Raw genomic sequence first — 115,343 nt, forward strand, 5'->3', positions numbered from 1 at the left:
GATCAATACCAACCACGACCATGATTTCGGGCCGCATAACCAGGAGTGTTTCATCAAATGGGAAGGTACAGAGGGTTCGATCAAAGCGAACATAGGTTTGCTGATGGATTATCCGCATGGGGTACCTGATGTATTTGAATATTGTTTGCAGGAAGAAGGGAAAGCACCAGAATGGAAAGAGCTGAAACTGGAAGGTTCCTGGTTTCCTGAAGCTTTTATTGGCACTATGGCTAACCTTATGCGCTACAAGGAAGGTTCTTCACCGGTATTGCATACCAGTGTAGAAGATGTGATCAAAACGATGGCGGTAGTGGAGAGTGCTTATCTCTCCAGCAATAAAGGTGGTGTAAAAATAAGCGAACAACTGAACAACAATTAAAGTATTACGGAACATGTATTTTAAATCGATATTTTTTGAAGATTACCTGTTACAGGACAAGCGGATAACCTTGGGAAGGACCATTACAGAAACAGATTTTGTGGTCCACGCAGGACATACCGGAGATTTTTTTCCGCATCATATGGATGAGGAATGGTGCAAAACACAGCCTTTTAAACACCGGATTGCACATGGTACCATGATATTCAGCATTGGGATCGGGCTTACCGCTTCCGAGATCAATCCTGAAGCCTTTTCTAAAGGTTATGACCGTTTGCGCTTTGTAAAACCCGTGTACATAGGGGATACCATTCATTCGGAGATTACCATTTCGGAGAAGGCCGAGGCAAAAAAACCGGAATATGGGACGGTAACTGAGCATGTGGAAATTATAAACCAGCATGGTGAGGTCGTATTGGTATGTGATCACCTGCTGCTGGTAAAAAAGAAATAACAGATTCCCTGTTACAGGGAATTGGAATAGATAAAAACCTAAAAACCAAAATATGAACCATTCAGCAGCACCTGAAGTGATAAGGGGCAGTGATCCTGCAGCGGGTAAAAAATACCTGGTACCATTTATTTTTGTGATCAGCCTGTTCTTTTTATGGGGGATGGCGCACAACCTGGATTCCAGTTTGATTCCTCACCTTAAAAAAGCTTGTAATTTAAGCAATACGCAGTCGATGCTGATTGATACTTCAGTTTTTCTGGCCTATTTTTTAATGGCAATTCCTGCGGGGATGATCCTTAAAAAATGGGGATATAAAGCAAGTATGATTGCTGGTTTACTGGTCTTTGCTGCAGGTGCTTTTTTGTTTGTGCCGGCAGCAAATGAGCTTTCCTATATCACGTTTTTAATTGCCCTGTTTATAATCGGCTGTGGTTTAACCTTATTGGAAACTACTGCAAATCCATATGCTGCGGTTTTAGGAGATCCTGCAAAAGCCACCAGCAGACTAAATTTAGCAGCTTCCTTTAATGGTTTAGCGGCTATGGTGGCGGGATACGTAGGTACAAGGTTTATCCTGTCAGGAAAATCCTATTCCAAAGCAGAGCTGGCAGCGATGACAGAAATTAACCGCAATACCTACTTTATGGAAGAAGCTGCTTCAGTTAAAATGCCGTACATTATTTTGGGAAGTGTTTTAGTGCTTTTTGCCTTAATTTTTTGTTTCATCCGTTTCCCGGAGATCAAAACCAAAAGCATCGATGGCGAGGCTAAGGGTAGCTTTATTGGTGCATTAAGGCATAAACATTTAAAATGGGCGGTTGTGGCACAGTTTTTTTATGTGGGCGCTCAGGTATGTGTAACGAGCTCTTTTATCCGTGCTGCACAACAGGGGGCTGGTTTTGACGAAGGTACTGCCGGATATTATTTAATTGTTTACGGCTTCCTGTTTACGGTAGGCCGTTTTGCAGGCACTGCATTGTTGCAATGGATCTCTTCTCAGAAGTTACTGTCAATCTATGCGATCGTCTGTATTATTCTGTGCTTAATTGCAGTTTTAGGAAGCGGAGTGTATGTGGTTTATGCACTTGGAGGGTTAGGATTCTTTATGTCGATCATGTTCCCAACCATCTTTGCATTGGGAATTGATGGAATTGGTGATGATACCAAACCTGGTTCATCCTGGCTGATCATGTCTATTGTTGGGGGTGCAATCATTCCGGTATGCATGGGTGCATTGATTGATCACTACAATGATCAGGTTCAGATTGGCTATTATGTGCCGCTGATCTGTTTTTTAGTTATTCTTTATTTCGGATTAAAAGGTTATAAGATTGCCGCCAAATCATAATGAATTTGAACTTAAGTAAAACCATAGCATTCGTTTTATTGACTTGCAGCCTGCAGCCTGGCGCAGCTATGGCGCAGGCAAATGAGTCTGCTAAGCCCTGGGTGTTATGGCACTGGATTAAAGGCGGGGTTTCAAAACCAGGTATTACCGCCGATCTGGAAGCCATGAAGTCAGCGGGCATCGGAGGTGCATATCTTTTATCGATTAAAGATGTACCCAATCCCCCTTTATTTAACCGATCTGTACGGCAGCTTACCCCACAATGGTGGGACATGGTAACCTTTGCCATGCAGGAGGCCGGGCGTTTAAACCTGAAACTGGGGATGCATGTAAGTGATGGCTTTGCACTTGCCGGAGGGCCCTGGATTACACCTGAACTTTCTATGCAGAAAGTGGTATCTACCCAATTGAATATCAAGGGTGAAACAGATGAAAAAATAAAACTGCAGCAACCGGAAACCCTGGAAGATTATTATAAAGACATTGCGGTATACGCCTATCCCTCAGCTGAAGGTGCCGGTATTTCCACACAGACTGTGATTCCCGAAATTACGACCAGTAATGCTGCAGATGCAAGCGGACTGATCAGACCGGGTAATACGAAAAATTTTGGAAGTAATGAAGCCTGCTGGATTCAGTATGCTTTTAAACAGCCTTTTACCACCCGCACCATCCGCATAAGTACTGGCAGCAATAACTACCAGGCACAACGGCTGGAAATACAGGTTAGTGATGATGGTAAAAATTTCCGTTCGGTGGGGCGCCTGGAACCGCCAAGGCATGGCTGGCAGGACACTGATGCCGATGTGACACATAGTATTGTACCCGTTACCGCAAGATATTACCGCTTCGTATACGATAAAAAAGGATCGGAGCCCGGTTCAGAAGATCTGGACGCCGCCAAATGGAAGCCTTCTTTAAAACTGAGGAACCTGGAGCTTTCTGCGGAAGCCAGGATCAACCAGTTTGAGGGAAAAGCTGGCTTGGTATGGCGCATCAGCAAAGCCAGCACAAAAGAGACGCTGGAAGACCATTTATGTGTACCGATAGATAAGATCATCAACCTGAGCGATAAAATTAAAGCAGACGGCAGCTTAGACTGGAAGGCGCCTAAAGGAAACTGGACCATATTGAGGATTGGCCATACTTCCACCGGTCATAAGAATGCCACTGCCGGAGCAGGTATGGGGCTGGAATGTGATAAATTTAATCCGGCTGCAGTAAAATTACAATTTGACAGTTGGTACGGGGCAGCCTTAAAACATGGAGGACCTGAAATCGCCTCAAAGGTTTTGAATGAATTGTTTGTTGACAGCTGGGAGTGTGGCAGCCAGAACTGGTCGCCACTTTTTGCAGCGGAATTTAAGAAACGCAGAGGCTACGACCTGATGCCTTATCTGCCTGCTATGGTAGGCATACCGCTTGGAAGTGCTGAACTGTCTGAAGCCTTTTTACATGATGTGCGAAAAACCATTGCTGAACTGGTTGCAGACCAGTTTTACTACACCTTATCCAGCCTGACCAAAGAGAAAGGTGTCACTTTTGCCGCTGAGAATGTTGCACCGACCATGCTGAGCGATGGCCTGCTGCATTATAAAAATGTAGACATGCCGATGGGTGAGTTCTGGTTGAACAGTCCGACACACGATAAACTGAACGACATGCTGGATGCGGTTTCCGGCGCGCACATTTATGGCAAAAATATCATACAGGCAGAAGCTTTCACCACCATTAGGATGGATTGGAATGAACATCCCGGCAATATGAAGACCTTACAGGATAGAAATTATGCGCTGGGCATCAATAAACTGGTATATCATGTTTTTGCCCATAATCCATGGCTGGACCAAAAGCCAGGGATGACACTGGATGGGATAGGTTTATATTTTCAGCGTGACCAGACCTGGTGGAAACCTGGAAAGGCCTGGGTAGATTATGCCACACGTTGTCAGGCACTTTTACAACAGGGTAAGCCTGTAGCCGATGTCGCGGTATTTATTGGTGAAGAGTTGCCCAGCCGCTCGGTATTACCTGATCGTTTGGTTAACCTGTTGCCTGGCCTTTTTGGTGCTGAAGTGGTGGCAGCTGAGGCAAAAAGACTGGCCAATACCGGCGAGCCCTTAAGACAAAAGCCTGCAGGGGTAACACATTCGGCAAACATGGCCGATCCGGAAGACTGGGTAAATCCATTAAGGGGCTATGCCTACGATTCTTTTAATCCTGATGTATTGCTTGACGCAAGCGTAAAAGACGGGAGAGTGGTGTTTGCCAGCGGTGCAAGTTATGCGGTACTGGTTATCCCGGGTAAAATGCTCCTGAACCCAAATTATCAGTATATGAGTAAGGAAGTGGCTGCAAAGCTGAACGAGCTGGCGAAAGCAGGTGCAAGCCTTGTGCTCGGTGAACGTCCGAAATTCCAGCTGGGTATGCCTAAAACAGGCAGTGATCAGGACTTTGAGACTTTACTGACCGAGCTTTGGGATGGTAATTTTAAAACAGCAGGACAGGGGCAACAGCAGCTTTCCCTGAAAACACTGGGTAAGGGAAGGATCATTAAGGGTGCTTATCAGGCAGAAAGTTTTGACCTTATTGGCCTGGAAAGGGATCTGCTGGTAATGGAAGGAAATGGAGATTATGCGAAAAAGGTAGCTTATACCCATAGGATTGCAGCCGATAAAGAGTTTTATTTTGTTGCTAACCAGGAAAATAAAGAGCGCTTGCTGGAGTTTTCTTTTAGAACAGCCGGTAAAATACCTGAACTTTATGATGCTGTAACTAATGAAACTATTGCCCTGAAAGCCTGGAAAACTGAGGCTGGTCGTACAAGAATGCAGCTAAAGCTGGCCCCAAATGCCTCCACCTTTGTCATCTTTAAAGATAGGGCGGCTACTACTGCCTCTGCTACAGGCAAAAACTGGAAAGAACAGCAATTGGTAAACATGGTAAATGGGAGCTGGAAAGTGCGTTTTGATCCTGCTTATGGCGGTCCGGAAAAGCCGGTAACTTTTGCTGCGCTGAGCGATTGGAGTAAACATCCGGACAGCCTGATCAGATATTACTCAGGTTCAGCGGAGTATAGTAATAATTTTAAAGTTAAAAAACAGGCCGGGCAGCAATACCTGCTGGATTTGGGAACGGTAGGCTGTATCGCAGAGGTTCGGGTAAACGGAATTTCTTGTGGTGTGGTCTGGACTGCGCCTTACCAGGCAGACATTACAGCTGCTCTAAAAAATGGGGACAATGTGCTGGACATAACGGTAACCAATACTTGGGCCAACAGGATCATCGGCGATCAGCGTTTGCCGGAAGACAGGAGAATCACAAAAACCAATGCGCCATACCGCCTGGAAGGCAAGCCACTGAATGAGGCTGGCTTGCTTGGTCCGGTAAGGCTATTTAAGCAGCTGAGCAACAATTAAACGAGAGATACAATAAAAAAGCAAAAAAATATGCTGATGGAAACGATAACTATGCCAAAAAGAATGATGTTAGGTTTGTGTTTTGCCTGCTGTTTGGTAGCAGGTATGGGTAAGGCCCAGGATAAAAGCCTGGTCAATACCTCTAATAGTCAGCATGCCAAACTGCATAGCCTGAACATGAGGGATGTGAGCTGGACCAAAGGTTTCTGGGCCGACCGCTTTAAAGTAGCGAAAGAAGCTATGGTACCCAATATGTGGGCCATTTATAACGACGCCAACATCAGTCATGCCTTCAAAAACTTTGAGATCGCAGCTGGTCTGGATACAGGATCACACAAAGGGCCATCTTTCCATGATGGTGACTATTATAAAACGCTGGAAGCTATGGCCAGTATGTATGCATCTACCAACGATCCAAAATTAGACGCGATGATGGACAAGGCCATTGCGGTCATAGCCAGATCTCAGCGTGATGATGGTTACATTTATACCAAAGCGATGATAGAGCAGCGTAAAACCGGTTCAAAGAACCAGTTTCAGGATAGGCTGAGCTTTGAAGCCTATAATATCGGACATTTAATGACGGCTGCCTGTGTGCATTACAGGGCTACCGGTAAAACTACCTTACTGAATGTGGCTAAAAAAGCCACCGAATACCTGTATAATTTTTACCAGAAGGCCTCACCGGCCCTGGCCAGAAATGCCATTTGCCCATCCCACTATATGGGCGTGATTGAAATGTACCGTACAACTAAAGACCCACGTTATCTGGAGTTGGCTAAACATCTGATAGCCATAAAAGGTAAGATTGAAGATGGTACGGATGACAACCAGGACAGGATTCCTTTTTTACAGCAAACGAAGGCCATGGGCCATGCCGTGAGGGCCAATTATCTGTACGCTGGTGTGGCCGATTTGTATGCCGAAACAGGTAACGATTCGTTGATGAAGACCTTGAATTTAATGTGGGATGATGTAAACCAGCATAAAATGTACATCACCGGGGGATGTGGATCGCTTTATGACGGGACATCGCCAGATGGGACATCTTATAACCCAACAGAAGTACAAAAGATACACCAGGCCTTTGGCCGCGATTTTCAGCTGCCTAATTTTACTGCACACAATGAAACCTGTGCAAATATCGGCAATGTATTGTGGAACTGGCGCATGCTCCAGATTAGCGCTGACGCGAAATATGCAGATGTAATGGAACTGGCCCTGCACAACAGTGTATTGTCAGGCATCAGCCTGGATGGTAAGAAATTTTTGTACACCAATCCGCTCAGCTATTCAGATGAGCTGCCCTTTAAACAGCGCTGGTCCAAAGACCGCGTGCCTTATATCGGCCTGTCCAATTGCTGTCCGCCCAATGTAGTGCGTACCATTGCAGAAGTGAGCGATTATGCTTATAGTATTTCTGATAAAGGATTGTGGTTTAATCTGTATGGTGGCAATACCGTAAATACTACTTTAACTGATGGAACCAAATTAAAGCTGAGCCAGGAAACCAATTATCCCTGGGATGGCAACATAAAAATCAAAATCCTCTCAACAGGGAGCAAACCTTATTCCCTGTTTTTCCGGATTCCGGGATGGGCAGCCAGGGCAGATTTAAAGGTAAACGGTAAAGTGGAAAATATGGATCTTAGGCCAGGTACTTATGCCGAACTGAACCGGAAATGGAAAGCGGGTGACGTGATAGAACTGGTGTTGCCAATGGAAGCACAGCTGGTAGAAGCCAATCCGCTGGTAGAAGAAAACAGGAACCAGATTGCGGTGAAACGCGGACCGGTGGTGTATTGCCTGGAGTCCCCTGATCTGCCGGGTAAAAAGATCTTTAATGTGTTCATTCCGGCCAACATCAGCCTGAAAGCGACGCCTATCAAAATTGATGGTGCCGATATGATAAGCCTGGAAGGCAGTGCCCGCTTGATTGAAAATAAAGACTGGAAAAATGTACTGTACCGTCCGCTTAACGAAAACAATGCGCTGAGCCCTATAAAACTGGTGCCTTATTTTGCCTGGGGCAACAGGGGGCATTCAGAAATGTCTGTTTGGTTACCGGTAAGCAGATAAACGATACGATTATGGAAAGAATAACCGCAAAATATTACATAGAAACGCCGCTTGATCTCGAAAAATCGGCCCAGGTGCTGGCCGGCGAGCAAAGTTCAGGAACCTTTATTGCCGTGCCGGGCGAAACCGAAGAATTGAAACAGCGCTTTGCCGCCAGGGTAGAAAGCATTACCCCAATGGATACAGCTAATGAACCCGCCATACCAGGCGTACTGTCTGCCGGCGGTAAATACCAGCGCGCTATGATCGAGGTTTCCTGGTCGATAGAGAATTTCGGCTATAACCTGCCGGTGATGGTGTCTACCCTGCAGGGAAATTTATATGAGCTGACCCAGTTTACAGGGCTTAAGCTGATGGATCTGGAATTGCCAGCTTCTTTTGCTACCGCCTTTAAAGGGCCTAAATTTGGCATAGCCGGCTGCAGGAAACTAACAGGTGTTTACAACAGGCCCCTGATCGGAACCATCATCAAACCCAGCATCGGCATGACGCCGGAACAAACGGCTGCTTTGGTAAATACCCTTGCCCTGGCTGGAATTGATTTCATCAAGGATGATGAACTGCTGGGCTCATCTGCCAATTCCCCCTTTGATAAACGGGTGGATGCCATTATGGAAGTGATCAACAGACATGCTGATCGCAGCGGAAAAAAAGTAATGTATGCTTTTAACATCAGCGATGACATCGACCAGATGCAGCGCAATTACGAAAAGATCCTTCGTTCAGGGGGTACTTCAGCGATGATCAGTCTCAATAGTGTTGGGCTGGCAGGGGTTAAGAAGATTGGCGAAATAGGGGAGCTGGCTATTCATGGCCACCGTAATGGCTGGGGTATGCTCAACCGTCACCCTTTACTGGGTATAGAGTTTCCTGCCTATCAGCAGCTTTGGCGTTTGGCCGGGGTCGACCAGATCCATGTAAATGGCATACAAAACAAATTCTGGGAAACTGACGATTCTGTAGTGCGTTCTATTGAAGCCTGCTTCAAACCCTTATTGGGTGGCTATTCGGTTTTACCAGTGGTATCCTCGGGGCAGTGGGGCGGGCAGGCTGTTGAAACCTACCGGCGCGTACCCTCTGTAGACTTGTTATACATGGCCGGAGGTGGAATTATGGCGCATCCAGACGGTCCTGCAGGTGGCGTAAAAGCTTTACAACAGGCCTGGCAAGGTGCTGTAGATGGCCTGTCAGTGGCTGAAACAGCTGCAAAATATCCTGAATTTGGACATTCGGTAAGTGTATTCGGTAAAAAACAGACCTAGCTGATGGAAGTGACAAAAAATAAGCGCCTGCTGATGGCCTTTTATGGCGACGACTTTACCGGCTCAACTGACGCGCTGGAATTTTTAAGCAGGTCGGGCATCAAAACGGTACTGTTTATCGAAACACCTTCAGCTGCACAACTGGCCCGTTATCCTGAATTGCAGGCCATAGGTATTGCCGGAATGAGCCGGACGATGTCGCCTGTCGAAATGGAAGTGGAGCTTCAGCCCGCATTCAAAGCGCTGGCCGGGCTCAATCCGCGTCATGTGCATTATAAAGTCTGCTCTACCTTCGACTCTTCTCCTGCCATAGGCAGCATCGGTAAGGCAATTGATATCGGTGCCGCTGTATTTAACACCAAAACAGTGCCCTTATTGGTGGCAGCCCCGATCTTAGGCAGGTACTGCCTGTTTGGCAATTTGTTTGCCCGTATGGGTATTGGTAGCCAAGGGAATATTTACCGGCTTGACAGGCATCCTTCTATGTCCAGACATCCGGTAACCCCGGCAGAAGAGAGCGACCTGCGTTTACATTTAGGCAAGCAAACCACTAAAAACATAGGTCTTTTTGATATCCTGGCCCTGCATCAATACCAGCAGGAGTCTACAGCATTAAAGTTGGAAGGAGAAGATATAGTACTTTTTGATGCCCTGCAGCAGGAAGACCTGAAAAGCATAGGAGCCATTATAGACGGCATGGCCACAGTCGGCCAAACGCTGTTTTCTGCCGGATCTTCGGGTATAGAGATGGCACTCGGAGCGCACTGGCAGGAAAATGGAACACTAAATAAGGAAGTGTTATGGGAAGACAGCAGCCAGCACGGCCCCGTACTCATCGCATCCGGAAGTTGTTCGCCGGTTACTGCAGCGCAAATTGCCTATGCCTTAAAAAATGGGTTTACTGAAATTGCCATAGACACCATATCCCTTGCGGAACGGGCTTCAGAGGAAGATTTAAATGCGGATTCCATACTGATAACAGAAGCGGCAGAAAAATATGCTTTGCAGGCAACTGAACTGATCCGGCAGGGCAAACATCCGCTGATCCATACCAGCCTGGGCAATGATGACCAGCGGGTTAACGAAACGGATCAGCTGTTCAGGGAGAAAAATTTTGGTAAAGTGACAACAGCACAGCTTTATGGCAGTTTATTGGGGATGATTGCCCGTAAAACTGCAGAAAGAATAAAACTAAAAAGAGTGGTCATTGCCGGGGGTGATACTTCCAGCTATGCCGCCAGGGCTATGGGGATTGCAGCAGTTGAAATGATTGCCCCGCTTAGTCCAGGTGCCCCTGTTTGCCGGGCTGATGCCCCAGGCTCGGCTATTGATCAGTTAGAACTGGTATTTAAAGGAGGCCAGGTCGGAAAAGAAGATTTTTTTAACAATAACCTTATAGCAACTAAAATATGAAAGCCAAAACACTCGGACTTGTCCATACCTCTGCCACACTGGTGCCTGTTTTCCAGAAACTATGTTCTGAATATTTACCCAATGTAAATGTATTTAACATTGTGGACGACAGCCTGATAAAAGATGTGATCAGTAGAAATGAACTGACGAAACTAACTTCAAGAAGGGTAGTCGACCATGTGGCTTCCGCAGAGGCAGCAGGGGCCGATTTTATCCTGGTCACCTGTTCTTCCATAGGTGCAGCTATTGAAACTGCTGCAGGTCTAACTGGTGTTCCTGTATTGAGGGTTGATCAGCCAATGGCAGACCTTGCCGTTCAAACCGGTAAAAAGATAGGTGTGATTGCGACCTTGCCCACTACGCTTGGGCCAACCAGCGACCTGGTAAAACGCAGGGCTGCAATTGCAGGAAAAGAAATTGAGCTGACTTCGAAACTTTGTGAAGGTGCTTTTGAAGCACTGATGGGGGGGAATCCAGAAAAACACGATGAGATGGTGGCTAAGGCACTCCTGGAACTTTCTGCTGTAGTGGATGTGATTGTACTGGCACAGGCTTCGATGTCGCGTGTGGTTGATACTTTACCGGATACAGGGAAGCGCATTCCGATATTAGCTAGTCCTGCACTGGCGATTCAGCATATTGCCAACCTGATTCAGTAAGGGCCATGTATACGTTCCGCAGGTTTTGCCTGCTTGTCGCTTTAGTTGCCCTGGCTGTTTTACTGTATGGCCTGCTGCGCTCAGATGCTGTCTTCTGGCAGCCGGCAGCACTTGTACTGGCCCTTAGTACTTCTATCGGCATGGGGTCGATTGAATCCCTTAAAAGTTATCAGTACACGGCATGGATTATTACCGCTGTTGTTGCCGGGATGATTTATCCTGAAAAACTGCTTAACATTGGCGGTGTAGATATGCGAAATAAATGGCTTATTCTGATCGTCATTCAACTGGTGATGTTTGGCATGGGCATGAAGATGAGCATTAAAGATTTTACAGGAATTGCAAAGTCTGGAAAAGGTGTTGTTGTAGGTTTAATGAGCCATTTTACGGTGATGCCTTTGATGGGATTGCTGTTAACTAAAGTTTTTCATTTTGATACAGAAATTGCGGCAGGAATTATCCTGATTGGCTGTTGCTCCAGCGGATTGGCATCTAATGTAATGACTTACATTGCCAAAGGAAACCTGGTACTGTCTGTAACAGTAACTGCTGTTACCACCATTGCTGCTCCGGTAATGACCCCTTTTTTAATGAAAATTCTCGCCGGAACTTTAATAGAAGTAAAGTTCATTAATATGATGATGGAGATCATTAAGATTGTGATTGTTCCTTTAAGTGCTGCACTTATTCATGATTATCTTAAAACGGCATCTCCTGACCAGGCAAAGAAATTAAATAGCATAGCATTGCTTTCTGCAGCATGGTTAGTGATTAACCTGCTGATTTGGAAAAGCACTTTTGCCCCCAATCTATCTGAACCTTTTTTAGAAAGTTTAGAAGTGCTTAATTTCTTTACAGGAGCGGTTGTTATCGGTGTACTGTATCATATGCTTGCCAGGAAATCTCCTAAAATTGATGATTTCATGCCTTACTTTTCTATGGCCGGAATTGTTTATTTCACCACAGTTACTACAGCAGCCGGACGTGATCATCTTTTGCAGGTAGGTTTTTTATTGTTCATTGCTGCTGTTATCCATAATGGCGCAGGTTATTTTTTCGGATATGCTTTCAGCCGGATAATAGGGCTTAATAAAGCAGATGCCAGAACGCTGGCATTTGAAGTTGGATTACAAAACGGAGGAATGGCTACAGGGCTGGCCGGTTCTATGGGTAAGCTGGGTACAGTTGGCCTGGCAGCAGCCGTATTTAGCCCATGGATGAACATCTCGGGCTCAATACTGGCCAATTACTGGCGCCGTAAAGCATTAAAAGAAGAAGCCGCATCAATTCAATATAAAAATGAAAAGGATTAAAGTTTATACCCTGAAATTTATCTGGCTGGCCTTTGCGCTTGTCCTTTCTGCGAATGTTTCTGCAGAGGTTAAACCAGCTTCTATCTTTACCGACCATATGGTATTGCAGCAGCAAACAACAGTTGCAATATGGGGCTGGGCAAAAGCAGGGAGCGATGTACAACTGGTCCCCTCCTGGAATAAGCGCAGGTACAGTGTAAAAGCAGCAGCCGATGGCAAATGGAAAATAAAGATCAACACCCCTAAAGCAGGTGGTCCTTTTGAAATCAGTATCAGCGATGGCAAAGCGCTGGTTTTAAAAGATATCCTGATTGGGGAAGTCTGGTTTTGCGGCGGGCAATCCAATATGGAAATGCCGATGAAAGGCTTTAAAGGGCAGCCTGTCATTGGGTCCAATGAAGCCATTTTGAAAGCTGCAAATCCTCAGATCCGCTTATATACCGTTCCGCGTTCTTCTGTTACAGAAAGGCAGGACAACAGCAAAGCCTCTGAATGGAAAGCTGCTGCGCCAGAAACCGTAGCCAACTTTAGTGCTACGGCCTATTACTTTGGCCGCCTGTTAAGTGAAATGCTGCAGGTGCCGGTGGGTCTGATCAACGACAGTTATGGGGGCTCTTCTATAGAAGCCTGGATGTCGCCAGCACAGTTAAAGGCATTTCCTGAAGTGAAGATCCCCGCCAAAACGGATACCATAAAAGAAGTAAGCCGTACGCCAACCACCTTATACAATGGCATGTTGTACCCGGTAATTGGGTATGGCATCCGTGGGGCCATCTGGTACCAGGGAGAATCCAATTACGATCGGGCAGACCGTTACGAAGAACTTTTTCCGGCTATGGTAAAGGCCTGGCGGGAAGCCTGGGGGATGGGCGAATTTCCTTTTTATTATGCGCAGATTGCTCCTTATAATTATGCCCAGCTGCCGCCTTACCATACCGGAGGTAAATTCAGCTCGGCCTTTATCAGGGACGCACAACGCAAATCGCTGGCTAAAATACCTGCTTCAGGTATGGCTGTATTGATGGACATCGGTGAGGAAAACTCCATCCATCCGGCCAATAAGGAAAAGGGGGGGACTCGGCTGGCTTACCTGGCATTAGGAAATACCTATGGCATTAAAGGCCTTGGCTATGCCAGTCCAGCTTATGAAGCAATGAGTATTAAAGACCATACAGCGGTGCTTAAATTTCAAAATGTAGCCAATGGCCTTACATCTTTTGGTAAAAGCTTAACTTTATTCGAAATTGCAGGTACCGATAAAAAATTCTATCCCGCAACGGCTAAAATTTCGGGCAGTAGTGTAACGGTATCTTCCGATCAGGTAAAAAAACCTGTGGCTGTGCGGTATGCATTTAAAGATTTTGTGACGGGAGATTTGTTTGGTACAGATGGCCTGCCGGTATCTTCCTTCCGTACAGATGACTGGGACAATTGAAATAAAATATAGATTTGGATAACAAGAAGCACATACAGCCCCTTATCATTGGTATCGTTCTATCGTTTCTGGGCATACCTGTACTGGCCCAACAGCCGGCAACAGCTGATCAGAACCTGGTATGGACCAGCCAGAGTGAAAATGCATCGGGATCTATGCCCTGCGGCGGGGGCGATATTGGCCTCAACGTTTGGGTAGAAAAGGGCGAACTGCTGTTTTACATCGCCAGGAGTGGAACCTTCGATGAGAACAATACCTTGTTGAAACTTGGGCGCCTGCGCTTAAAACTAAGTCCCAGTCCCTTTGATGAAGATGCAGCTTTTAAACAGGAACTGATCTTAAAAGACGGTTATGTGAAAGTTAAGGGTAAAAAAGCAGGATTGACCACCGAAGTGAGGCTCTGGGTGGATGTATTTAAACCATTGGTTCATCTGGAAGTAAAAAGCAACCGGAAAACCATCGCCGAAGCCGGGTATGAAAGCTGGCGATATGCAGATCGCCTGACCAAAGGCAAAGAAAACAATCAGAATTCTTATAAATGGGCTCCTCAGGGTGAGGTAAAGACTTTTAAAGATAGTATTGCTTTTAAAAATAATGGATTGCTGTTTTATCATCAAAACAAAGCGCAGTCGGTATTCGATATAACCGTTAAACAACAAGGCCTGGACAGCATTAAAGACCAGTTGTTTGACCCGCTTAAGAACCTGGTATTTGGTGGAATGATGTGGGGAACAGGAATGGTTCCGGCAGGGAATTACACTGGTACTTATGCAGGCATTGCTTTTAAGGGCTGGAAATTGAAAAACGATAAAGGGCGAACATCGATCAGCCTGAGCCTGGCCTTACATACAGAGGCCACAACCGATCTCCGGCATTGGACAGCGGGTTTGAGCCAGACCAGAAATAAGGCCGCTGCGAAGGATTTTAACAATAGCATCAAGTGGTGGAATGCCTATTGGGAACGTAGTTTTATAGAACTGGAGGGCAACAAGGATGAAACAGTGGTGCAGGCCGGAAAGAACTATCAACTGTTCCGTTATATGCTTGGCTGTAATGCTTTTGGTACTTATCCGACCAAATTTAACGGAGGTCTTTTCACCTATGATCCTGTTTTGGTAGATACCACCCTGAAATATACCCCGGATTTTAGGAACTGGGGCGGGGGAACCCATACTGCGCAAAACCAGCGCCTGGTATACTGGCCAATGTTAAAAAGCGGAGATGCGGAAATGATGCAGCCTCAATTCGATTTCTATACCAGGCTGCTAAAAAATGCAGAACTGCGGACAGCATTTTACTGGAAACATAAAGGCGCAAGCTTTACTGAACAGCTGGAGAATTTCGGCTTGCCAAACCCGGCAGAGTATGGATGGAAGCGTCCTGAAAACTACGATAAGGGAATGGAATACAATGCCTGGCTGGAATATGAATGGGATACGGTGCTGGAATTTTGTCTGATGATGCTGGAAACAGAAAGTTATGCCGGCAAAGCAGTAAAACCATATTTACCCTTTATCAGCAGCTGCCTCAGCTTTTTTGATGAACATTACACTTACCTGGCCCGGCAAAGGGGCAGTAAAGCAGTGGATGGCAGCGGACACCTGGTGCTGTACCCGGGATCGGCTGCCGAGACTTATAAAATGGCCTATAACGCTACTTCTACCATTGCTGCATTAAAAACGGTATTGAGCAGGCTACTGCAGGTTAAGGACATTACAACGGAGCAAAAGCAAAGCTGGGAAGCGATGCTGAAACGTATTCCGCCCATCAGCTTCCGGGAATTTAATGGCCATACTACCATTGCACCGGCTAAAGTATGGGAGCGGGTCAACAATACCGAAAGCCCGCAGTTGTACCCGGTTTATCCCTGGGGAATTTACGGAATTGGCCGTCCGGGGCTGGATACGGCTATCAACACCTTCAACAATGATCCGGATGTGTTAAAGTTCAGAAGTCATATAGGCTGGAAACAGGACAATATTTTTGCGGCTAGGCTGGGTTTAACAAAAGAAGCTGCTGAACTCACTTTGGGGAAATTAAAAGATTCGGGCAGGAGGTTCCCGGCATTCTGGGGACCTGGATTTGACTGGGTACCCGATCACAACTGGGGCGGTTCGGGCATGATCGGTCTGCAGGAAATGCTGTTGCAAAGTAATGGTAAAGCCATTTATTTGTTCCCTGCATGGCCAAAAGAATGGAATGTCCGGTTCAGGTTGCATGCCCCATATCAAACCATTGTTGAAGCAGAGTTAAAAGACAGCCAGGTAAAATTGCTGAAAGTGATACCTGAATCGAGGAGAAAAGATATAGAGATCAGGTTAAAATAATACTTTGGCAACGATTGCGTAGTTATTTTGCCGTTTTTACGCTAATCACCGGGTAAAACTATGTAGAATTGTATGAAACCAATATAAGATAACAAGTATGAATAAATCAAGAACCCTTATATTTAGCTTATTGGCGCTGATGGGCACTACATCTTCAGCAGATGCCCAGATTGCTAAAACACCTGCTAAACCTTTATCCGATCAGATGGCTGCAACAGTCATGGAAATCTGGCCAGAAAGGGCAAAAAAATGGTCCTATGACCATGGTGTAGTGCAGGACGGAATGGATGCTTTGTGGAAAAGATCAGGGAATGCCAGCTATTTCAAGTACATCCAGAATGACATGGATGGATTCATTTCGGCAGATGGGACAATTGATACCTATAGCCAGGAGCATGTAAATATTGATAATGTAAAGAATGGTACCGTGCTGCTTGACCTCTATAAAATAACCGGTCAGCAAAAATACTTTAAAGCGGCCACTACTTTATGGGAACAGTTAAAGATACAACCCAGAACCAAACAAGGTAGTTTCTGGCATAAAAAGATCTACCCAAACCAGGTATGGCTGGATGGTCTGTATATGGGGCAGCCTTTCTATGCAGAATATGCGGCGCTTATCGGAAATAAGGAAGCTTTTGACGACATTGCCAATCAGTTCATCTGGGTAGAACAAAATACGAGAGATACCAGGACCGGCTTGCTGTACCATGGCTGGGATGAAAGCAAAACAGAGCGCTGGGCAGATCCAAAAACCGGTCTTTCTCCGCATATCTGGGCAAGGGCAATGGGCTGGTATGCCATGGCACTGGTCGAAACCCTGGACAATTTTCCTAAAACCCACCCAAAACGTCAGGAAATGATCAATATCCTGAACCGTCTTGCTGCAGCTGTTAAAAACACACAAAATAACAAAACAGGGGTATGGTATGATATTTTAGACCAGCCAAACCGTAAAGGCAATTATTTTGAGTCCTCGGCTTCCGGCATGTTTGTATATGCCATCGCCAAAGGTGTTCGTCTGGGTTATCTCCCTGCTTCCTATTTTGTGGTAGCCAGTAAAGGTTATAAAGGTATTCAGCAGGAATTTGTGGAGCAGCGTGCAGAAGGTAAGATCAACCTGAAGGGCACAGTAAGCGTTTCTGGTTTAGGTGGTAAGCCTTACCGTGATGGCAGTTATGAGTATTATATGAGCGAAAAGGTAGTTAGCAATGATCCCAAAGGTGTGGGCGCATTTTTAATGGCCGCAAATGAAATGGAAATTGCCGCCCTTCCTAAACCCGGGCTGGGTAAAACCGTGCTACTCGATTCATACTTTAACAATGAAAGTCGGAAAGACCAAAGCGGAAATCTGGTTTCCTGGCATTATAAATGGGATGAACTGGCTAATGGCGGCTTTTCTATGTGGGCAGATCAGTTTAACAATGCAGGCTTTAAAACTGCAACTTTAAAAGCGGCACCTACGGCAGCCAATTTGAAAAATGCTTCGGTGTATATCATTGTTGATCCGGATACGGAAAAAGAAACGGAAAAACCGAATTTTGTTGCCCAAAATGACATTAAAGCAATTGCTGAATGGGTTAAGGGTGGTGGCATATTGGTATTGATGGCCAATGATACCGGTAATGTGGAACTGGACCATTTTAACCAGCTGGCCAAAACTTTTGGTATTGAATTTAACAAGGATAGTAAAGGCAGGGTAGTAAAAAGCCAGTTTGAGATGGGTAAGGTAATGCTACCCCCAGACAACGAAATATTTAAAACCGCAAAGCAATTGTACATCAAAGAATACAGCAGCCTGAAATTAACCACTGCTGCAAAAGCAGTGCTCAAGGATAAGGATGGCGATAATGTAATGGCCATAGCTAAATATGGTAAAGGGGCGGTTTTTGCCATTGGCGATCCATGGTTGTACAATGAATATGTAGATGGCAGAAAATTACCTGCAGACTATCAGAATTTCGAAGCTGGCCAGGATCTGGTGAACTGGATCGGGAAGCAGCTGCTAAAAAAATAAAGTGTTTAAATATGGATTTACAGTTAAAAGAAAAGGTCATTGTGATTACCGGTGGGGCCAAAGGCATAGGAAAAGCCATGGCGCAGGTATTTGCAGCCGAAGGTGCAACTGCGGTAATTGTAGGACGAAAAGAAATCGATAACCTGAAAGTGGTGGAAGAAATAACCTCGGCCGGGGGCAAAGCGTTTCAGGTTGCAGCAGAGCTGAGCGATCCGTATGCCTGTGAAAATGCGGTGAAAGCCATTGTTGGTGCCTTTGGCCGGATAGATGGATTGGTGAACAATGCTGGTGTAAATGATGGGGTGGGGCTCGAAAATGGGAATTACAAAGATTTTATGGCCTCGCTGCATAAAAACGTAGTGCATTATTTTTTAATGGCCCATTTTGCACTGCCCGAACTGAAAAAAAGCAAAGGCACAATCGTAAACATAACCTCTAAAACTGCCGAAACCGGACAGGGTAATACGTCAGCTTATGCTGCGGCCAATGGGGGCAGAAATGCGCTGACCAGGGAATGGGCGGTAGAACTCCTGAAATATGGCATTCGGGTAAATGCAGTGGTGGTTGCAGAATGTTGGACACCGGCTTATGAAACCTGGATAGCAACGCTTTCGGACGCGGAAGAAAAGCTGAAAGAGATCACCGACAAAATACCTTTCGAAAACAGGATGACCACAGCAGAAGAAATTGCCAATATGGCTGCCTTCCTGATGTCAGCCAGGTCAAGCCACACTACAGGGCAGATCATTCATGTGGATGGGGGATATGTACATCTGGACAGGGCGCTGGCCAACGCATAAATTGTTATTATAGCATTAAAAAGAAGAAATGAATACATTAGTTTGCATTACACCCGGAACGTTTGAATACCAGCTTGCTGAAAAACCTGTATTGAGTCCGGGCCATGCAATTATAAAGATCAAAAGGATCGGGATCTGTGGTACAGACCTGCATGCTTTTGAAGGCACCCAGCCATTTTTCAGCTACCCAAGGGTATTGGGCCATGAGCTTTCCGGTGAGCTGATTGAATTTGATGGGGCAGAAGGTTTTGAAAAAGGAGAAGCTGTAACTTTTATTCCTTATTTTAACTGTGGGATATGTATTGCCTGCCGCTCAGGCAAACCCAATTGCTGCACCGACATTAAGGTCTGCGGTGTTCATGTGGATGGAGGAATGGCAGAATATCTTTCTGTCCCTTCCCATTTGCTGATACATGGAGAAGGCCTCAGTTTTGACGAGCTGGCACTGGTAGAGCCATTGGCAATCGGTGCCCATGGGGTAAAACGCGCGGATGTCAGGAAAGATGAATTTGTACTTGTCATAGGTGCCGGTCCTATTGGTCTGGGCACCATGGAATTTGCCCGCATTGCGGGCGCTAAAGTCATTGCCCTGGATATCAATGATGCCCGCTTAAAGTTCTGTAAAGAAAAATTGAATGTACCTCACGTGGTCAATGCATTGGCCCCCGATGTACTGGAGCAATTGAAAGAAATTACGGACGGGGATATGCCTACTGTAGTTATAGATGCCACGGGCAGCCTGAAAGCCATCAATAATGCCTTTCAATATATGGCCCATGGGGCACGTTTTGTGCTGATCGGCCTGCAAAAAGAAAACATTTCTTTCAGTCACCCTGAATTCCATAAACGCGAGGCTACCTTAATGAGCAGCAGAAATGCCACAAGACAGGATTTTGAACATGTGATCAGGTCTATGAAAGCTGGACTGGTAGAACCCGCTACATACATCACGCACCGGGTTTTATTTGAGGAGGTAAAAGATGAATTTAAAGGCTGGCTGGATCCGAAGAATGGGGTGATCAAGGCAGTTGTAAGCCTGTAAAATTAAATTTTAATGGTCTGCGGCTCTTCTTTTCCATTGTGGCAGCTTACGCATGAAATATTGATCAGCTTGCCTTCTTTATCTTTCTCGTGAAAATATTTCTTGTTGATCTTGTTGGTCATGCGGATCATATTTCTCGCAATTTCCTTTTTAGGGTTTTCATCACTGGCAAAATCAAGCTTTTTCGGATTGTCTTTCCTTGGTGTATGGCAAAAATTACACTTTACGCCTAAGGCAGCCTTAAAGCCGTCCATAATGTCATCCAGTTCTTTCTCACTAATATTTTTGGGCAAAACCTTCAGGTTTACAGGTTTTTTGTCTTCCTGTTGTGGCATAAAAGCGCTGAGTATGAGTACGGTACTCAATAATATTGAGAATACGATGGTTTTTTTATAAGGCATAACAACTAATTTTATATTAAAAATGCTAAAAAAAAATAAAAGTTGCGCTATGTAACAAAAAAATAGTTCCGGAAATATGAAACAGGTGTATTACAATGACTTTATAACATAGTTTACTATGCCAGTGTAATCATTGTTGTAATGATGGCCGCCTGGCAAGGTGACTACCCGGGAGGTTTCCTGTCTGAACTGTTTTGTTGTAGCCGGATCTTCGTCATCACCAAATAGCACGATCAGTTTAAATGTCCTTGCTTTTTTCATTTCAGCCAATACATTGTAAGGTTCATCCTGTCCGTCAATGGAAAGCATATCGGCAACATGGATTTCAAAATCTGCACGTTCATCCGGTGATAACATACAAACTGCAGAAAGGTTATGTTGCAGGTTTTCAGGAAGCCGGTTCGCAATAAATGGGGCAATACAGGCACCAAAGGAATAACCGGCAAGTATAAATTTCTTTTTCTTCCAGTTTTGCATATAATAAGAAATGGCATCAGCTATTGCGGCTGCTGTTTGCTGGGGTGTTTTTGCATTCCAGAAATATTTTTGGGCATCAAGTCCCACTACTGCCATTCCTTTTTCGGCAAAAGACTCGGCAAGCGACTGGTCAAAACTTGTCCATCCACCATCCCCCGACATCATAAATATCAGTGGTTGGTCGGACGAAGGCGTCGGAAGCAAATTTAACGGCAATGTAGTGATCAGTTTGTCTGGCATCCTTTGAACGCTCGCCGCATTTTTCTGCTCAATGGCAGAGCGACTTGCGATGATCTTCTTGTAAGACTGGTAAAATTGCGGCAACCAGTTGTCTGCAATAGAAAATCCATGGCCTACCTTAGGTAAAGTAACCAGTTCGGCAAAGGGCATACCTGTTAAAAATGTTTTAGTGGCCTGAAACGGGCAGGTTTCATCTTTTATGCCGTTGAGCGCAATAAATGGTGCCGCCAGTTTTTCTGTACGTTCCAGGTAATACGATTTCCCGGGAACAAGTACGTGCGATTTTAAGCCATTGCCTTTGCAAAGTGGTTTTTTTAGGGTGATATCCGGACAAAAACCAAGTGCAATTGCCCCTTTAAAGGTACCGGCAGGTGCCTGTGCCAATAAACCGTAAACCAATGTAGCTCCATAAGAATAACCAACCAATACCGGCTTGGTATAACTGCTGAATTTGTATTTTTTTTGGAGCATCATGCTCAATTGTTCAAAATCACCTGCCGGATAATAACAGGATGAAGAACTGCGGGATAAAAATGCCATGTATTGCCTGGCATCTATTCCGGCAACGAGCGCTCCCTGTAAAGCCAGGTTTTTAGCCATATTGATGACTCCAGCCTGCCAGCCACCGTCACCCGAAACAAACAAGGCAACAGAAGTGGGGATAGTTTGAGGAATATAAATCACCGTTTTGCCAAAAGTTTTATGACTAATCACTTCTTCTTTTATGGCCAGTGCGGGCTTTATATAGAAGAGCATCAAAAACAGGCAAATAAATACAGATGTTGGTCCGGTTTTTACCATAGATAGCGTTTTGTTCATAAACTGTGCCAAATCTCTGATCATTAACCCTTTCATTTGGGCTGTTCAGCTATCGTTTTTGCCTTTCTGCCGATCTGTTGTTCGGGAGCAGGTAAATTAAAAGTAGTTTTGATCATCATAATGATGATTCTTTCAATTAACGATTGGTGTAGCAGGCATTTGATGGAGGGGGAATCGTTTTTTTAAGGTTAGCGGATTGAGTTCCGTAATTTAATGATCCGTAAATAGTGGCGCTATTTACGGATTTTTTTTTGGACAATATATTGCTGAAATCCTGATTCAAGGTCGTTTCATGGCCGGGGTTGGCTCGGCTGTAACCAAAGGTATGCGAGCTGATATGATTTTTATTGAAGAATATCATGCACCATCGCGTAACGAATCAAAGCAGCGGTGTTGCGGCATCCCGTCTTGTCTGTCAGGCTTTGTCGGTGTCCTTCAACAGTCCGCTTACTAATAAATAACCGGTCTGCCATTTCCTGATTGGTGAGACCTTCGGCAATTAATTCCAGTATCTCTATTTCGCGGCTGGAAAAATCTATAGCTGTTTCCGCAACTGCTACGGCACTATTTATTCTTTTCAGTACCTTGCTCAGCATCGACATTGATAACGCTGCGCATATATAACTTCCGCCCCTGCTGATGTATTTCAATGCAAACAGCATTTCTTCAGCATCCACATTTTTAAGCAGGTAACCTGAAGCACCTGCCTGAAATGCCTGGGCTACATATTTTTCATCATCGTGCATCGACAGAATGACAACTTTTACGTTGGGGTTGAAATTTTTGACCTCGCTAATCAGTGAAATTCCATTGATTCCCGGCATATTGAGATCAGTCAGTAACAGTTCTATGGAACCGTTATCTCTTATAAGTTCTAATGCCTGGGCGCCATTGATCGCCTCTGCAACAATATTAATGGCCTCATCGGCCTCTAATAACTTTTTGATACCACTTCGGACGACATTGTGGTCTTCAGCAAGCAATAGGTTTAACATACTTTCTTTTTTCAAGAACAACATTTTTTGCTGCTGAATAGTTTCAGGTTTGGATACATTAGTGCTGTTTAATGTACGGGTATATTTTAATTGCAGCAGGTATAAATACTTGTTTTAAAGACAGAAATACCTGAAATCAGCTGGCATTAGCTGATTTAGGATATCATGGAATAAAATGGCCTTAAAAGGCATGGCGTTTGGACTTTCGGTGCTACTTACCTTAAAAAATATAATATGAAAACAGCGCCATTAGATTTCAACAATCAGTTATTTTCGTTCAGGGACAGTTTACAAGGATTCGCATTTTCTTTCACACGAAACGAAGAGGATGCTACCGATTTGGTTCAGGACACATTGCTTAAAGCGATGCGGTACGCACAAAGTTTTCAGGAGGGAACAAATTTAAAAAGCTGGCTGTTTATTATCCTTAAAAATACGTTCATCAATAATTACAGGAGGAAGGGTAAATTTAATTCTTACATGGATGAAGCCAGCAGTATAGCCATGAATGAATCCTATTTTAATCTAACTTACAATACCGGTGAAAGTAATTGTTCGGTAGAAGATATTCATAAAGCACTGAAAAAACTTTCCCAGGGGTATTATCTCCCATTTATTAAATATTTTGAGGGTTATAAATATCATGAGATCGCTGAGGAATTAAATATTCCTATTGGAACGGTTAAAACCAGAATCCATATGGCCAGGATGATGCTGAAGAAAAATTTGAGGATGTACAGCGAAAGGTAGCATAGCCTTCGTTAAAATGTACACCAGTCATGGATATATTTTTTTTGTCCAAAAACAAAGCCCTCATAGAAATGTTTTTGGCCTCTTCTGTGATGTTACACAAGAATTTTTCACTATTCCCTGCTCTCTTAAACATTTCTCTGTTGCCGGTGTTAGCATTTAAATGGGGCCGTGTTCCTGCAGCTTTCAACTAGACATTTATCAACAGTTAAAGAAGAATCTTATGACAAATTTTGAGGATGAAATTACCCTGAATAACATACATTTTGCGTACCAACTGGAGGCCGGGAGATTTACTTTTGTATCAGATCAAATACTACGATCGTTTAATCTATCTTTTGATGATTTTTCAACAGAGGGGATTTTGCAGCAGATTTATCCAGAAGATTTAATTAAAATTAAGGAAAGTTACTTCCGTCTTTTGAAAGATGAATTCTCTGGTGTGGTTAAATTTAAATTGGGCAAGGAGGATGCTCAGCGATGGTATTCAGTTACGCCGTTTTTATCAGATACAAAGAAAAAAGGGAAGATCATTTTTGGTAGCTTTTATGAAATAACTGCTGAGGTGGACAATGTCACTTCCATAGCCAAATATGCCAATAAGAAGAATTCGATATTGCATATGCTTGCCCATGATTTAAGAGGACCTTTAAATATTGCGCGATCACTGGTTATATCTCTGGATCGTGAAATTACAGATGCTAATGTTTTAGAGCGTACCAGGTATATATCTACAATTATTGAGCAATCAATAAGCCTGATTACTGACCTGGTTTCCAGGGAGTTTTTAGATACACTTGAGGCATCACTGGTTAGAAGAAATATTGATGTGGTGTTAAAGCTGAGGGAATATCTTGAGGAATGTCGTTTGTCATCGCAAACAGCAGCACGAAATTTCTCTCTCCTTTCTGATCAAAAGCAGCTTTTTGCAGATTTAGATGAGGCCAAATTTATGCAGATTATGAATAACTTTGTTTCCAATTCCCTTAAGTTTACCCAGGCAGGAGGAAGCATAATTGTGAAAGTGGAGGACCATGGAGATACGTTCAGATTGATTTTTCAAGATGATGGCATTGGGATTCCTAAACATTTGTTGCCTAAAGTATTTGATAAATTTACCACTGCCAGCCGTCCTGGCCTGGAAGGAGAGCCCACTATTGGCCTGGGCCTATCCATAGTAAAAATAATTGTGCAGTGGCATGATGGTCGGATCTGGTGCGAAAGCGAGGAGGGGAAAGGCACTTCTTTTTTCATAGAATTCCCTAAAAAATCGGCTAAAACGATTGTTTAATTTTGTAGTTGCAAAATAACTTTTAATCAGCCAGCCCGGTATTAAAAATCCGTAAATAGTGGCGCTATTTACGGATTTTTTTCATTACCAGAATTTCACATACAGTGCCCCAATGATCAGCAGTGTCACTACAATCAGTGCCATAGTAGAAGGTGCAACTTTAAACATGCTTTTGTCCAGTTCAAAAGCTTTAGGGTTTATTTTTGGCCCGGCCATACTCATTCCGATCATGATCAGCATGGTGAAGGCAAAGGACAGCCCCATACAGATGTGGAAAGGAATCTCATAAGCACCAGAACCGTTCGGATAAGCTGTATACAACCAGGTTTCATTACCCATTAACCTTGGGGCCATTTCGTTAAAGAAAACAGAAAGTAAAAAGCCTGCCAGTACACCTGCAACTGCAGCGGCACCAGTAGTCCTTTTCCAGAACATACCCAGTATAAACATGGCAAACACACCCGGACTAATAAAACCTGTATATTTTTGGATAAAGGTAAAACCCCCTTCGCCACCTATACCTAAAAGGTCGTTCCAGGTAAAAAGTACGGCCAGGATCATACCTACAAATACCGTTGTCCTGCCTACTAGAACCAGGTTTTTTTCTTCTGTACCCTTTTTAAAATACCTGGAATAGATATCTAAAGTAAAAATGGTAGAAATACTGTTTACCTTGCCAGCCAGCGAGGCTACAATGGCAGCAGTAAGTGCAGCTACCGACAATCCTTTCAAACCCGTTGGCAAAAAGGTAAGCACTGCCGAGTAAGCCCCGTCCTTACCACCTATAAGCTGTGGCAAATGTCCGCCTTTGTACAATACATAAGCAGCAATTCCAGGCAGCATTACAATTAAAGGCATCAGGAGTTTTAAGAAACCTGCAAATAAAATACCGGTTCTTGCCGTTTGCAGATCGGCACCCAAAGCCCTTTGTGTGATGTACTGGTTACAACCCCAGTAGTTCAGGTTAATGATCCAGATACCGGCAACGTAAGAGGCCAGACCGGGAAAGGTAAGGTACTTGCTGATCTCATTCTGCGTAGATTCGGCAGTAGGTTTAGGAATGATCATTTTAAAATGTTCAGGGGCATGCTCCATCAGCACATTAAAACCGGCTATCGCATTGGCACCTACTCCAAATTTTTCACCCACAACCGTTAAGGCAATATAAGTGGTTACCAGCCCTCCAAATATCAGTACAGCAACCTGGATCACATCCGTATAGGCCACTACCTTCATGCCACCCAATGAAATGATGAGGGCAAAAACAGCCAGGCCAATCATAATTACGTGCAGGTAATCACCACCGGTTAGTCCGTTAATGGCTACTGCACCAAGGTAAAGTATAGAGGTGAGGTTCACAAACACATACAGGAACAGCCAGAATATAGCCATAATCAATGCAACAGATTCATTGTATCTTGTTTTCAGAAACTGGGGCATGGTGTAGATCTTGTTTTTAAGGTACACCGGTATAAACCATACGGCCACAATGATCAGGGCAATGGCCGCAATCCATTCGTAAGCGGCAACGGCAATACCCAGAAAGAAACCTTCGCCACTCATGCCAATAAACTGTTCGGCAGAAATGTTGGAAGCAATAAGGGAGGCACCAATGGCCCACCAGGTTAATGTACCCTCTGCCAGAAAAAAGGCTTTTGCATCATGCTCGTTCTTTTTACGCTGATGGTAGATGTAATATCCATAGCCGGCAACGACTAAAAAATAGATGATGAAAACTACATAGTCTGTAGTTACTAAACTATTGTTCATAGTGTTTCTTTGGTTAGTGAAATATAATGCGCCGGCAAAATAAATTTTATCCGGCGCATTGTTGATTATTTATAAAAGGTTTCGTTCCAGTGCAGCTCGTTCCTGAACTGGTTTATCCTGGTATCTGCCCCGATATTTACATATTCAATACCTGCAATATTAGCAAAATCCAGCAAATGTGCAGGGCTCAGGTTCTGGCTATAGGCGGTATGGTGTGCGCCGCCTGCATAAATCCATGCTGCACAGCCGGTTTTCATATCTGGCAGGGGTTTCCATAAAACCTGCGCAACCGGAAGGTTTGGCAACTCATGTTCAGGCTCCAGTGCTTCAACCTCATTTACCAGCAGGCGGAAACGGTTACCCATATCAACAATACTTGCATTGAGTGCATGGCCCCCGGCCACGTTAAAAATAAGTCTTGCCGGGTCCGCTTTACCACCTATACCTAGCGGATGTACCTCAAGCCTTGCCTTTCCATTGGCCAGTGCAGCATCCACTTCCAGCATGTGCGAGCCCAGCACCATAGCGTTGGCCGGATCAAAATGATAAGTATAATCTTCCATAAAAGCACTGGTGCCCGGTAGTCCGGCGCCCATTACCTTACAGGCCCTTACCAGTGCTGCAGTTTTCCAGTCACCTTCTCCCGCAAAGCCATAGCCTGCTGCCATTAAGCGCTGTGCGGCAATACCTGGCAACTGTACCATGCCATGCAAATCTTCAAATGTATCACTAAAGCCTTTAAAATTCCCGTCTTCCAGGAATTTCTTCAGGCCAAGTTCTATTTTTGCTGCCTGATATACCGAATCATGCCTTTCCCCGCCACGCAACAGATCGGCCGTCATGGTATATGTGGCTTCATACTCTGTAAGTAATTCCTGTATGGCTGCTTCCGGGATGCTGTCAATTACCGCTACCAGGTCGCCAATGCCGTAAGTGTTCACCTCAAAACCAAATTTAAGTTCGGCCTCTACCTTATCACCATCCGTTACGGCTACATAACGCATATTGTCGCCAAAACGCACAAACCTGGCGCCCTGCCAGTCATGCCAGCCTGCAGCGGCACGCGTCCAGGTGTCAATTTCTTTAATCGCTTCTTCATCCTGCCAGTGCCCCACCACTACCTTGCGGTCTTTGCGCATCCGGGTTACCATAAAGCCAAATTCACGATCGCCGTGTGCACTCTGGTTCAGGTTCATGAAGTCCATATCTATAGTAGCCCATGGAATATCACGGTTAAACTGTGTATGCAGGTGCAGCAGAGGTTTCTGAAGGATATTTAATCCCCTGATCCACATTTTGGCCGGAGAAAAGGTATGCATCCAGGTCATTACGCCAATGCAGTTTTTACTCTGGTTGGCTTGCTGCAGGGTGTCAAAAATCTCCTGGGGGGTTTTTACAATAGGTTTATATACTATGCTCACATGTATAGCTGCTGCGGCATCAAGTGATGCAGCAACCTGCTGTGCATGTTTGGCTACCTGTTTTAAGGTCTCTTCTCCATATAGGTCCTGGGTTCCGGTAATAAACCATACTTCCAGATTTTTTAAGTTGATCATTATTGAATGTTTTAAATTGATTTATTGTCCGTAATATGCATCAGTACCATGTTTTCTGTCATAGTGCTTTTTGATCAGTGCTTCTTTTAATTTGGGTACGTCTTTTCTGATCTGCTCTGTAAGCAGGGCCATTCTGCCTACTTCTTCCAGCACAGCGCTATTGTAAACTGCCTTCCCGGCCGTTTTACCCCAGGTAAATGGCGCATGGTTGCCTACAAGTACCATTTCTACTTCTTTATAGCTCAGGCCGGCTGCTTTAAAATGGTTCATGATCTGGAAACCGGTCTCATACTCATAGTTTCCTTCAATCCTGTCATCCTGCATAGGGGGGGCACATGGAATATCTACGGTAAGGTGATCGGCATGTGTGGTTCCATAAATGGGGATGGCACGCTGCGATTGAGCCCAGGCTGTTCCATATGTAGAATGGGTATGTACAATGCCCCCAATTTCTTCCCAGTGTTTGTAAAGAACGGCATGGGTCAGGGTATCTGATGAAGGCCGTAAGTTGCCTTCAACCGTATGGCCTTCAAAATCAACGATCACCATTTTTTCCGGACTTAATTCCTCATAAGCAACCCCGCTTGGCTTAATGGCAAAAACACCTTTGGCTCTGTCGGCCGCACTTGCATTACCAAAAGTGAACAGCACCAGTCCCAGTTTGGGCAGCTGCATGTTTGCCAGGTAAGCTTTTTCTTTGATATCCTGATAAATACTCATTGTTGTATATTTTTAACTGTTTTCTTCAATAAATCCGCCCAGTGCTTTATACTTTAAAAAGCGGGCTTCATAATAAGCCACATTTTCCTGCTCAGGGATGTATTCCTTATCAAAACCACTGCCCATGCCTTTCATTGCAGTTTCAACAGTAGGGTACAGGCCGGCCACAACGGCGGCAAACATGGCCGCACCCAATGCGCAGGTATGTTCAAACTGGTGTATGCGGATCGGCATGTTCAGTACATTGGCCATGGTCTGCATCACAAAAGGCGATTTTTTAGCTACACCGCCTATGCCGATAATCCCTTTTACCGGGATACCCTCTTCAATAAAGCGGTCCACAATATTTTTTGCACCAAAACAGGTGGCTTCCACCAGGGCCCTGAATACCCTTGGGGCATCACTGCCCAGGTCGAGGTTGGCAATGGCACCTTTCAGTTCCTGGTTGGCATCTGGTGTCCTTCTTCCGTTCAGCCAGTCTACCGCCAGTTCATCGTCATCGTTTTTAGGCAGCAGGGCAGCCTGTTTGCTCAGCTCCGGAATCAGCTTATCCAGTAATTCCTGCTCCAAAGCTGCTGCAGTGGCCGCATCTATGATGGAAGATTGTCTCAACAGGTTTTTAACCGGCCAGGAAAGGAGTTCTTTAAACCAGGCATAAGTATCGCCAAAGGCCGATTGTCCGGCTTCAAGGCCCAGCATACCAGGTATAACCGAACCATTTACCTGCCCGCAAATTCCCTTAATCAATTTGCCTTCTATGTCTGCCACAGGTACCGCCAGAATATCGCAGGTAGAAGTGCCCATTACCTTGCTCAGGTGGTAAGGTTCTATTTCACCGCCTACTGCACCCATATGGGCATCAAAAGCACCTACACCAATAACCACATCAGCATTTAGCCCTAAGCGGGCAGCCCATTCCGCACTTATCGTACCTGCACTTTCATCCGAAGTATAAGTTTCTTTATACAAACGATCTGTAAAACCGTTCAGTAAAGGGTCAAGTTCAGTAAAGAACCCGTTTGGGGGCAGGCCACCAAATTCTTCTGCCCATAAGGCTTTATGCCCGGCCGCACAGCGGCTTCGTTTCATTGCCGATACCTCGGTTCCGCCTGTAAGCAAAAAAGGTACCCAGTCGCAATGCTCTACCCAGGAATAACAGGCCCCTTTTACAGCCTCATCTGCACGTAAAATGTGCAGTAGCTTCGCCCAAAACCATTCCGAGGAATAAATACCCCCGCAATATTTTAAATAATTGGTCTCGTATTTAGCTGCATGTTTGTTGAGCTGCATGGCTTCTTTTACCGAAGTATGGTCTTTCCACAATACAAACATGGCATTGGGGTTTTCTTCAAATTCAGGTAATAAAGCAAGGGGCTGGCCTGCGGCATTTACAGCAACAGGAGAAGAACCAGTGGTATCTACAGCTATGGCTTTTATAGCCCCGGCAATGCTAGTTCCCCCGGCTTTTTGGATGCAGTCTTTTATGCTCTGTTCCAGGCCTTCAATATAATCCAGTGGATGTTGCCTGAACATATTTTTTGCAGGATTGCAATATAAACCCTTTTGCCAGCGGGGGTAGTAAAATACTGATGAAGCCAGTTCTGCTCCATTTTTTGCATCGATGATGACAGACCGTACAGAATCCGATCCGTAGTCAACCCCTATCACGTATTGATCTTTGCTCATATTTAGTTAAATAAACGTCTAATTAACATTTATTTTTTTTATTAAAAGAATTTATTTTAATAATCCTTTATTTTGAGCTAAAAGGTTACTATACAGCTATTAGTTTATCGGGTTTTGGAATGAAGTTTAAGAAGGCCTGGAAGTTGGCCTGATATTTTTTCTTGTCCAGTTTAAAATAGAAAGCCCCTTTTTTGGAACCGGATTTATCTTTCTCGGCAAGTTTAATGAGCAGTTTGGTGGCTGTCAGCTTCCTGATGAAGTTCCTGTTGTCAATCTGGGTATTGTACACGTCTTCATACAGGTTCTGCAATTGTGGAATGGTAAATTTTTTGGGCAGCAACTCAAAAAGGATAGGGTGCAGGGCAGCTTTATACCTTATTTTCTTTTTGGCCGTTTCTACCATTTCATTGTGGTCAAAAATCAATGGTGGTGCATCTTTTAACAGAAACCATTCTGCATGGTACTGATCGTTCAGCTGTGCTTCATATTTATGGATGTCTATCAGTGCAAAATAAGTTACAGAAAGCGTCCTTTCTATCGGGTCCCTTAAAGGGTTTCCGTAAGCCTGAATTTGTTCCAGGTAAACACCGTTCAGTCCTGTAAGCTGGGTCAGTACCCTGTTGGCTGCATCATCCAGACTCTCTTCCGGAGTCACAAAGCCACCCATTAAACTCCATTTATCCTTTTCGGGCTCAAATCCTCTTTTAATCAGCAGGATTTTTAAATGTTCCCCGTCAAAGCCAAATACAATACAGTCAACAGCAATTAAAAACCGGCTTTGATCAGTGTATCTTTTCATCTCATTATAATTATTCTACTGCGGTAAAGATATCATATTCAATAATATCAAGGGTGGTTTTGACATTTAATATTCTTTTTCTACATTAGTCAAAAGATCAAATATAAAACACACCAAAATGAACAAGACATTCAAGTCAATTTTTTTTAGTCTGTTAGCCGTAGGGGCCTTAAGCAGCTGTAACAGTCCGTCGACAACCAAGTCGGTATCAACCGATAGTACTGTGGTTTCGGCCGTCCACCATCCGGATTCAGCCGCATTTAAAGCTAACCTTAACGGGCAAGAGGTAACTTTATATACTTTAAAAAATAAAAACGGGGCCGAGGCCAGTATAACCAATTATGGTGGCAGGGTGGTTTCTTTATGGGTACCCAATAATAAAGGTGGTTTTACAGATGTGGTTTTGGGTTATGACAGCCTTAAATCTTACCAGAAAAAGGGGGAACCATTTTTTGGTGCACTGATTGGCCGTTATGGAAACCGCATCGGAAAAGGAAAGTTTACTTTAGACGGCAGGGTTTATCAGTTGCAGCTGAATGATGGTGTAAATACACTTCATGGTGGTTTTGACGGTTTCTTCGGTAAAGTATGGGAGGCAAAAAAAGTAAACGGACAAACACTGGAACTGGCCTATTTATCTAAGGATGGAGAAGCAGGTTACCCGGGTAACTTAACGGTTAAGGTAACTTATGAATTGACCGATGACAATGAACTTAAGATAAGTTATCATGCTACAACAGATAAAAATACAGTAGTAAACTTAACCAACCATGCCTATTTTAATCTGAATGGGGCAGGAGACCCAACTATTACAGATCATTTGCTGACCATTAGTGCTGATGGCTTTACACCTGTTGATTCAACACTGATCCCTACCGGAAAAATTGAGAAAGTGTCCGGTACCCCATTCGATTTTAACAAATCAACTGCTATCGGGGCCAGAATTAACGACAGCAACGAGCAACTGAAATATGGAAAGGGCTACGACCATAATTTTGTATTGAAAAAAGCAGCGGGGCTGCAAAAAGTGGCTACCGTTAGCAGTACCAAAACAGGCATCACTATGGATATACTTACTGAAGAACCAGGGTTGCAGTTTTACAGCGGTAACTTTTTAACAGGCGAAGAACACGATGGTAAAGGTCAGGTAAGTTACCCGCACCGTTCAGCCTTTTGCCTGGAAACCCAGCATTTTCCTGATTCTCCTAACCAGGCCGCATTCCCTTCAACAGTGTTAAAACCCGGACAGGAATATAAAACAGTAACCATTTATAAGTTTACTGTTCAATAATAGTTTAGGCGGTTGTCCTATGTTTAAAACGACCGTATAAAAGAGCCTGTATCATCACGATACAGGCTCTTTTTGTAAATGTAAAATAGCGAATATGAAAGTAAAAAGCTATTTTTACGCTTAACCAAACACACGCCTGCATGCCTTCGTCATTTGTTTTAAATAAAGTATTACTACTGATTGTCCTGCTGCTGGGATATGAAGTGGCAGGTGCGCAGGAAAATAAAATGAACTTCAACCACCTTACGGTCGAAAACGGGCTTTCTCAAAGCAGTGTATTGTCCATAGCACAGGATAGCATGGGCTTTATGTGGTTTGGTACCAAAGACGGATTAAATAAATACAATACCCGAAATTTTGAGATCTATAAACGTGAAAAAGGAAACAATACCTCTTTAAGCAGCGGACAGAACATCAATTTCCTGCTTACAGACAAAAAGGGCAACCTTTGGGTGGGTACACAAAAGGGACTGAACAGGTACATACCTGCAACGAATTCCTTTAAACGCTATTTATATGATGCAAAAAATAAGCACAGCATCAGCAACAATACCATCAGAACCATATGCGAAGACAATAAAGGAAATATCTGGATAGGTACCGACAGCGGCTTAAATAAGCTGATTGGCCAGGATAAGTTCCAGCGCTTTATGCCTGCTAAAGGTGGAATAGCCCATCACCTGATCAAAACGATATGTCAGGACCATCAGGGTGTTTTCTGGATAGGTACCTTACAAGGCCTTACCAGCATGTACATCCAGAATGGAAAGTATCATTTTAAATCCTATTTTCATAAAAATGGCGATCCCGAAAGTTTAATAGAGAACGATATCAACATTATTTATGAAGACCCCCGGCACAACCTTTGGATAGGTACCCATAACAATGGTCTCGAACTTTTTAACCGTACCACTGGGACATTTAAACATTTTATGTCCAGAAAAGGACAACCCAACGGCATTAGCAGCAATGTGATCCGCAAAATTAAAACAGCTCAGGATGGGCGCTTATGGATCTCAACTTTAAACGGCATCAATATTCTCGACCTGGATACCTACGAGTTTACTGTCCTTAACCACAATCCTGACGATCCCAATAGCCTGAACCAGAATTCAATTTACGATATCTTGATGGATGCCACGGGTTCTATCTGGGCAGGTACCTATTATGGTGGGGTCAATTTTTACCATGCCAATTCAACACCTTTCAGATCCTATAAATCCACACAGGGTAAAAATGGCATCAGCAGTAACGTGGTCAGCTCCATTGTAGAAGATAAGTACCACAACCTATGGATTGGTACTGAAGCCGAAGGGCTGAACTATTACGACAGGAGCACCGGTACATTTACCAGTTTTAAACACGATGTAGAAAATCCCAATTCCTTAAGCTCTAACCTGGTTAAGGCCATTTCAATTGATCAGCATGGCAAAGTATGGATCGGGACTTATGAAGGGGGGCTGGACCAATACCTGCCCGAATCAAAAACCTTTAAGCATTATACCAGCAACAATAACCCCAAGGCTTTAAACTCTAACCGTATTGTTTGTTTGCTGCACGATAGCAGAAACCGTTTATGGGTGGGTACCAGGGCTCAGGGTATTTTTATTTACAACGAAAAGGAAAGTAGTTTTAAGCCCTTTAACAGCCTGGCCAATCACCACGACCTGAAGTTTATCCGTTATTTTTTTGAAGATTCAAAAAAGAACGTCTGGATTGCCACCAATTCTGGGACCTATATTTTTGATCCGAGCACTGATAAGGTAAGGGCATTTACCATTAACGACAACAGCTCAAAATTTGACGACATCAACCTGATCCAGGAAGACAGTAAAGGGTTCATCTGGCTGGGAAGCTATGATGCCGGACTGATCCGCTATAACCCTTTTCAAAACAAGACTACTTTTTTTACCACAAAAAACGGTCTGCCCAGCAATGTGATCCTTGGGATACTGGAAGATGAAGAGGGTGATTTATGGATCAGTACCGCCGATGGTCTGGCCAAATTTGATAAAAAGACCTTTAAAACATTTACCATACAGGATGGCCTTCCGGGCAATGTGTTTAACTACAATTCTTTCTTTAAAGACAGTAAAGGAGAGTTCTATTTTGGAGGCTACAATGGTCTGGTCAGCTTTTTCCCCAATCAGATCAAAGAAAACAGAAAAGTGCCCAAAGTTATTTTTACCCGGCTAAGGCTCTTTAATAAAATAGTAGCCATAGGCGATGAAAGTAAGCTGCTGAACCGTAACATCAGCATGACGAAGGAAATCTCCTTTTCGTATGCCCAGAATATTTTTAGTGTAGAATTTGCTGTACTTAATTACATCAAATCAGAAAAGAATAAGTATGCCTACAAACTGGAAGGGCTGGATAAGGAGTGGAACTATGTTACCGCCCCGTCAGCAACCTTTACCAACCTGCCTGCAGGAACGTATAAACTGCTCATTAAAGGCGCCAATAACGATGGGGTGTGGACCAAACAGCCTGAGCAGCTGATCATTCACATCCTGCCGCCATTCTGGAAAACATGGTGGGCCTATCTGATCTATGCCCTCTGCTTCTCTGCCATCCTGTTCCTGGTGTTCCGCTTTTTATGGATCAGGGCCCTGCTGCGCAAAGAGCACGAAATTTACCAGATGAAAATGGATTTCTTTACCAATGTTTCACACGAGATCCGTACACCTTTAACGCTTATCGTAGGGCCTTTGGAACGGTTGATCAACGATACCAAAGAATCGCCAGGTCTGAACAGGCGACTGCTGACCGTTAAGAAGAATGCCGGGAGGCTAACCCGTCTGGTAAATGAGCTGATGGACTTCAGGAAGGAAGAAGCCGGTAAAATGACCCTCAATGTATCGCCCGAAAATATCGTCGAATTTGCCAAGGAAATTTATTTGTCCTTTCAGTACCTGGCCATAAAACACCATATTGATTACCAGTTCAATTGTGATGAAGATGTTATAGAAGTTTACTTCGATCATGAACAACTGGAAAAAGTATTCTTTAACCTGTTGTCGAACGCATTTAAGTTTACTCCCGATCATGGTGCCATCAGCCTATCGGTAAAAAGGGCCGGAAACGGGTATGTCGAAATCAGTGTGCTCGACAATGGCAAGGGAATACCTGAAGAAAGCAGGGACAAGATATTTACCAATTTTTACCAGGTCAAAGATCCCCTGTCACGTAACAGCGGCACAGGAATCGGCCTTGCGTTATCAAAAAAGATAGCCAGGCTGCACCATGGCGATTTACTGCTGATGCCAAATTTAACTGTGGAAGGCAACAGCCAGACCTGCTTTTGTCTTAAATTAAAAACCGGATACAGCCACTTTAAAAAAGATGAGCTGATCCCCGCTTTTGTAAATGTAGAGAGCCCCGACCTTTACCGATTGCCCCAGGAATTCCCGGCAGCTGATGAGGAGCAGGCAGAAGAGCAGGCCAATTCCGACCGCATTACCGTACTCATTGTAGAAGATAACCGCGAAATCCGCGATTTTATCAGGGCTTCGTTGCGCTCCTTCTACCACATTCTTGAAGCCGAAGATGGAGAGAAAGGTACGCAGCTGGCTTTTGAGAAAATTCCGGATATCATTGTCAGTGATGTCATGATGCCCGTCATGGATGGGCTCGAGCTTTGCCGTGTACTCAAAACAGATGCGCGTACCAGCCATATCCCCATCATCCTGTTAACCGCCCGTTCCGGAAATATCCACGAAGTAAGTGGCCGTAAAACCGGTGCCGAAGCTTACATTACCAAACCCTTCAGCATAGACATTCTGCAGCTCAACATCAATAACCTGCTCGCCCTTCAGGCCAATATGAGAAGGAAATTCAGTCAGCAGATCACTTTACAGCCTTCCAATGTACTTATCGAATCAACCGATGAAGAATTTTTGAACAAGATCATGCGCATCATCGAAGACAATTTCAGTATGGATGATTTTAATGTCAATATCCTGGCCACCGAAGTAGGGATGAGCACACCTATTTTATATAAAAAAATCAAGGCACTTACCGGTCTGACTGTTAATAATTTCATCAAATCCGTACGTTTAAAAAGAGCAGCACAACTGTTAAAACAAAATACTTATACCGTTTATGAAGTGGCCTATATGGTTGGTTTTAGCGACAGCAAGTATTTCAGCAAGGAATTTGTTAAACAGTTCGGAAGAACACCAAGTGATTACAGCCAGGAAGACTATTAGGCCAAAATCGCTGAATAAAAAGCCAATAATTTTGGGAATGCCCTGGCTATATGTAGTATCTTTGATTAGGATGCTAACCAGATATCATATAATTCTAATTGCCGTAAGGGCCATTGATTTCCTTGCGCCGTTTACTACCCGGAACTACAATATGGTACCTTTTGGTAACAGACGACCACGGCATGGAGGTATCTGGTAAATTGCTTGGGAAAATATCAATTAAATGATTAAATTTAACTGAACTATTAACTATGCCTTATCAACAGTTTACCGATGAAGAATTGGCTGGTCTCCTGAAAAGTGGAGATCATGGGGCATTTACTGTTATTTTCGACCGGTTTTTCGGGCTTCTTTTTGTTCATGCCTGCAAAACAATTGCCGATGAGGAAGAGGCCAAAGATATTGTTCAGGAGCTTTTTGAAACCTTATGGACCCGTCGTGAAACCATAGCTTTTGAACATAGCTTATCGGCTTATTTATATGCGGCCATCAGAAACAAAATCATCAACCGGATAGCCCACAGACAGGTTGAAGACAAATACATCAGTTCGCTGCGCGACTTTATTGACCGGGACAATTACCTGGCCGATTACAGGCTAAGGGAAAAAGAGATGAAAAGGATTGTTGAGCAGGAAATCTCTTCTTTACCCACCAAAATGAAAGAGATTTTTGAACTGAGCAGGAGAGATTACCTTTCTTATAAACAAATAGCAGTTAAACTCCAGATTTCCGAACACACGGTTCGTACCCATGTTAAAAAGGCACTCAGAATCCTTAAACCCAAACTAAGCCTGATTACCTATCTGTTTTTTATTCATTATTTGTTTTAAAATAAAGTTATTCTTTTGGCTGCCCTAGCGAACCATATAAGCCAGGAAAATGCCCAGTGGTATCCCCAAATCGCGTTTAACTGCATCTCCAAGAGTTTTCATGCTTTTGATCATGTGTTTTTTAACTGCGCTGCGCGATATGCCCAGTATTTCGGCCGCTTCCTCATAACTTTTGTATTCCTGCCTGCACAGGCGAAATACTTCCCGGCTTTGGGGTGTAAGGGTAGCAAGAATGCTTTGCAGATATTCCATGTAATCTTTGGTCTGCAAATCCTCTTCCAGTGAATCGGGCCGTGTGTAGTTGTTGAGGATTATACTTTTAGCATTTGTATCTATAGCCGCCCGCTTTAAAAAATTGAAAGTATGGTTCCTTGATATGGTAAACAAGTACGATTTAAAAGCCTGCCGGTCTGTTAAAGCTGCTTTATTTTCCCACACTTTGATAAATATTTCCTGGGTAAGATCATCCGTTAGTTGCGCCGATTTCAGGTATTTGTAAATGAAACGGTACACCAGCGAACGGTAATGGTTATACAATCGGGCAAAGGCATTGGCATCGCCGGCAGCGGCTTGCTGCAGCAGTTCTATTTCGTTTTCCAATGCTGTTTTTATCGTCATGCTTGTTGTGGGAGGGCGGGCTAATTTAATTTACGCAATAGATGCAGCAATAATAGGGATTATTCATTAATACAAGATAAAAATATTTTTTATGCAGGGGGTGCCCTTTGGTAGGCTACCGGTTGTCTGGTACAGTATAGGGATAATTTAAATCATGAATCAAAGTATATTTCATAAACAACTGTTAAACCGGTACGTAAACAATACCGCTACTGAAGCCGAACTGGAAGTTATCGATGAGTTGGTCCGTACAGGTGAACTCGATGATATGCTGATGGTCCACATGCTGGAAAACTGGCAGGCTGAAGAAGCTGTGTTTGAAAGTGAAATTACAGTTCCTGAACGCAAAATAAAACTATGGCCACGTATTGTAGCTGTTGCTGCTGCGGCTGTGGCTATCGTATTTGGGATTTGGTTTTACAACACTCACCCGGTATTTAACCATAATGCTGATATCACCGGTAAAAACGATATAGCTCCCGGCAAAATAGGCGCTACGCTGACTTTGGCAAATGGCAGGCGGATCAGGTTATCAAACGTGGGGAACGGAAAACTGGCGAGGGAAGCCGGTGTAACCATTACTAAATCCGGAGATGGGCAGTTGGTTTATGAAATTAAAGGATCGTTAGCTGAACCCGATAAGATGAATACTTTGTCTACAACCAAAGGAGAAACTTATAAGGTGCGTTTGCCCGATGGATCTTTGGTTTATTTAAACGCCGCTTCAAGTTTAACTTACTCTGCTACCTTGAATCAGCATGGGGTACGCAGAGTAAAACTTGAGGGCGAAGGTTATTTTGAAATTTCAAAAGATAAAGCACATCCTTTTGTGGTAGAAAGCAGGGGGCAGGAGGTAGAAGTTTTAGGTACACATTTTAATGTCAATGCCTATGCAGATGAACCAACGATTGCCACTACTTTACTGGAAGGTTCAGTTAAAGTTTCTGCTGAAAATAAAAATCAAATTATAAAACCGGGTGAGCAGGCCGTCAATAATGGAAACTCCATTCAGGTAAGCAAAGCAGATATAGAGAGCGTTATCGACTGGAAAGCCGGTGATTTCTCTATGAACCGTGTGAACTTTAAAACGGTTATGCGGAAAATTGCAAGGTGGTATGATGTTGAAGTTATTTATGCCCCCTTGTTTCCTGAGGATATCGAATCCGGAGGTTGGGTGTCAAGAAATAATAAACTGTCGGTAGTACTTAAGCTTATTGAATCAAGCGGACAGGTGCATTTTAAAGTGGAAGGTAAAAAAATATACGTTTCAGTCAAGGATAAATCATCAGCTCTATAGAACAGAATTAACAGAACCATTCATTATTAAATCTGAAAAAGATGAAAAAACAACTACGACAGGAAAGCTAAGGCTATGAAAAACAAACCAGGAATGCTTGTAACATCCCTGGTCATGTTTGGAACAATTAAAAAATATTAACCGTTTAACCGCAGAAGCCATAACCTTCGAAAGCACAGGCATTTCTGCTTTAACCAAACTCAACAAATGTATAAAAATTATACTAGGAAACTTGGTATACCTAGACCCTTATGCCATAAAATACTGCTAATTATGCGACTAACCACCGTAATATTAATAGCATCCTTAATACAGGTCAGTGCAGCTACTTTTGGTCAGCGCGTTACGTTAAACCAGCGGAACATACCGCTTGAATCTGCATTGAAAGAGATAAGGAGACAAAGTGGATTTGACTTTTATTATGACGGTAAAGCCATTCCAAAAACTCAGAAAGTAGATGTTTCCATTACTAATGTAACAGTTGCTGAAGCATTGAAACATATTTTAAACGGATTGAAACTCAACTATCAGATTGATGGAAAAACGGTTGTCATAAAGACAAACGAACCCTCTTTAATGGACAATGTTGCCAATCTTTTTAATGCTGTTGATATCAGCGGAACTGTGAAGGATGAGAAAGGAAGCCCTATTCCCGGCGTGGTGGTCACCGTTAAAGGGAGCACTGTACGTACTGTTACAGACAATGAGGGCAGATTTAAGTTAAGAGTAAATGATGTGAACGATATCCTGGTCTTTTCTTATATAGGTATGCAAACGCGGGAAGTTAGCGTTGGGGGAAATACGCGACTGGATATCGTATTGAAAGAAAATATCCAGAACCTGAGTGAAACAGTTGTAGTCGGATATGGAACTCAGAAAAGACAAAACCTTACAGGTGCCATCTCTGTGATCGACAGCAAAATGCTGACAAACCGGCCGGTTACCAATGCGATTGCTGCCCTGCAGGGTACTGCGCCGGGTTTAACTGTTACCAGGGGTAGCGGGCAACCTGGAAAGGAAGGATATGGGATACAAATCCGTGGCCTTTCATCGGTAAATGGTAACAGTCCGCTGTACATTATTGATGGGGCACCGGGAACTTTGGCCAACATCAATCCGGATGATATTGAATCTATATCAGTTCTTAAAGACGCGGCAGCTGCCGCAATTTATGGTGCCCGTGCCGCAGCAGGGGTTATCCTGATTACAACAAAGGCCGGTGTCAGCGGTAAAACGAAGATCCAGTACGGGAGCATTATCGGTTTGCAGCGCCCTACCCGGCTACCAGAAAGGCTGCATTCCTGGGAAGAAGCTGAAATGGCCAACCTGTCACAGTCCAATGCAGGGCTTACCTTGCTCTGGACAGATGAGCAGCTGCAATGGATGCGAGATCCAGATATCAATTATAAGATCAATCCAAGCAACCCTTCGGTATGGGATTTTTATTATGACATCGATCCCATCAAAGAGGAGTTGAAGGATATTTCCCCGTCCCAGCAGCATAACCTGTCTCTTTCTGGCGGAACGGAAAAAAACCGCTATTTACTTTCCCTGGCCTATTTTAACCAGGAAGGAATTTTTAAGCACAGTTCTACCGATAAAACCAATCGTTTTAACGCACGTTTTAATTATACTACCCGGTTCAGCAACAAACTGAGTGCGGATATCCGCCTCTCTTATGTTAAAACCCGGGTACTTACGCCTAACCGTGGTACGGATGGCAATAACTCCCTGTTGTATGATATATATCGGTTACGTACACTGTACCCAACCTATCTGCCAGAGAGCGATAATACCAAATATGCTACCATCAGTGGTGACAATGTTGGTGCATTGCTTAGAGAGGGAGGAAACAATATTGCCACCAATCATTTTTTTGAACCTGTTTTTACGCTTAAAGCCGATAGCCTGGTAAAGGGGCTCACACTCCGTGCCATTTATGCACCCAGTCTGCTTACCAACAACAATACAGCCATCAGTCGCACCATTCCATTGTATAACAGGTTGGGAATCAATAATTACATGAATAATCCCAATGCCTATACTGATGCCTACCAGATGCAGTCAACCAATAACGCCCAGTTACTGGCTGATTATGACCTTAAGCTTGGTGACCGTCATACTTTTCATGTATTGGGCGGTACGGCATTTGAAGATTATAATTATCGCCGTACCACAGCCAATGCACGCGCCCTGGTGTCGAATGATCTGTTTACCCTCGGATTGGGCGATCCTGCGCAGGCTACAAATACCCAGGATATCCAGACCTGGGCACTGATGTCCTATTTTGGACGCTTTAATTACAATTTTGACGAGCGCTTTCTTTTTGAATTTAATATGCGATATGACGGAAGTTCAAAACTGGCACCTGAAAACAGATGGCAGCTATTTCCCTCAGTATCGGCCGCCTGGCGTTTGAACAATGAAAACTGGTTCAAAAATGCACTGCCATTTTTTGAGGAGTTCAAGGTCCGTGGATCATGGGGGCAGCTGGGTAACTCAAATGGGGTAATTGGTAATTATGATTATATCGGATTGATTGATAAAGGCCCTGTTTACCCTTTTAACAACCAGATCAACAACTCCCTGTACCAGAATAACCTAGCCTCGCCTGTAAAAACCTGGGAGACCGTAGAAAGCAGCAATGTCGGACTTAACATAGGTATGTTTAAAAACCGTCTGACCTTCTCGGGCGATTATTATACCAAACTGAACAAAAACATGCTGGCGCCTTTACAGGTTTCTTCAACCATAGGGGTAACCCCCTCAACCTATAACATTGCCAAACTAAAAACCTGGGGTTGGGAATTGAGCCTGGGCTGGCAGGAAAGCATTGGTTCAAACCTGCGTTACTGGGTCAACGGTAACCTGGCCGACGACCAGAACAAGATACTGGAGTATAACGGCCAAAGCACTATAGCGAGCGGAATCAATACCATTATAGAGGGCATGCCTTATAATTCGATTTATGGATACAGGGCAAATGGCTATTTTAATACTGCACAGGAAGTCGCTGCATCGGCCTTCCAGAACTCCAGAACAGGTCCCGGAGACATTCGCTATATCGACATCAACGGCGACAATGTCATCTCGGCCGGGCTGGGCCGTGTAAGTGATCATGGCGATCTCGAATACCTTGGAAGTACACAGCCTCGCCTGGTATTCGGACTTAACGGTGGATTTGAATGGAAAGGACTGGATTTCTCCTTCTTCTTTCAGGGGGTAGGAAAACGTGATGTATTGCTGAACTCTCATGTCATTGTTCCTTTCACGGCCAGTTACCGTCAACCCTGGAAGATCCATCAGGATTACTGGACACCCGAAAATACCGATGCCCGTTTCCCAAGGCTGTATGCAAACGATACGCAGAACCTGTCCAATTCCACACATTGGCTGGCCAACAGTGCGTACATCCGCCTTAAAAATCTCCAGGTCGGATATACACTGCCTTCGTCATGGACGCACAAGCTAAAGCTCGAAAAGGTAAGGGTTTATTTTACAGGACAGGATCTATGGGAAAGTACCAAAATGTGGTATCCGTATTACGATCCGGAAAGTCCTTACTCGGCAGATTATATCTATCCTTTTTACCGTACCTACAGTTTTGGTCTGAATGTTAATTTTTAACTCATAATCTGGAAAAAAATGAAATCATTACATAAGAATATACTTTCCTGCTTTCTGGCTTTGGCAGGAATACTTAGCCTGGCCTCCTGCGAAAAGGAACTGGATAAAACGCCGGAATCCCAATTGTCGGATGCCGATTTCTGGAACAATACCGAAGACCTTAAGCTGGCAGCGAATTATTTTTATTCCTATCTTCCGGTCATTCAGGATAACATCAATGCCAACTGGTCTGACGACGGCTTTGCCAATGGCGGAGCGAATGCCATCAGTGATGGTTCACGTACAGTGCCTGCTACTTCGACCGACTGGTCGGATAATTATAAGCTGATCTATAACTGCAATAACCTGCTGGAAAAATCTGTGCGGGTAAAGGGCGACCAGAAACTTATAGACCGTTACCGGGCAGAGGCAAGTTTTTTCAGGGCTTTTGCTTATGCTAACCTGGTTAAGCGCTTTGGGGATGTACCGCTCATTCTTAGAACCTTTGATGTATCGGACACGCTAAACCAGGCACATCGAACCCCACGTCAGGCTGTTGTAGATGTTATTTATACTGATCTGGACTTTGCCGCGACTAATCTGCCCGCTTCTTCTGCTTTGCCGGCGGCCGAATACGGTCGCATCACCTCGGGGGCTGCCCTGTCGCTAAAAGCCCGGGTTGCCTTGCATGAGGGTACGTTAAAAAAGTTTCATGGAAAAGGTGATCCGGCAAAGGATCTTGGGATCGCAGTTACTGCTTCTGAAACTGTAATGAAGTCTGGTCTGTACAGCATCTTTCGCTATGCAGCCAAGCCCGACAGTAGTTTTTATTACCTGTTCCAGCCCGCAAACGAGGCGCCGGTAAACAAAGAAGCCATACTGGTGCGCCTGTACGGAGAAAATCTTGCCAATCCCATTGCTTTTCACAATTTTCCGGCCGAATTGGGCGCAGGCAGTAACACTACGCCTACCAAAGCCCTTATGGATGCTTATCTATATACAGACGGGTTACCACAGGGTAAATCGCCCCTGCAGAAAACCGAGACCACTACACTTACCCAGTTCGAGAACCGCGATCCGCGCATGGGCATGACGGTATTCAATAAAACACATTATTATGTGACCAGCTTTTACCTTCCTACGCTTACTTTTGCGCCTACCGGCTATAAGGTCCGTAAATATTTCAACACTGTCGATTTTATTGCCAAACGGTCATTCGTAGACAATATGACCATCCGCTACGCAGAAATATTGCTGATCTATGCAGAAGCTAAGTTTGAATTGAACGGAAGTATTTCAGACGATGATCTGAACAAGAGTATCAACCTGATCCGCAGCCGTGCAAAAATGCCTGCACTCACCAATGCCTTTGTAACTGCTAATGGTCTCGACATGCGGAACGAGATCCGGCGCGAACGGAGAATTGAGCTTGCAGTGGAAGGCCAGCACCGGTATTGGGACCTGATCCGTTGGAAAACCGCAGAGATCGAACTTCCTAAATTGATCCTCGGCGCCCGTTTTTTTGCGAACGAGTTTGAGAAGGCAACACCCAAGCTGGATGCCCAGGGATACATTATTGTACAGGAAGCAGCCAAACGTAAATTTAATCCGGAGCGGGATTATCTATGGCCCCTGCCAACGCGCGACCTTGGTTTGAACCTGAGCCTTACACAGAACCCACGCTGGCAGTAAAGAATTTTATATAGTTTTTTCAACAATAGCCTAAAGAACTTTTCGGATATCCCATAAGGACAGGCCGAAGAAGAAAAGTATAACCTATTAAAACCAAAAAACATGAAAAAGAATCAAAAAATTATTATCGGCTGGTCGTTGATCTTGCTGATGGGCCTGGGTACTTCCTGCAGCCGCTACGAATCAACAGAGGAAACGCAACGCGAAGCTCCCAAAAGGCAAACTTCTACTGCATCCGGAATTGAAACGGTATCTCCTTACATCTCAGTTGGTAACCTTAACACCGGAAAACTCGAAGTGTATAAGTATTCCTGGCCAGACTGGAATGTAGCGGGGGCAAAGGAGTGGTCGTTCGCTCCAACTACGGCTTTGGGTTTTTCGGCTACCGGCTCTACCTATTTTAATGGGCCAACGGACGCCAAAGTACGTTATAACGCAGCCTTTTCTGGCGCTACTTCGGTAGTGGCAGTTACAGATAACAGCTGGGCCGGCCTGGTAACATGGGAAGGATCCACTGTACGTGGCACAAAGTTATGGGGTAAATACTGGACCGGAACCAGCCCAGGTATACATTCTGGAGAAGTATTGCCCAACGGGAATATGGCCTTGGCAGCAGCAGATGAAAATTGGGTAAGGGTGTACAATACCAGTGTAAGTTCTGGGTCTAATTATGCCCAGTTTGATATTGTGTTTGCACACTCCGTACTTTGGGACACTGCTTACAACCGTCTCTGGGTTAATGGAAAAATTGGTTCAGAGCATGTGGTAACTGCATTGATCGTAGGTGGTACCCGGACGGCACCAACTCTGACAGAAGACTCTACCTACAGGAGCAAATTGCCAGGGTCCTGGGCACATGATCTTTCCCCATATTACGGTGATGTGGATAAACTCTGGGCATCTGATAACCAAGGCGTGTATATTTTTAACAAGGTGACAAAACAATTTGCTCCCGCTCCCGGAGCCAGCAATCGTATCTACGTGAAGGGAATAAGCAATCAAACCGAGGGCGGGGTAATCGTCGAAACCAAGGGCGAAAATACTTACTCTACCACGGTCGACTTTTTTAATCCCACAACTGGTGTCGCAGCAGGTTCAAGAACCCTTACAAATGCAGTATTCTATAAAGGCAAAGTATTTACACGTGCATATCAATAAAGGTGAGTGCTATGAAAAAGTATATAAGCTGTTTTCTGATGGTTGTTCTTTGTATTTTATCCTGCAAGACCGAACCGCTCAATTCACCAGGCGATGCGAAAGAATCAATTGCCTCGAAAGAAAGTATAGCGGCGCTGGAGAGTACAATTAATCCGTTCATCGCCATAGGCAATGCCGAAAACAAAACCCTTGAGGTGTATCACTGGTGGAACACAAACTGGACACCCAGTACAGCTTACTGGGTGTGGACACCGACTACTGCACAGGGCTTTTCCAGTACGGGGATCGCTAACTTTGATGGACCTTACGATCATAAAGTGCGTTACGTGGATGGTTTTCCCGGTAAAGCCACTTCGGCAGTAGGCATTGTAGGACATCGCTGGCTGGGTATTGTGGCCTATGACGGAACCTATGCCCGTGGGCAGAAATTGTGGGGCACCTATTGGTCTGCTGCTCAAGACCCCAGTGTGCATGGTTGTGAACTTTTGCCCAATGGAAATCTGGCAGTGGCTTCTCCCGGCAATACTGCCACAGGATATGGTGCCTGGGTGCGCATCTACGATACTTCAGATGTCAATGTAGGCAATGATTTTGTCAGTGTCAGTCTTCCTTCCGCCCGTGCGGTAAGCTGGGATCCGGATAATAATCTATTATGGACTGCGGGGCGGGATGATAACGATGGTAAATATTATATTATGGCCTTTACTACCGGCACCCGCACCAATCCGCAGCTAATCGAACAAACCAGCCGGAGAACTGAAGCACCCGGACAGTACCCCCATGACATTTCTCCTTATTATGGTGACACAAATAAACTGTGGTATGCCGATCATAGTGGTCTGTATATCTATAACAAAACGACAAAACAGTTTTTACCCGCGACAGGGGCGTCCAATAGAGCACAGTTGAAGGCAGCCGGTAACCAGGATGGGGACGGAGGGTATCTTGTGGAAACTAAGGCCGATCCCATTGGCTGTGGCACCTATTGTACTAAGAAAGTTGAATTTTATAATCCGGTTACCGGTGTATTGGAGTTTACCCGTATAGCCAGTCATGCACAGATTTATCGGGCACGAGTATTTACACGTCCGTATAACTAATTAACAATTAAAGATGTATTTTACTACCAAAGCCTGTACCCTTTTATTTCTTGTTCTGACAGGAATTGCACATTGTGTGTATTCCCAGTCTTCAGTTGCCATTGTACCAACACCTTTAAACATGCTGCCTGGGAAAGGAAACTTTACTTTCAGCGCTTTAACGGTGATCCGGACAGCACATTCTGAAGACCCTGCTGTGCGATTTCTGCAGAATTACTTGTTGGAACAATGGAGCTACCGTAACCCCGTGCAAAGCAGTGGCAGAGCTGTAGGTTCTTCACTGCTCGAGATTACAGGGGAAGGAACTGAGGAATTTGAAGCAGAGGAATACGAGTTGATGGTTTCGCCCGCAAAGATCACGCTGAAAGGGAAAGGGGCAGGATTGTTTTACGGTATCCAAAGCCTGATCCAGCTGTTCCCGAATCAACGTTCGGGAACAGCTTTATTACCCTGTATAAAAATTAAAGACCGGCCACGTTTTGGTTACCGGGGCCTGATGTTGGATGTGTCCCGCCATTTTTTTACAGTGCGGCAGGTAAAAGACCTGCTCGATCTGATGGCGCAATATAAATTAAACCGGTTTCACTGGCACCTCACAGATGATCAGGGTTGGCGGATTGAGATCAGGAGCTATCCCAAACTTACCGAAGTAGGGGCCTGGCGGGTACCCCGTCTGGGCGATTTCAATCAAATGATCGACCCGCCAAAACCTGGCGAAAAAGCTACTGATGGGGGTTATTACACCCAGGAGGAAATTAAAGAGGTCGTACGCTACGCTTCTGAACGGCAAATAGAAGTGATACCTGAAATCGATGTTCCTGGGCATTGTATGGCTGCTATTGCGGCTTATCCGGAATTGTCGGTCACCAAAAATCCAGAAACAAAAGTAAACCCGGGCAGCAGTTTTGCCAGATGGTTTCCTGGTGGTGGATTTGAAATGTATGTAGACAATGCACTAAACCCTACAGACGAGAAGGTATACCAGTTTCTGGACCAGGTAATTGGCGAAGTGGCGCAGCTGTTTCCCTATAAATATCTCCATATCGGAGGAGACGAATGTTACAAGGGTTTCTGGGAGAAAGATGCCGGGGTACAGGCATTTATGAAAAGAATGAACATCAAAGATATGCATGCCCTGCAAAGCTATTTCATTGGCAGGGTGAACGATATTGTACGTGCCAAAAATAAACAGCTGATTGGCTGGGATGAAATCCTGGAAGGGGGGGCTACCAAAGGGGTGGCTGTGATGAACAGGTTTGGGGCAAAAAGTGCAGGGGAGCAGGCCAGGCAGCAGATCCCACTGGTAATGGCCCCGGGCAATCAGGGTTTGTATTTCGATTATGCCCAGAGTGCTTCTGATATGGAGCCCATCAACCATGGGGGCTACTCACCGTTGTGGAAGTCGTACAATTACGATCCGGTACCCCCTGGTCTAAGCAAAACAGAAGCGCAGTATATCCTCGGCGTGGAAGGCTGCATCTGGACAGAACACATCGGCACAGTATCAAAGCTTCAATATATGATATTGCCCAGAATGCTTGGGCTGGCCGAAACCGGCTGGTCTGAAGTTCAGCGCAAAAACTATGAGCATTTTTCTAAAAACGTTTTGCCGGTACATTTGGAGCGTTTTGAGCAATCAGGGGCAAATTACCGGGTGCCCAATGCCTTCAGCTATACGGATACGGTGCTTGTCGGTACCTCATTTAATTTTAACCTTATTCCGCCTGTTCCGGGAAGCAAGATCTATTATACATTGAACAATAAGGTGCCGGGTGATTTTGACCATGAGTATAAACAGCCCATGGATTTTGTAATGCCAGAAAGTGCAAGCAGGGTATTAAAAACAATCGTAATTACCCCTTCGGGCAGGAGAAGTGTAGTTACCCGGACAGTGATGTACAATCCGAAACTATTACCGTCATTGTCGTCTGCAAACTTAAGGAAAGGTTTGAAATACAAAGTTTATAAAGACAGCCTTACCTCTTTAACACAGCCCCTTGTGGTAAAGGATGTTGATGCTGGTATAACTAAAACAATAACGTTGCCCGAGAAATATGCCGGTAAATCCAAAGGCCTGATTGCTTTTGAAGGTTTCATATCAATGCCTAAGGATGATGTGTATCATTTTTCTTCGGCAAATAAGTCCGTTCAGATCTATATAGGCGGAAAACTTGCCTTTGATTCAGAAAATCCTAAATCCGACAAGCCTTTACCTCTGTTTCTTCAGAAAGGCCAACATCAAATACAAGTTAATTACCTGTTTAGGGCTGAAAACCCCAAATTAGCCTTGTTTTTTAGGAGTCATTCTGCCGGCGAGATAGCCATTTCTGAAAGTATATTAGCCCATTAAAAATTCACTTAACATTATTTTAGAATGAAGAACCTCAAAACCTTTGTTGCATTTTTATTCTTGTGGCTATTTAGCTTTGTCCAGCTTGCTGTTGCCCAGAAAGCACCCTGGCTTGATGAAAAAAACAGTGAAGAAAACAGGCTGCCTATGCATGCCGCTTACTTTGTTTATGAAAACGAAGCAGTGGCCAAATTGGGTGACTGGAAAAAATCAAAAAATTACATTAATTTAAATGGCGCCTGGAAATTTAAGTTTGTTGATTGTCCTGCCGCCTTACCGGAAAATTATTATGCCCTTAATTTTAAAGACCAGGATTGGGATGTGTTTAAAATTCCGGCCACCTGGGAAGTAAATGGCTATGGATATCCAATTTTTGTAAACTATCCGAATGAATTTCGGGACCGGATGAAACCGAATCCTCCACTGGTACCAATGGATTTTAATCCCACGGGCGTTTACCGCAGGCAAATTGAAATCGGTAAAGACTTTGCCGGAAAGCAAGTTATCTTGCACATTGGCGCAGCAAAATCGAACATCCAGATTTGGGTAAACGGAAAATATTCCGGCTATGGCGAAGATGGAAAACTACCTTCAGAATTTGACATCACCAAATTGGTAAAACAGGGCCAAAATTTGATTGTGCTAAAAGTAATGCGCTGGAGCGACGGTACTTACTTAGAAGATCAGGACATGTGGCGGGTAAGTGGTATTGTTCGCGATTGTTACCTGCTGGCCAGGAACACCATCCATTTAGCAGACATTGAAATTATGCCGGATTTAGATGCAGCCTATCAGAACGGATTGCTGCATGTTAAAGTTTTACTCAGTACACCTGCAAAGGTTACTGCACTTTTCGAATTGCGTGATGGCGAAAAAATAGTGGCCAAAAAAAATATTGCCTTTGATGGTAGGCGCAACAGCACAATTGATGTGAGCGTAAATCATCCCATATTATGGAATGCAGAAAATCCATATCTATACCAGGCAACCTTCAAATTATTGGACCGGTCAGGCAAAATTACCGAAGTTATTTCACAGAAGGTAGGCTTTAGAAAGGTGGAAATGAAGAATGGGCTGTTACTGGTAAATGGAAAGCCAATTCTGATCAAAGGGGTAAACCGGCACGAAATAGACCCGGTTTCCGGGCAAACGATCTCGAAAGAAATTATGTTGCAGGACATCAGGCTGATGAAAAAATTTAATATCAATGCAGTAAGAACAAGCCATTACCCGAATGACCCGTATTGGTACGAACTCTGTGATGAATATGGCATTTACATGGTGGCAGAAGCCAATATAGAATCACATGGCGTGGGCCCGCTGGTATACCATGAATTCAACCTTACAAAAGGGCTGGGTAATGTTCCATCCTGGCGGGATGCCCATATGCTTCGCTTAAAAAGAGCAGTTGAGCGTGATAAGAACCATCCTTCAATTGTCATATGGAGCCTGGGCAATGAAGCAGGGGCAGGCTATAATTTTTATGAAACCAGACAGTGGCTGAAACAACGGGATACCACCCGGCTGGTGCAATACGAAGGCGCCATTATAGATTATACCAGGTACATTACCGATTGGAATACCGACATCATTAACCCCATGTACCCAGAGCCAAACAACATGCTGGCCTATGCAAAAAGTACACCTCATCCTGCAAAACCTTTCATTATGTGCGAATATGCCCATTCTATGGGAAATTCGTTGGGTAATTTTAAAGATTATTGGGATCTGATCAGAGGCAACCCTCATGCTTTTCAGGGTGGTTTCATTTGGGATTTTGTAGACCAGGGCCTGCTTAAAATCACGGCACAAGGTGATACGATTTATACCTATGGAGGAGATTACGGGCCGCCAACAGCACCAAGCGATAACAATTCAATGAGCGATGGCGTGTTCCAATCCAACAGAAAACCCGATCCTGAGGCCTGGGAAATGAAAAAAGTTTATCAGGACATTCACAGTATCTGGATGGGGAACAACAAAGTTGAAATTTATAACGAACGCTTTTTTACTGATTTAGCTGATGTAACCTTAAAATGGGAATTAATGGCAGATGGGAAAATCGTCCAAAACGGCGAAGTAGCATCACTTCATGTGCTACCGCAAAAAAAAGAGACCATTGCCCTGCCACTGCAGATGCAAACAGGGGAAGTTTTTTTAAACCTGACTTATCTAACAAAGCGGGCTAAAAACCTTGTTCCGGCTGCCCATATCCTGGCCTGGGAACAATTGCCGGTTTCCGGCGGCCAGCTGCAGGCAGTGCAGGTACGTGGAACCGAAAAGCTAAACTACACAAAAGAAGCAGACGCCCTATCAGTTTCTTCTGCGAATGCCGCACTCAGGTTTAATAAAAAAACAGGCCTGCTGAGCCAGTATACCGTAAATGGAGTAAATTACCTGGCAACAGCAACAGCCCTCGAACCTGATTTCTGGCGTGCACCAACCGATAACGACATGGGCGCCAACTTGCAGAAAACGCTTAAAGATTGGAAAATTGCCATGAAAAATATGCAGTTAACAGCTTTTGATGTCAACCAAAACAACAACATAGTTACCGTAAAAGCCAGCTACAACCTGGCCGAGGTTATGGCTAAACTGAACATCAGCTATCAAATTAATGCCACCGGAGAAATACTGGTAAAGCAGGACTTAACAGCCGATACCACACAAAAAACAGGCCCGATGCTGTTTAAATTTGGTATGAAAATGATTCTTCCCCCTGGTTTTGAAAATTTAAATTATTATGGAAGAGGACCGTTTGAAAACTATCAGGATCGTTATACGGCTGCATTGATTGGTATTTATCACCAAACCGTAAAGGCACAATTTAATGCCTACACCAGGCCTCAGGAAACCGGAACAAAAACCGATGTCAGGTGGTTTGAACTTAAAAATGAACAAGGAAAAGGGATCAGGGTTGAGGCAGCAGTGCCCTTAACTACAAGCGCTTTACATTTTTATACTGAAGATCTTGATGATGGTGAGGAAAAGCACCAGCGCCATTCAGGAGAACTTAAACCAAGAAAAGAGACACAACTGAACATCGATTTTAAACAAATGGGTGTTGGAAGTGTAAACAGCTGGGGCGAATTGCCGCTAAAACAATATTTGTTGCCTTACCAGAACTATAGCTACCAGTATAAGATAATTCCTTTAAATTAGTATAGATATATTCTGTTTTCCACTAAGCATAATATGAACTTTTTAGAAAACAAACGTTTTTTTTTGATAGCATATGTTTTAATTGGATTATTGCTATTGGTCCTCGTTTGGCAATTGATAAGTTTTTAATAAATAATTAAAAGATATTACAGCAATGTCCAAGATCAACAGAAGAAAATTTATAAAACTCTCCGCAGGGGCTGGATTGGCCAGTGCCATTTGGGCCAGCTGGCTTGAAGAAGCTCTTGCCGTAAAAGCCCACAACAAAACAAGGTCAATTAAAGATGTTGAACACATTGTTATCCTGATGCAGGAAAACCGTTCATTTGATCATTATTTTGGCACCATGCGTGGAGTGAGGGGCTTTGGCGACCGGTTTCCCATTCCTCTGGAAAGCGGACAGCGCGTTTTTTTTCAATCTGATGGGAGGCAGGTCATCCCACCTTATCATGCCAGTAAAAAAACAAGTAATGCGGCGCTGATCAGTGGAACACCACACGATTTTCCCGATATGCAGGCTGCCTGGAACCAGGGTAAATATGGGTTCTGGCCTAAGTTCAAAACTCCTTTTTCCATGGCCTATTATACCAGGGAGGAAATCCCCTTTCAATATGCACTGGCCGAGGCATTTACCATTTCCGATGCACACCATTGTTCTGTGGCCACCGGTACCGATCCGAACCGCATCATGTTCTGGTCCGGATCAAACTTTAACCCTGAAAAAAGGGCTGCAGGAATCAATTGTACGGAAGAGGATTCCGAACCTTCCAACCTTCGCTGCTGGGTTAAGGGCGGTCTGCCCGATCCGGGTTATGTTTACCGGGGGAACGCATTTAAATGGCCTACAATTCCTGATGTTCTTCAGGAAGCTGGGATAAGCTGGAGGATTTATCAAGACCCCAATGATAACTGGGAGGGTGCCATGCACGGTGGTTTGGCCTTCGAGAGTTTCCGGAATGCAAAACCGGGATCACCGGTTTATGAGAATGGAATGAAACACTGGTCGCTTGACGATCTTAAAACACAGGTTAAAAACAATACACTTCCGGCAGTGAGCTGGGTGCTTCCCTCGCAGAAAAACTCTGAACATCCCGGCGCTCCATCCAGCCCTTACCGGGGCTCTGATTTTACCCATGAGGTGCTTAAAGCACTAACTGCCAATCCTGAAGTTTGGAGCAAAACTGTTTTCTTCCTGACCTTTGACGAAAATGACGGACTTTTCGACCATATCCCAGCGCCGGCAGTACCTTCCTATAACCTCGACAATACACTGGCCGGAAAATCTACCATTGATGTGGCCGGCATGTATTTTAATAACGAAGCAGGAACCGGGCGTGTTCCTATTCCGGCGTACCCGCCTAAACCCGGAGCACCGGTTCCGGAAGTTAAAACCCGCTCCTTCCAGGATAAAAGAGATACCATCAGCGGAAACCTGCGCCCATGGGGCATGGGGCCACGCGTGCCGCTGTATATCATATCGCCATGGAGCAAAGGGGGATGGGTGAACTCCGAAGTTGCAGACCATACTTCTGTAGGTCAGTTCATCGAAAAACGGTTTGGGCTAACCATTCCTGCAATAAGCCCATGGCATCGGGCCGTAAGCAGCGACCTTACTTCAGCTTTTGACTTTGATAGGCCTAATGATCCGGTTTTTCCAAAGATGCCGGAAACATCCAATTATGCAGCGCTGGATGAGGCTTCAAAAAAATTACCCCGTGCTACCCCACCTGAATCACCTTCCCGCCTGTACCAGGAAAAAGGAAGCCGGTATTCAAGAGCTTTGCCATACCGGCTGAATACGACCTTAAAGCCCTTGAAAGCCGATAAGAAAGTGCAGCTCCTGTTTAAGAACAATGGCACTGCAGGTGTGGTTTTCCATGTTTATGACCTCAAGAACCTTGCCCAGATCCCCAGAAGATATACAGTTGAGGCAGGTAAATTTTTACAGGATGAATGGAATGTCAAATCAGACATTTATGACCTTGAGGTATTTGGTCCAAACGGATACTTCCATAAATTCTCCGGAAATCTGGCTCAGGAAGAACCTTTAACAGATCTGGAGTATGACCACAGTAAAGGTAGCCTCATCCTCCATATATTCAACCCCGGAAAATCAGCTATAGAAATTGCTGTAGCTTCAAATGCCTATGGCTATCCCACACAAAACAGGGTATGCAAGGCGGGTACCAGGAAGAAGTTGAAATGGGAACTGGTAAAAAGTTCCAACTGGTACGACTTTAGCCTGAACACTTCAAACGCCTTTCATTACCGGCTGGCAGGAAGGATAGAAACCGGAAAACCGGGGATCAGCGACCCGGCAATGGCTACCGAAATAGGAACTTAAGCTTATGGAGAATTTCAATGTAGCCCATCGTAAGATAGTACATCTTTTAAGTAGTTTTATACATTGTCAGGACTGCTATTTTGCTTAGATTGTTTTAAGAAAAACACACACCACGCCATATGACGTCTCAGAAAAAAATATTTATTGCATCGGTTTTTATCATAACAGCAGCCCTTATCCTTTTTTCTTTGTTTACTGCTGAAAAACAGATAGATTTTAATGCAGATGTAAAACCAATCCTCAATAAGAAGTGTATTTCCTGTCATGGCGGGGTAAAACAGCAGGCTGGGTTCAGTGTCCTGTTCAGAGCTGAGGCTATGGGCAATACCAAAAGTGGAAAACCTGCAATTATTCCCGGCCATCCCGAACAAAGCGAGTTCATCAAACGCCTGAAGTCTGATGATCCGGAGGAAAGGATGCCTTATAAACATCCGGCACTTGATGCCTCCGAGATAGACATCTTAACTGCCTGGGTAAAGCAGGGCGCAAAATGGGGCGACCATTGGGCTTACCTGCCTGTAAAGCCTGCGGAAGTGCCGGAAGTAAACAATGAATGGCTGCGCAACGATCTGGATAAATTTATCTATGCCAAACTAGAAGAAAAACACCTTAAACCTTCCCCCCAGGCAGACCGGGCCACATTGCTCAGACGTGTAAGCCTGGACCTGATTGGGATATACCCCTCAGAAAAACTGGCACAGGATTACTTAAACAGTAAAGATGAAACCAAAGCATATGAGGTACTGGTAGATTCCTTACTGGCCTCCCCGCATTATGGCGAACGCTGGGCTTCCATGTGGCTGGATATTGCCAGATATGCAGATACCAAAGGCTATGAATCGGATCCCAACAGAAATATCTGGGCCTATCGTGATTGGGTAATCAGGGCCTTTAATAAAGATATGCCCTACAATCAATTTATCACCGAGCAGATTGCCGGCGACCTGATGCCGGACCCTACAGATGCCCAGTATATTGCCACTGCCTTTAGCCGGAACACACCAACCAATGATGAAGGCGGTACCAATAATGAAGAATTTAGAACAGCTGCCGTACTAGACCGGGTAAATGCCACCTGGGAGGGGTTGATGAGTACTACTTTTTCCTGTGTGCAATGCCATAGCCATCCTTACGATCCCTTTAAGCACGATGAATATTACAAGTTCATGTCGTATTTTAACAATACCCGTGATGAGGATGTGATTGCCGAATATCCATTGCTGAAGCAGTTTGATGATTCGCTTACCAAGGAGCTCAATAAACTGACCAGCTGGGTAAAAACGGTGTCCTCAGCGCAGGAAGCAAAAAAGATCAGGCTGTTCCTGAAAACCGGGCAGCCCGCTATCAACTCTACCACCGCCGATAACCTGCAGCATGCTGTGATCGGTAACAACAACATTGCCCTGTACTTCCGGAACAATGCCATAGCACGGCTAAAACATGTAGACCTGGACGGGGCCGCGCAGCTCATCTTCAGGTATAAATCTCCTGAGCCCGGTGGCAGGATAAGCCTGCACATTGATGCACCTGATGGTCCGCTCCTCACTTCATTGTCATTAGACACAACTGCTGCATACCGAAATGCCTATGCAGGCTTTAAAAAGCAGAAGGGGATACACGACGTGTATATCAGGTATGCCAACCCAACACTGGGCAATCCCGAAGAACTGGTCGTCTTTTTTGACTGGTTCCATTTCTCCGCCCCATTTCCAGGGAAAGGGAAACCTGGGTATGCAGCTTATAAAAAGACTTTTGACGACCTGTTAAATGCCCGTGTCCCTACCACTCCTGTAATGATCGAAAATCCTGCGGCCATGCAAAGGCAAAACTATGTATTTGAACGTGGGGCCTGGACTGCAAAAGGAAAAACCGTGCAGGTGGGTGTACCTGCTGCTCTGGCTTACGCCATGCCAGAAAATGCCCCTGCAAACCGTACCGGACTGGCCATGTGGCTAACAGACAAGCGCAATCCTCTGGTGTCAAGAACAATGGTAAACCGACTTTGGGAACAATTGTATAGTACCGGCCTGGTCGAAACCTTAGAAGATATGGGCACCCAGGGCATGGCGCCCACCCACCAGGAACTGCTGGATTATATGGCCTGGCAACTGATGTACAAGTACAACTGGAGCATAAAAAAGATGTTAAAACAACTGGTGATGGCCGCCACCTACCGCCAGGATTCTAAAGTATCAGACGAATTAAAAGAAAAAGACCTGTTTAACAAGTATTATGCAAGGGCCCCAAGGGTAAGGTTGAGTGCCGAGCAGATCAGGGACCAGTATTTAACGATCAGCGGGGTATTGAGCCCAAAAATGTATGGCCCCCCGGTGATGCCATGGCAGCCGGAAGGAATCTGGTTTTCGCCGTATAACCGTGCTAAATGGAAAAAAAGTGAGGGCAGCGACCAATACCGCCGGGGCATTTATACCTACTGGAAAAGAACGGCCCCATATCCATCAGCCATCGCCTTTGATGCGGCATCCCGTGTGGCCTGCAGTCCGCGGCGGATAAGGACCAACACACCTTTACAGGCATTGGTAACCTTAAACGATTCTGCATATGTAGATATGGCCAGGCATTTTGTTGTCCGGATGCAGCACACAGGCGAAAAAAATGCATCCCTTAAAATCGCAAAAGGCTATTCTATGATGCTTTACAAGCCCATTCCGCAAAACAGATTAAAGATTTTTGAAGCATTGTATGACAAGGCCTTGCTGGCCTTTAAAAAAGATGCTGCCAGTGCATCCGCATTTATGGGAGATAAACAGAAACCGGTAAGGCCCGAAGATGCGGCCCTGGTACTGGTGGCCAATGCAATGTTAAATTTAGACGAGGTAGTAACCAAAAATTAAAGACATGACCAGAGATGAATTAAATGCATATCGCTTGGTTAAGGAGGCTCAGGAAGCACAGCTGAGTGGTTTAACCAGAAGGCATTTTTTAAAAGAAAGTGCCATGGGCCTCGGGGCGCTGGCCATGGGTTCCTTACTGGGCAGCTGTGGCAATTTATTTTCTGGCAACCCGGCAAAGATTGCCTATGACCCTGCCCATCCCTTACTGCCCAAATCGCCACCTTTTCCAGGAAAGGCCAAAAGTGTAATTTACCTCCATATGGCAGGAGCCCCTTCGCAACTTGAACTTTTCGATTATAAGCCAGAGCTGATGAAAATGGACGGGCAGGATTGTCCGCCTTCTTTACTGGCCGGAAAAAAGTTTGCCTTTATTACCGGGGTACCTAAAATGCTGGGCCCACAGGCCAGTTTTGCAAAGTACGGGCAAAGTGCTGCATTGGTCAGTGAAAACCTGCCGCATTTTTCTACCCTGGTAGACGAAGTGAGCTTTCTTAAAGCAGTGAAAACAGATCAGTTTAACCATGCGCCGGCACAATTACTGGTACATACCGGAAGCCCCCGCCTGGGAAGGCCCAGTATGGGCAGCTGGGTAACTTATGGATTGGGTACCGAGAATCAGAATTTGCCAGGCTATGTGGTATTGACCAGCGGAGGCAGTTTCCCGGATGCCGGCAAAAGTGTTTGGGGCAGCGGTTTTCTGCCCTCAGTATACCAGGGGGTGCAGTGCCGCAGTGAGGGCGATCCCGTATTGTTTATCAAAGACCCCGACGGAATGAGCAGGGATTTGCGCAAAGCCTCTATCCAGGCTATAAATGAAGCAAACGAACAACAATATCAGGAATATAACGACCCGGAGATTTTGTCACGTATAGCACAGTATGAAATGGCTTACCGGATGCAGATCTCTGCACCGGAAGTGATGAACATCAATGAGGAACCGGCCTATATCCATGAAATGTATGGTACCCGCCCAGGTGAAGCCTGTTTTGCCAACAATGTGTTGCTGGCAAGGAAACTGGTGGAAAAGGGTGTCCGGTATGTACAGCTTTTTGACTGGGGATGGGATGCCCATGGTGACAGCCCCAAAAATTCCTTAAATATCGGGTTAAAGAACAAATGCAGGAGCATTGATAAGCCCATTACAGCGCTGTTGTTAGACCTGAAACAAAGGGGGCTGCTGGAAGAAACACTGGTGGTTTGGGGTGGAGAGTTCGGGCGTACCCCAATGATGGAAAACAGAAATGGTGCGCAAAATCCTTTTAAAGGCAGGGACCACCACACCGAGGCATTTACCATATGGATGGCTGGCGGGGGTATCAAAAAAGGTTTTACCCATGGAGAAACAGATGAAATTGGCTATAGTGCCATAAGCGGTAAAGTGGATGCCTTTGACATTCAGGCCACCATCCTGAACCAGCTGGGCTTTAACCACGAACAATTTACCTATCCTTTTCAGGGGCGACCCTTCCGGCTAACCGATGTAGGCGGAAAAGTTATCCAGGAAATCATTGCATAAAAATCTGATTTATGTCTCCAACAAGAAGAAATTTTATAAAAAAAACTGCGGGCCTTACTACTGCAGCACTGTTAAGGCCATTGGAAGAATTTGCAAAGGGCACCACACCAAAAGTCACGGCCAGGAAAGGATTTGAGCTTTTATTTATGCAAACAGACTGGGGCTTTGCAGGGAACCGCGAAGCATTTTGTGCTGCGGCAAAAAAAGAAGGCTATGATGGCATTGAAGTCTGGTGGCCCGGCGATCAGCCGGAAAGTCAGAAAGAACTATTTGAGGCAGTAAAAAAACATGGCCTGCAGATCGGCTTTTTATGCGCAGGAGGAAACCATCCCCTTGCAGCCGAGCATTTGGAACGCTTTAAGAAAAACCTGGATGCCATTTGCGCAAATCCCTATCAAAAACCGCTGTATGTAAACTGCCATTCCGGAAAAGATTATTTTACATACGAACAAAACAAACCTTTCATAGATTACACCACCGCAAAAACAAAAGCAACCGGCATCCCTGTTTACCATGAAACCCATCGTGGCAGGATGTTGTTTGCCACCACTGTTGCCAGAAATTTTGCAGAGAAAAGCCCTGAACTCCGTCTTACGCTCGACATCTCCCATTGGTGCAATGTACATGAAAGCCTGTTGGCCGACCAGCAGGAAACCATAGATTTTTTACTGGGCAGGGTAGCGCACATCCACTCCAGGATCGGACACCCCGAAGGGCCGCAGGTAAATGATCCGCGGGCACCTGAATGGGAAAATGCAGTCAAAGCACATCTGGCCTGGTGGGATAAAGTTGTGGAACGGAAAAAACAAAACGGGGAGCGTATGACAATCTTAACTGAGTTTGGCCCGGCAGATTACATGCCCACCTTGCCCTATACACGCCGGCCTGTGGCAGACCAGTGGGCCATTAATGTTTACATGATGAATTTACTGAAAAAACGGTACCAATCTTAATCCTGAAGCTATCATGTTAGAATTTTTTGGCCGTTTTCATCCTGTACTGGTCCATTTACCCATCGGTATCCTGTTGGTTGCCTGTCTTTTTCTGGTCATTATCCGCATTCCAAAGTTTGCTGAGCTGCGGCCTGCGGTAACTGTCTTGTTATTTCTGGGAATGATCAGCGCTGTGTTTGCCTGTATCACAGGTTATTTTCTGGCAGGTAGCGGCGATTACGAAGCCGGGCTGGTCAGTAACCACCAATGGATGGGCATAGGGGTTGCAGCCCTCTCTGTTTTACTGCTGATCATCCATAAATACGTGAATGCTGATGGCAGCATCCCGGTTGTTATGGCCCTGATACTTCTTGTTCTGGTCTCAGTTACCGGCCATTTGGGTGGCTCATTAACACATGGCTCAGATTATTTAACTGCCCCCTTAAAGGGGGGCACTGGTGCCGGGGCAGCCATCCCACCGATTCCTGATATCCAGGAAGCACTTGTTTACCAGAATGCCATCCAGCCATTGCTAAAAAACAGGTGTTACAGCTGCCATGGCAGCGAAAAGCAAAAAGGCAAACTCCGATTAGACCTGGAGGCCTATATTTTAAAAGGGGGCGAAGAAGGCAATACCATTGTTAAAGGAAAGGCCGATGAAAGCGAACTGATCAGGCGCCTGCTATTGCCTGGCAGTAACGATAAGCATATGCCCCCAAAAGAAAAACCACAGCTTAGTCAGCATGAAATTGCCTTACTGCACTGGTGGATAAATAATGGCGCGCAGTTTAATAAGAAAGTAAAGGAGCTTAAACAGCCAGACGACATCAAGATCGTTTTAACGGCACTGGAAAAAGGTTCGGCAGGTGCTGTTTCCGGCAAGTTGACAGATGTTCCTGAAAAAGAAGTTGATGCCGCCAAAGAAAAAGACATTACAGGCTTAAGCAATGCAGGTGTGATGATCGTTCCTGTGGCACAGAACAGCAATTACCTGATGGCAAACTTTATCAATGCCCATTCAACAGCTGATAGTGTTATGGATGCTTTAAAGTCTGTAAAAGCGCAGTTGATCTGGTTAAAATTTGAGCACAGATCAGTAACCGATGAAAGCCTGAAAAATATAAAAGACTGCAAAAATTTAATGCGTTTAAGTTTGAACCACACCCAGATAACCGACAAGGGACTCGAAAATCTGATACATATGGACCAGCTCCGGTCTTTAAGTCTGGTTGGCACAAAAGTAAGTGTAAAGGGCATAGCCAGGCTCAGTAAGCTCAAAAACCTCAAGTCCATATATCTTTATAAAACAGGGCTTCAAAGAACGGATTGGAATACCCTGAAAAAACTTTTTCCAAAAACAATTATTGATTCTGGGAATTATCAGGTGCCAACTTTACCAATGGACACAATAGAGGTGAAGGCCCCAACAGGCAAATCATAAACTGTAAATAATTTTTTTTAAAAAATAAGTACCCTATCCGCCCGGCTTTCCTGTCTTAAAGATATAAAGGAAAAATACAGCATAAGGTATGCAGAAAGACCCGGGTAAATTATTGGAAAAATACAAAGCAGGCAATTGTACTGAAAAAGAAAAAGCAATTGTAGAAAGCTGGTATCTGGAACTGGTATCCAAAGGGAATGCCCCGGCCGCTGCGGACATCGAAATTTCTAAAAAAGAAGTTTGGGCATCCTTAGCTGAAGGTAAAACGGATCCAAAGAAAAATACAGTATGGCGCTGGGCCATTGCAGCAGCAATCCTCTTTCTCATCGGTGCGGCCGGGTTATTTAGCTTAAAAGAGGAGGGCACAACCACCCTTACAAAACATACGCTAAAAAACAACGATGTGGCCCCTGGTAGCAATAAGGCCTTTCTGACCCTGGCAGATGGAACTAAAATATCTTTAACAGATGCTGAAAATGGAGAGATTGCCAGACAGCAGGGACTTAGCATTCAAAAAACAGCCAATGGGCAACTGGTATATACGGTAGATGACAAAGCTGCCGGAAAAAACAGTAGGGTCGCATTCAATACCATCGAGACCCCAAAGGGGGGACAGTACCAGATCAATTTGCCTGATGGTACCAGGGTATGGCTAAACGCCGCTTCATCCCTGCGCTATCCTACAAAATTCAGCAGCAATACCCGCAGTGTTACACTCCAGGGTGAAGGATATTTTGAAGTTGCCAAAATAAGCGACAGTAAGGCCAGGCGTATTCCCTTTATTGTTAAAACTGCAAACCAGGAAGTAGAAGTATTGGGCACGCATTTTAACATCAATAGTTATGACGATGAAAATGAGGTCAAAACCACCCTTTTGGAAGGTTCCGTGCGGGTGTCTCTGGTAGGAAATATTAAAAACGGCCCTTCAAAACTGCTGAAACCGGGCGAACAAAGTCAGCTGGGCAACCAGGCTATCCAGGTAAAAACTGTGGATACCGAAACTGTTATGGCCTGGAAAAACGGCGATTTTGTATTTAAAGGAGAAGACCTGAAAAGTATTATGAAAAAGGTGGCCAGGTGGTACGACGTAGAGGTCGTTTATCAGGGAGATTTCGATCACCTGAAATTTGCAGGCTACCTTTCCCGCTCAAAAAATATCTCATCGGTACTGGGAATTATGGAATCAACCGGAAAGGTTCATTTTTCCGTTGAAGGAAGAAAGGTAACTGTATTAAAATAGCAATATCATTAAACAAGCAATCATATTATCTAACCAAATTTAAACAGCATGAAGAAAAAAACTACACACTCACCTTAAACAGCTTTAATTTTTAATGGCTTAATAAAAACCGGAAGTGCTGCGAACACTCCCGGTAAAAAAATGGCTGGGATTACCCGCAAACTTTAATTTTTAGTTTAACCCAACTTACCAAATGTATGAACTTTTACACACAATTAGTATGTAAGCCACCAGGCTTTGTACACAAATTTCTGTTGATAATGAAATTTACAATAATTTTATTGGTCACGGTCTTTTTGCAGCTCGCACAGGCTACTAAAGCCCAGCGCATCACTTTTTCACAAAAAAATGCCAGTCTGGAACAGGTGTTTAAAGAGATCCGGAAACAAAGCGGTTACGATTTCTTCTACGATCTGGAAGATATCAAGAAAGCAAAAAGAGTAGATCTTTCGGTAAACAACGAGACCCTCGAAGAAGTCCTGAACCGCTGTTTTGAAGATCAGCCCTTCACGTTTATGGTTAAGGACAGAACAGTGATCATTAAAGAAAAGCGACAGCCCAAAACTACCGGTATTGCAGCTGTTGTTCAAAAGGTAGACATCAAAGGAAAAGTTACCGATCAGAACGGTGGCCCGCTGCCAGGTGTAAGCATTAAGCTGAAAGGGTCAAACCTGGGCACCATGAGCGATAGCAATGGTAACTATGCCTTGTCCTTACCCGAGGGAACGGGTACCCTGGTATTCAGCTTCATTGGTTTTGCACAACAGGAAATCGCTGTTAATGGCCAAAGTACCATTAATGTAGTGTTAAAGGAAGAAGACAAAGCGCTTACAGAAGTGGTAGTGGTTGGTTATGGTACACAAAAGAAAGTGAACCTTACCGGCGCGGTAAGCAATGTTTCTGGTACCGAGCTTACCACCAGGCAGGCACCCAATACCACTTCATTGCTGCAGGGCAGGATGCCGGGCGTGCAGGTAACCCAAAACTCCGGACAGCCGGGGGCCGAGGCAGCCAGTATACAAATTCGTGGTATGGGTACCTTTAGTAAAGCTTCTAACGATCCGCTAATTTTAATCGACGGAATTGAGGGTAATTTAAATAACGTAAACCCAAATCAGATAGAAAGTGTTTCGGTACTAAAAGATGCCGCATCTGCTGCAATTTATGGTTCAAGGGCAGCAAATGGAGTTATCCTGGTTACCACTAAATCTGGTAAGGCTGGCCGTTTAAATATCGATTACAGTTATAACTTTGGCAGCCAGCGTGCCACTTCTATATACGATCGGATTACCAATTCGGTAGAATTTATGGAACTGTTAAACAAGGCCATTCTTCATACGGGAACCAGCGCGAACCAGGCTTATTCTCAGGCACAAATAGAAGAATACCGTCAGGGGGCATTAACGAATCCTGCACAGTACCCTAGCTACGACTGGATGGATGCAATTTTTCGCACCGCACCCATGCAGCAGCATTACCTGAGTGTTAACGGAGGTAAAGAAGGTACTACCTATAACTTTGGCGCCGGCTATCTGGACCAGGATGGTATCCTGATTGCCACGGGCTATAAACGTTATGATGCCCAGTTCAACTTTAAAACAGATCTGAACAAAAGGGTTACTTTTGGCACCAATATTTCCTTCTCCAAAGGTAAACGCAATGAAACAGCCTTAAACAATAATTTTGACGGTAATTCAACTGAAGACCAGATTCTGAGTGCATTGGCAGCCCATCCAACGTTTACACCCAAATTGCCTGATGGCAGTGGCAGGTATGCTGCTAAAGCCTATATTTTTGAAGGTGGAAATAAAAACCCGGTAGCGACAGCCGAAAACGGAGGCAGGTACCTCAATAACCACTACGCACTTGCTTCCGCTTATTTAAATGTGGATATTCTTCCGGGATTAAAAGGCGAAATTAAAGGCGCTGTTAAATACAACGAAAGGGAAACCAAAGTGCATGTAGTGGGTATTCCAGGTTATATGTTCCTTCCAGATCCTATTACCGGGCTCTACAATTACAATACGCAGTGGAATGGTACCGTTGGTGAGAACAATTTAACCGTACGCAATGATAAAGATGTACAGTATACTGTTTTTGGTACCTTAAATTATACCAAAAAAATCGCTGAAAACCATAATTTTGGCGCATTGCTTGGCGTTAGCCAGGAAACTTTTCGTTACGACCGTTTACAGGGTTTTAAAAGAAATGCGCCATCAGACGACTTGCTGGACCTAAGTATTTTTGAACCAGGCGGACAAACCGCAGATGGTTTTAGCTATGAGTGGGCATTGCAATCCCTGTTTGGACGCGTAAACTACGATTATAAAGAGAAATATCTGCTGGAGCTGAACTTCCGTTACGATGGTTCGTCACGTTTCCCTACAGGCAACAAATGGGGCTTTTTCCCATCCGCGTCGGCAGGATGGAGAATTAACCAGGAAGAATTCCTGAAAGATGTAAGCTGGCTAAACAGTCTGAAAGCCCGTGTGTCGTGGGGCCAGGTAGGTAATCAGAACGTCAACAGAACGCTTTTAGGCGAGTCTATGCCGTATCCTTACCAATCGGTTTTAAACCCCTACCTGTATTTTATTGGTGGCAGTTTGCAGCAGGGCGTAACTCAAACCGACCTGATTAACCGCAATGTGAAATGGGAAACAACAAGCGTTACCAACTTAGGTGTTGATTTCAGTTTGTTTAAATCAAGCCTGTTTGGTTCGGTAGACTGGTATACAAAACGGACAACGGATATTTTAAGGGAGCTTCAGGTACCTGATTTTATTGGACTTACCGGTCCAACCGTAAACAGTGGTGAAATGAAAAATACCGGCGTTGAGTTCTTGCTGGGCTATGAGGGTAAAGTAAACGATTTCCGTTATAAGGTGCAGGGAAATTTTGAGACCTACAAAAATGAGGTGGTAAAATTTGGTGCACGCGAGATCAATAGTGGTAACGGTACAATAACCCAGGAAGGTTTACCTTACAATTCGTACTACATGTATGTATTTGATGGCATTTACCAGAACCAGGCAGAAATTGACAATGGGCCAACTCCAATAGTGAAGCCGAAACCAGGTGACATGAAATACAGGGACGTAAGCGGGCCAAACGGTGTGCCCGATGGTAAAATAACTACAGACGACCGTGTTGTTGTAGGTGGTGCCTTCCCTAAATTTAATTACGGGTTAACTGTAAACGCAGATTATAAGAATTTTGATTTAAGCTTCTTTTTACAGGGAGTTCAGGGACGCAAAATTTACGTAAAAGAATGGGGTATTGCACCTTTCAGGCAGGCAGGTCCACCACCTACATTCTGGAAAGATGCCTGGGATGGTGAGGGAACGTCCAACACTATACCACATATTTTTAATGAAAATTATGCACCCAATACCCAGGTTTCCGACTGGTGGTTACAGGACGCTTCTTACCTCAGGTTAAAAAACCTGCAATTGGGCTATAATTTCCCAAGCAAACTGATTAATAAAGCCAAAATACAAGGGTTAAGACTGTATGTTTCTGGTGATAACCTGCTTACATTCACCAATTTCTTTGATGGAAGTGACCCTGAGCGGGCAGCAGCAAGCGGTAGGGCAGCAATCTATCCACAAGCTAAAATTTATTCATTCGGACTTAAGGTTACCCTTTAATCATGTATACAATGAAAACATTTATAAAAATAGGAATTTTGCTGGTGTCGGCAGTTTTTGTTACATCATGTAAAAAGGCACTTGATAAAGATCCGCTTTCTAATCCAAATGCCGAAAACTACTGGCGTACAGAAGGCGAAGCCAATAAAGCTCTAGTGGCTTGTTATGCTAAATTTAAAGAACCCATCTTTTCAAATGGGAAAGGGCAAAGCGGAAATTTCCTGTATTGGGAAGCCCTTTCCGATAATGCTTCAAATACTTCTAATTACGAAGCTTTTGATATTGTAATGAGGGGCGACCACAATTCTGCCACTACCGGAATCGTTAGCAAAACCTTTACTTTCGGCTTTCAGGGCATTGCTTCCTGCAATTATTTCCTGGCCAATGTAGACCGTGTGCCAAATATGGCCCCGCTTACCAATAAAAAACTGAAGGCAGAAGCTATGTTTTTAAGGGCCTATTATTACAATGAACTGACCCAGCTGTATGGTGCGTTACCTATAATTTTGCAGCCTGCTGAATTGGGCGGTGATTATTTAAATACACCAAGATCGCCAAAGGCAGATGTAGTTACCCAGATCCTCAAGGATCTGGACTATGCCATTGCTAACCTTCCTCAACTGCCTTATACAGATGGACATGCAGTTAAAGGAACAGCCATTGCTTTAAAAACTAGGGTTTTATTAAACAACGAACGTTTTGGCGAAGCTGCTGATGCGGCCTGGAGCCTGATCGGTGATCCAACAAACCCCTTCCAGCTTTCTGCAAATTATGCCGGTATCTTTTTTGGCGATCAGTTCAACAACAAAGAGATCATGTTCTCTGTACAGTTCAGGGCACCAGACGATTACCACTCTCTGGACCAGGTAATTGGTGGCAGGATGTCCATATTTCCAACTGTTGAGATGAGAAATGCTTACGAGCCTAACGATCCGCGCAGAAAGATGACCATTTTTGAAGCCAATGATCCATGGGCTTACAACCCGGCGGGTTTTAAACAAACCGGCAGTACAGCCGAAGGACAGATCCCTTATACCACCATGGCTATCAAAAAATGGGTAAATACAGCCATAAACAATGCATCCGGAGCAACCCTGAGTGATCAGCACATGGTCAAGATCCGTTATGCCGATCTGTTATTGATGTATGCCGAAGCCATGTTCGAAAGTGGTCAGGGTGCCGATATCAGGGCCTTAAAAGCCTTAAACGATGTTCGGGGAAGGCAAGGGGTAAACATGCCGGCTAAACCTGCCCTTACCAGGGAGATCATCAGAAACGAGAGAAGGGTAGAACTTGCTTTTGAGGGATTGCGTTATAACGACCTGATCCGCTGGAAAATTGCCGCCCAGGTGATCCCTCTTGTTCCTTATGATGCCAAAGGAACAAAACGTAAGTTCAAATCTTATCTTTTCCCAATCCCATTGGGGCAAATGGATATCATGAGGAACGTATGGACACAGAACCCCGACTTTTTATAATTAAAAAGAATGGCTAAAATTAACCTGTTGCTTTCGCTGCTGCTATTGGTAGCGGCGAAAGCCTTTTCGCAAACAGCGGGTACGAGTGTCCAAAGCCCCGATCAGAAAATAACATTTGCGCTTTCTGTACAAAACAATAAACTGAACTACTTTATCAGCAGCAATAAAGATAAGGTAATCTCCTCTTCAGCCCTCAGCATGTCGGTTGATGGTACAGTGATTACCGATGGTGTTACCCTAGGCAAAGGCGAAACTTACCGTCAGGATGAAACCTATCCCTGGTATGGGGCACATTCAATTGTCCGGAACCATTACAATGGAGCAAAAATAGCCCTCACAAAAGGCAGTTTAAACTATATTTTAGATGTCCGTGTTTTTAACGATGGTGCAGCCTTCCGCTTCATTGTACCCGGAAAGGAAAATGTTAAACGGATTGCCGATGAAGCTACGGTATTTACCTTACCTGCAGGTACAACAGCCTGGTACCATGATCTTAACATGCATTATGAAGGAGTATATGAAAAGAAAGGCCTGGATACGGTTAAAGTTGGCGAATGGGCAGCACCATCCGTAACATTTCAATTGCCCGGCAGCAAAACATACCTGGCCATTACCGAGGCCGACCTTAAAAACTATGGGGGCATGGCCCTGCAAACAGATGGGAAAAGAGGAATGCTGCTCAGGCTGCCGCAACACCAGCCAACGTCTTATCCCTATAAATTGCGCTACAGTCCCGAAGATACATTAAGGCTGTCCAAACCTGCAGCCATAAGCGGAACCATCAGTACCCCATGGCGGGTGGTAATGATTGCCCGGGACCTGAATGCCCTGGTAAACAATGATATGGTGCATAACCTTTGTCCCCCGCCCGATAAAAACCTGTTTCCTCAGGGCATTAAAACCGAATGGATAAAACCGGGCCCTGCCGTATGGAAATACCTGGACGATGGGGGCGAAAGTACCGTAGCCAATATGAAAGAGTTTTCCAGAATGGCAGCCGAACTGGGCTTTAAGCACAATATCCTGGAAGGTTTCTGGCGCAAATGGAGCGATGACGAGCTCAAAGACCTGGTCAGTTACTCCCGTAAAAAAGGGGTAGAGATCTGGCTTTGGGAACATTCCAAAAACCTTTGGGACGAACGCGCAAGACATGCCTTTTTTAAACGCTGCCACGATCTGGGAATTGGCGGTTTAAAGCTCGATTTCTTTGATCATGAAGCCAAAGATGTGGTAGACCTGTATCAGGACATCCTGAAAGAAACCGCAGAACTGCAATTACTGGTCGACTTTCATGGTGCCAATAAACCCACCGGACAAGAGCGCAGCTGGCCAAATGAACTGACCCGCGAAGCGGTTAAAGGTATGGAAGCCAGTAAGCTGGCCGATAGGGCAGGACACAATGTAACCTTGCCTTTTACCCGTTTTGTTGCAGGCCATGCCGAATATACACCGGTGCATTTCGGTGAACGCCGGAAAAATACCAGCTGGACACACCAGATTGCTACAGCAGCTATCTTTAGTGCGCCATTGCTTACCTATGCCGCCAGTCCGCAACACCTGCTCAGCAACCCTGCGGTAGCCATGATCAAAAGCATCCCATCGGTATGGGATGAAACGATCGTATTGCCCGGTTCGGCCATAGGCGAAGCAGCAGCATACGCACGCAGAAAAGGCAATACCTGGTTTCTGGCTGTCATCAATGGTACAAAAACACTGACACTGGACATATCCCTGTCGTTTTTGGGCGAAGGGACATTCGAAAGCATGGAAGTACGTGATGTGAAAAATGAACCTGCAAGTTTAAAAGTAACAACGGGGGTAAACAGTAAAAAGGACAGGATACTCCTTAACCTGGAAGGGGGTGGTGGCTTTATAGCCAGGTTTACCAAACAACCTTAGCCGCTCCGCTCAAATCTTAAAATAAAAATGACCTAAATAAACGCGCGTATGACCACCAGATCTCTGCTCCAGTTAACGGTAATCCTGCTGCTATGTGGCAGCAGGCCGGGCAATGCCCAGGAAATTTACGCCGGGCGATATAAAGCTGTTTTTACTGCAGCGCCCCAAAAGGTACCCACTGCCAAAACACCCGATGGGCCACTGGCAGGAAACGGAGATATTGGTTTAACCCTGGGGGGTAACCCGGATAATTTATGCTTTTACCTGGGCAAAAACGATTTCTGGCGTGCCTATCCGGTTTATCCTGGCGGGGGCATTGCCCTGCCGGGATGGTTGGAACTGAACATCAGCGCCCTTAAGGGTGCTGATTATTATGCAGAGCAGGTGCAGGACAAAGCTTTCATTAAAGGGGAATTTACCAAAAACGACCTCAAGGTTATTATGGACGCCTGGGTATCGGCTACTGCCAATACCGTTGTGGCCAGCTTTACGGCCACTAAGGCCTGTACGCTAAAAGCATTATTAAAGGCCACAAAAGGCAATACCTCGGTAAATACCTCTGGTACAACGCAGGGGATACACTGGGTAACCCGCTCTTTCCAGAATACGCCCTTGCTGGAATGGCCATGCCATGTGGCCATGGCCTTAAAAGTATTGGGGGCCGAACAGCAAAATGATGGGAGTATAACCTTAAAACCCAATCAAAAGGTAACATTGGTGGTTACGATATACACCAACCAGGATAATCCTGGCTGGAAACAAAAGGCCATTACAACAGCCCTGGCAACTACCCAAAGTACACTGGTACAGCTCAGGGAACAACACGAAGCCTGGTGGAAAGATTTCTGGGGGCGCTCAAATGTCCGCATTGGCGATCTATTTATAGAAAAATATTATTACGCCTCTCAATACCTCTTTGGGGCAACATCCCGCGGCAATAAATTTGCCCCGGGCATCTGGGGGCCCTTTGTTACCCGCGATTCTTCGGCCTGGGGTGGCGATTATCATTTAAACTACAATTACCAGGCGCCCTACTGGGCCGCCTATTCTTCCAATTACATAGACCAGACCGATAATTTTGACCAGCCCCTGCTGGATTATATGGAAAAAGGAAAGGCACATGCCAAAGCCTTGCTGGGTATGAAAGGCATTTATTATCCCGTAGGGATAGGCCCAAAAGGCCTGGTTACCACCCGGTGGCCACTTACACCCGATGAAATGGAAAAACGCTATGCCACCCGCGAAAATACCATCGATGGCGGCTATAAATTCCTTGGGCAAAAAATCAATGCTGTTTTTAGTGTGGGCAATATGCTGATGCGCTTTTACAGTACCTACGATAGGGCCTACGCCCTCAAAATTTATCCTTATGTATTGGAATGTGCCAATTTCTGGGAAGATTACCTGAAATTTGAGAATGGCCGTTATGTGATCTATAATGACCATTATGGCGAGGTGATGCCCAACCTGCGCAACAAAGGGGTTTGGCGCAATATGCTGGGCGATTTTAACTCGACATTGTCCCTTGGCCTTGTAAAAATGCTGTTTAAAGGGGTTGTCGACCTCAGTACTTTTTTAAATGCTGATGCCGGCAGGTTAGAAAAATGGCAGCACATTGTAAAGCACCTTAGTGATTTTACAGTAGGGGAAGTAAACGGAAAACTGAGTTTAAAGAGCGTAGAAAAAAGCCCTTCGCCTTGGCATAGCGGCATCAATGGACTGGCCAGGGTTTCTATCCATGGCCTCATCCTTCCCGGAGGGGTTTGCGGCCCTGAAACCGACTCGGCCTTTAACCAGGTGTTATTAAATGATGTAAGCCGCTGGAAAGAAAGGATGAAAGCTCCGGGCGAATGGGCCAATACCCTGGGCAATGGCATAGAAACCTGTTTTCCTGCCGCAGTAAGGGTGGGTTATGATGCGGATGAAATATTAAAGCAGTTAAAGGACCGGATTACTGTGCAGTCGCTACCCAATCTCTGGATCACTGCCGAAGGCGGTGGTACAGAAACCCTGGCCGCAGTGCCCCTTACCATAAATGAAATGCTGCTGCAAAGCTATGAGCAGGTGATCCGCATTTTTCCGAACTGGAACAAGAATAAAGATGCCAGTTTCGACCAGTTGCGTGCTTATGGTGCGTTTTTAGTGAGCAGTAAGCAGGAAAAAGGAGAAATACTGTTTGTGAAAATGCGGAGTGAAGCCGGTCGTACTTGTACCATCCGCAACCCATGGCCAGGCAAGTCCGTTCAATTGTTCCGTAACGGCCGGAAGGCAGAAATACTTACCGGTAAAACTTTTGCTTTTGGTACCAAGGCAGGGGAGAAACTGGAGTTGCAGAAAGCCGGATAAGGATAAGCCATGATTGAACCAGATTTCTGATTAAATCATCAAAATGATGATTTATCTTACAATATTTTACTATATAGATTTATTAATTAATCCATAGAATAATTTTGTTATCTAAAGTTTTATTATTAAGTTTGATTTAACTTATTATTTAAAACTGAATGTTATGAAACGCATTGTACTTGAAGTGGATAATGTAATCGCCGAAAACTGGAAAATATGTGGCCAGAGTTTACGGGATAAGGTAACCAAAATCGTTTCCAGGGAGCTGAAGTATCCGATTGGCTATGCCCGTCCGGATGAAAATGAGGCATGGGAACGCTATAAAAAAAATCTTGCGACTCTTCCTAAATATCTTGAATCTATAAAAGAATGCCAGAATGAGGCAGTTAAAAATGGCCTAACCCAGGATATATTAGATGAATTACTCAAAGAAGATGTTAGAGGCTAGGTATTTTGTATTTGATACAAATGCATTGATTAGTGCACATCTGATTCCTGGATCTGTGAGTTTTAAAGCATTTGACCTGGCATTAAAAAATGGTACTATTGTAAGTTCTGTTGAAACATGGTATGAATTCTCAACCCGTTTTATTCGTCCAAAGTTTAATAGCTACTTAACAATAGAAAAACGGGAGTTTTATATCCTAATGTTAAAAAACAGAACAGAGTTTGTTGACGTAAAAAAACAAGTTACGATTTGTAAGGATCCAGATGATGATAAATTTCTTGGTCTTGCTGTTGCTGCGGATGTTGCCTGTATCGTCTCCGGTGATAAGGATTTATTAATTTTGAATCCTTATGAGAACATTCCAATATTAACGCCGGTACAGTTTTTAACTTATTTTGCCGAGTTGGATGATTCATTTATTGTTAATGAGCCAAATGTATATTATGGAAATATGAGCAATGCTGCTCAATTTTAGCAAAGTGTAGAAAAGGTATGTGTTCGGTATGCCTTTTGGATTGGCTAAGGCTTGGTAAACATTTCGTAAAGGGTTGGTTAAGGGTTGGCAGACGCTGAACTGAAGCAACCTTTAAGCAGGTGTTTAGCAAATGTTAAGCAAGCCAGAACTCAGCCCGAAGGGAAGGGCCAGGCACATCAGATGAAACTGCCAAGGTTTTTATGTGGATGTATGGGGTTGAAACAGATATAAGTTTTATTAGAAAAATGTATAAATGATGAAAGCAGAAGAAATAAATGTATTGTTTGCCAGATTTGAATGAAAAGTAAGGGTCAGAGAAAACGGTTATAGAATTTATTAGATGAAATTAGCATATTCGAATCAAACTTATTCAGGGCTTATATCTCAAATTTCTGAAACTTATAAATCCGGGCAGAAAAAGGCACTACAGGCAGTAAACTCTACATTGGTAGAGACGTATTGGAAAATTGGGCAGCATATTGTAGCGTTCGAGTTAAAAGGAGCAGATAGGGCTACCTATGGAAACAAGTTAATTGAAACGCTTGCTAAGGATCTTTCTATTAAGCATGGGAAGGGCTTTAGTCGTTCCAATTTAAACTATATGAGACTATTGTATACATACTACCCAATTTACCAGACAGTGTCTGGTAAATTGGGATGGTCGCATTATGTTGAATTATTAAGCATTGGCAACCCTTTAGAACGACAGTTCTACGAAAAGAAAAGTATTCAGGAAAACTGGAGCATACGTGAATTAAAGCGCCAAAAAAGTGCGTCTTTATATCTTCGTCTGGCCACGTCGAAAGATAAGCAAGCAATGTTAAAATCAATAGAACAAGAAAAAAGAGCTTTTCGTCCAGAAGATATCGTCCGGGATTCCTATGTTTTGGATTTCTTAAAAATTCCGGAATCCCATCACTATACAGAAACAGAATTAGAACAGCGTATTATTGATAATCTGCAGCAATTCCTTTTGGAGCTGGGCAAAGGTTTCGCATTTATTGGCCGACAATACCGCATAAGTTTAGGGAACAGACATTATTATGTAGATCTGGTATTTTATCATAGAATCCTTAAATGTTTTGTATTGATTGATTTAAAAAAAGAAGAAGCAGGGTACCAGGATATTGGTCAAATGAATATGTATCTCGGGTATTTCGAAATTGAAGAAAATACTGAGGGAGACAGCCCTCCAATAGGAATTGTACTGGCAAAGGACAAGCATGAGATGTCGATCAAATATGCTACACATAATATTTCTTCACAGTTATTTGTAAGCAAATATCAGTTATATTTACCTGATGAAGAAGAGCTTCGATGTATTGTTGATGCACAATTAAATGATCCTATTATTACTACATAATTATTGCTTGTAGCATTCTTAATCCAGTAATCACAGATAAAATTAAGGGCCAGTTTGAATATGATAGAACCGTGTTTAATAAACTACTGAAGCAAAAATTGGTTAATTAGGAAATATTTTGTAATTTTAGATTAACTAACTTATTGAATAACCGAATATAATTAACGCCTCGTGAATCATTTTTAGTGTTTTTGCACTGATCTGACCAGCATGTTGATTGGTATTCGATGCCCTAAATTAACTGTCTGTTTATGAGCAGAAACACAATCAAAATTATTGATGAAGCTACAGCCTTGTTATGGAAAACCGATGTAATTGATCGGTTAAGGTTGATGGAAATGATCTCTGACCCTATGGAACAAGACCTGATCAGAATGCTAAGGCCAAATTATAAACCCAAAGCCCATATGCTGCTTGATCTGGATATTAACCATACGGATGCCGTTTTTTTAAGGAAAGGAATGGCCAAGCTTTACATTGTATATGCCGACGGAAGCTATCATATACTTCATATATGGATAGAAAATGAAATTATTGTATTGTATGAAATGTTCAGAAAAAGGCTTAAAAATACCAAGTATTATATTCAGCTGATTGAAGATGCTGAACTGGTAAGCATAAGCATTGATTGCATGGAAGAGATTTATAATAAATACCCTGTTGCTGAAAAGCTTACTAACCATGTTTTAATACATAAAGATGCACATAGGTTAAAACAGATGGAGATATTGGGATATAAGGATAAGAGCAAAAGACCTGCTATGTTTGAAAAAATGTTTCCGGAGTTTTGTTTTAGGTTAACCAATGAAGACAGGGCTGCTTTTTTAGGGACCGGCGAATCTACCTTGTTTAGGGGCAAATCATAGCAATAACAAAGATACACCGTCAAATGACAGCTAGAAATACTGTCAGATGACAGTGCCGATTGTCCCATATAAACTTTTAATCGGTTTAGTAGCGTCATAATTTTGGTTAATGAACCAACCAAATGTAATGATGTGCAATTTTTTGTATATAGGAATACATCCGAAGCGTGATAACAGGGCAGGCCTGGTGTTCAGGTCAAATCAGGGATTATACAGGATCACTACAATTGAAAATGCCTTTGATCTGGTGTATGAACTGAACGGATATGGCTATGATTTAAAAAAGGGCAGGGCAGAGCTGCAGTACCTGCTTAAGATTGCCAGCCCCCGGAACCGAAAACGCGTACTGGAAATTGCCCTGAACCATAGTAAGGCCGAATTGAGCATAGATGAAATGGAAAAGGAGTGCTGCCATACAGTTTTTAAATGGAAGGGTACAAGGGAAGAGCTGCTGAATACCTTTACCAATTTTGAGATATTGACATTTATTGCCTATAGGATTTAAATGCAATCGCCTTTAATTAGGCATCTTCATGCTGCAGGCCCGAAATGAATCGGTGAATGCATAAAGGCTGGGGAAAAACAGTTTTTACAAAGTAAATTTATGTTTTATGGGACATTTAACTGGTGGTCCGTACTATGATCTGATTGGTAGGACGGGCAACAACGTTGGCCGCAGAAGGAAAGGCAAAAATGTATTTTCTATGCGGCCAGCAAAGTCTAACAAACCCCCATCAGCACTTCAGCTGGCCCAGCGAAACAGGTTTGGCCTGGTTACCAGCTGGCTTAGCCGTATTGGCGATCTGATTGATGCTGGCTTTCTGGTGCATCCGGAAGAAGAATCGGACATGAATGCTGCAGTATCTTACCACCTTAAAAACGCGGTTACTGGTGTTTCACCAAACTTTACTATGGATTATCCTAAGGTAATGTTTAGCAGGGGTAAGGTTGGCGAGGCTTACAGGGCCGAGGTGAACATTACTGTTGCAGCAAGGCTTGATTACGTTTGGCTGGCTGGTACCCCAACTAAGTACAACAAGCCTACAGACATGGCTACTGTAATGGTTTATTGCCCTGCATTGGACAAGTTTGTAACCTTGCAAAATGCGGCAGCAAGATCGGCCCTGCTTTTTAACCTGCTATTGCCGGGTAATTTTAGCGGGGAAGAGGTTCATGCTTACATTGGTTTTACCAGTGCCGATGGTAAGGTTGCCGGAAGCAGCGTTTATGTAGGCGAGTTTCTGGTGCTTTGATGATTTAAGGGTGCCTGCGGGCACCCTTTTTATATGCTAATAATTAATACCATGGGAATTTTAAATAACAGACAGTTTGAAGGTTATACTGGCAAAATTGGCGGTACAGTGGCCTATAAGTTAATGGGTAAAGAGGTGTTGAGAATAATAGGGAAAACCAATAAACCGCCTACGGTAAACCAGCTGGCCAACAGAATGAAAATGGCGCTGATAATTGAGTTTTTAAAACCAATAACAGAGTTCATTAATATTGGTTTTGGGGTTAATGCGGCAAAGGCCGGTATGTATCCGCACAATTTAGCAGTATCGTTTAATAAAAAGCATGCACTTAAGGGCAATTATCCCAATATAGCCATCAATTACAGTAAAGTGTTGGTTGCAGCAGGCAATTTGCTGCCTGCACAAAATGCTGCTGTTGAGCAAATTACGGAAGGTTTGAATTTTACCTGGAATGCGGCTATTGCAATGGAATGGCCCGAACGGGAAGACTTAACCCTATTGCTGGTTTATTTTCCATCATTAAAAAAGGCAGTTTACATAATGGGTACTGCAAAAAGATATTGGGGTACAGCTGTAATGCCAATTGATCCGGTTTATGCCAATCAGTATATGGAAACCTATATTTCTTTTGTTTCTATTGATAACAAAGCGGCAGCCAATAGTGTATATACAGGAGCCTTAAATGCGCCATAAATGGATATTACGAAATTAAAACCAGGCTAATATGCTTGAGTAAATAGCTAAAACCGCAGAATTTATCAAAAGATAAAGCCCTTATCTTCAACCATGCGAACGACTAATTATTTTCTTACAATTGTACTTTTTTTTGCCTGCACCCTTTCCATTCATGCCCAAACCATGGATGAAATGTGGGACAGCAGTGTATCCGGTAAAGCAAACCCCAATTTAAAATGGTTTAAGGAAGCAAAGTTTGGCATGTTTATCCACTGGGGGCTGTATGCAAAATTTGCCGGTGAGTGGAAAGGCAAACGCTATTATGGCAGTGGGGAGTGGATCATGAGCCAGGCCAGAATACCGGTTGCTGAGTACAAAGAAGTAGCCAAAACTTTTAATCCCATTAAGTTTAATGCGGATGAATGGGCGCAGCTGGCTAAAGATGCAGGGATCAAATACATGGTAATTACTGCCAAACACCATGAAGGTTTCTCTATGTTTGATACTAAGGTGAGCGATTTTGACATTGTGGATGCAACACCATATAAAAAAGACCCGATGAAAGCCTTAGCCGAAGCTACCAGGAAAAGGGGCATTCAGTTTGGGTTTTACTATTCACAGTTCCAGGATTGGTATGAGCCAAATGGTGGAAAAAACAGCTGGGATTTTGACGAGACGAAAAAAGATTACCAGAAATATTACAGGGAAAAAGCCATACCCCAGTTAAAAGAGCTGCTTGGCAATTATGGCCCTTTGGGAATTGTATGGTTTGATACCCCCGGGGGGATGACCAAAGAACAGACCCTGAACTTTGTAAATGACTTAAGGGTATTGCAGCCAAAAAGCCTGTTTAGCAGTCGCGTTGGCCATGGTCTGGGCGATTACAGGGATTTTGGCGATTCGGAAGTGCCAGACACGCCGATAAAAGGGGCCTGGGAATCTATTTATACACACAACGATTCATGGGGCTATATCAAACATGATATGAATTTTAAAACCCCTGCAGAAATTATCAGGCTGCTGGCCAATGTAGCTTCAAAAGGTGGTAACCTGATGCTGAACGTAGGGCCCGACGGGGAAGGCAATATTCCCGAATATTCGGTAAAGTTTTTAAAGGAAACGGGTAAATGGCTGGATAAAAACGGAGAAAGTATTTACGGCAGTACCTATGGCCTGATCCCGGCACAGCCCTGGGGGGTAAGTACCTCTAAACCAGGTAAGCAGTACTTACATGTCATGCACAGGCCTTTGGATGGGAAACTGTTGATACCAGATTTTAAAGGTAAAGTTGCAAAAGTGTATAACCTTGTTAGCCAGCAACAACTGAACTGGAAAAATACAGGTAAAGATATATGGATAGATTTGCCTGTTTTTGAGGCAGATGCTGCAAATACGGTGGTTGTGGTAGAATATTCGGGTAAAATTGACGATTATGACCTGAAGGTGCCCGTTACGGTTTCCAGTCAGTACCCCGAAAATATAGTGGGGGCCACTTATGCCAGACTGAAGGGGAATGCGAAGATCCAGAGTTTAACCTATAGCCATTATTATGGCGACTGGAAGCATACTGTTTGCGTAACAGATATCAAAAGCAACAATGACGAAGCTGACTTTTCCATTCGTGTTACCGAACCCGGGGTTTATAAAATAGCACTGGAATATTCCTGTGCGCCCGAAAGTGCCAAACAGGAGGGTAGCATGAAGGTAAATGGCCAGGAGTTTCTGTTCCGTACATTGAGGACCTCAGATTTTGATAAAAAGGCACCTTTGCCTTTTATTAAACATGTGATAGCCACCACTACTTTCAGTAAAGCTGCTGATTACCAGATCAGCATCCGGCCTTTGCAAAATGGAATTGAGTTATTTAAGTTAAAATCAGTTATATTGGAACCAGTAAAATAAAAATAGCCTATGGAGCTTAAACCCGGCATCAGATTCCAGGCGGTTGATGTGTTAAGGGCACTGACCATGTTCCTGATGATTTTTGTAAATGATGTGGGGAGTGTGAAATACCTGCCACATTGGGTAGATCATGTGGAAGCAGATGTAGATGGGATGGGTTTTGCAGATACGATATTTCCGGCATTTTTATTTATTGTAGGGCTTTCACTTCCATTTGCGCTGCAAAGCAGGATGAACAAGGGGAAGTCTTTTTTGTCCATTTCCCTTTATATTGTTTTAAGATCGGTCGCACTTATTGTAATGGGCTTTTTTCACGTCAATTCTGGTGCGTACAGCGAGGCGGCATTGCTGCCCCGTCCGGTTTGGACAATCCTGACCACCTTCAGTTTTTTCCTGATCTGGATGGATTATCCCAAGCAATGGCCCCTGCGTAAAAAGAACTTGCTGGTGGCGCTGGGAATTGTATTGCTGGTACTGCTGGCCTGTTTGTATAAAGGAGGGAAGCCCGGCAACCTGCACTGGATGCGGCCTTCCTGGTGGGGCATATTGGGCATTATTGGCTGGGCCTACCTGGTTTGCGCCTTTGTTTATTTGCTAAGCAAGGGAAAGGCATTTTGGCTGGGTACTGCACTGGTCCTGTTTTTTGGCATTAACCTGCTTTCACATGCCGGTTTAATGCCTTTTGAAATATGGATTGTTGGCGATGCTTCCAACGAGGCACTCATTATGTTTGGCGTGCTGGCTTCGCTGCTGTATGTGAACTGGAGAAATGCACTGAGTGGTCGTTTGCTCGCTGTATTTTCAGCTGCGGGGGTTTTACTGATTATTTTAGGCCTGTTGGTAAGGCCTTTTACAGAGGGAATCTCTAAAATCAATGCTACACCTGCTTGGGTGGCCATATGTGCCGGCATCAGTTTACTGGCCTTTGCGCTAATGATCTTTGTGGTTGAACTGAAAGGTAAAAAGGGATGGTTCAGCAGCATAGACGCTGCCGGTACAAGTACGCTGACCTGCTATCTGATCCCTTATTTTTTATATGCCTTTTTTGAGCTCGCTGGTTTCTGGTATCCGGACCTGATCAATACCGGGATCATCGGAGTTTTGCGTTCCTTTATCATCTCATTCCTGATCATCCTGCTGGTAAGGCAGATGGAAAAAAGGGGCATCAGGTTAAAGATTTAAATATGGGCCTGTTTAAGCGTATTATTTAAGAATTTCCCCCTATTCCTTTAAGATTTTAACCCCTGTTCCATTTAATTCCGGTATAAATTAGCCTTACCAAATATAATGTTAACGGGCATGCCGCATGTCTTTAACCTGTAAGCTAAAGGAGTTCCGGGCAAAATCTGTCTCATTGTATTTGGTCAGCTAAAAAACCAATTTAACTAAACCAAATATTGATTATGAAAGCACAACTACTTAAAGTATCTATGGAGCCTGCACAATCCTTTAGTGTAAGGCAAGATCTGGAGCCTTCTGTTAATAATAAATGGCACTATCACCAGGAAATTGAATTGATCTATTTTAATAAAGGCGACGGTACACAATTTATCGGCGACAGCATTAAACGTTTTAAATCTGGTGACATTGTTTTACTGGGGGCCAACCTGCCACATTACTGGAGGTTTGATGATGCCTATTTTACAACCGATACCAAACCGGCGGCAGCCGATATAAGGGTAGCCCATTTTAGTGAGAACCTGTTTGGCGAATGCTTTTTAAACCTTCCTGAAAATAAGCTGCTCAAAGATATTTTAGAAAAAGCCAAAAGAGGCGTAAAGGTAACGGGTAAAAACAAGGCTGTTGTGGCAGAATTAATTACCCGGATGTTGAAAGCCGAGGGCACAGAAAGGATCATTATTTTGATGCAGGCGCTGGTAGAAATTGCCAGATCGAGCCAGCTTGAAGTGCTTTCTTCTGTAGGTTTTCATTACGACCTGGAAATGATTGAGAAAGACAGGATAAACGACATTTACGACTATACTTACGCCAATTTCAAAAATAAGATCTACCTGGAAGAGATTGCTGAAGTTGCCAGGATCAGTCCCAATTCTTTTTGCCGTTATTTTAAATCACGGACACGTAAAACCTATTCGCAGTTCTTAATAGAGGTTAAAGTAGGGCAGGCCTGTAAGTTGCTGATAGAGCATAGCCTAAACCTGAAACAGGTGTGTTACAACAGTGGTTTTAACAATTTTGCCAGTTTCCATAAGTGCTTTAAAAAGATCACCGGCAAGAGCCCGTTATGCTACCAGAAAGAGTTCGTTAGCGCCTGCGCCTAATCAAATAATTGTCTTTTTTAGCAGCTGACAGCAGTTGGCCCGGGATTGTTATGCCAAAATAGTTGATGAATAAGCTAAAAGGGTGAAACAATAATAGGAGGCTAATGACCAATTTAGCATCTGTCAAAACGCTGCGCAAACCAAATATATTTTTATTTACATTAACAGAGAAAGTGAAGAGAGTTAAGCTGGTATTTTTTTTAGGACTGCTGATATGCAGTCAGTACGTTTTTGCGCAGAACAGGCAAAGATTGATCAACAACTGGGAATATTTAAAAGGAGACCTGGGCGGGATATGGGAAGCGGTAAGACCGGTTAAGGAAGGTAATCCTGAAAGTGTTCCGCTATGGCAGAAGGTAAGTTTGCCCCATTGCTTTAATGCATTGGATGCGGTAGATCCGGATGTAAACTATTACCAGGGCCCGGGCTGGTACCGTACGCAGCTGGAGCTGAAAAACCCCTATACAGATGGCAGGACATTGCTGCATTTTGAGGGAGCGGGACAAAAGACGCAGGTTTATATTTACGATAAAAAGGTTGCAGAGCATGTTGGGGGCTATGACGAATGGACGGCCGACATTACGGATGCTGTAAAGGAATTTAAAAAAACAGCCGTTTTTCAAACACAGTTTAAAGGCAAGGTGCCCTTGTCCATCAGGTGCGATAATTCGCGTGACCTGGAGATGATCCCTTCGGACCTGTCTGACTTTAATGTATATGGTGGTTTATACCGGTACCTGAACCTGGTTTATGTACCGAAGGTTTCTGTAGATAAGATCTTTGCAGCTGCAAGTGTGGATGCAAAAGGGGTTTTGGGAAAGCTGAGCATATCCGGCAGGCTGCTCAATCCTGATGGTGTGGATACAGTTTCCGTAAAAATAGAAGTTAAAGATCCGGAGGGAAAGGTTGTAGCCAGCTGGCAAAACCAGATCAAGGCTTTTCACGGCGATAAAGCCCTGTGGGAAACCAGCCTGAAAAACCCGAAACTATGGTCGCCCGAATCGCCGCAACTATACACGGTTGAAACCAGCATTACCGCTAAAGGGGATACCGATATACAGCGGGAAAAGATTGGTTTCAGGAATTTTGAGTTTGTGAAAAAGGGGCCATTTATGCTGAACGGCAAACGCCTGTTGTTAAGGGGGACACACCGGCATGAAGACCATGCGGGCGTAGCGGCGGCCATGACAGAAGAGATGATCACCGAAGAGATGCGGATGATGAAGGATATGGGCGTGAATTTTATCCGCCTGGGCCATTATCAGCAGTCGAGGATTGTACTGGATTTATGCGACAGTCTGGGTATTTTGGTATGGGAAGAGATTCCATGGTGCCGTGGCGGACTTGGTGGCGATACTTATAAAGACCAGGCGCGCAGGATGCTGACCAATATGATAGAGCAGCATTATAACCATGCGGCAGTGATGATATGGGGATTGGGGAACGAGAACGACTGGCCGGGTGATTTTAATGAGTTTGATGAGCAGAAAATCAGGACATTTATGAAAGAACTGAACGATCTGGCGCATAAACTGGATCCTTCACGTAAAACGGCCATCAGAAGGTGTGATTTCTGTAAAGACATAGTAGATGTATACTCGCCCTCTATCTGGGCAGGCTGGTACCGTGGTATTTACACGGAATATAAGGAAGCCTCTAAAAAGGAATTTGACAGGGTAGACCACTTTTTGCATGTGGAATGGGGTGGCGACAGCCATGCCGGCAGGCATTCGGAAAGTCCGGATAAGGCCCTGAGTTTAGTGCAGACAGGAGTAGGGGCAGATGAACGGGCCGGTGATGCTTCTTTGTTTGGAGGGAGTGCCAGGGTTTCAAAGGATGGCGACTGGAGCGAAAGTTATATCGTTAACCTGATTGACTGGCATTTAAAAGAGCAGGAAAACATGCCCTGGTTAACGGGGGCGGCTTACTGGCCATTTAAAGATTTTTCTACACCGGTGCGCCCGGACAACCCGGTTCCTTATATGAACCAGAAAGGGGTTATTGAGCGCGACTTCAGTAAAAAAGAAGCTTATTATGTATTCCAGTCGTATTGGACCAAAGCACCAATGGTACATATTTACGGTCATTCCTGGCCGGTAAGGTGGGGGGATGCCGGAGAGCAGAAAATGGTTAAAGTATATTCTAACTGTGCCGAGGCCGAGCTTTTTATGAACGGCAAAAGCATGGGCAAAAAGAAAAGGAACAGTCAGAACTATCCTGCGGCCGGTTTAAAATGGATGGTGAAGTACAAGGAGGGTAAAAACGAGATTAAAGTAGTGGCCACTACAAAAGAGGGCAAGACCATTACGGACGAACTGGTACAGGAATATCAGACCGCGAAATGGGATAAGCCGGCAAAGCTGGTGCTGGAAAAGGTTTCTGAGCACGTTTCTGAAAAGGATAACATTGCTGTGATACAGGTTAAACTGCTGGACAAAAACAATATATTGTGTTTAGATGCCCGTGATTATGTAACTTTTGGTTTAACCGGAGATGGTAAACTGATTGACGATCAGGGTACTGCTGATGGCTCACGTAAAGTTCAGTTGTACAATGGCCGGGCTGTGATCAGCGTAAACCTGAATAAAGGCAAAAGTGTAGCAAGCGTTAAGGCAGATGGCATACCTTCTGCATTTGTAGAACTTAAATGATGATGATCAAAAAACACCTGGTATTTGTATTGCTGGCAGTTGCTTCCCTTGCTTTTGGGCAGGCAAAAAAAACAGATGGGACACTGAAACTCTGGTACGATCGTCCGGCTGCCAACTGGAATGAAGCTTTACCGATAGGTAATGGCCGGCTTGGTGCCATGGTTTTTGGCAATCCGGCTAAAGAACAACTGCAGCTGAACGAAGAAACGGTATGGTCTGGCGGCCCCAACAGCAATGTGACTGCTGCATCGGGTGCGGCAATCCCGGCGCTCAGGAAATTGATCTTTGAAGGGAAGTTTGAAGAGGCACAGGCCCTGGCTGATGTGGAGATGTTCCCTAAAAAGAACAGTGGCATGATTTATCAGCCGGTTGGCAACCTTTTCCTGGAGTTTGAGGGTACAGAAAAAGCCCGTAACTATTACCGGGACCTGAACATAGAAAAAGCGCTAGCTACGGTAACTTATGAGGCCGGTGGTGTACGCTATAAGCGGGAAATCTTCTCGTCATTTACAGATCAGGTACTTATAGTGCGTTTAACAGCAGATAAACCGGGTAAAATAACTTTCCGTGCCCTGATGGATACAGAGCAGAAGGGTGGTTTGCGAATGGAAAAGGATAGGTTGCTGCTCTCGGGTTTAACTGCCGACCATGAAGGCGAGCAGGGGAAGATCAGGTTTGCATCGCAGGTAAAAGTTGTGGCCGAAGGTGGAAAAGCATCGCTGCAGAACAATGCCTGGATAGTGAAGGCAGCCAATTCGGCGACAGTATATGTTTCTATTGCCACTAATTTTAAAAACTACCATGATGTGAGTGCTGATGCAGGTTTAAAAGCGGCCTCGTTTTTAGACCGGGCTGTAAAGAAGAACTATGCTGAGGCACTGGCCGCACACATTAAGTTTTACCAGCAGTACTTTAACCGTGTAAAGTTTGATATTGGCATAACCGATGCGGTAAATAAACCAACCGACGAGCGGATTGCGGCATTTGCACGCAGCAATGACCCGCATCTGACTGCATTGTATTTTCAGTTTGGCAGGTACCTGCTGATCTCGAGCTCACAGCCTGGAAATCAGCCCCCTACCTTACAGGGCATCTGGAATGATAAGATGCTGGCCCCATGGGACAGTAAATACACGATAAACATCAATACCGAGATGAATTACTGGCCGGCAGAGGTTACCAATTTGTCGGAACTGCACGACCCCTTGTTTAAGATGCTGAAAGACCTGTCGGTTACCGGGCGGGAAACTGCTAAGCTGATGTATGGGGCAAAAGGCTGGGTAACGCACCACAATACCGATTTATGGCGCATTACAGGGCCGGTTGACCGGCCTTATGCAGGTTTATGGCCGATGGGCGGTAATTGGCTGAGCCAGCATTTGTGGGACCATTATATGTTTACGGGCGATAAACAGTTTTTAAAAGAATATTACCCGGTACTGAAGGGGGCAAGCGAGTTTTACCTGGATGTGTTACAGGAAGAACCTACCCATAAATGGCTGGTGGTAAGTCCTTCCAATTCGCCCGAAAATACCTATGTTCCGGGCAAACGTGTTTCTATTGCTGCAGGAACAACGATGGACAACCAGCTGTTGTTTGATCTGTTTACCAGGACCGGTAAAGCTGCAGAGCTGCTGGGCATGGATGCAGAATTTCGGGGCTTGCTGAAGACAGCATTGGGCCGTTTGGCACCCATGCAGATCGGTAAACACAGTCAGCTGCAGGAATGGATGCACGATTCTGACCGGACAGACGATAAACATCGCCATGTATCCCATTTATATGGTTTATACCCGAGTAACCAGATTTCCCCGACAAGGACACCGGAACTTTTTGATGCGGCAAGAACATCCCTGATGTATAGAGGCGACCCGGCAACGGGCTGGTCTATGGGCTGGAAAGTGAATTTCTGGGCCCGTTTTCTGGATGGGAACCATGCCTATAAACTGATTACCGATCAGCTGAAACTGGTTGGGGGGCGTGTTGACAGTGTAAATACAAAAGGTGGTGGTACCTATCCGAATATGTTTGATGCCCATCCGCCATTTCAGATAGATGGTAACTTTGGCTGTACAGCGGGGATTGCTGAAATGCTGCTGCAATCGCATGATGGCGCTATACATATTTTGCCTGCACTACCAGATCAATGGCCTTCTGGAGAAGTTAAAGGGCTGGTGGCCCGGGGTGGTTATGTGGTAGACATTGCCTGGAAGGACAAGGTAATTACCCATTTAAAAGTGCTTTCGAGGCTTGGCGGCAATTGCAGGTTACGGATCAATACCGATATGAAAGCGGATACGACCGGCCTTTCAGTTGCAAAAGGAGAAAATCCAAATCCTTTTTATGAAGTACCTGAGGTTAAAAGTCCTTTAATTTCGCCATTGGCAAAGCTAAACCTTGCTGGGGTTAAGGCTTCAACAGATTATGACCTTAAAACTGAGGCCGGTAAAGCCTATATTTTTAAATTGAACTGATATGAGAAGATACAGTATATTGCCTGTTCTGGCCATCTTTTGCATATCATCGGATGCCATAGCGCAGGAGCAAAAGGGAACAGCATTAAAATTATGGTATACCCAGCCGGCAAAGGTTTGGGAAGAAGCCCTTCCGCTGGGAAATGGCAAAACCGGGGCCATGGTTTTTGGAAGGGTAAATAAAGAACGTTTCCAGCTAAACGACAATACCTTATGGTCGGGAAGCCCCGAAGCCGGGAATAACCCTAAAGGACCTGCCAACCTGCCCCTGGTAAGACAGGCAGTTTTTGAAGGAGATTATGCCCGGGCGGCGGCGCTCTGGAAAAAGAATTTGCAGGGGCCTTACTCGGCACGTTATTTAACCATGGCCGATCTTTTTCTGGATTTTAACCTGAAGGATTCTATACCTACCGCTTATCACCGTGAACTGGACATTGACAATGCCATAAGTACAGTGACCTATACCGTTGGGGGCATTACCTATAAAAGGGAAAGCCTGATCAGTTATCCGGATAAGGCCGTGGTGATCCGCATCACGACAGATCAAAAAAATGCGCTTAATTTTAGCACCAGCATAAGCAGTAAACTGAAATATACAGCAAGGGCTGTTGGGCCGGATTTGCTGGTGTTGAAAGGCAAAGCGCCTAAACACGTGGCACACCGGGCTACCGAAGCGGCACAGGTTGTGTATGATGATAAGGAAGGGATGACCTTTGAGGTGGATGTGCGGATTAAGGCAGAAGGGGGTACAACAACAGCAAAAGGAACGGAGATCCTGGTAAGCAAAGCCAATGCGGTAACCATTTATTTAAGTGGGGCCACCAGTTTTAACGGCTACAATAAATCGCCCGGGCTGGAGGGTAAAAATCCGGCAACTGAAGCTGCAGGTATCCTGAAAAAAGTTTATCCTAAGCCATACAGTACAATTAAAACTGCGCATGTTGCAGATTATAAGGCTTTGTTTGACCGGGTTTCATTTAGTTTGGGCAGCAATGCAGAACTGGAGGGGCTGCCAACCAATGTAAGGTTATCCAGGCAGGGGGCCATGGGAAACGACCAGGGCCTGCAGGTTTTGTATTACCAGTTTGGCCGTTACCTGATGATCGCCAGTTCCAGACCGGGATCGCAGGCTACCAATTTACAGGGGATCTGGAACGATCATGTACAGCCACCCTGGGGGAGCAATTATACCGTAAATGCAAATACCCAGATGAATTACTGGCTTGCAGAACAGACCAATTTGTCGGAACTGCACCAGCCATTGTTTGATTTTATAGGCCGTATGGCTGTGAACGGGGCTAAAACTGCGAAAATTAATTATGACATCAGACAGGGCTGGGTGGTACACCACAATACCGATATCTGGGCCAAGAGTTCTCCAACAGGGGGCTACGACTGGGACCCTAAAGGCGCGCCACGCTGGTCGGCCTGGCCTATGGGCGGGGCCTGGCTAACTACACACCTGTATGATCATTACCTGTTTACGGGCGACAAACAGTTTCTGAAAGAAAAGGGCTATCCTTTGATGAAAGGTGCTGCTGAGTTTATGCTGAAATGGCTGGTTAAAGATGATAAAACTGAGTATCTGGTCACCAATCCGTCTACCTCTCCGGAAAATATATTTAAAATTGAGGGCAAGGAGTATGAAGTAAGTAAAGCCACAACCATGGATATGGGCATCATTAAGGAGCTGTTTACAGATTGTATCGCAGCCTCAAAAATATTGGATATGGATGCTGATTTCCGGGTTGAGCTGGAAAAAGCCAAAGCAAAACTCTATCCGTTTAATATAGGCCGTTACGGACAATTACAGGAATGGTTCAATGATGTGGATGATCCTAAGGACAGCCACAGGCATTTATCGCATTTATTTGCCCTTTATCCGGGTAACCAGATCACGGTATACCATACACCTGAACTGGCTGCTGCGGCAAAACAATCGCTGCTGCACCGTGGCGACCTGAGCACCGGATGGTCTATGGCCTGGAAAATTAACTGGTGGGCCAGGTTACAGGATGGGAACCATGCTTTAAAGATATTGAAAGCAGGTTTAACGTTGATTGACCCGGCCAAAACAACAGAACCACAAAAAGGGCCCAGTGCCAGCATGGCACAGCTTACAAATGTGCAGATGAGTGGGGGCGGAACTTATCCGAACCTTTTTGATGCCCATCCGCCTTTCCAGATTGATGGTAACTTTGGGGCCACTGCGGGCATGACTGAAATGTTATTGCAAAGCAATACCGATGAACTGAGTTTACTGCCTGCTTTGCCGGATGACTGGGAAAAAGGAAGTATCAAAGGCATCAAAGCCCGTGGTAATTTCAGGGTAGACATAAGCTGGGCCGAGGGCAAACTGAGCAAGGCGCTGATCTATTCAGGAAGCGGTGGAAACTGCAGGCTCAGGACCACTGTGCCGGTAAAGGTAAGTGCTGTGGTTGCCAGACCGGCAAAGGGGCCAAACCCAAACCTGCTGAATGTATTGCCCGAAAAACCTGAATACCATAAAAGTGAAAATGCCAAGCTGCAGGTACTGGACCTGAAAAAGAGCTATGTGATTGATTTTGAAACAGAAAAAGGAAAAACTTATACCATAAACGTACTATAATATTTATACCTGCTATGAACAGAATTTTAAAATGTATTGCCTGTCTGACCCTTTTGCTGTTTTGCACGCGCCTTTCGGCCCAGGAGATTAAATGGGAACTGGTTGCACCTGGTGTTTGGAAGGGCAGCGTTGGCAAGCCTGAAAGTTATAACCTGCTGGTTGCAGCCGGGGCAAAACCTGCTGTTGAAGGACTTAAAGCTGCGGGGGATGCTGAATTTCCTTTGTCAAAAGATGAGATTGTGGCTAAATTGACGGATGGAAAAACCTATTTGAGGTTTCCTTTAGACAAAAAGGAACAGCTGTATGGCTTTGGCCTTAATTTTCAGACGGTACACCAGCGTGGCAAGATCCTGCAGTTGCATGTAGACCATTACGGGGGTAAGGACAATGGCCGTACCCATGCACCGACCCCTTTTTATGTATCGTCAAACGGTTATGGGGTGTTCATCAATTCGGCCCGCTATTTAAATATTTATGCAGGATCGGCCGTAAAGCGTGACGGAAAAAATGTACCCGAGGCCAAAGACCGCAATACGGATAAAAGCTGGTCCTCGCGCCCTTATTCTGATGGCGTGGAAGTACTTGTACCGGCCGAAGGGGTAGAGTTTTATGTATTTGCAGGCCCCAAACCACTTGATGCGGTACGCCGGTACAACCTGTTAAACGGTGGGGGCGTATTGCCACCACGCTGGGGCCTGGGTTTTACACAGCGTGTGAAAACCTTATATACTGCTGCTGATGTGGAAGCTGAAGTGAAGGCATTTGAGGACAAAGGTTTCCCCCTGGACTTTATTGGCCTGGAACCAGGTTGGCAGAGCAAGGCTTATCCCTGTACTTTTGAATGGGACAAGGGCCGTTACCCGGAACCGGCCAAATTTGTAAACAGCCTGCTGAACAAAGGGATCAGGGTAAACCTGTGGACAAACCCTTACGTTTCGCCGCAGGCCTCTATTTACAACAGCATTAAGCCATTTACCGGAGATCATACCGTTTGGCTGGGTGCTGTTCCTGACCTGACCATGCCACAGGCCCGGGACATTCTTTTTGGCCAGCTGAAAAAGAGCCAGGTCGACATTGGTGTAAGTGGCTATAAATTTGATGAGGTAGACGGTTATGACCATTATTTATGGCCTGATGTAACTTTATTCCCTTCAGGACATAGTGCGGAGCAGATGCGTCAGACTTATGGTTTGCTGATCCAGAAATACAGTGCAGACCTGTACCATGCGCGTAACCAGCGTACCTATGGGTTGGTGCGGGCATCTAATGGTGGTGGTGCTGCATTGCCTTACGTGATCTATAACGACTATTATAACCATGAGGACTTTATTACCGCATTGATCAACAGTGGCTTTGCCGGAGTGTTGTGGACCCCGGAGGCCCGTGCCTCCAAATCAGAAGAGGAATGGCTGCGCAGGATGCAATCTGTCGTCTTTTCGCCTATGGCCATGATCAATGCCTGGAGCACAGGCACCAAACCATGGTCGTACCCCAACGTTGAAAAGCAGGTAAAAGACATTGCCCTGCTGCGCATGCAGATGATGCCTTACTGGTACAGTGAGTTTGCCAAATATCATTTTGAGGGCACCCCGCCTTTCAGGGCCATGAACCTGGAAGAAGGTTTCCAGACAGAAGTTAAAAAAGAAATGAAGACCACCAACCTGGAAGAAAATCCTTATGCTGAAGCAGTAAGTAAGGAAGTGAAAGACCAGTATATGGCGGGCGAATACTTACTGGTAGCCCCTATGTTTACCGGAAAGGCTACCCGTACGGTGATCCTGCCCAAAGGTAAATGGTTTGATTTTTACACCGGGGAATATGCAGGCGACGGGGAAGTGATTACGGTGACACCGGGGCTTGACAAAATTCCTGTTTATGTAAAGGACGGTGGAATTATCCCTATGGGGCCGGCATTGATGCATGCACCTAAACCTTCGGACAAGCTGGACCTGGAGATCAGGTATTATGGCAGCAAACCGGGCAAATACATGTTGTATGATGACGATGGGGAGACCTTTGATTATGAAAAAGGGGCCTATAGCTTCAGGACGATCAACGTAGTTAAAGCAGCAAACGGCAAACTGAAGGCAAGTATATCTGCTGCCGAAAAAGGTAAGCCTAATACCCTGAACAAAGTGACCTTCAGGGCCATGACCAAATAAATAAAGCCATGAAAGGATTTCTTTTAATAATGTTTACAGTAGCGGGCATGATTGGGCAACCATCATGTGCTGCTGTAAAGGCTGGGCCAGACGTTTCGCTTGTGGCAGATAAAGAAGTGGGCAGGACTTTAAAAGCACTGATCCTGAAAAATGCCGCATGGGCAATGAAGCAGGAGCCTGTAACAGTAACTGCAGAAAGCTCGTCCCGGAGTGCCGGTGGAAAGCATGATTTTTATTCGGAAGGAGATTACTGGTGGCCGGATCCACAAAATCCGGACGGCCCTTATATCCAGAAGGATGGCATGACCAATCCGCAGAATTTTGTTGCCCACCGCCTGGCGATGATCCGTTTCAGCAAGATCATCGGGGCTTTGGCTTCCGCTTATAAGCTGACCGGTGAAGAAAAGTATGCGAAGCAGGCCATGCGGCATTTGCAGGCCTGGTTTATCAATGAAGCAACAAAGATGAACCCCAACCTGTTGTTTGCCCAGGCCATCAAAGGCCGGTTTACCGGTAGGGGTATAGGTATTATAGATACAATTCAGCTGATGGAAGTGGCCCAGGGTGCCATTGTGATGGAAAAGGTGCTGGATGCGGGTGTACTGGCCGGAACGAGAAAATGGTTTGCAGCCTACCTGGAATGGCTGATGACGCATCAGTATGGCAAAGATGAAATGAATGCAACAAACAATCATGGTACCTGTTTTACCATGCAGGTGGCTTCATTTGCTAAGCTTTGCCAGGATACGAAGCTGATGGACTTTTGCCGGGACCGGTATAAAAACGTTTTGCTGCCTAACCAGATGGCAGCAGATGGCAGTTTTCCGAGAGAACTGGGCCGTACAAAACCATATGGTTATTCGATTTTTAACCTGGATGCGATGACTACCCTTTGCCAGATCTTATCTGTTAAAGCGGATAACCTCTGGACCTACAAAACTAAGGATGGAAAATCAATAGATAAAGGCATTGATTACCTGTACCCATTTGTAGCCGATAAAAGCAAATGGCCTTTAAAGCCTGATGTGATGTATTGGGAAAACTGGCCAGTGGCACAGCCTTTCCTGGTATTTGGGGCAAATGCTTACCAAAGAGCAAATTGGCTAAATACCTGGAAGAAACTGGACCACGATCCAAAAGTAGAAGAAGTGATCAGGAATTTGCCGGTGAGGAACCCATTGATCTGGCTGGATTAAATTTAAAATTATATTGAAAAGAGATGATGTTCCGTAACAGTTATGATAAACCGGCAGTTTTATTTTGGGCCTTGCTGATGACAGGTATGACAGCATTTGGCCAGGTTGCCGGTGATGAAGACAAAGAGATGTTTAACCGTGCGCAGCAGCGCGACCAGAAAGCCATAGATGAGGCCAGAAAGGGCTGGTGGAAAGCCTTTATGCAAACCCATGATGAGCGCATACAATGGTGGCGTGAGGCCAGGTTTGGGATGTTTATACACTGGGGAATTTATTCAGTGCCTGCTGGAGAATGGAAAGGAAAGATCGTAAAGGGGTATTCTGAACATTTAATGCGCAAAGAAAAGATCACAAGGGCAGATTATTTAGATCTTGCCCATGTATTCAATCCTGAAAAGTTTAATGCGGATGAATGGATCTCGAATGCGAAAAAAGCAGGGATGCGTTATTTTATCATCACGGCCAAGCACCATGATGGTTTTGCCATGTATGATTCAAAGGTGTCTGATTTTAATGTAGTTAAACAAACTCCATTTAAGCGCGACCCGATGGCTGAGCTGGCTGCTGCGGCAAAAAAGCAGGGGATGAAGTTTGGGTTTTACTATTCACATGCGTTCGACTGGGAGCATCCTGATGCGCCGGGGAACGACTGGGAGTATAACAATCCGGGTGGGGATAAATTGTTAGGTGGTGCCAACTGGTTTGACAGTCACCCTGAATGGTTGCCCAAAGCCCAAAAGTATGTCGATGAAAAAGCGATACCACAGATCAAAGAACTGATCCATAAATATCATCCTGATATTTTATGGTTTGATACCCCGCATAAACTTCCGCTTTCGGAAAACATCAGGATACTGAAAGCCATCAGGGAAACCGATCCGGATATTGTAGTGAACGGCCGTTTGGTAAGGAGTGCTACCGGGAACTTTGGCGATTATGTGAATACGGGTGACCGGCCGGCCGAACTGATAACCGTTGAAGGTGATGCAGAAGCCATTCCTACTACCAATGAATCTTATGGTTATTCAAAACACGACAACAGTCATAAACCGGCCAGCTTTTTTATACAGCTTTTGGCCAATTCTGCTTCAAGGGGGGCTAATTTACTGATGAACATAGGGCCAAAAGGTGATGGTAGTTTCGATACCAGGGATACCAGGATACTGGACAGCATAGGTGGCTGGCTGGACCAGAACGGAGCATCCATTTATGGCAGCCAGCGCGGACAGCTGCCTATCCCGGCCTGGGGGGTAACTACGCAAAAAGGAACGCAGATTTTTTTGCATGTATTTAACTGGCCCGGAGATGGTAATTTAGAGCTTGGTGGTTTAAAAACTGAGGTTACAGCTGCATATCTGCTAAGCGATAAGACAAAAAAGAAATTGCCGGTGAAACGGCTGGATGCTTTGACCCTGAACATTGGCGTACCCGAAAAATCTCCGGGCAGTCCGGATGTGGTTATTGTACTGGAAACAAAAGGTAAAATTGAAACGGATCCGGCCAGGTTAATTGCAGCCAATGTTAAGTTAAACAGGTTGCTGGCATTTGATGCAAAGATACATGGGAAGATGGGTTTTGGTGACGGTAAAACCGATAAATATTATGTAACCGGCTGGAAAAATAAAGCCGATTACCTGTCATGGGACTTAAGGGCGTTAAAACCTGCAAAATATAAGGTGGTGGTTAAATATATTGCTGAAGAAGGAGATTCCTCTTATGAGGTTAAAATTGGTAGTTTCAGCAGGCAGCAAACGGTAATGGCTGCGAAGAACGGAGCTGTACAGACCCAGGAAATTGGCATTGCCGACATTGCTCCGGGTACACATGAGCTAACTGTAAAACCTATAACCATTAAGGGTGCTGAACTGATAAAATTGCTGGAGATCCAGCTGATACCAATAAAATAGAATGCGAATAAAAATAGAGAATATGAAGAGATTATGCACTTTGACGATAGCTGCGACAATGCTTTTTGCCGTTCCGGCTTTTGCACAAAAGGTTGATGTAAAAAAAGCATTTAAACAGGCGGATGCACAGACGATGCTTATGCTGAAGGAAATTGAAAAGGCTAAAGCTACAACTAAAAACGATCAGGTTTCGCCGAGAACCCTGGAGAAGGGTAATTTAAAACTGGTAGCCTCGCGCGACTGGACCAGTGGCTTTTTTCCGGGTGAACTTTGGTTTTTGTATGAATATACAGGTAAGCAAACCTGGAAGGACCAGGCCAGGGCTTTTACGGCAGCTATAGAGCAGGAACAGTTTAATGGCAAAACGCATGATATGGGCTTTAAGGTATATTGCAGTGTAGGCACGGGGTACCGTTTAACAAAAGATGAACACTACAAAACGGTGATCATACAGTCGGCCAAAACCCTTGCAACCCGTTTTAACCCTAAAACAGGCGTGATCCGCTCATGGGACCACAGTACAGATAAATGGGTAAACCCGGTGATCATTGACAATATGATGAACCTGGAACTGCTTTTTGAAGCCACGAGGCTGACTGGTGATTCTTCATTCTATAAAATTGCAGTGAGCCATGCCAATACAACGATGAAGAACCATTTTCGTACCGACTACAGTTCTTATCATGTAATCGATTATGATCCGAATACAGGTGCGGTACTGAAAAAGAATACCCATCAGGGCTATAGCCATGAATCGGCCTGGGCCAGGGGCCAGGCATGGGCCTTATATGGTTATACCATGTGCTATCGTTATACAAAAGACCCTGCCCATCTGAAACAGGCAGAGGGTGTTGCCGCTTTTATCCTTAACCACCCCAATATGCCTGCAGATCTGGTGCCTTACTGGGATTTTAATGCACCTGAAATTCCTAAAGAGCCACGTGACGCTTCTGCTGCAGCGGTAATTGCTTCTGGTTTATATGAACTGAGTGGTTACAGTACGCGTAAAAATCTTTACCTGCAAAAGGCGGATAAGATGCTGAACAGCCTGAGTACAAAATATATTTCACCTGCTGGCGAAAACAAAGGTTTTATCCTTGTACAAAGTACGGGATCCAAACCATCTGACAGCGAGGTAAATGTGCCGCTTTCTTATGCAGATTATTATTACCTGGAAGCTTTGTTGCGGTACAAAGCAATAAAAAGATAGTTATTATTGTTTAATGATGAGCCAATTGTGCTGAATATTGGCCTGTAGTTATTCTCTATTTTAGAGGATAATAGAAACCAAATTATAGAACCGAATCATGTATAAACGAAAAGTACTTTTAGCAGTAATGACCATCTTAGTATTGGGGCAGTCTGTTTACAGTCAGAAAACATTAACCAAGGATGAACGGATGGCCTGGTGGCGTGAGGCCAAGTTCGGGATGTTTATCCACTGGGGGATATATGCCCAGTTTGCAGGCGTGTATAAAGGGCACGAGCAGCTGCGGGGTGGGGCAGAATGGATCATGAACAGGTCTAAGATCCCTGTTGCCGAATATCAGGAAATGGCCAAAAGCTTTAATCCGGTAAAATACGATCCTGATGCCTGGGTAAGGATGGCAAAAGATGCAGGAATGAAATACCTGATCATTACGGCCAAACACCATGATGGCTTTGCCTTATTTAATTCCAAGGCCAGCAAATGGGACGTTACAGATGCTACAGCTTATGGCAAAGATTTGCTGAAGCCTTTGGCAGCTGCCTGTAAAAAGTATGGCATTAAACTGGGTTTTTATTATTCGCAGGCACAGGACTGGAACAATCCGGGTGGATCGGCCGCAAGAAAGGAAATGAGGGAAGGCTGGTTAAATCCGGATTCTGCTAAAATAGATGCCTATACTGCTGCGAATAAAGGACATTGGGACCCGGCTCAAATGACACGTACTTTTGACCAGTACATTGATGAGGTGTCTGTACCGCAGGTGAAGGAGCTGATGACCAATTATGGCGATATTGCTGTGCTTTGGTGGGATACCCCAACGAATATGACCGATGAAGCAGCGCTGAAACTGCAGGCTGCCTTAAAAACCCAGCCACACATCATTACCAATGACCGTTTAAAACGCCCTAATTTTCCGGGTGATACCAAAACTCCGGAACAAAAAATACCTACCCAGGCAGAACTGGATGGGATGGACTGGGAAACCTGCATGACGATGAATGGTACCTGGGGTTTCAGAACTTCAGACCACAAATGGAAATCTACAGAAACGCTGATACGCAACCTTTGTGATATTGCCTCAAAAGGAGGGAACTATTTACTGAATGTTGGCCCTAAACCGGACGGAACATTTCCGCAGGAAAGCACTGACCGCCTGGCAGCGATAGGTAAATGGATGAAAGTGAACAGCGAGTCTATTTATGGCACTAAATCGAGCCCGCTTGCAGCCTTGGACTGGGGCCGTTGCACCAGAAAGGAAACGGCTAAAGGTACAACCCTTTATTTCTCGGTATTCAACTGGCCTTCAGATGGTCAGCTGCTTATTCCTGGTGTAAAGAATAAAGTGCTATCGGCTACTTTACTGGCTACCAAGGTTAAATTGAACACAGATAACAAAGCGGGTGAGCTGATCATTAAAGTACCTGGACAAGCACCGGATGCGGTTGCAAGTGTGATTAAAGTTGAATTTGAAGGTGTTGTAGCGCATCAGACAGATACAAAGCCCAAAAAGGAAATGAAGACAGGGGCTTTAGATTGAAAATTGACCATTCTCTTCGAAGGCTGGAACAAGTTGCGCTGAAGAAGCGCAAATTATTCCTAGGCCTTCTCTGAGAAGGTAAATTTTCTTTTAGCAGGATGGTTAAGGTGAGCGTACTGAAGGAAGTTAGTTGCTTTTAGCAGGGGGTGGATGGGACATGATATATAGATATTTAATTGAATTGAAATGAGATGTATGATTGGGCCGGTTCTTGGCTGCTGTTTGTTTTTTTCGGTAGCTGCGCAGGCACAAAAGGTAGCGCCTTTATGGGAAGATTTTGTAAAGGCAAAAAAATCAGGGGGTACGCCAGTGCTTCCTGATTTTTCTTATGCAGGGTATGGATTTTCTGAGATCCCTCTTCCTTCGGTTGAGGGAAAGAAAATTTTTAAGGTTGATGATTATGGGGCTAAGCCTGATGATGACCAGTTTGACGATATGGCCATACAGAAAGCAATTGATGCTGCGGAAGCAAATCCAGGGGCTGGCGTTGTGTTCTTTTCGCCAGGTAAATACCTGATTGCACCGGATGAGGATGCCAAAAAGCAGATCCGGATCTCTAAAAGTGGTATTGTGTTAAAGGGGAGTGGCAGTAAGACCGGGGGTACAGAGATCTATCAGGCCAATATGCGGATCAATGGCAGGCAGTTTTTGTTTAAACCCGATGATTTGGGGACTGAAAAGCTGGCTGTTATAGTTCAGGATGCCGGCCGTGAAACGTTTGCTGTTGTAGTAAAAGATGCCTCAAAGCTTAAAGTGGGACAGGATGTAGTGATCCGTCACAGAAGTGAGGAGTTTACAAGGCTCTATTTTGCGCCACTTGAACTGAAGCCACAATGGACAAGGTTATTTGGTGACAATGGCGGGATGCAGATTTATGAGATTCATACGATAACCGGCATTTCAGGCAATAAGGTCAGTTTTAAAAATCCCATACACCTCGACATCAGGATGGTTAAATCGGCCAGCTGGACTATTGAATCTTATAACCATATAGATCAATGTGGGGTAGAGGACATCTTGTTTACGAGCAACTGGAAAAACTATCCTGAAGAATTCATCCACCATAAGAATGCCATCCATGATTATGCCTATGAGGCTGTCGGAATGGAATACCTGAAAAACAGCTGGGTAAGAAATTGTGAATTCCATGACTGGAATGAAGGGGTTTTTATCAGATCGGGATATCAGATTACCATCGAGAATACGCATTTCAGGGGTAAAAAGGGCCATGCTTCTGTACACGCACGCACGGGATATGGGGTGCTGGTGAAACACTGTAGTTTTAATGGGGCACAACACCACGGTGCAGGAACCGGATATAGTGCTGTAGGTACGGTGATTACCCAATCTTCATTGGGTACAGATCAGAATTTTGATATTCATTCAGGTCAGCCTTTTGCCACACTTTATGATGATATTGATGGAGGTGTTTTTTATAATTTGGGAGGACCGGAGCCCGGACACCCGCATCATGGCAGGGAGCTGGTACTTTGGAACTTTTACCATAAATCTGATAAGGAACAGCACTATAATTTCTGGGACATGAGCAGGCGCAGAAATTATACAATTGCTGCACCTATAATTGTCGGCTTCCGTTCTGATAAAACTGTTACTTTTGAAAATGCAGGGCTGGTAGAGATGAAGGGTGAGCAGGTATTGCCGAAATCACTGTTTGAGGCGCAGCTTGGGTTAAGAATGACAAAATAACTGTCCGGCTATTTTTGTCAGGTGCTGCGTCGATTGTAGACTTCATTTTAAAAGCTGCACAAAAATAATTGCCTTTTTTTGGTGATATTTGGTTAAAAATGCACACATACTATTAAACATAGTAATTATGGATGCGAAATCAAATACAGATGTTACAGGCAACGACCGGGAAGCATGGCTGACGGCATTGTATAAAAAGGCCTTTCCGCTGGTAGCAGGTCACATCAGCAAAATGGGCGGTTCACTGGAGGAAGCCCGTGACATTTTCCAGGATGCACTGATCATCTATTACGAAAAATCTACGGCTTCAGTACTGACATTGAAGCATAGCGATGAAGCCTATCTTTTTGGAATTGCCCGTTACCTTTGGAACAAACGGTATAAAGAAAGTTCGGGGCAATTGTCTATAGATCAGTTGAATGCAGATTTTGATGAACAGGCTGGTCTCACCGATACTGTTGAAGGGGAAATATCTACTTCCCGTTTGTTTAAGCTCCTGCAGACAGCTGGTGAGAAATGTATGCAGCTGCTCAGTGCTTTTTATTATGAGAAACTCAGTATGGAGCAGCTTGCGGGAAGGTTTGGCTTTTCGGGGCCGAGGTCTGCCACCGCCCAGAAGTTCAAATGCCTGGAAAAAGTAAAGGAAACGGTAAAAGAAAAATCAATACGCTATGAAGACATCTTTGAATGAACAGGTGCTGACCCTGGTTAGAACCTATGGCAGGGAACAATTGCGTAACGAAATAAGGCAGGTGCACCAAAAGCTATTTACAGCTGCAGAACACCTTTCTTTCCGGCAAAAAATCCTGCGCCTCTTCAGCAAATAAGCCATATTAATAGCATCATTTGTTAATGTCCCCTAAAAGGGCAGAGGCATGGTTATGTCCAATTTAATCTAAGATCAATATGAACACCAACGAATTTCGCCACTATGCGGTAAAGCACCACCGCATCAACAGCTTGTATGTAGACAAATACATCAGCAGGACTTCGGCTATGGCCGGGCCTGTGGCCATGACACCTTATATCACCGAAGAAAGACAACTTAACGTTGCCCAGATGGATGTATTCTCCCGTTTAATGATGGACCGCATCATTTTTCTTGGTGAGGCAGTTGACGAAAGAAATGCCAATGTCATCCAGGCACAGCTGCTCTTTCTGCAATCGGCGGATGCGGAAAAAGACATTCAGCTTTATGTCAATTCTCCCGGCGGATCCGTTTATGCCGGACTGGGGATTTACGATACGATGCAGTTTATTGCTCCTGATGTAGCTACCATTTGTACAGGTATTGCGCTCTCTATGGGATCGGTATTGCTATGTGCAGGCGCAGCAGGAAAACGTTCGGCCCTGCAGCATGCCCGCGTAATGATCCATCAGACTTCTGGTGGTACGCAGGGAACAGCTATCGATATGGACATCTCTGTCAGGCAGGTATTGCAGGTGCAAAAAGAACTTTATCAGATCATCGCCAAACATAGCGGACAGCCTTATGAGCGGATCAATGAAGCCGCGAGCCGGGACTACTGGATGACCTCGGCAGAAGCAAAGGAGTTCGGGATGGTTGATGAGATCTTGTCGAAATAAACCATTTTCCTGACATTACTTATCCTATGTCAATACTTATATTTACCAGGCTTGGTAATTTTGTGTATTAAAAATAAGAAATTATGGAACTAGGTATAGGTATGTTTGGCGATTTGTCAATTGATCCGCAAACTGGGAAACCCAGATCTGCTCAGCTAAAACTGCAGGAAATTTTGGAGCAGATCAAACTGGCGGATGATATAGGTTTGGATGTCTTTGGTTTGGGCGAACATCATCGTCCCGATTATGCGGTTTCTTCTCCCGAAATTGTGCTGGCCGCGGCTGCAAGCATTACCAAAAACATAAAACTGACCAGTACAGTTACGGTATTGAGCTCAGCTGAACCTGTAAAGGTGTATCAGGACTTTTCAACAATTGACCTGATCTCGAACGGACGTGCCGAAATTGGTGTAGGAAGGGGAAGCTTTATTGAATCTTTTCCGCTGTTTGGTTATGACCTGAAAAACTATGACCAGCTGTTTGAGGAGAAGTTGGATTTGCTGCTCAACATCAATAACAATGAGGTAGTAAACTGGAAAGGCGAGCTTCGTGCCCCGTTGATCAATCAGATGGTATTGCCAAGGGCCAGCAATAACGGACAGTTGCCTATCTGGATTGCTGTTGGCGGGACACCACAATCTGTATTGCGCGCCGCGGTATTGGGCCTGCCCCTGATCGTTGCGATCATAGGGGGGATGCCCAAACAGTTTCAGCCCCTGATTGAATATTATAAAGAGCAGTATGTAAAACACGGGCATGATATCAATAAAATGCAGGTTGGGATACATTCGCATTCATTTGTTGCAGATAATGAGGCGAATGCAGATGGTTATTACCAGAACTATGCTGCACAGATGGACAGGGTGGGTGCAAGCAGGGGCTGGCCACCTTATACCAAAATGCAATATGATGGCGGACGTTCAAAGGAAGGCGCCCTATTTATCGGCGAAGCTGCAGCGGTAACTGATAAAATCCTTTATATGCATGAAATGTTTGGGATTACCAGATTTATCGGGCATATGGATGTTGGTGATCCCTCACATCAGGAAATGATGAGGTCTATTGAATTGTTTGGTGCCAAAGTAGCACCAGCGGTAAGAAAAGCACTGACTAAATAGGCGCTTTAACCCCTCTGGCCTTCAGCTGAGCTTCATATAATGATGCTGGCTGAAGGTCTGTTTTGTACTGACCTTCCCACTCTCCATCAGGTTTATCCCCCAGACGTCCTTTTACTTTCAGTCCCTGCACACCTATGGCGTAATTTTTACCAGATACCCATGGGTTTTGTATGGCTGCAGCTTTTACCTTGCAGTTCCAGATCACCTGGGTTACGCCGGCCCAGCCATGGCCACTGCCCCAGTTGCCCCTGTCCTGTACATTGATCTCTCCATCTGTATCAATGTTATCGTAAAGGGTGCCGCTCGACCAGCGGTGGTGCGGACCAATATCGGCATGTGTATTTCTGGATTTGGAACGGTAGAAAACATTGGGCCCACAGGTTTTAGCTCCTGTAACATAATCGTGCCTTCCCTCGGTGGTTTCCAGGTCTATAAACAGGTTTTGCTGACCGTTGTTGTTAAAGGAATATCGTCTGCTCCCCGTGATGATGGATTTGGCATCAAAGCATCTGGATTTTTTTACGGTGATGTTTTTTGCCCCGCTGTTTAAACTTACACAACCAAAGCCAAAAAAGCGGGAAGTGACGTTGCTTATCCAGCCATTTTCGATATGGTCAAAATCGACTGCAACCCAGCCGTGATCTTCATCCGTATCGCCGGCATATTCAGATTCAAACAAAATATTTTCTATACCCACTTCTTTTATCCGGCCATTGTAATCGTATTTAAAAACTTCTCCGCCACCATATTGCTGGTCCAGTGCCATTACTATGGGATTATCGATAGAGATCTTATTTCCGTTTACGGCGGTTATTTCCCGTTCATAACTCAGGTTGTATTCATTGGCTTTCCACTGTCTGGTACCATCTCTTTCAACAATCTGATCCATTTTCAGGTCATGGATCCAGTTGTCCGTTCCCGGTCTGTATACAATGATCCTGTCGCCGGCCTTAAATTCTTTTGCAGAACTGACCTGGAATGATTTTGCACCTGCCGGTACATAAGCATCGGTAATTTTTACCCTGTTACCGCTTTCTGTGATCCTGCCTTTCCCGCTAACTTTTAAGAGCGAGCGCGAACCTTTGCCCGCTGCAATGAGCCTTGTGCCCTGAGCGTTGTTGCCTTCGCCCATTAACACAATGCCGTCTGTATGAATATTGACCGTCCCGGCAATGCTGTAATCCCCTTTTTTCAACAATATGGCCCCCCTGAAGCCGTCCTTTCCAACGGGAAATGCTGAGACCTCGTTAATTGCAGACTGGATTGCAGTACCTGCGTCCCCTTTTACCGGCTCAACCGTTTTTACGATTTTAACCCGGGGGAGATCTTTTTCGCCATGATGGTAACCTACCAGGCTAAAATCAGGAATAGTATTTCCTTTTTCGTCAGGGAAATAGGTGATGCTCGCATCTTTATTCAGCTGGAGAAATTTAGAAGACCAGGCCTTTTCTTTTACAAAAGAGAGCATTGGACCACAAATCAGGAGGATAGACAGTGCAAAGATTGATTTGATTTTCATGAGATGAATATGCTTTAACGGGCTTAAATGATTGCTTATGCAATTGCGTAATAAAATTCCGCTTTTTAATAAACGTTATTAGCACACTTATGAATTCAATTGGCAATGTATTTACAACTTCATTTGCTGGATGCGGACTGCATTTAAGATGGCCAGCAGGGCCACGCCCACATCGGCAATTACAGCTTCCCATAGCGTAGCGACGCCACCTGCACCTAAAATGAGCACAATGATCTTTACGCCCATGGCCAGGGCTATGTTTTGCCAGACAATATTCCTGGTCAGTTTGCCGATCTTTATGGCGGTTACTATTTTTGAGGGCTGGTCGTTCTGGATAACAATATCGGCCGTTTCAATGGTCGCATCACTGCCCAGTCCACCCATGGCAATGCCTGCATCGGCCAGGGCAACCACAGGGGCATCATTTACACCATCACCCACAAAGGCCAGGTGTTTGCCTTCCTTTTTTAAGGCTTCTACCTTTGCCACTTTATCTTCGGGCAGGAGATTGCCAAAAGCCTTATCGATGCCCAGCAGTTTGGCAACTTTATTGACCACAGTTTGTTTATCGCCACTCAGCATCACGGTCTGGATGTTTAAACGGTGCATATCGGCAATAGCTTGTTTTGCATCTGCTTTAATTTCATCTGCAATGGTGAGGTATCCGACATACCGGCCATCGATAGCCATTACCACTATGGTATCTGCTTCCTGTTCGATCGCGGTATCGTACGCAACACCAAATTGCTGCAGCAGTTTGGTGTTGCCTGCCAATACCACCTTATGATTGACACTGCCTTTAAGACCATGTCCGGATATTTCTTCAACATTTTCTATCTTAACATCCCTTAATATATCACCAGCATAATTGACGATGGCCAGGGCAATAGGGTGGGTAGATTTGCTCTCTATAGCTGCGGCCATTAAGATCAGCTCTTTTTCGTCAAAATCATTGCTGACTACCTGTTGTACTTCAAATACCCCTTTGGTAAGGGTACCTGTTTTATCCATTACAATGGTATTTACCCTGGTCATCACATCTAAAAAGTTAGATCCCTTAAACAGGATCCCATTTTTAGAAGCGAGACCGATACCTCCAAAATAGCCCAGTGGGATAGATACCACTAATGCACATGGACAACTGATGACTAAGAAAACAAGGCCGCGGTATAGCCAATCTCTAAAAACATAATCGGCTACAAAAAAATAGGGCAGGGCCACTACCAGTATAGCAAGTAAAAATACGATGGGGGTATATATTTTTGCAAAACGTGAAATGAACAGCTGTGTTTGCGATTTACGGGCAGTGGCATCCTGTACCATTTCCAGGATCTTACTTAATTTACTGTCTTTAAAAGCTGCTTTGACCTTAACTTCTGAAACCTGGCTGAGGTTGATCATACCTGCCAGTACCTGCTCTCCTTTTGTCTTGTTGTCCGGTTTGCTTTCGCCGGTCAGTGCTGCTGTGTTAAAGGTAGCCTTATCGGACAACAACTCCCCGTCAAGGGCTACTTTTTCACCTGGCTTGATCTGGATCACCTCATCGATGGCTACTTCGGCAGGGGCCAGCCTTAGTATTTTTCCATCCCTGATGACATCAACGGCATCAGGCCTGATGTCGAGTAGGGCTTTAATGCTTCTTTTTGCATTATTTACAGCAGTGTCCTGAAACCATTCGCCTATGGAATAGAAAACCATTACGGCAACACCTTCGCTATATGAACCTATGGCAAAAGCGCCGATAGTGGCTACGCTCATCAGGAAAAATTCGTTAAAGAAATCGAACCTCAGGGCTTTTCTGAAGGCCAGTTCCAGCACATTGTAACCGGCAAGCAGGTAAGCGGGTATAAAAATAATAAGTTGGACAGTATTGCTGAATGTGATGTTAAACCCGTATTCGAGCACCATCATTACCACCACAACGGCCAGTGCGGTAAGCAGTGGCCAATGGCTTAACCAGCCGGAAGGCTCTTCTGCACCATGGTTATGGCCATCATCGTCATTGTGTACATGCTGTGTATTGGCTGTGTGCTGCTGCTCAGTGGCACAGCAGTCTTTATGTATGTTGGCTACCTTCATCATTAAAAATTATATAGACAAAGATAAAGCCTATAGTGATGCAATGCTATTGCAAAGTGGGCGTGTTACAACGTTCGCACATTCCTTTAATGATCAGGTTCATTTCCTCTTTTTCAAAACCATTGGGCAGGTTCATTTCAGGGATACGGGTGTCGGGCAGGCAAAAGGTTTCTCTGCAGGTACTGCAGTAAAAATGAACGTGAAGATCGTGATGGCTTTCGCCATCACAATCTTTTTCGCAAAGTGCATATTTGGTGGCCCCTGTACCGTCTTCTATACTATGGACGAGGCCTTTTTCTTCGAAGGTTTTTAAGGTACGGTATAGTGTGATCCTGTCTGAAGGGGCCATGGCTTTTTCCAGGTCATTTAAACTGATGGCAGCAGTTTGTCTGATTAAAAACTCCAATACCAGTAATCGCATGGCTGTTGGGTTGATCTTTCTTGCTTTGAGCCTGTTTTCTATTTCTGTTACCATAATGTGCGACATTAATGACTATGTTCTGATGTGCCGGAGGATTTAGACTGCAAATAAAAGGCCCCTTTGATAACTACTCTGACATCGGCAGGTAATTTTTGCAGTGGATTGACCTGAATATAGCCCAGTTCGGCAACACCGGTGCTTACTTCTATTTTTCTGAAATGTACAGAACTTTCTTCTTTGTGATGATCCGCAGCTCCGGCACCGGTGTCTACAATAAAGATAAATTCTTTGCCTTCAGTACGTACCACAGCATCAACAGGAACAGCATTACTCATGGAGGTTCCTACACCGATCAGTCCGGTTACATACATTCCGGGGATGAGGTTGGTACCTGGTTTTTTAATTACAGCATGTACCACTACGCCCTTGCTGTCATTTTCAAAGGACTTGTTGATGCCATAGATTTCCCCTTCGATCTGTTCATTTTTCTGATTGGTTAGCTGAAAATCGACCCGCTGGCCGACTTTAATTTTAGACAGGTCTTTTTCAAATACGATGAGGTCGGCATGTATTTTAGAATTGTCTACAATATCCATAATGGATACCCCTGGTTGTGCATAAGAACCTGTTTCGGCATTGATTTTTCCTATTGTACCGTTGATAGGTGCGGTTACAGGTATCTGAGAGGTGATGTTTCCGCTGCTAATGCGACTGGCAGAAATACCGTATTGCTGCAGCTGGCGTTCCAGTGCTTTAATTTTGGCCCGTTCTGCATTGTAATTGGCTTCGGCCTGCTGATGCGCTTTTCCGGTACCCGCATTGGCGGCCTTGAGCTGCTGCTGGCGGGTATATTCGGCCTCTATATAGCTAAAACTACCCTTTGCGGTCAGATAGTCTTGCTGAAGCCGGATCAGGTCCTGGTTTTCAATGGTAACAAGCACTTGTCCTTTTTTAACCTTTTGGCCTTCTATAACATTGATCCTGCGGATGATGCCACCGGAAAGTACATTGATCTGAGCCGCATTTTGAGGTGGGACAGCCAGTTGTCCGCTTGATTTTACCACTTCGGTCAGGTTTTTTTGTGTGATACCGCCAATTACAATGCCCACTGCATTTAGCTGTTCCTGTGTTAATTCCAGTCCTTCGCTCTCTTCATGTCCGCCCTGTTCATGGGCATCTTCGGCTTTTGCTTCAGGTGTTTTGGCCGTATCGCCACAGGAACTGATGATGGTCATGACAAGGATTGCACAAAAAATCCTGGTAATATTTCGTTTGATATAGGCTATTGTATTCATCTGCTTAATTCCCTTTTAAAAATTGTAATTGAATAACGGATTGGTTCAGTTGGTTAACCGTTTGAAGATAATTGAGCTTGCTTTGTACGGCGAGTGACATGTTCTGTATGAATTCGATATAGCCAATCTCTCCAAGGTCATAGGATACCTGTGCAATTCGGATTTGTTCTTCTGCCTGTTTTAACCCTTCGGTGGTAAAATAATCGGCCATAGCTTTATGCTGGGCATAATTTTGCATTTCCTGCTGGTATTGTGTGTTCAGCTGGTTTTGTATGCGCTGATAATCTGTTTCGGCGATCTGTGCAGCAATCTTTTCATTGTTTATCCTTGCCCGTCCTGCACCATTGAAGAGGGGGACTGCAATGCCCAACTGCAGGCCAGCTATCCTGGTGCCGGGCGTATAGGTACGTCCGATATTTGCGGGGTCGAAAGATTTGATGACAAACTGTTGCGCATAGCCAAATGTCAGATCGGGCATGGTACGCGAACGCTCCAGCTCTACTTTTGCTTTGGCAATCTCGACCTGCTGCTGGTAAACAGCATTGAGCAGATTGCCTGCAGCTGTATTTTCGGTGCCCGTTCCATCCTGTGTTAAAGTAAGGATGGGGAGTGTTTTTTCTGAAGGGAGGATACCGGTATTTAAGTTCAGCAGCTGCTGAAGGTTGAGCTGTTGGGTAGCCAGGTTTGCTGCTGCCGATTTTTTCAGTGCCTGCACCTCCTGGTATTTGTTTCTGGCGGTGATCAGCTCAAGATTGGAAGTTTCCCCAACCTTGTACCTCAATTCAGATTTACGGATAAAATGCTTATAAATACTATCCTGCAGCTCCAGTACCTTTAGCATATTTATGCTGTAAAGCAAATGATAATAGGCAAGTCTGGTATCCCTGCTGATCTCGGCACGGGTATAATCTGCTGATTTTTCCATTAAACCAGTCTCGCTGCTCAGCACCCTTTTTTGATTTTTATAAAATCCGGGCCAGGCAAAGTTTTGGGAGACGGAAATGGAGTTGTCGTTACTGCCCCCGCCGGTAGGATCCTGTGAGATGGTGAAAGCAGTTTTAGACGGGTCAAAAGCTGTTTTTTGTTTGGCTTTCGATTGGCTCACAGACAAACCGGCAGATTTCAGCTGCAAATTGTTTTTTAATGCCAATGCTACGGCACTGTCTGCCGAGAGGGGTGCTTGCTGAGCTTTTGCCTGGTTGGTAAATGTCAATCCTCCGAATAAAAGAAAGATGATCACTAAAGGCTTCATGATATTATTTTGTATTTTTTTGCGGTCAGTAACCAGGATGTACAGGCAGGGCAGTACAAATAAAGTGAGTAAAGTTGCTGAAAGCAGCCCGCCAATTACCACTGTAGCCAGTGGTTTTTGTACTTCAGCCCCCGCACCTCCGGAAAGGGCCATGGGTAAAAATCCCAGTGAGGCGACTGCTGCAGTCATAATTACGGGCCTTAACCTGACTGCCGTACCCTGCATTACGCGTTTATAAACATCGGTGATCCCTTCTTCTTTAAGCTGGTTAAAATAAGAGATGAGCACAATACCATTCAATACCGCTACCCCGAACAAGGCAATAAAACCAACGCCTGCCGAGATGCTGAAAGGCATGCCCCTGAGCATTAAGGCCAATACCCCGCCTATGGCAGATAGAGGGACTGCGGTAAAAATGAGAATGGTTTGGCTGACGGACCTGAAAGTAAAATAAAGCAGACCAAGGATGAGGAGCATGGCTACAGGAACGGCTACTGAAAGTCTGTTTTTAGCTTCCTTCAGGTTTTGGAACTGTCCGCCGTAAGTGAGGTAATACCCTGGAGGAAGCTTCAGTCTGGCATCCAGTACCTGCTGTATTTCCGCTACTGTGCGTTCCACATCCCTGCCTTTCACATTAAAACCTACATAGATTCGTCTTTTCCCATCTTCACGGGATATCTGGGCAGGGGCATCCTTCAGCTCTATTTTTGCCACCTGGTTTAAGGGTACTTTATTGCCTGAGGGGAGTGGGATATATAAATTCTCAATACTGGAAATGTTTTCGCGAAGGTCGCGCTGCAGGCGAACTACCATGTCGAAACGCTTTTCCCCTTCAAATACAACTCCGGCTACATCACCTGCGAAAGCAGTTTTTAAAATGTTGTTGATGTCGCCAATGGTTAACCCATACTGTGCTATCTTATCCCTGTCGTAAGTGACCACCACCTGTGGCAACCCTGTAACCTGTTCTACAAAAGGTTCGCTGACCCCCTTTACCGGAGCAATCAGTTTTGCAACCTTAGCGGCCTGCTGCGCCAGTACATCGAGGTCTTCCCCATAAATTTTAACAGCAACATCCTGTCTTACCCCGGTCATCAGCTCATTAAAGCGCATTTGCATGGGTTGGGTGATCTCTATATTTACGCCAGGCAATATGGAAAGTGCCGCTTCCATTTTTTCGGTCATCTCTTCCTTGGTTTTTGCGGAGGTCCATTCGCTTTTCGGCAGCATGGCCACCATCATATCACCCCTTTCAACAGGCATGGGGTCTGTAGGGATTTCTGCACTGCCAATGCGTGTGACCACTTGTTTTATTTCGGGAAATTTATTCTTCAGGATCTTTTCGGCTTTGCCGAAGGTTTCTACCACCTGTGTGAGCGAGGTGCCTTGTGACATGGCAATCTCTACGGCCAGATCACCCTCCTCGAGCTGTGGCAGAAACTCACCACCCATCCGGCTAAATAACCATAAGGTGCAAGCGAAGCAGATCATGGCAATTGTGACAACGATCTTTTTAAACCCAAGCGTCTTTTCGAGCAGTGGTTTATAGATGTTTTTGCAGCCATCCATGATCCGGTCAGATATGTTTCTTTTATGTTCAGTGTTTTTACTCAGGAGCAGGGCGCTGATCATGGGTACATAGGTTAGCGACAGGATAAAAGCGCCTACAATGGCAAAAACCACGGTTTCAGCCATAGGTTTAAACATCTTTCCTTCAATCCCTACCAGTGAGAGCAGGGGAAGGTATACAATAAGGATGATGATTTCGCCAAAAGTAGCACTGGCCCTTATTTTTGAAGAGGCTGTAAAGACCTCCTGATCCATTTGCTGCTGATTCAGTCGCAGCGTACCTTTAAACAGCTTACTTTCCGTAAGCCGGAAAATAATGGCTTCTACAATGATTACAGCACCATCTACAATCAAGCCAAAATCTATTGCTCCAAGGCTCATCAGGTTACCCGAAACGCCAAAAAGCCGCATCATGGCAAAAGCGAACAACATAGATAATGGAATTACCGAGGCTACAATCAGACCTGCCCGCCAGTTACCCAATAGTAACAGGAGCACAAATATAACGATGAGGGCTCCCTCGATCAGGTTTTTCTGAACGGTACTGATCGATCGGCCGACCAGTTCGGTACGGTCTATATAAGGTTCAATTACTACACCTTCCGGCAAGGATTTCTGGATCTGGGCGATTCTTTCCTTTACATTTTTGATCACCTGGTTAAAGTTTTCGCCTTTCAGCATCAAGGTGATCCCTGCCACTACTTCACCGGTGCCATTTCTGGTTACTGCACCGTAGCGTGTAGCGCTTCCAAACTGTACCGATCCGATATCCCTGATGAGGAGGGGTACACCCCCGGCATTTTTGACCACTATTTTTTCAATGTCGTCCAATGATTTCACCTGCCCGATGCCCCTTATGGTGTAGGCATTGCTTTGCTGCTCAATATACGAGCCTCCGGTATTTTCATTGTTGTTTTTGAGTGCGGCATAAATTTGCGAAATGGTGACGTTACTGGCGTTGAGTTTTTCATTGTCGAGGGCAATTTCGTACTGCTTTACATAACCACCCCAGCCACTTACCTCTGCTACCCCTTTTGTGCCTGCCAGCTGGGTGCGCACCACCCAGTCCTGCAAAGTCCTTAAATCGGTGGCCGTATATTGGTCTTCATAACCTTTTTTTGTGTGCAGTACATATTGGTAAATTTCACCAAGTCCGGTTGTAATGGGGGCAAGGGTAGGTTCTGCCAATCCGGCCGGGATATTGTTTTCTGCTTCTTTTAACTGGGCAGCAACTTGTTGCCGGGCCCAGTAAATATCGGTATCGTCTTCAAAAACAATGGTGATCACCGATATGCCGGAGCGGGATATGGACCGTTTCTCTATCACATTGGGGATATTGGCCATGCCCAGTTCGATAGGCGCAGTGATGAACTGTTCCACTTCCTGGGCACCTAAGCTAGGGGCCTGTGAAATGATCTGTACCTGGTTATTGGTAATGTCGGGTACCGCATCAATCGGTAATTGTGTTAAGGAATAGATTCCCCAGACCACCAGGGCCAGGGTCATAATGCCTATTGCTAATTTATTCTTTATGGAGAATAAAATAATCCTGTTAAACATAATTAATTTTTATAGTGCAGATGTATAACCGAATTGGCTATATAATTACATTGGTAAATAATAAATTGGATCTGACTACTGGGTCAGAATAAGGATATTTTAAACCAATTGAGGAGGCTGCCAGATATCGCCGGGAAACAAGATCACCGGGCAGGCTTTGTATTCAGGGAAGCTGGTGTTTTGTTCTCCAGCCAGCACAGACAGTATTTTATTTACCGCAGGTGCGGCAACAAATGAGTGGTAATTGCTGCAATGAAAAAAAGGTGAGCAGGGGTGAGGACTTTCGTGTTTGTCCTGCTGCCGGGCATCGGCAGATTCATAACATAAGTCTTCATGCTCAGAAGAAAGGCTGGTTTCACTACCACAGCATGGCCATGCCAGAAGGGCCATTACATATATGGTGAATAATAAAACCAGATATTTCATGTTGCAAACTTAATGGTTTTTTTGAAAAAACAAATTTATTGCCAACAATCGTTAGATCGGATCTTCCAAAATATTGACTGCAATCACCCCATCGGCATTTTTGAGTAGCAGTCTGCAATCACTACTCAAATGTTTCAGCTGCAGTTGTTTTCCCGTTTTTCTGTACCGTTCAGTAAGTTTGTTCAGGGCTTCTATGCCAGACATATCTGCAATTCTGCTGTCCCGAAAATCGATGACCACTTTTTCCGGATCATTGGTAATATCAAATTTTTCCATAAATCCGGCTACTGAACCAAAAAACAAAGGGCCATACAGTTCATAGTGTTTTACACCGTTTTCATCTGTATATTTTCTTGCCCTGATCCTTTTGGCACTTTCCCAGGCAAAAACCAGTGCAGAAATGATAACACCGATGAGCACTGCCAAAGCCAGGTTGTGCAGCCAGACGGTAATCAGGGCAACTAAAATGCCTACAAAAATATCTTGCCGCGGCATTTTGTTGATGATCCTGAAACTCATCCATTCAAAAGTACCGATAGCTACCATGATCATTACACCCGTTAAGGCTGCCATAGGTACTTTTTCTATCAATGGAGCACCAAATAAAATAATGATCAGAATGGTTATAGCGGCAATAATGCCAGACAAACGGGCTCTGGCTCCGGCAGACAGGTTAACCAGTGTCTGTGCGATCATGGGACAGCCCCCCATCCCATAAAAAAAGCCGTTAAGCAGGTTTGCGCTACCCTGAGCCAGACATTCTCTATTTCCATTTCCCCGGGTACCGGTAATCTCGTCCACCAGGTTTAAGGTTAAAAGTCCTTCGGTTAAGCCCACAGCCGCCATAATTAAGGCATAGGGAAATATGACCTGCAGGGTTTCGAAAGTAAATGGGACTTTCGGGATGTGAAAGGGAGGAAAGCCCCCGTCAACTGCGGCTATATCTTTAACCGTTTTGGTATCTATATTAAAACCCAATACAAGCACAAAAACAGCAAGAATGGCTACCAGGGAGGCGGGAATGGCTTTGGTTATTTTTGGCCACAAAATGGTGATGGCAATGGTTAAAGTAACCAGACCCAGCATTACGTACAGGGTTTTTCCGCTCATCCAGACCAGTTCTCCGTTTATATTTACCTTAAACTGCTCCAGCTGTGCCATGAAAATGACGATGGCGAGGCCGTTGACAAAACCAAACATAACAGGCTGTGGCACGAGGCGTACAAACTTTCCAAGTTTAAACAAGCCTACCGCCAACTGAAACAGTCCTGCCATGGCGACAGCGGCAAATACATAATCCAGGCCATGTGATTTCATCAGTGCGATCAGTACAATGACAGTTGCCCCTGCACCTCCGGAGATTAAGCCTGGCCTGCCACCAAAAACGGAGGTTACCAAACCCATGATAAAGGCTGCGTACAAACCAGACAATGGTGGTAAACCGGCAAGTATAGCGAAAGACAGGGATTCGGGCATCATGGTCATCGCTACCGTCAATCCCGCCAGGACCTCTGTTTTGTAGTTTATTTTTTGCGAAAAATCAAATAAGTGCAGGAATGGTTTCATAAGATGAAACACAAAAATAGGATAATCATAGAATAGTTCTATGCATTTTTGACTAAAATGGTTTCCAGCACATTGGCTGCATCGTCGCATTTATCACTGGCCATTTCCAGCATTTGCAAGACTTCCTTTTGTTTGATCAGTTCAATGGCATCCTGTTCATTGTCAAACAAACTGGCTACTTCAGTATTGCAGATGCGGTCGGCCCGGCTTTCACCTGCATTTATCCTTAAACATACTTCGGCAATGAGGGCAGTATTTTTGAAACTGCGGAGCTCCCTTATGGCTTTGTTCAGGTCTGTGCACATTTCGAGCAGCAGTTCGGCCAGGTTGATCATGGCTGTGTTTATAGCTTTAATATTGTATAGGTCAATATTCATTGCGGCAGCGTAAATATAGTCGGCAATGTCATCCAGCGAACTGATGAGCGCATGGATATCTTCCCTGTCAAAAGGAGTAATAAATGTTTTGCCCAGGCCCATAAAAACAGAATGTGTAATGTCATCTCCGGCCTGTTCCAGTTTTTCAACTTCCCTGATATATTCTTTTCTTTTTTTTTGGTCGGGAGCATTTACTGCATTGACCAGTGCCTCAGAAATATCAACCAGATTATTTCCGGCCTGTTCAAATAAAGGCTGGAAGACTTTGTCTTTCGGGCTAAAGAAATTAAAAATGCTGTTCATGGTATTTTTGTTTTTAACAAAAATATCATTGCTATGTTAAGGCATTATGAAATGTAAGGTGTATTCGTTGACCGCTGGTTATTTAAATGCTTCCCGGCCCAACTGTTCATCGCCGAGATAAAGCCAGATTGCACCTTTTGTATAGGTATTGAAAGCGGTGTTCATATCGCTTAGTGTAACTTTATCTATATTCGCAACCATGTTTTCCAGCATCTGGTATCCGCCAAGTATTTCTGCTTCTCCAAGGTCTTCCACAATGTCGCTTGAGCTTTCCTGGTGCAGGTAGTAACGGAGGCGGTGCTCCTTTTTAATGGCGTCTAGAAATTTCTGACTGTAATTCCCTGCCTTAATGCTCCTGAATACACCTGCCATTGCATGAAATGATTTTTTAGGCTGTGTAGTACTTACATACATAGTGATATATGGCATTTGCTGCTTTTTTATTCTGGCACCCGGGGCGTAAGACAATGCCTGTTTAGTCCTGATCTCATGAAACATATTACCACTTAAAGCATTAACAGCAAGCATAAAAGGATAATAATCGGGATTACTTACAGCAGGGGCATTCAGGACACAGTTCATATAATTGGTAGCGAGGTTACGTTGTTCGGTAACCAGGTGTTCGCCTTCAATTACTTTCGGAGTGTATGCCACTGGTGTATACGGGGCCGCCTTAAGCGAAGCAAATGCAAGGCTGATCTTTTTTTCCAGATCCTCGGGGCTGATGCGTCCGGCAACAACCAGAAACATTTTATTTTTATTGAGCAGCTGGGTATGGTAATAGTGGCTTACACTATCGGCCGTAAAGCCTTTAACTGTTGCATCCGTACCCATGGGATCTGTGCTATAGGGGCTGCCATAAAATATGGATTGCATGGACATCTGTTCTATTCTGCGTTCGGGATTGGAAAAGCGCTGGTAAATACCCGAAACTATCTTTTCCTTTGTAGTCTGAAATTCAGATTTGTCGAAAGCAGGGTTGAGTACTGCATCCGAAAATAGTTTCCATCCCTGTTCAAAATATTTGGAAATACAATCCATGCTGATTGTCCCGTAATCTGTTGTGGATGAACCGTTAATTCTTATCCCGTATT

General features: G+C 44.6%; 77 protein-coding genes (2 of these 77 running past the window's edge). 59 read left to right on the forward strand and 18 right to left on the reverse strand.

Annotation, left to right across the window (positions count from 1 at the left end; genetic code table 11):
- The 14 genes from HDC92_RS07330 to HDC92_RS07395 all read left to right on the forward strand — a co-directional run.
- Nucleotides 1-379 carry the end of a Gfo/Idh/MocA family protein gene (locus HDC92_RS07330; protein WP_183873398.1) on the forward strand. 701 nt of this gene lie to the left of the window's left edge, so the window shows 379 of its 1,080 coding nt (coding positions 702-1,080); its start codon lies beyond the left edge, outside the window; its stop codon occupies nucleotides 377-379.
- Between the two features lie 13 nt (nucleotides 380-392).
- The gene (locus tag HDC92_RS07335; RefSeq protein WP_015808563.1) at nucleotides 393-833 is read left to right on the forward strand and encodes a MaoC/PaaZ C-terminal domain-containing protein; all 441 of its coding nucleotides are present in this window, start codon (nucleotides 393-395) and stop codon (nucleotides 831-833) included.
- 52 nt (nucleotides 834-885) lie between these two features.
- Nucleotides 886-2,181, forward strand: coding sequence for an L-fucose:H+ symporter permease (gene fucP, locus HDC92_RS07340; protein ID WP_183873400.1), 1,296 nt, complete (start codon nucleotides 886-888; stop codon nucleotides 2,179-2,181).
- Nucleotides 2,181-5,600 (forward strand): glycosyl hydrolase, encoded by a 3,420-nt coding sequence (locus tag HDC92_RS07345; RefSeq protein WP_183873402.1) that lies wholly within the window; start codon nucleotides 2,181-2,183, stop codon nucleotides 5,598-5,600. Before fucP ends, HDC92_RS07345 begins: the two co-directional genes overlap by 1 nt.
- Before the next feature lie 36 nt (nucleotides 5,601-5,636).
- Nucleotides 5,637-7,679, forward strand: a complete 2,043-nt coding sequence (locus HDC92_RS07350) for a glycoside hydrolase family 127 protein (RefSeq protein WP_255484477.1) — start codon at nucleotides 5,637-5,639, stop codon at nucleotides 7,677-7,679.
- A gap of 11 nt (nucleotides 7,680-7,690) precedes the next feature.
- Nucleotides 7,691-8,941 (forward strand): ribulose-bisphosphate carboxylase large subunit family protein, encoded by a 1,251-nt coding sequence (locus HDC92_RS07355; protein WP_183873404.1) that lies wholly within the window; start codon nucleotides 7,691-7,693, stop codon nucleotides 8,939-8,941.
- Nucleotides 8,942-8,944: 3 nt separating this feature from the next.
- Nucleotides 8,945-10,354, forward strand: coding sequence for a four-carbon acid sugar kinase family protein (locus HDC92_RS07360; protein ID WP_183873406.1), 1,410 nt, complete (start codon nucleotides 8,945-8,947; stop codon nucleotides 10,352-10,354).
- Nucleotides 10,351-11,013, forward strand: a complete 663-nt coding sequence (locus HDC92_RS07365; RefSeq protein WP_183873409.1) for an aspartate/glutamate racemase family protein — start codon at nucleotides 10,351-10,353, stop codon at nucleotides 11,011-11,013. Before HDC92_RS07360 ends, HDC92_RS07365 begins: the two co-directional genes overlap by 4 nt.
- A 5-nt stretch (nucleotides 11,014-11,018) precedes the next feature.
- Nucleotides 11,019-12,326 (forward strand): bile acid:sodium symporter family protein, encoded by a 1,308-nt coding sequence (locus HDC92_RS07370; RefSeq protein ID WP_183873411.1) that lies wholly within the window; start codon nucleotides 11,019-11,021, stop codon nucleotides 12,324-12,326.
- Nucleotides 12,313-13,761, forward strand: coding sequence for a sialate O-acetylesterase (locus HDC92_RS07375; RefSeq protein WP_183873413.1), 1,449 nt, complete (start codon nucleotides 12,313-12,315; stop codon nucleotides 13,759-13,761). Before HDC92_RS07370 ends, HDC92_RS07375 begins: the two co-directional genes overlap by 14 nt.
- A 14-nt stretch (nucleotides 13,762-13,775) precedes the next feature.
- Nucleotides 13,776-16,088 carry a DUF5703 domain-containing protein gene (locus HDC92_RS07380; protein ID WP_183873415.1) on the forward strand — a complete coding sequence of 771 codons (2,313 nt, stop codon included), beginning with the start codon at nucleotides 13,776-13,778 and terminating at the stop codon, nucleotides 16,086-16,088.
- A gap of 97 nt (nucleotides 16,089-16,185) precedes the next feature.
- Nucleotides 16,186-18,105, forward strand: a complete 1,920-nt coding sequence (locus HDC92_RS07385) for a glycoside hydrolase family 105 protein (protein ID WP_183873417.1) — start codon at nucleotides 16,186-16,188, stop codon at nucleotides 18,103-18,105.
- Between the two features lie 11 nt (nucleotides 18,106-18,116).
- Nucleotides 18,117-18,905, forward strand: coding sequence for an SDR family oxidoreductase (locus HDC92_RS07390; RefSeq protein WP_183873419.1), 789 nt, complete (start codon nucleotides 18,117-18,119; stop codon nucleotides 18,903-18,905).
- A gap of 28 nt (nucleotides 18,906-18,933) precedes the next feature.
- A complete protein-coding gene (locus tag HDC92_RS07395; RefSeq protein WP_183873420.1) occupies nucleotides 18,934-19,947 on the forward strand; it encodes a zinc-binding alcohol dehydrogenase family protein in 1,014 nt (337 codons plus the stop codon).
- Between the two features lie 2 nt (nucleotides 19,948-19,949).
- Here the strand turns inward: HDC92_RS07395 and HDC92_RS07400 are convergent, their stop codons facing one another.
- The 3 genes from HDC92_RS07400 to HDC92_RS07410 all read right to left on the reverse strand — a co-directional run bounded on the left by HDC92_RS07400 (nucleotide 19,950) and on the right by HDC92_RS07410 (nucleotide 22,903).
- Nucleotides 19,950-20,348, reverse strand: coding sequence for a c-type cytochrome (locus HDC92_RS07400; protein ID WP_015808550.1), 399 nt, complete (start codon nucleotides 20,346-20,348; stop codon nucleotides 19,950-19,952).
- A 90-nt stretch (nucleotides 20,349-20,438) separates the two neighbouring features.
- Entirely contained in the window at nucleotides 20,439-21,908 is a 1,470-nt protein-coding gene (locus tag HDC92_RS07405; RefSeq protein WP_255484478.1) for an AcvB/VirJ family lysyl-phosphatidylglycerol hydrolase, read from the reverse strand.
- Between the two features lie 320 nt (nucleotides 21,909-22,228).
- Nucleotides 22,229-22,903, reverse strand: a complete 675-nt coding sequence (locus HDC92_RS07410) for a response regulator transcription factor (protein ID WP_183873423.1) — start codon at nucleotides 22,901-22,903, stop codon at nucleotides 22,229-22,231.
- Nucleotides 22,904-23,113: 210 nt separating this feature from the next.
- On the opposite strand from HDC92_RS07410, the gene HDC92_RS07415 reads away from it, so the two are divergent.
- Entirely contained in the window at nucleotides 23,114-23,629 is a 516-nt protein-coding gene (locus HDC92_RS07415; RefSeq protein ID WP_183873425.1) for an RNA polymerase sigma factor, read from the forward strand.
- A 223-nt stretch (nucleotides 23,630-23,852) separates the two neighbouring features.
- Nucleotides 23,853-24,920, forward strand: coding sequence for a sensor histidine kinase (locus HDC92_RS07420; RefSeq protein ID WP_183873427.1), 1,068 nt, complete (start codon nucleotides 23,853-23,855; stop codon nucleotides 24,918-24,920).
- An 84-nt stretch (nucleotides 24,921-25,004) separates the two neighbouring features.
- Here the strand turns inward: HDC92_RS07420 and HDC92_RS07425 are convergent, their stop codons facing one another.
- The 5 genes from HDC92_RS07425 to HDC92_RS07445 form a co-directional block, all read right to left on the reverse strand.
- Nucleotides 25,005-26,690: a sodium:solute symporter family transporter gene (locus tag HDC92_RS07425; protein ID WP_183873429.1), complete on the reverse strand. Its 1,686-nt coding sequence runs from the start codon at nucleotides 26,688-26,690 to the stop codon at nucleotides 25,005-25,007.
- A gap of 65 nt (nucleotides 26,691-26,755) precedes the next feature.
- Nucleotides 26,756-28,246, reverse strand: a complete 1,491-nt coding sequence (araA, locus tag HDC92_RS07430; RefSeq protein ID WP_183873431.1) for an L-arabinose isomerase — start codon at nucleotides 28,244-28,246, stop codon at nucleotides 26,756-26,758.
- A gap of 21 nt (nucleotides 28,247-28,267) precedes the next feature.
- A complete protein-coding gene (locus HDC92_RS07435) occupies nucleotides 28,268-28,966 on the reverse strand; it encodes an L-ribulose-5-phosphate 4-epimerase (RefSeq protein ID WP_183873433.1) in 699 nt (232 codons plus the stop codon).
- 12 nt (nucleotides 28,967-28,978) lie between these two features.
- Nucleotides 28,979-30,652, reverse strand: coding sequence for a ribulokinase (locus HDC92_RS07440; RefSeq protein ID WP_183873435.1), 1,674 nt, complete (start codon nucleotides 30,650-30,652; stop codon nucleotides 28,979-28,981).
- Between the two features lie 88 nt (nucleotides 30,653-30,740).
- Nucleotides 30,741-31,451 carry an NUDIX hydrolase gene (locus HDC92_RS07445; protein ID WP_015808540.1) on the reverse strand — a complete coding sequence of 237 codons (711 nt, stop codon included), beginning with the start codon at nucleotides 31,449-31,451 and terminating at the stop codon, nucleotides 30,741-30,743.
- Nucleotides 31,452-31,569: 118 nt separating this feature from the next.
- Here HDC92_RS07445 and HDC92_RS07450 point away from each other — a divergent pair, with 118 nt between their 5' ends.
- The 3 genes from HDC92_RS07450 (at nucleotide 31,570) to HDC92_RS07460 (ending at nucleotide 37,780) form a co-directional block, all read left to right on the forward strand.
- Nucleotides 31,570-32,742 (forward strand): galactose-1-epimerase, encoded by a 1,173-nt coding sequence (locus HDC92_RS07450; protein ID WP_015808539.1) that lies wholly within the window; start codon nucleotides 31,570-31,572, stop codon nucleotides 32,740-32,742.
- A 140-nt stretch (nucleotides 32,743-32,882) separates the two neighbouring features.
- Entirely contained in the window at nucleotides 32,883-36,950 is a 4,068-nt protein-coding gene (locus tag HDC92_RS07455) for a hybrid sensor histidine kinase/response regulator transcription factor (RefSeq protein WP_183873437.1), read from the forward strand.
- A gap of 251 nt (nucleotides 36,951-37,201) precedes the next feature.
- Nucleotides 37,202-37,780: an RNA polymerase sigma-70 factor gene (locus HDC92_RS07460; protein WP_183873439.1), complete on the forward strand. Its 579-nt coding sequence runs from the start codon at nucleotides 37,202-37,204 to the stop codon at nucleotides 37,778-37,780.
- A gap of 24 nt (nucleotides 37,781-37,804) precedes the next feature.
- Here HDC92_RS07460 and HDC92_RS07465 read toward each other — a convergent pair whose 3' ends face one another.
- Complete coding sequence (locus HDC92_RS07465) at nucleotides 37,805-38,398, reverse strand: RNA polymerase sigma factor (RefSeq protein ID WP_183873441.1); 594 nt, start codon at nucleotides 38,396-38,398, stop codon at nucleotides 37,805-37,807.
- A 154-nt stretch (nucleotides 38,399-38,552) separates the two neighbouring features.
- Here HDC92_RS07465 and HDC92_RS07470 point away from each other — a divergent pair, with 154 nt between their 5' ends.
- The 40 genes from HDC92_RS07470 (at nucleotide 38,553) to HDC92_RS07665 (ending at nucleotide 101,882) form a co-directional block, all read left to right on the forward strand.
- On the forward strand, nucleotides 38,553-39,695 hold the full coding sequence (locus tag HDC92_RS07470; protein WP_183873443.1) for a FecR family protein: 1,143 nt from the start codon (nucleotides 38,553-38,555) through the stop codon (nucleotides 39,693-39,695).
- A gap of 273 nt (nucleotides 39,696-39,968) precedes the next feature.
- Nucleotides 39,969-43,322 (forward strand): TonB-dependent receptor, encoded by a 3,354-nt coding sequence (locus HDC92_RS07475; RefSeq protein ID WP_183873445.1) that lies wholly within the window; start codon nucleotides 39,969-39,971, stop codon nucleotides 43,320-43,322.
- An 18-nt stretch (nucleotides 43,323-43,340) separates the two neighbouring features.
- Nucleotides 43,341-44,993 (forward strand): RagB/SusD family nutrient uptake outer membrane protein, encoded by a 1,653-nt coding sequence (locus HDC92_RS07480; protein ID WP_183873447.1) that lies wholly within the window; start codon nucleotides 43,341-43,343, stop codon nucleotides 44,991-44,993.
- A 102-nt stretch (nucleotides 44,994-45,095) separates the two neighbouring features.
- Entirely contained in the window at nucleotides 45,096-46,151 is a 1,056-nt protein-coding gene (locus HDC92_RS07485) for a DUF6528 family protein (RefSeq protein ID WP_183873449.1), read from the forward strand.
- A gap of 11 nt (nucleotides 46,152-46,162) precedes the next feature.
- Nucleotides 46,163-47,251, forward strand: a complete 1,089-nt coding sequence (locus tag HDC92_RS07490) for a DUF6528 family protein (protein WP_183873451.1) — start codon at nucleotides 46,163-46,165, stop codon at nucleotides 47,249-47,251.
- 13 nt (nucleotides 47,252-47,264) lie between these two features.
- The gene (locus tag HDC92_RS07495; protein WP_183873453.1) at nucleotides 47,265-49,601 is read left to right on the forward strand and encodes a family 20 glycosylhydrolase; all 2,337 of its coding nucleotides are present in this window, start codon (nucleotides 47,265-47,267) and stop codon (nucleotides 49,599-49,601) included.
- Nucleotides 49,602-49,625: 24 nt separating this feature from the next.
- A complete protein-coding gene (locus tag HDC92_RS07500; protein WP_183873455.1) occupies nucleotides 49,626-52,763 on the forward strand; it encodes a glycoside hydrolase family 2 TIM barrel-domain containing protein in 3,138 nt (1,045 codons plus the stop codon).
- A gap of 154 nt (nucleotides 52,764-52,917) precedes the next feature.
- Complete coding sequence (locus HDC92_RS07505) at nucleotides 52,918-55,107, forward strand: phosphocholine-specific phospholipase C (protein WP_183873457.1); 2,190 nt, start codon at nucleotides 52,918-52,920, stop codon at nucleotides 55,105-55,107.
- 119 nt (nucleotides 55,108-55,226) lie between these two features.
- Nucleotides 55,227-57,962 (forward strand): DUF1553 domain-containing protein, encoded by a 2,736-nt coding sequence (locus tag HDC92_RS07510; RefSeq protein ID WP_183873458.1) that lies wholly within the window; start codon nucleotides 55,227-55,229, stop codon nucleotides 57,960-57,962.
- A gap of 4 nt (nucleotides 57,963-57,966) precedes the next feature.
- Nucleotides 57,967-59,478, forward strand: a complete 1,512-nt coding sequence (locus HDC92_RS07515) for a DUF1501 domain-containing protein (protein ID WP_183873460.1) — start codon at nucleotides 57,967-57,969, stop codon at nucleotides 59,476-59,478.
- Between the two features lie 11 nt (nucleotides 59,479-59,489).
- Nucleotides 59,490-60,431 (forward strand): sugar phosphate isomerase/epimerase family protein, encoded by a 942-nt coding sequence (locus tag HDC92_RS07520; protein WP_183873462.1) that lies wholly within the window; start codon nucleotides 59,490-59,492, stop codon nucleotides 60,429-60,431.
- 13 nt (nucleotides 60,432-60,444) lie between these two features.
- Nucleotides 60,445-61,851, forward strand: a complete 1,407-nt coding sequence (locus HDC92_RS07525; protein WP_183873464.1) for a c-type cytochrome domain-containing protein — start codon at nucleotides 60,445-60,447, stop codon at nucleotides 61,849-61,851.
- 88 nt (nucleotides 61,852-61,939) lie between these two features.
- Nucleotides 61,940-63,091 carry a FecR family protein gene (locus tag HDC92_RS07530; RefSeq protein ID WP_183873466.1) on the forward strand — a complete coding sequence of 384 codons (1,152 nt, stop codon included), beginning with the start codon at nucleotides 61,940-61,942 and terminating at the stop codon, nucleotides 63,089-63,091.
- 260 nt (nucleotides 63,092-63,351) lie between these two features.
- Nucleotides 63,352-66,738 (forward strand): TonB-dependent receptor, encoded by a 3,387-nt coding sequence (locus HDC92_RS07535; protein WP_183873469.1) that lies wholly within the window; start codon nucleotides 63,352-63,354, stop codon nucleotides 66,736-66,738.
- 11 nt (nucleotides 66,739-66,749) lie between these two features.
- Nucleotides 66,750-68,216 (forward strand): RagB/SusD family nutrient uptake outer membrane protein, encoded by a 1,467-nt coding sequence (locus HDC92_RS07540; RefSeq protein WP_183873471.1) that lies wholly within the window; start codon nucleotides 66,750-66,752, stop codon nucleotides 68,214-68,216.
- Between the two features lie 9 nt (nucleotides 68,217-68,225).
- A complete protein-coding gene (locus HDC92_RS07545) occupies nucleotides 68,226-70,115 on the forward strand; it encodes a glycoside hydrolase family 97 protein (protein WP_183873473.1) in 1,890 nt (629 codons plus the stop codon).
- Nucleotides 70,116-70,163: 48 nt separating this feature from the next.
- Nucleotides 70,164-72,461, forward strand: coding sequence for a glycosyl hydrolase family 95 catalytic domain-containing protein (locus HDC92_RS07550; protein WP_183873475.1), 2,298 nt, complete (start codon nucleotides 70,164-70,166; stop codon nucleotides 72,459-72,461).
- A 163-nt stretch (nucleotides 72,462-72,624) separates the two neighbouring features.
- Nucleotides 72,625-72,909 (forward strand): hypothetical protein, encoded by a 285-nt coding sequence (locus HDC92_RS07555; protein WP_183873477.1) that lies wholly within the window; start codon nucleotides 72,625-72,627, stop codon nucleotides 72,907-72,909.
- Nucleotides 72,896-73,384 carry a putative toxin-antitoxin system toxin component, PIN family gene (locus HDC92_RS07560; protein WP_015808517.1) on the forward strand — a complete coding sequence of 163 codons (489 nt, stop codon included), beginning with the start codon at nucleotides 72,896-72,898 and terminating at the stop codon, nucleotides 73,382-73,384. The genes HDC92_RS07555 and HDC92_RS07560 overlap by 14 nt, the downstream gene beginning before the upstream one ends.
- A gap of 340 nt (nucleotides 73,385-73,724) precedes the next feature.
- Nucleotides 73,725-74,747: a YhcG family protein gene (locus tag HDC92_RS07565; protein ID WP_183873479.1), complete on the forward strand. Its 1,023-nt coding sequence runs from the start codon at nucleotides 73,725-73,727 to the stop codon at nucleotides 74,745-74,747.
- A gap of 251 nt (nucleotides 74,748-74,998) precedes the next feature.
- On the forward strand, nucleotides 74,999-75,613 hold the full coding sequence (locus tag HDC92_RS07570) for a Crp/Fnr family transcriptional regulator (protein ID WP_183873481.1): 615 nt from the start codon (nucleotides 74,999-75,001) through the stop codon (nucleotides 75,611-75,613).
- A 109-nt stretch (nucleotides 75,614-75,722) separates the two neighbouring features.
- Nucleotides 75,723-76,118 carry a hypothetical protein gene (locus HDC92_RS07575; protein WP_183873483.1) on the forward strand — a complete coding sequence of 132 codons (396 nt, stop codon included), beginning with the start codon at nucleotides 75,723-75,725 and terminating at the stop codon, nucleotides 76,116-76,118.
- A gap of 106 nt (nucleotides 76,119-76,224) precedes the next feature.
- Nucleotides 76,225-76,866 (forward strand): DUF6266 family protein, encoded by a 642-nt coding sequence (locus tag HDC92_RS07580; protein ID WP_183873485.1) that lies wholly within the window; start codon nucleotides 76,225-76,227, stop codon nucleotides 76,864-76,866.
- Between the two features lie 51 nt (nucleotides 76,867-76,917).
- Nucleotides 76,918-77,559: a DUF6266 family protein gene (locus HDC92_RS07585; protein WP_183873487.1), complete on the forward strand. Its 642-nt coding sequence runs from the start codon at nucleotides 76,918-76,920 to the stop codon at nucleotides 77,557-77,559.
- A gap of 93 nt (nucleotides 77,560-77,652) precedes the next feature.
- A complete protein-coding gene (locus tag HDC92_RS07590) occupies nucleotides 77,653-79,443 on the forward strand; it encodes an alpha-L-fucosidase (protein ID WP_183873489.1) in 1,791 nt (596 codons plus the stop codon).
- A 9-nt stretch (nucleotides 79,444-79,452) separates the two neighbouring features.
- Entirely contained in the window at nucleotides 79,453-80,625 is a 1,173-nt protein-coding gene (locus HDC92_RS07595) for a DUF5009 domain-containing protein (protein ID WP_183873491.1), read from the forward strand.
- Nucleotides 80,626-80,846: 221 nt separating this feature from the next.
- Nucleotides 80,847-81,725, forward strand: a complete 879-nt coding sequence (locus HDC92_RS07600; protein WP_015808513.1) for an AraC family transcriptional regulator — start codon at nucleotides 80,847-80,849, stop codon at nucleotides 81,723-81,725.
- A 104-nt stretch (nucleotides 81,726-81,829) separates the two neighbouring features.
- Complete coding sequence (locus HDC92_RS07605) at nucleotides 81,830-84,376, forward strand: glycoside hydrolase family 2 TIM barrel-domain containing protein (protein WP_221270930.1); 2,547 nt, start codon at nucleotides 81,830-81,832, stop codon at nucleotides 84,374-84,376.
- Nucleotides 84,373-86,850, forward strand: a complete 2,478-nt coding sequence (locus HDC92_RS07610; RefSeq protein WP_183873493.1) for a glycosyl hydrolase family 95 catalytic domain-containing protein — start codon at nucleotides 84,373-84,375, stop codon at nucleotides 86,848-86,850. The genes HDC92_RS07605 and HDC92_RS07610 overlap by 4 nt, the downstream gene beginning before the upstream one ends.
- Nucleotide 86,851: 1 nt before the next feature.
- Nucleotides 86,852-89,458 carry a glycosyl hydrolase family 95 catalytic domain-containing protein gene (locus tag HDC92_RS07615; RefSeq protein WP_183873495.1) on the forward strand — a complete coding sequence of 869 codons (2,607 nt, stop codon included), beginning with the start codon at nucleotides 86,852-86,854 and terminating at the stop codon, nucleotides 89,456-89,458.
- A gap of 14 nt (nucleotides 89,459-89,472) precedes the next feature.
- The gene (locus HDC92_RS07620; protein ID WP_183873497.1) at nucleotides 89,473-91,620 is read left to right on the forward strand and encodes a TIM-barrel domain-containing protein; all 2,148 of its coding nucleotides are present in this window, start codon (nucleotides 89,473-89,475) and stop codon (nucleotides 91,618-91,620) included.
- Between the two features lie 8 nt (nucleotides 91,621-91,628).
- On the forward strand, nucleotides 91,629-92,816 hold the full coding sequence (locus HDC92_RS07625; protein WP_183873499.1) for an alginate lyase family protein: 1,188 nt from the start codon (nucleotides 91,629-91,631) through the stop codon (nucleotides 92,814-92,816).
- Between the two features lie 23 nt (nucleotides 92,817-92,839).
- Complete coding sequence (locus HDC92_RS07630) at nucleotides 92,840-94,723, forward strand: alpha-L-fucosidase (protein ID WP_183873500.1); 1,884 nt, start codon at nucleotides 92,840-92,842, stop codon at nucleotides 94,721-94,723.
- 58 nt (nucleotides 94,724-94,781) lie between these two features.
- Nucleotides 94,782-95,933 (forward strand): glycoside hydrolase family 88 protein, encoded by a 1,152-nt coding sequence (locus HDC92_RS07635; protein ID WP_183873651.1) that lies wholly within the window; start codon nucleotides 94,782-94,784, stop codon nucleotides 95,931-95,933.
- Between the two features lie 97 nt (nucleotides 95,934-96,030).
- Complete coding sequence (locus tag HDC92_RS07640) at nucleotides 96,031-97,470, forward strand: alpha-L-fucosidase (protein ID WP_183873502.1); 1,440 nt, start codon at nucleotides 96,031-96,033, stop codon at nucleotides 97,468-97,470.
- Between the two features lie 186 nt (nucleotides 97,471-97,656).
- Nucleotides 97,657-99,177: a DUF4955 domain-containing protein gene (locus tag HDC92_RS07645; RefSeq protein ID WP_255484479.1), complete on the forward strand. Its 1,521-nt coding sequence runs from the start codon at nucleotides 97,657-97,659 to the stop codon at nucleotides 99,175-99,177.
- Nucleotides 99,178-99,304: 127 nt separating this feature from the next.
- Nucleotides 99,305-99,868, forward strand: a complete 564-nt coding sequence (locus HDC92_RS07650; RefSeq protein WP_183873504.1) for an RNA polymerase sigma factor — start codon at nucleotides 99,305-99,307, stop codon at nucleotides 99,866-99,868.
- Nucleotides 99,849-100,004, forward strand: a complete 156-nt coding sequence (locus tag HDC92_RS07655; RefSeq protein WP_183873506.1) for a hypothetical protein — start codon at nucleotides 99,849-99,851, stop codon at nucleotides 100,002-100,004. Before HDC92_RS07650 ends, HDC92_RS07655 begins: the two co-directional genes overlap by 20 nt.
- A gap of 79 nt (nucleotides 100,005-100,083) precedes the next feature.
- Nucleotides 100,084-100,764, forward strand: coding sequence for an ATP-dependent Clp protease proteolytic subunit (locus HDC92_RS07660; RefSeq protein ID WP_255484480.1), 681 nt, complete (start codon nucleotides 100,084-100,086; stop codon nucleotides 100,762-100,764).
- 83 nt (nucleotides 100,765-100,847) lie between these two features.
- Nucleotides 100,848-101,882 (forward strand): Atu2307/SP_0267 family LLM class monooxygenase, encoded by a 1,035-nt coding sequence (locus tag HDC92_RS07665; RefSeq protein WP_183873508.1) that lies wholly within the window; start codon nucleotides 100,848-100,850, stop codon nucleotides 101,880-101,882.
- On the opposite strand, the gene HDC92_RS07670 is transcribed toward HDC92_RS07665, so the two are convergent.
- The 9 genes from HDC92_RS07670 to HDC92_RS07710 form a co-directional block, all read right to left on the reverse strand.
- On the reverse strand, nucleotides 101,875-103,401 hold the full coding sequence (locus tag HDC92_RS07670) for a hypothetical protein (protein WP_183873510.1): 1,527 nt from the start codon (nucleotides 103,399-103,401) through the stop codon (nucleotides 101,875-101,877). The two genes, HDC92_RS07665 and HDC92_RS07670, sit on opposite strands and share 8 nt — an antisense overlap.
- A gap of 111 nt (nucleotides 103,402-103,512) precedes the next feature.
- Nucleotides 103,513-105,483, reverse strand: coding sequence for a heavy metal translocating P-type ATPase (locus HDC92_RS07675; RefSeq protein ID WP_183873512.1), 1,971 nt, complete (start codon nucleotides 105,481-105,483; stop codon nucleotides 103,513-103,515).
- A gap of 43 nt (nucleotides 105,484-105,526) precedes the next feature.
- Complete coding sequence (locus HDC92_RS07680; RefSeq protein WP_036674625.1) at nucleotides 105,527-105,955, reverse strand: Fur family transcriptional regulator; 429 nt, start codon at nucleotides 105,953-105,955, stop codon at nucleotides 105,527-105,529.
- Nucleotides 105,956-105,966: 11 nt separating this feature from the next.
- On the reverse strand, nucleotides 105,967-107,196 hold the full coding sequence (locus HDC92_RS07685; RefSeq protein ID WP_183873514.1) for an efflux RND transporter periplasmic adaptor subunit: 1,230 nt from the start codon (nucleotides 107,194-107,196) through the stop codon (nucleotides 105,967-105,969).
- Nucleotides 107,197-107,200: 4 nt separating this feature from the next.
- Nucleotides 107,201-111,577 (reverse strand): CusA/CzcA family heavy metal efflux RND transporter, encoded by a 4,377-nt coding sequence (locus tag HDC92_RS07690; RefSeq protein WP_183873517.1) that lies wholly within the window; start codon nucleotides 111,575-111,577, stop codon nucleotides 107,201-107,203.
- A gap of 99 nt (nucleotides 111,578-111,676) precedes the next feature.
- Entirely contained in the window at nucleotides 111,677-112,003 is a 327-nt protein-coding gene (locus HDC92_RS07695) for a hypothetical protein (RefSeq protein ID WP_183873519.1), read from the reverse strand.
- Between the two features lie 51 nt (nucleotides 112,004-112,054).
- Nucleotides 112,055-113,569 carry a SulP family inorganic anion transporter gene (locus tag HDC92_RS07700; protein WP_183873521.1) on the reverse strand — a complete coding sequence of 505 codons (1,515 nt, stop codon included), beginning with the start codon at nucleotides 113,567-113,569 and terminating at the stop codon, nucleotides 112,055-112,057.
- A 38-nt stretch (nucleotides 113,570-113,607) separates the two neighbouring features.
- Complete coding sequence (locus tag HDC92_RS07705) at nucleotides 113,608-114,249, reverse strand: DUF47 domain-containing protein (protein WP_015808490.1); 642 nt, start codon at nucleotides 114,247-114,249, stop codon at nucleotides 113,608-113,610.
- 78 nt (nucleotides 114,250-114,327) lie between these two features.
- On the reverse strand, nucleotides 114,328-115,343 hold the 3' portion of the coding sequence (locus tag HDC92_RS07710) for a M16 family metallopeptidase (RefSeq protein WP_183873523.1). It continues 271 nt past the right edge of the window; the window shows 1,016 of its 1,287 coding nt (coding positions 272-1,287); its start codon lies beyond the right edge, outside the window; the stop codon is at nucleotides 114,328-114,330.

Source organism: Pedobacter sp. AK017, from assembly GCF_014200825.1.
GTDB classification, from domain to species: domain Bacteria; phylum Bacteroidota; class Bacteroidia; order Sphingobacteriales; family Sphingobacteriaceae; genus Pedobacter; species Pedobacter heparinus.

Coding starts and splice junctions, on each gene's coding strand:
- HDC92_RS07335 (WP_015808563.1), top strand. CDS start 393: ATGTATTTTAAATCGATATTTTTTGAAGATTACCTGTTACAGGACAAG.
- fucP (WP_183873400.1), top strand. CDS start 886: ATGAACCATTCAGCAGCACCTGAAGTGATAAGGGGCAGTGATCCTGCA.
- HDC92_RS07345 (WP_183873402.1), top strand. CDS start 2,181: ATGAATTTGAACTTAAGTAAAACCATAGCATTCGTTTTATTGACTTGC.
- HDC92_RS07350 (WP_255484477.1), top strand. CDS start 5,637: ATGGAAACGATAACTATGCCAAAAAGAATGATGTTAGGTTTGTGTTTT.
- HDC92_RS07355 (WP_183873404.1), top strand. CDS start 7,691: ATGGAAAGAATAACCGCAAAATATTACATAGAAACGCCGCTTGATCTC.
- HDC92_RS07360 (WP_183873406.1), top strand. CDS start 8,945: ATGGAAGTGACAAAAAATAAGCGCCTGCTGATGGCCTTTTATGGCGAC.
- HDC92_RS07365 (WP_183873409.1), top strand. CDS start 10,351: ATGAAAGCCAAAACACTCGGACTTGTCCATACCTCTGCCACACTGGTG.
- HDC92_RS07370 (WP_183873411.1), top strand. CDS start 11,019: ATGTATACGTTCCGCAGGTTTTGCCTGCTTGTCGCTTTAGTTGCCCTG.
- HDC92_RS07375 (WP_183873413.1), top strand. CDS start 12,313: ATGAAAAGGATTAAAGTTTATACCCTGAAATTTATCTGGCTGGCCTTT.
- HDC92_RS07385 (WP_183873417.1), top strand. CDS start 16,186: ATGAATAAATCAAGAACCCTTATATTTAGCTTATTGGCGCTGATGGGC.
- HDC92_RS07390 (WP_183873419.1), top strand. CDS start 18,117: ATGGATTTACAGTTAAAAGAAAAGGTCATTGTGATTACCGGTGGGGCC.
- HDC92_RS07395 (WP_183873420.1), top strand. CDS start 18,934: ATGAATACATTAGTTTGCATTACACCCGGAACGTTTGAATACCAGCTT.
- HDC92_RS07400 (WP_015808550.1), bottom strand. CDS start 20,348: ATGCCTTATAAAAAAACCATCGTATTCTCAATATTATTGAGTACCGTA.
- HDC92_RS07405 (WP_255484478.1), bottom strand. CDS start 21,908: ATGATCAGAGATTTGGCACAGTTTATGAACAAAACGCTATCTATGGTA.
- HDC92_RS07410 (WP_183873423.1), bottom strand. CDS start 22,903: ATGTTGTTCTTGAAAAAAGAAAGTATGTTAAACCTATTGCTTGCTGAA.
- HDC92_RS07415 (WP_183873425.1), top strand. CDS start 23,114: ATGAAAACAGCGCCATTAGATTTCAACAATCAGTTATTTTCGTTCAGG.
- HDC92_RS07420 (WP_183873427.1), top strand. CDS start 23,853: ATGACAAATTTTGAGGATGAAATTACCCTGAATAACATACATTTTGCG.
- HDC92_RS07425 (WP_183873429.1), bottom strand. CDS start 26,690: ATGAACAATAGTTTAGTAACTACAGACTATGTAGTTTTCATCATCTAT.
- araA (WP_183873431.1), bottom strand. CDS start 28,246: ATGATCAACTTAAAAAATCTGGAAGTATGGTTTATTACCGGAACCCAG.
- HDC92_RS07435 (WP_183873433.1), bottom strand. CDS start 28,966: ATGAGTATTTATCAGGATATCAAAGAAAAAGCTTACCTGGCAAACATG.
- HDC92_RS07440 (WP_183873435.1), bottom strand. CDS start 30,652: ATGAGCAAAGATCAATACGTGATAGGGGTTGACTACGGATCGGATTCT.
- HDC92_RS07445 (WP_015808540.1), bottom strand. CDS start 31,451: ATGAAAAGATACACTGATCAAAGCCGGTTTTTAATTGCTGTTGACTGT.
- HDC92_RS07450 (WP_015808539.1), top strand. CDS start 31,570: ATGAACAAGACATTCAAGTCAATTTTTTTTAGTCTGTTAGCCGTAGGG.
- HDC92_RS07455 (WP_183873437.1), top strand. CDS start 32,883: ATGCCTTCGTCATTTGTTTTAAATAAAGTATTACTACTGATTGTCCTG.
- HDC92_RS07460 (WP_183873439.1), top strand. CDS start 37,202: ATGCCTTATCAACAGTTTACCGATGAAGAATTGGCTGGTCTCCTGAAA.
- HDC92_RS07465 (WP_183873441.1), bottom strand. CDS start 38,398: ATGACGATAAAAACAGCATTGGAAAACGAAATAGAACTGCTGCAGCAA.
- HDC92_RS07470 (WP_183873443.1), top strand. CDS start 38,553: ATGAATCAAAGTATATTTCATAAACAACTGTTAAACCGGTACGTAAAC.
- HDC92_RS07475 (WP_183873445.1), top strand. CDS start 39,969: ATGCGACTAACCACCGTAATATTAATAGCATCCTTAATACAGGTCAGT.
- HDC92_RS07480 (WP_183873447.1), top strand. CDS start 43,341: ATGAAATCATTACATAAGAATATACTTTCCTGCTTTCTGGCTTTGGCA.
- HDC92_RS07485 (WP_183873449.1), top strand. CDS start 45,096: ATGAAAAAGAATCAAAAAATTATTATCGGCTGGTCGTTGATCTTGCTG.
- HDC92_RS07490 (WP_183873451.1), top strand. CDS start 46,163: ATGAAAAAGTATATAAGCTGTTTTCTGATGGTTGTTCTTTGTATTTTA.
- HDC92_RS07495 (WP_183873453.1), top strand. CDS start 47,265: ATGTATTTTACTACCAAAGCCTGTACCCTTTTATTTCTTGTTCTGACA.
- HDC92_RS07500 (WP_183873455.1), top strand. CDS start 49,626: ATGAAGAACCTCAAAACCTTTGTTGCATTTTTATTCTTGTGGCTATTT.
- HDC92_RS07505 (WP_183873457.1), top strand. CDS start 52,918: ATGTCCAAGATCAACAGAAGAAAATTTATAAAACTCTCCGCAGGGGCT.
- HDC92_RS07510 (WP_183873458.1), top strand. CDS start 55,227: ATGACGTCTCAGAAAAAAATATTTATTGCATCGGTTTTTATCATAACA.
- HDC92_RS07515 (WP_183873460.1), top strand. CDS start 57,967: ATGACCAGAGATGAATTAAATGCATATCGCTTGGTTAAGGAGGCTCAG.
- HDC92_RS07520 (WP_183873462.1), top strand. CDS start 59,490: ATGTCTCCAACAAGAAGAAATTTTATAAAAAAAACTGCGGGCCTTACT.
- HDC92_RS07525 (WP_183873464.1), top strand. CDS start 60,445: ATGTTAGAATTTTTTGGCCGTTTTCATCCTGTACTGGTCCATTTACCC.
- HDC92_RS07530 (WP_183873466.1), top strand. CDS start 61,940: ATGCAGAAAGACCCGGGTAAATTATTGGAAAAATACAAAGCAGGCAAT.
- HDC92_RS07535 (WP_183873469.1), top strand. CDS start 63,352: ATGAAATTTACAATAATTTTATTGGTCACGGTCTTTTTGCAGCTCGCA.
- HDC92_RS07540 (WP_183873471.1), top strand. CDS start 66,750: ATGAAAACATTTATAAAAATAGGAATTTTGCTGGTGTCGGCAGTTTTT.
- HDC92_RS07545 (WP_183873473.1), top strand. CDS start 68,226: ATGGCTAAAATTAACCTGTTGCTTTCGCTGCTGCTATTGGTAGCGGCG.
- HDC92_RS07550 (WP_183873475.1), top strand. CDS start 70,164: ATGACCACCAGATCTCTGCTCCAGTTAACGGTAATCCTGCTGCTATGT.
- HDC92_RS07555 (WP_183873477.1), top strand. CDS start 72,625: ATGAAACGCATTGTACTTGAAGTGGATAATGTAATCGCCGAAAACTGG.
- HDC92_RS07560 (WP_015808517.1), top strand. CDS start 72,896: ATGTTAGAGGCTAGGTATTTTGTATTTGATACAAATGCATTGATTAGT.
- HDC92_RS07565 (WP_183873479.1), top strand. CDS start 73,725: ATGAAATTAGCATATTCGAATCAAACTTATTCAGGGCTTATATCTCAA.
- HDC92_RS07570 (WP_183873481.1), top strand. CDS start 74,999: ATGAGCAGAAACACAATCAAAATTATTGATGAAGCTACAGCCTTGTTA.
- HDC92_RS07575 (WP_183873483.1), top strand. CDS start 75,723: ATGAACCAACCAAATGTAATGATGTGCAATTTTTTGTATATAGGAATA.
- HDC92_RS07580 (WP_183873485.1), top strand. CDS start 76,225: ATGGGACATTTAACTGGTGGTCCGTACTATGATCTGATTGGTAGGACG.
- HDC92_RS07585 (WP_183873487.1), top strand. CDS start 76,918: ATGGGAATTTTAAATAACAGACAGTTTGAAGGTTATACTGGCAAAATT.
- HDC92_RS07590 (WP_183873489.1), top strand. CDS start 77,653: ATGCGAACGACTAATTATTTTCTTACAATTGTACTTTTTTTTGCCTGC.
- HDC92_RS07595 (WP_183873491.1), top strand. CDS start 79,453: ATGGAGCTTAAACCCGGCATCAGATTCCAGGCGGTTGATGTGTTAAGG.
- HDC92_RS07600 (WP_015808513.1), top strand. CDS start 80,847: ATGAAAGCACAACTACTTAAAGTATCTATGGAGCCTGCACAATCCTTT.
- HDC92_RS07605 (WP_221270930.1), top strand. CDS start 81,830: ATGACCAATTTAGCATCTGTCAAAACGCTGCGCAAACCAAATATATTT.
- HDC92_RS07610 (WP_183873493.1), top strand. CDS start 84,373: ATGATGATGATCAAAAAACACCTGGTATTTGTATTGCTGGCAGTTGCT.
- HDC92_RS07615 (WP_183873495.1), top strand. CDS start 86,852: ATGAGAAGATACAGTATATTGCCTGTTCTGGCCATCTTTTGCATATCA.
- HDC92_RS07620 (WP_183873497.1), top strand. CDS start 89,473: ATGAACAGAATTTTAAAATGTATTGCCTGTCTGACCCTTTTGCTGTTT.
- HDC92_RS07625 (WP_183873499.1), top strand. CDS start 91,629: ATGAAAGGATTTCTTTTAATAATGTTTACAGTAGCGGGCATGATTGGG.
- HDC92_RS07630 (WP_183873500.1), top strand. CDS start 92,840: ATGATGTTCCGTAACAGTTATGATAAACCGGCAGTTTTATTTTGGGCC.
- HDC92_RS07635 (WP_183873651.1), top strand. CDS start 94,782: ATGCTTTTTGCCGTTCCGGCTTTTGCACAAAAGGTTGATGTAAAAAAA.
- HDC92_RS07640 (WP_183873502.1), top strand. CDS start 96,031: ATGTATAAACGAAAAGTACTTTTAGCAGTAATGACCATCTTAGTATTG.
- HDC92_RS07645 (WP_255484479.1), top strand. CDS start 97,657: ATGAGATGTATGATTGGGCCGGTTCTTGGCTGCTGTTTGTTTTTTTCG.
- HDC92_RS07650 (WP_183873504.1), top strand. CDS start 99,305: ATGGATGCGAAATCAAATACAGATGTTACAGGCAACGACCGGGAAGCA.
- HDC92_RS07655 (WP_183873506.1), top strand. CDS start 99,849: ATGAAGACATCTTTGAATGAACAGGTGCTGACCCTGGTTAGAACCTAT.
- HDC92_RS07660 (WP_255484480.1), top strand. CDS start 100,084: ATGAACACCAACGAATTTCGCCACTATGCGGTAAAGCACCACCGCATC.
- HDC92_RS07665 (WP_183873508.1), top strand. CDS start 100,848: ATGGAACTAGGTATAGGTATGTTTGGCGATTTGTCAATTGATCCGCAA.
- HDC92_RS07670 (WP_183873510.1), bottom strand. CDS start 103,401: ATGAAAATCAAATCAATCTTTGCACTGTCTATCCTCCTGATTTGTGGT.
- HDC92_RS07675 (WP_183873512.1), bottom strand. CDS start 105,483: ATGATGAAGGTAGCCAACATACATAAAGACTGCTGTGCCACTGAGCAG.
- HDC92_RS07680 (WP_036674625.1), bottom strand. CDS start 105,955: ATGGTAACAGAAATAGAAAACAGGCTCAAAGCAAGAAAGATCAACCCA.
- HDC92_RS07685 (WP_183873514.1), bottom strand. CDS start 107,196: ATGAATACAATAGCCTATATCAAACGAAATATTACCAGGATTTTTTGT.
- HDC92_RS07690 (WP_183873517.1), bottom strand. CDS start 111,577: ATGTTTAACAGGATTATTTTATTCTCCATAAAGAATAAATTAGCAATA.
- HDC92_RS07695 (WP_183873519.1), bottom strand. CDS start 112,003: ATGAAATATCTGGTTTTATTATTCACCATATATGTAATGGCCCTTCTG.
- HDC92_RS07700 (WP_183873521.1), bottom strand. CDS start 113,569: ATGAAACCATTCCTGCACTTATTTGATTTTTCGCAAAAAATAAACTAC.
- HDC92_RS07705 (WP_015808490.1), bottom strand. CDS start 114,249: ATGAACAGCATTTTTAATTTCTTTAGCCCGAAAGACAAAGTCTTCCAG.